At 60.2% G+C, this 113,764-nt stretch carries 107 protein-coding genes and 2 tRNA genes (2 of these 109 running past the window's edge); 55 read left to right on the top strand and 54 right to left on the bottom strand.

Going from position 1 to position 113,764, the window contains the following annotated elements; all coding sequences use genetic code 11:
- The 9 genes from PspS34_RS06245 to PspS34_RS06205 form a co-directional block, all read right to left on the bottom strand.
- Positions 1-886, bottom strand: partial view of a phosphatidylserine/phosphatidylglycerophosphate/cardiolipin synthase family protein gene (locus tag PspS34_RS06245; protein WP_159389531.1) — the 5' portion only. 272 nt of this gene lie to the left of the window's left edge; the window shows 886 of its 1,158 coding nt (coding positions 1-886); it begins with the start codon at positions 884-886; the stop codon falls past the left edge of the window.
- Between the two features lies 1 nt (position 887).
- On the bottom strand, positions 888-1,478 hold the full coding sequence (locus PspS34_RS06240; RefSeq protein ID WP_150812971.1) for a YceI family protein: 591 nt from the start codon (positions 1,476-1,478) through the stop codon (positions 888-890).
- A gap of 102 nt (positions 1,479-1,580) precedes the next feature.
- Complete coding sequence (locus PspS34_RS06235) at positions 1,581-2,351, bottom strand: IclR family transcriptional regulator (protein ID WP_150812970.1); 771 nt, start codon at positions 2,349-2,351, stop codon at positions 1,581-1,583.
- An 82-nt stretch (positions 2,352-2,433) separates the two neighbouring features.
- Positions 2,434-3,882 carry an amidase gene (locus tag PspS34_RS06230; RefSeq protein WP_223473828.1) on the bottom strand — a complete coding sequence of 483 codons (1,449 nt, stop codon included), beginning with the start codon at positions 3,880-3,882 and terminating at the stop codon, positions 2,434-2,436.
- Positions 3,879-5,189, bottom strand: a complete 1,311-nt coding sequence (locus PspS34_RS06225; RefSeq protein WP_150812969.1) for a citrate-proton symporter — start codon at positions 5,187-5,189, stop codon at positions 3,879-3,881. The genes PspS34_RS06230 and PspS34_RS06225 overlap by 4 nt, the downstream gene beginning before the upstream one ends.
- A gap of 81 nt (positions 5,190-5,270) precedes the next feature.
- A complete protein-coding gene (locus tag PspS34_RS06220; protein WP_150812968.1) occupies positions 5,271-6,446 on the bottom strand; it encodes a M20 aminoacylase family protein in 1,176 nt (391 codons plus the stop codon).
- Positions 6,447-6,599: 153 nt separating this feature from the next.
- A complete protein-coding gene (locus tag PspS34_RS06215) occupies positions 6,600-6,923 on the bottom strand; it encodes an amidase (protein ID WP_150812967.1) in 324 nt (107 codons plus the stop codon).
- The gene (locus PspS34_RS06210; protein ID WP_150812966.1) at positions 6,920-8,014 is read right to left on the bottom strand and encodes a serine hydrolase; all 1,095 of its coding nucleotides are present in this window, start codon (positions 8,012-8,014) and stop codon (positions 6,920-6,922) included. The genes PspS34_RS06215 and PspS34_RS06210 overlap by 4 nt, the downstream gene beginning before the upstream one ends.
- A 155-nt stretch (positions 8,015-8,169) precedes the next feature.
- Entirely contained in the window at positions 8,170-9,057 is an 888-nt protein-coding gene (locus PspS34_RS06205; RefSeq protein ID WP_150812965.1) for an acyl-CoA dehydrogenase family protein, read from the bottom strand.
- Positions 9,058-9,212: 155 nt separating this feature from the next.
- Between PspS34_RS06205 and olsB the strand changes: the two genes are divergently transcribed.
- Positions 9,213-9,968, top strand: a complete 756-nt coding sequence (gene olsB / locus PspS34_RS06200; RefSeq protein ID WP_057400777.1) for an L-ornithine N(alpha)-acyltransferase — start codon at positions 9,213-9,215, stop codon at positions 9,966-9,968.
- The gene (locus PspS34_RS06195) at positions 9,968-10,759 is read left to right on the top strand and encodes a lysophospholipid acyltransferase family protein (RefSeq protein WP_150812964.1); all 792 of its coding nucleotides are present in this window, start codon (positions 9,968-9,970) and stop codon (positions 10,757-10,759) included. The genes olsB and PspS34_RS06195 overlap by 1 nt, the downstream gene beginning before the upstream one ends.
- A gap of 107 nt (positions 10,760-10,866) precedes the next feature.
- Here the strand turns inward: PspS34_RS06195 and PspS34_RS06190 are convergent, their stop codons facing one another.
- The gene (locus tag PspS34_RS06190) at positions 10,867-11,445 is read right to left on the bottom strand and encodes an ACP phosphodiesterase (protein WP_090453573.1); all 579 of its coding nucleotides are present in this window, start codon (positions 11,443-11,445) and stop codon (positions 10,867-10,869) included.
- A 170-nt stretch (positions 11,446-11,615) separates the two neighbouring features.
- Here PspS34_RS06190 and PspS34_RS06185 point away from each other — a divergent pair, with 170 nt between their 5' ends.
- The 4 genes from PspS34_RS06185 to PspS34_RS06170 all read left to right on the top strand — a co-directional run bounded on the left by PspS34_RS06185 (position 11,616) and on the right by PspS34_RS06170 (position 14,989).
- Entirely contained in the window at positions 11,616-11,918 is a 303-nt protein-coding gene (locus PspS34_RS06185) for a helix-turn-helix transcriptional regulator (RefSeq protein ID WP_008019443.1), read from the top strand.
- A 35-nt stretch (positions 11,919-11,953) separates the two neighbouring features.
- On the top strand, positions 11,954-13,123 hold the full coding sequence (locus PspS34_RS06180; RefSeq protein WP_057716077.1) for an MFS transporter: 1,170 nt from the start codon (positions 11,954-11,956) through the stop codon (positions 13,121-13,123).
- A 21-nt stretch (positions 13,124-13,144) separates the two neighbouring features.
- Positions 13,145-14,194 (top strand): alkene reductase, encoded by a 1,050-nt coding sequence (locus tag PspS34_RS06175; RefSeq protein ID WP_150812962.1) that lies wholly within the window; start codon positions 13,145-13,147, stop codon positions 14,192-14,194.
- Between the two features lie 261 nt (positions 14,195-14,455).
- On the top strand, positions 14,456-14,989 hold the full coding sequence (locus PspS34_RS06170) for a hypothetical protein (protein ID WP_057716079.1): 534 nt from the start codon (positions 14,456-14,458) through the stop codon (positions 14,987-14,989).
- Positions 14,990-15,296: 307 nt separating this feature from the next.
- On the opposite strand, the gene emhR is transcribed toward PspS34_RS06170, so the two are convergent.
- The gene (emhR, locus tag PspS34_RS06165) at positions 15,297-15,929 is read right to left on the bottom strand and encodes an efflux system transcriptional repressor EmhR (protein WP_057716080.1); all 633 of its coding nucleotides are present in this window, start codon (positions 15,927-15,929) and stop codon (positions 15,297-15,299) included.
- A gap of 277 nt (positions 15,930-16,206) precedes the next feature.
- On the opposite strand from emhR, the gene emhA reads away from it, so the two are divergent.
- Genes emhA through emhC form a run of 3 tightly spaced genes read left to right on the top strand, consistent with a single transcriptional unit; the run spans position 16,207 to position 21,989 of the window.
- On the top strand, positions 16,207-17,364 hold the full coding sequence (gene emhA, locus PspS34_RS06160) for an efflux RND transporter periplasmic adaptor subunit EmhA (RefSeq protein WP_150812961.1): 1,158 nt from the start codon (positions 16,207-16,209) through the stop codon (positions 17,362-17,364).
- Between the two features lie 3 nt (positions 17,365-17,367).
- Positions 17,368-20,529 (top strand): efflux RND transporter permease subunit EmhB, encoded by a 3,162-nt coding sequence (emhB, locus tag PspS34_RS06155; RefSeq protein ID WP_154861786.1) that lies wholly within the window; start codon positions 17,368-17,370, stop codon positions 20,527-20,529.
- Positions 20,529-21,989 (top strand): efflux RND transporter outer membrane subunit EmhC, encoded by a 1,461-nt coding sequence (gene emhC / locus PspS34_RS06150; protein WP_057716083.1) that lies wholly within the window; start codon positions 20,529-20,531, stop codon positions 21,987-21,989. The genes emhB and emhC overlap by 1 nt, the downstream gene beginning before the upstream one ends.
- 91 nt (positions 21,990-22,080) lie before the next feature.
- Here the strand turns inward: emhC and PspS34_RS06145 are convergent, their stop codons facing one another.
- Complete coding sequence (locus PspS34_RS06145) at positions 22,081-22,572, bottom strand: hypothetical protein (RefSeq protein ID WP_154861787.1); 492 nt, start codon at positions 22,570-22,572, stop codon at positions 22,081-22,083.
- A gap of 442 nt (positions 22,573-23,014) precedes the next feature.
- Between PspS34_RS06145 and PspS34_RS06140 the strand changes: the two genes are divergently transcribed.
- Positions 23,015-24,274 (top strand): OprD family porin, encoded by a 1,260-nt coding sequence (locus PspS34_RS06140; RefSeq protein WP_154861788.1) that lies wholly within the window; start codon positions 23,015-23,017, stop codon positions 24,272-24,274.
- Positions 24,275-24,395: 121 nt separating this feature from the next.
- Here PspS34_RS06140 and pcaC read toward each other — a convergent pair whose 3' ends face one another.
- The 11 genes from pcaC to pcaR all read right to left on the bottom strand — a co-directional run bounded on the left by pcaC (position 24,396) and on the right by pcaR (position 35,244).
- On the bottom strand, positions 24,396-24,788 hold the full coding sequence (gene pcaC, locus PspS34_RS06135) for a 4-carboxymuconolactone decarboxylase (protein WP_008016493.1): 393 nt from the start codon (positions 24,786-24,788) through the stop codon (positions 24,396-24,398).
- A gap of 10 nt (positions 24,789-24,798) precedes the next feature.
- The gene (gene pcaD / locus PspS34_RS06130; RefSeq protein WP_154861789.1) at positions 24,799-25,590 is read right to left on the bottom strand and encodes a 3-oxoadipate enol-lactonase; all 792 of its coding nucleotides are present in this window, start codon (positions 25,588-25,590) and stop codon (positions 24,799-24,801) included.
- Between the two features lie 12 nt (positions 25,591-25,602).
- A complete protein-coding gene (locus PspS34_RS06125) occupies positions 25,603-26,967 on the bottom strand; it encodes a 3-carboxy-cis,cis-muconate cycloisomerase (RefSeq protein ID WP_154861790.1) in 1,365 nt (454 codons plus the stop codon).
- Between the two features lie 43 nt (positions 26,968-27,010).
- The gene (locus tag PspS34_RS06120) at positions 27,011-28,315 is read right to left on the bottom strand and encodes an MFS family transporter (protein WP_090453557.1); all 1,305 of its coding nucleotides are present in this window, start codon (positions 28,313-28,315) and stop codon (positions 27,011-27,013) included.
- Positions 28,316-28,511: 196 nt separating this feature from the next.
- The gene (pcaG, locus tag PspS34_RS06115) at positions 28,512-29,078 is read right to left on the bottom strand and encodes a protocatechuate 3,4-dioxygenase subunit alpha (RefSeq protein WP_102672182.1); all 567 of its coding nucleotides are present in this window, start codon (positions 29,076-29,078) and stop codon (positions 28,512-28,514) included.
- Position 29,079: 1 nt separating this feature from the next.
- Entirely contained in the window at positions 29,080-29,784 is a 705-nt protein-coding gene (gene pcaH / locus PspS34_RS06110) for a protocatechuate 3,4-dioxygenase subunit beta (RefSeq protein ID WP_057716089.1), read from the bottom strand.
- A 37-nt stretch (positions 29,785-29,821) separates the two neighbouring features.
- The gene (gene pcaF / locus PspS34_RS06105; protein ID WP_174245503.1) at positions 29,822-31,027 is read right to left on the bottom strand and encodes a 3-oxoadipyl-CoA thiolase; all 1,206 of its coding nucleotides are present in this window, start codon (positions 31,025-31,027) and stop codon (positions 29,822-29,824) included.
- Positions 31,024-31,803 (bottom strand): CoA-transferase subunit beta, encoded by a 780-nt coding sequence (locus PspS34_RS06100; RefSeq protein WP_057716091.1) that lies wholly within the window; start codon positions 31,801-31,803, stop codon positions 31,024-31,026. The genes pcaF and PspS34_RS06100 overlap by 4 nt, the downstream gene beginning before the upstream one ends.
- Entirely contained in the window at positions 31,803-32,660 is an 858-nt protein-coding gene (locus PspS34_RS06095; protein ID WP_008054173.1) for a CoA transferase subunit A, read from the bottom strand. The genes PspS34_RS06100 and PspS34_RS06095 overlap by 1 nt, the downstream gene beginning before the upstream one ends.
- Before the next feature lie 271 nt (positions 32,661-32,931).
- A complete protein-coding gene (locus PspS34_RS06090) occupies positions 32,932-34,278 on the bottom strand; it encodes an MFS transporter (protein WP_057716092.1) in 1,347 nt (448 codons plus the stop codon).
- 123 nt (positions 34,279-34,401) lie between these two features.
- Positions 34,402-35,244, bottom strand: a complete 843-nt coding sequence (gene pcaR, locus PspS34_RS06085) for a pca regulon transcriptional regulator PcaR (RefSeq protein ID WP_057716093.1) — start codon at positions 35,242-35,244, stop codon at positions 34,402-34,404.
- A 690-nt stretch (positions 35,245-35,934) separates the two neighbouring features.
- Here pcaR and PspS34_RS06080 point away from each other — a divergent pair.
- A complete protein-coding gene (locus tag PspS34_RS06080; protein ID WP_007986337.1) occupies positions 35,935-36,135 on the top strand; it encodes a hypothetical protein in 201 nt (66 codons plus the stop codon).
- A 376-nt stretch (positions 36,136-36,511) separates the two neighbouring features.
- Entirely contained in the window at positions 36,512-37,987 is a 1,476-nt protein-coding gene (locus PspS34_RS06075) for an inorganic phosphate transporter (protein ID WP_057716094.1), read from the top strand.
- 262 nt (positions 37,988-38,249) lie between these two features.
- Here the strand turns inward: PspS34_RS06075 and ccoM are convergent, their stop codons facing one another.
- From ccoM to PspS34_RS06070, 3 genes are all read right to left on the bottom strand, one after another.
- Positions 38,250-38,360, bottom strand: coding sequence for a cytochrome c oxidase subunit CcoM (gene ccoM, locus PspS34_RS28850; protein WP_007976669.1), 111 nt, complete (start codon positions 38,358-38,360; stop codon positions 38,250-38,252).
- Between the two features lie 143 nt (positions 38,361-38,503).
- The gene (locus PspS34_RS28235) at positions 38,504-38,665 is read right to left on the bottom strand and encodes a hypothetical protein (RefSeq protein ID WP_008016476.1); all 162 of its coding nucleotides are present in this window, start codon (positions 38,663-38,665) and stop codon (positions 38,504-38,506) included.
- A gap of 99 nt (positions 38,666-38,764) precedes the next feature.
- Positions 38,765-39,106: an aspartate-semialdehyde dehydrogenase gene (locus PspS34_RS06070; RefSeq protein ID WP_154861791.1), complete on the bottom strand. Its 342-nt coding sequence runs from the start codon at positions 39,104-39,106 to the stop codon at positions 38,765-38,767.
- 217 nt (positions 39,107-39,323) lie between these two features.
- On the opposite strand from PspS34_RS06070, the gene rapA reads away from it, so the two are divergent.
- Complete coding sequence (gene rapA / locus PspS34_RS06065) at positions 39,324-42,170, top strand: RNA polymerase-associated protein RapA (protein ID WP_057716096.1); 2,847 nt, start codon at positions 39,324-39,326, stop codon at positions 42,168-42,170.
- A gap of 170 nt (positions 42,171-42,340) precedes the next feature.
- Here the strand turns inward: rapA and PspS34_RS06060 are convergent, their stop codons facing one another.
- Positions 42,341-43,690 (bottom strand): MFS transporter, encoded by a 1,350-nt coding sequence (locus tag PspS34_RS06060; RefSeq protein WP_057716097.1) that lies wholly within the window; start codon positions 43,688-43,690, stop codon positions 42,341-42,343.
- A 268-nt stretch (positions 43,691-43,958) separates the two neighbouring features.
- Here PspS34_RS06060 and PspS34_RS06055 point away from each other — a divergent pair, with 268 nt between their 5' ends.
- Both PspS34_RS06055 and PspS34_RS06050 read left to right on the top strand, forming a co-directional pair.
- Positions 43,959-44,324, top strand: coding sequence for a YkgJ family cysteine cluster protein (locus tag PspS34_RS06055; RefSeq protein WP_046043993.1), 366 nt, complete (start codon positions 43,959-43,961; stop codon positions 44,322-44,324).
- A 162-nt stretch (positions 44,325-44,486) separates the two neighbouring features.
- Positions 44,487-46,688, top strand: coding sequence for an EAL domain-containing protein (locus tag PspS34_RS06050; protein WP_275113801.1), 2,202 nt, complete (start codon positions 44,487-44,489; stop codon positions 46,686-46,688).
- On the opposite strand, the gene PspS34_RS06045 is transcribed toward PspS34_RS06050, so the two are convergent.
- The gene (locus tag PspS34_RS06045; RefSeq protein WP_057716100.1) at positions 46,645-47,541 is read right to left on the bottom strand and encodes an NAD(P)-dependent oxidoreductase; all 897 of its coding nucleotides are present in this window, start codon (positions 47,539-47,541) and stop codon (positions 46,645-46,647) included. The genes PspS34_RS06050 and PspS34_RS06045 overlap by 44 nt on opposite strands.
- A gap of 196 nt (positions 47,542-47,737) precedes the next feature.
- Here PspS34_RS06045 and PspS34_RS06040 point away from each other — a divergent pair, with 196 nt between their 5' ends.
- The gene (locus tag PspS34_RS06040) at positions 47,738-49,936 is read left to right on the top strand and encodes a hypothetical protein (protein ID WP_154861793.1); all 2,199 of its coding nucleotides are present in this window, start codon (positions 47,738-47,740) and stop codon (positions 49,934-49,936) included.
- 284 nt (positions 49,937-50,220) lie between these two features.
- On the opposite strand, the gene PspS34_RS06035 is transcribed toward PspS34_RS06040, so the two are convergent.
- Entirely contained in the window at positions 50,221-50,526 is a 306-nt protein-coding gene (locus tag PspS34_RS06035) for a DUF2288 domain-containing protein (RefSeq protein ID WP_008052913.1), read from the bottom strand.
- Positions 50,527-50,876: 350 nt separating this feature from the next.
- Here PspS34_RS06035 and PspS34_RS06030 point away from each other — a divergent pair, with 350 nt between their 5' ends.
- From PspS34_RS06030 to PspS34_RS06010, 5 genes are all read left to right on the top strand, one after another.
- Complete coding sequence (locus PspS34_RS06030; protein ID WP_150812951.1) at positions 50,877-52,004, top strand: branched-chain amino acid ABC transporter substrate-binding protein; 1,128 nt, start codon at positions 50,877-50,879, stop codon at positions 52,002-52,004.
- A 232-nt stretch (positions 52,005-52,236) separates the two neighbouring features.
- Positions 52,237-53,160 carry a high-affinity branched-chain amino acid ABC transporter permease LivH gene (gene livH / locus PspS34_RS06025; RefSeq protein ID WP_150812950.1) on the top strand — a complete coding sequence of 308 codons (924 nt, stop codon included), beginning with the start codon at positions 52,237-52,239 and terminating at the stop codon, positions 53,158-53,160.
- Positions 53,157-54,413, top strand: coding sequence for a high-affinity branched-chain amino acid ABC transporter permease LivM (locus PspS34_RS06020; RefSeq protein WP_150727615.1), 1,257 nt, complete (start codon positions 53,157-53,159; stop codon positions 54,411-54,413). The genes livH and PspS34_RS06020 overlap by 4 nt, the downstream gene beginning before the upstream one ends.
- Complete coding sequence (livG, locus tag PspS34_RS06015) at positions 54,410-55,177, top strand: high-affinity branched-chain amino acid ABC transporter ATP-binding protein LivG (protein ID WP_150812949.1); 768 nt, start codon at positions 54,410-54,412, stop codon at positions 55,175-55,177. The genes PspS34_RS06020 and livG overlap by 4 nt, the downstream gene beginning before the upstream one ends.
- The gene (locus PspS34_RS06010) at positions 55,178-55,879 is read left to right on the top strand and encodes an ABC transporter ATP-binding protein (protein WP_020798122.1); all 702 of its coding nucleotides are present in this window, start codon (positions 55,178-55,180) and stop codon (positions 55,877-55,879) included.
- Positions 55,880-56,079: 200 nt separating this feature from the next.
- On the opposite strand, the gene PspS34_RS06005 is transcribed toward PspS34_RS06010, so the two are convergent.
- Positions 56,080-56,988 (bottom strand): LysR family transcriptional regulator, encoded by a 909-nt coding sequence (locus tag PspS34_RS06005; RefSeq protein WP_057400812.1) that lies wholly within the window; start codon positions 56,986-56,988, stop codon positions 56,080-56,082.
- Between the two features lie 106 nt (positions 56,989-57,094).
- Between PspS34_RS06005 and PspS34_RS06000 the strand changes: the two genes are divergently transcribed.
- Positions 57,095-57,694, top strand: coding sequence for a short chain dehydrogenase (locus PspS34_RS06000; RefSeq protein WP_154861794.1), 600 nt, complete (start codon positions 57,095-57,097; stop codon positions 57,692-57,694).
- Positions 57,695-57,706: 12 nt separating this feature from the next.
- Here PspS34_RS06000 and PspS34_RS05995 read toward each other — a convergent pair whose 3' ends face one another.
- Positions 57,707-58,063: a hypothetical protein gene (locus PspS34_RS05995; RefSeq protein WP_150812947.1), complete on the bottom strand. Its 357-nt coding sequence runs from the start codon at positions 58,061-58,063 to the stop codon at positions 57,707-57,709.
- Between the two features lie 172 nt (positions 58,064-58,235).
- Between PspS34_RS05995 and PspS34_RS05990 the strand changes: the two genes are divergently transcribed.
- Both PspS34_RS05990 and PspS34_RS05985 read left to right on the top strand, forming a co-directional pair.
- Entirely contained in the window at positions 58,236-58,904 is a 669-nt protein-coding gene (locus PspS34_RS05990; protein WP_102669884.1) for a hypothetical protein, read from the top strand.
- Positions 58,905-58,999: 95 nt separating this feature from the next.
- Complete coding sequence (locus PspS34_RS05985) at positions 59,000-60,613, top strand: NAD(P)/FAD-dependent oxidoreductase (protein ID WP_150812946.1); 1,614 nt, start codon at positions 59,000-59,002, stop codon at positions 60,611-60,613.
- Positions 60,614-60,730: 117 nt separating this feature from the next.
- Here the strand turns inward: PspS34_RS05985 and PspS34_RS05980 are convergent, their stop codons facing one another.
- Complete coding sequence (locus PspS34_RS05980; RefSeq protein WP_173677912.1) at positions 60,731-61,828, bottom strand: PLP-dependent cysteine synthase family protein; 1,098 nt, start codon at positions 61,826-61,828, stop codon at positions 60,731-60,733.
- 247 nt (positions 61,829-62,075) lie between these two features.
- Between PspS34_RS05980 and nhaA the strand changes: the two genes are divergently transcribed.
- Positions 62,076-63,263 carry a Na+/H+ antiporter NhaA gene (gene nhaA, locus PspS34_RS05975; RefSeq protein WP_150812945.1) on the top strand — a complete coding sequence of 396 codons (1,188 nt, stop codon included), beginning with the start codon at positions 62,076-62,078 and terminating at the stop codon, positions 63,261-63,263.
- Positions 63,264-63,366: 103 nt separating this feature from the next.
- Here the strand turns inward: nhaA and PspS34_RS05970 are convergent, their stop codons facing one another.
- Positions 63,367-63,831, bottom strand: a complete 465-nt coding sequence (locus tag PspS34_RS05970; RefSeq protein WP_057716111.1) for a glycine zipper 2TM domain-containing protein — start codon at positions 63,829-63,831, stop codon at positions 63,367-63,369.
- Between the two features lie 165 nt (positions 63,832-63,996).
- On the opposite strand from PspS34_RS05970, the gene PspS34_RS05965 reads away from it, so the two are divergent.
- Positions 63,997-64,233 (top strand): hypothetical protein, encoded by a 237-nt coding sequence (locus tag PspS34_RS05965; protein ID WP_046041257.1) that lies wholly within the window; start codon positions 63,997-63,999, stop codon positions 64,231-64,233.
- A 5-nt stretch (positions 64,234-64,238) separates the two neighbouring features.
- Here the strand turns inward: PspS34_RS05965 and pdxH are convergent, their stop codons facing one another.
- The 5 genes from pdxH to dinG all read right to left on the bottom strand — a co-directional run bounded on the left by pdxH (position 64,239) and on the right by dinG (position 72,130).
- Positions 64,239-64,886 carry a pyridoxamine 5'-phosphate oxidase gene (pdxH, locus tag PspS34_RS05960; protein WP_150812944.1) on the bottom strand — a complete coding sequence of 216 codons (648 nt, stop codon included), beginning with the start codon at positions 64,884-64,886 and terminating at the stop codon, positions 64,239-64,241.
- A gap of 24 nt (positions 64,887-64,910) precedes the next feature.
- The gene (locus PspS34_RS05955) at positions 64,911-65,918 is read right to left on the bottom strand and encodes an OmpA family protein (protein ID WP_150812943.1); all 1,008 of its coding nucleotides are present in this window, start codon (positions 65,916-65,918) and stop codon (positions 64,911-64,913) included.
- 113 nt (positions 65,919-66,031) lie between these two features.
- A complete protein-coding gene (locus tag PspS34_RS05950) occupies positions 66,032-67,177 on the bottom strand; it encodes a serine hydrolase domain-containing protein (protein WP_150812942.1) in 1,146 nt (381 codons plus the stop codon).
- Positions 67,178-67,396: 219 nt separating this feature from the next.
- Positions 67,397-69,889: a beta-galactosidase gene (locus tag PspS34_RS05945; RefSeq protein WP_154861795.1), complete on the bottom strand. Its 2,493-nt coding sequence runs from the start codon at positions 69,887-69,889 to the stop codon at positions 67,397-67,399.
- A gap of 96 nt (positions 69,890-69,985) precedes the next feature.
- Positions 69,986-72,130: an ATP-dependent DNA helicase DinG gene (gene dinG / locus PspS34_RS05940; protein ID WP_007992389.1), complete on the bottom strand. Its 2,145-nt coding sequence runs from the start codon at positions 72,128-72,130 to the stop codon at positions 69,986-69,988.
- Between the two features lie 99 nt (positions 72,131-72,229).
- Here dinG and PspS34_RS05935 point away from each other — a divergent pair, with 99 nt between their 5' ends.
- Positions 72,230-72,694 (top strand): CopD family protein, encoded by a 465-nt coding sequence (locus PspS34_RS05935; protein ID WP_154861796.1) that lies wholly within the window; start codon positions 72,230-72,232, stop codon positions 72,692-72,694.
- Positions 72,695-72,810: 116 nt separating this feature from the next.
- On the opposite strand, the gene PspS34_RS05930 is transcribed toward PspS34_RS05935, so the two are convergent.
- From PspS34_RS05930 to PspS34_RS05915, 4 genes are all read right to left on the bottom strand, one after another.
- Positions 72,811-73,569, bottom strand: coding sequence for a hypothetical protein (locus PspS34_RS05930; RefSeq protein WP_090453531.1), 759 nt, complete (start codon positions 73,567-73,569; stop codon positions 72,811-72,813).
- On the bottom strand, positions 73,562-73,840 hold the full coding sequence (locus PspS34_RS05925) for a DUF1145 domain-containing protein (RefSeq protein WP_150812938.1): 279 nt from the start codon (positions 73,838-73,840) through the stop codon (positions 73,562-73,564). The genes PspS34_RS05930 and PspS34_RS05925 overlap by 8 nt, the downstream gene beginning before the upstream one ends.
- Before the next feature lie 148 nt (positions 73,841-73,988).
- Positions 73,989-74,696, bottom strand: a complete 708-nt coding sequence (locus PspS34_RS05920; RefSeq protein ID WP_154861797.1) for an OmpA family protein — start codon at positions 74,694-74,696, stop codon at positions 73,989-73,991.
- Positions 74,697-74,787: 91 nt separating this feature from the next.
- The gene (locus PspS34_RS05915) at positions 74,788-75,477 is read right to left on the bottom strand and encodes an OmpA family protein (RefSeq protein ID WP_057716121.1); all 690 of its coding nucleotides are present in this window, start codon (positions 75,475-75,477) and stop codon (positions 74,788-74,790) included.
- A 189-nt stretch (positions 75,478-75,666) separates the two neighbouring features.
- Here PspS34_RS05915 and PspS34_RS05910 point away from each other — a divergent pair, with 189 nt between their 5' ends.
- From PspS34_RS05910 to PspS34_RS05895, 4 genes are all read left to right on the top strand, one after another.
- Positions 75,667-76,164, top strand: coding sequence for a DUF6231 family protein (locus PspS34_RS05910; RefSeq protein WP_090453527.1), 498 nt, complete (start codon positions 75,667-75,669; stop codon positions 76,162-76,164).
- A 4-nt stretch (positions 76,165-76,168) separates the two neighbouring features.
- Positions 76,169-76,645, top strand: a complete 477-nt coding sequence (locus tag PspS34_RS05905) for a YchJ family protein (RefSeq protein WP_057716123.1) — start codon at positions 76,169-76,171, stop codon at positions 76,643-76,645.
- 87 nt (positions 76,646-76,732) lie between these two features.
- Complete coding sequence (locus PspS34_RS05900; RefSeq protein ID WP_154861798.1) at positions 76,733-77,227, top strand: LEA type 2 family protein; 495 nt, start codon at positions 76,733-76,735, stop codon at positions 77,225-77,227.
- Positions 77,224-77,442, top strand: coding sequence for an SEC-C metal-binding domain-containing protein (locus PspS34_RS05895; protein WP_159389530.1), 219 nt, complete (start codon positions 77,224-77,226; stop codon positions 77,440-77,442). Before PspS34_RS05900 ends, PspS34_RS05895 begins: the two co-directional genes overlap by 4 nt.
- Positions 77,443-77,598: 156 nt before the next feature.
- Here the strand turns inward: PspS34_RS05895 and PspS34_RS05890 are convergent, their stop codons facing one another.
- Positions 77,599-78,156 carry a cysteine hydrolase family protein gene (locus PspS34_RS05890; protein WP_154861799.1) on the bottom strand — a complete coding sequence of 186 codons (558 nt, stop codon included), beginning with the start codon at positions 78,154-78,156 and terminating at the stop codon, positions 77,599-77,601.
- Positions 78,157-78,350: 194 nt separating this feature from the next.
- Here PspS34_RS05890 and PspS34_RS05885 point away from each other — a divergent pair, with 194 nt between their 5' ends.
- The 6 genes from PspS34_RS05885 to PspS34_RS05860 all read left to right on the top strand — a co-directional run bounded on the left by PspS34_RS05885 (position 78,351) and on the right by PspS34_RS05860 (position 85,351).
- Positions 78,351-80,801 carry a penicillin acylase family protein gene (locus PspS34_RS05885; RefSeq protein WP_154861800.1) on the top strand — a complete coding sequence of 817 codons (2,451 nt, stop codon included), beginning with the start codon at positions 78,351-78,353 and terminating at the stop codon, positions 80,799-80,801.
- Between the two features lie 352 nt (positions 80,802-81,153).
- The gene (locus tag PspS34_RS05880) at positions 81,154-81,936 is read left to right on the top strand and encodes a transporter substrate-binding domain-containing protein (RefSeq protein ID WP_150812932.1); all 783 of its coding nucleotides are present in this window, start codon (positions 81,154-81,156) and stop codon (positions 81,934-81,936) included.
- 56 nt (positions 81,937-81,992) lie between these two features.
- Entirely contained in the window at positions 81,993-82,721 is a 729-nt protein-coding gene (locus tag PspS34_RS05875; protein ID WP_057716128.1) for an ABC transporter permease, read from the top strand.
- Entirely contained in the window at positions 82,718-83,428 is a 711-nt protein-coding gene (locus PspS34_RS05870) for an ABC transporter permease (RefSeq protein ID WP_057716129.1), read from the top strand. Before PspS34_RS05875 ends, PspS34_RS05870 begins: the two co-directional genes overlap by 4 nt.
- Before the next feature lie 26 nt (positions 83,429-83,454).
- Complete coding sequence (locus tag PspS34_RS05865; RefSeq protein ID WP_150812930.1) at positions 83,455-84,573, top strand: succinylglutamate desuccinylase/aspartoacylase family protein; 1,119 nt, start codon at positions 83,455-83,457, stop codon at positions 84,571-84,573.
- Between the two features lie 13 nt (positions 84,574-84,586).
- Positions 84,587-85,351, top strand: a complete 765-nt coding sequence (locus PspS34_RS05860; protein WP_102669862.1) for an ATP-binding cassette domain-containing protein — start codon at positions 84,587-84,589, stop codon at positions 85,349-85,351.
- Positions 85,352-85,406: 55 nt separating this feature from the next.
- Here the strand turns inward: PspS34_RS05860 and PspS34_RS05855 are convergent, their stop codons facing one another.
- From PspS34_RS05855 to dcd, 3 genes are all read right to left on the bottom strand, one after another.
- Positions 85,407-85,787, bottom strand: a complete 381-nt coding sequence (locus PspS34_RS05855; RefSeq protein WP_223507555.1) for a hypothetical protein — start codon at positions 85,785-85,787, stop codon at positions 85,407-85,409.
- 246 nt (positions 85,788-86,033) lie between these two features.
- A complete protein-coding gene (locus PspS34_RS05850; RefSeq protein ID WP_008052149.1) occupies positions 86,034-86,243 on the bottom strand; it encodes a hypothetical protein in 210 nt (69 codons plus the stop codon).
- Positions 86,244-86,350: 107 nt separating this feature from the next.
- Positions 86,351-86,917, bottom strand: a complete 567-nt coding sequence (dcd, locus tag PspS34_RS05845; protein WP_007940589.1) for a dCTP deaminase — start codon at positions 86,915-86,917, stop codon at positions 86,351-86,353.
- Between the two features lie 353 nt (positions 86,918-87,270).
- On the opposite strand from dcd, the gene PspS34_RS05840 reads away from it, so the two are divergent.
- Complete coding sequence (locus PspS34_RS05840) at positions 87,271-87,480, top strand: cold-shock protein (protein WP_002554837.1); 210 nt, start codon at positions 87,271-87,273, stop codon at positions 87,478-87,480.
- A 149-nt stretch (positions 87,481-87,629) separates the two neighbouring features.
- Here the strand turns inward: PspS34_RS05840 and PspS34_RS05835 are convergent, their stop codons facing one another.
- Entirely contained in the window at positions 87,630-88,637 is a 1,008-nt protein-coding gene (locus tag PspS34_RS05835) for a DUF481 domain-containing protein (protein WP_090453513.1), read from the bottom strand.
- 130 nt (positions 88,638-88,767) lie between these two features.
- Between PspS34_RS05835 and PspS34_RS05830 the strand changes: the two genes are divergently transcribed.
- The 4 genes from PspS34_RS05830 to PspS34_RS05815 all read left to right on the top strand — a co-directional run bounded on the left by PspS34_RS05830 (position 88,768) and on the right by PspS34_RS05815 (position 93,590).
- A complete protein-coding gene (locus PspS34_RS05830; protein WP_219733057.1) occupies positions 88,768-89,154 on the top strand; it encodes an MGMT family protein in 387 nt (128 codons plus the stop codon).
- A 44-nt stretch (positions 89,155-89,198) separates the two neighbouring features.
- The gene (locus tag PspS34_RS05825) at positions 89,199-90,758 is read left to right on the top strand and encodes an AmpG family muropeptide MFS transporter (RefSeq protein WP_057716135.1); all 1,560 of its coding nucleotides are present in this window, start codon (positions 89,199-89,201) and stop codon (positions 90,756-90,758) included.
- Between the two features lie 143 nt (positions 90,759-90,901).
- On the top strand, positions 90,902-92,617 hold the full coding sequence (locus tag PspS34_RS05820; RefSeq protein ID WP_057716136.1) for a proline--tRNA ligase: 1,716 nt from the start codon (positions 90,902-90,904) through the stop codon (positions 92,615-92,617).
- Between the two features lie 19 nt (positions 92,618-92,636).
- The gene (locus PspS34_RS05815; protein ID WP_057716137.1) at positions 92,637-93,590 is read left to right on the top strand and encodes a hypothetical protein; all 954 of its coding nucleotides are present in this window, start codon (positions 92,637-92,639) and stop codon (positions 93,588-93,590) included.
- Between the two features lie 98 nt (positions 93,591-93,688).
- Here the strand turns inward: PspS34_RS05815 and dinB are convergent, their stop codons facing one another.
- The gene (gene dinB / locus PspS34_RS05810) at positions 93,689-94,750 is read right to left on the bottom strand and encodes a DNA polymerase IV (protein WP_150812927.1); all 1,062 of its coding nucleotides are present in this window, start codon (positions 94,748-94,750) and stop codon (positions 93,689-93,691) included.
- A 300-nt stretch (positions 94,751-95,050) separates the two neighbouring features.
- On the opposite strand from dinB, the gene PspS34_RS05805 reads away from it, so the two are divergent.
- From PspS34_RS05805 to PspS34_RS05790, 4 genes are all read left to right on the top strand, one after another.
- Positions 95,051-95,127 (top strand) — tRNA-Met (locus PspS34_RS05805).
- 232 nt (positions 95,128-95,359) lie between these two features.
- Positions 95,360-95,436: transfer RNA gene (locus PspS34_RS05800), tRNA-Met, on the top strand.
- A gap of 279 nt (positions 95,437-95,715) precedes the next feature.
- Complete coding sequence (gene mprF, locus PspS34_RS05795) at positions 95,716-98,358, top strand: bifunctional lysylphosphatidylglycerol flippase/synthetase MprF (protein ID WP_154861801.1); 2,643 nt, start codon at positions 95,716-95,718, stop codon at positions 98,356-98,358.
- Positions 98,358-99,653 carry an AcvB/VirJ family lysyl-phosphatidylglycerol hydrolase gene (locus PspS34_RS05790; protein WP_150812925.1) on the top strand — a complete coding sequence of 432 codons (1,296 nt, stop codon included), beginning with the start codon at positions 98,358-98,360 and terminating at the stop codon, positions 99,651-99,653. The genes mprF and PspS34_RS05790 overlap by 1 nt, the downstream gene beginning before the upstream one ends.
- A gap of 183 nt (positions 99,654-99,836) precedes the next feature.
- Here the strand turns inward: PspS34_RS05790 and PspS34_RS05785 are convergent, their stop codons facing one another.
- Positions 99,837-101,738, bottom strand: a complete 1,902-nt coding sequence (locus PspS34_RS05785; RefSeq protein ID WP_150812924.1) for a potassium transporter Kup — start codon at positions 101,736-101,738, stop codon at positions 99,837-99,839.
- Positions 101,739-102,031: 293 nt separating this feature from the next.
- Between PspS34_RS05785 and rimO the strand changes: the two genes are divergently transcribed.
- The 6 genes from rimO (at position 102,032) to tsaA (ending at position 107,276) form a co-directional block, all read left to right on the top strand.
- A complete protein-coding gene (gene rimO / locus PspS34_RS05780) occupies positions 102,032-103,369 on the top strand; it encodes a 30S ribosomal protein S12 methylthiotransferase RimO (RefSeq protein WP_057716142.1) in 1,338 nt (445 codons plus the stop codon).
- A 112-nt stretch (positions 103,370-103,481) separates the two neighbouring features.
- The gene (locus PspS34_RS05775; protein WP_150812923.1) at positions 103,482-103,955 is read left to right on the top strand and encodes a GNAT family N-acetyltransferase; all 474 of its coding nucleotides are present in this window, start codon (positions 103,482-103,484) and stop codon (positions 103,953-103,955) included.
- 190 nt (positions 103,956-104,145) lie between these two features.
- A complete protein-coding gene (locus tag PspS34_RS05770; RefSeq protein WP_154861802.1) occupies positions 104,146-104,856 on the top strand; it encodes an rRNA pseudouridine synthase in 711 nt (236 codons plus the stop codon).
- Positions 104,857-104,931: 75 nt separating this feature from the next.
- Positions 104,932-105,402: a DUF1456 family protein gene (locus PspS34_RS05765; RefSeq protein WP_046041186.1), complete on the top strand. Its 471-nt coding sequence runs from the start codon at positions 104,932-104,934 to the stop codon at positions 105,400-105,402.
- A gap of 219 nt (positions 105,403-105,621) precedes the next feature.
- On the top strand, positions 105,622-106,392 hold the full coding sequence (locus tag PspS34_RS05760; RefSeq protein ID WP_154861803.1) for an SDR family oxidoreductase: 771 nt from the start codon (positions 105,622-105,624) through the stop codon (positions 106,390-106,392).
- Between the two features lie 185 nt (positions 106,393-106,577).
- Positions 106,578-107,276 carry a tRNA (N6-threonylcarbamoyladenosine(37)-N6)-methyltransferase TrmO gene (tsaA, locus tag PspS34_RS05755; RefSeq protein ID WP_090453501.1) on the top strand — a complete coding sequence of 233 codons (699 nt, stop codon included), beginning with the start codon at positions 106,578-106,580 and terminating at the stop codon, positions 107,274-107,276.
- A gap of 183 nt (positions 107,277-107,459) precedes the next feature.
- Here the strand turns inward: tsaA and fpr are convergent, their stop codons facing one another.
- Positions 107,460-108,239: a ferredoxin-NADP reductase gene (gene fpr, locus PspS34_RS05750; RefSeq protein ID WP_008054100.1), complete on the bottom strand. Its 780-nt coding sequence runs from the start codon at positions 108,237-108,239 to the stop codon at positions 107,460-107,462.
- Between the two features lie 147 nt (positions 108,240-108,386).
- Here fpr and PspS34_RS05745 point away from each other — a divergent pair, with 147 nt between their 5' ends.
- Positions 108,387-109,313: a LysR family transcriptional regulator gene (locus tag PspS34_RS05745; protein WP_154861804.1), complete on the top strand. Its 927-nt coding sequence runs from the start codon at positions 108,387-108,389 to the stop codon at positions 109,311-109,313.
- On the opposite strand, the gene PspS34_RS05740 is transcribed toward PspS34_RS05745, so the two are convergent.
- From PspS34_RS05740 to PspS34_RS05730, 3 genes are all read right to left on the bottom strand, one after another.
- Positions 109,310-109,672: a diacylglycerol kinase gene (locus PspS34_RS05740; protein WP_057716147.1), complete on the bottom strand. Its 363-nt coding sequence runs from the start codon at positions 109,670-109,672 to the stop codon at positions 109,310-109,312. The two genes, PspS34_RS05745 and PspS34_RS05740, sit on opposite strands and share 4 nt — an antisense overlap.
- 75 nt (positions 109,673-109,747) lie before the next feature.
- Entirely contained in the window at positions 109,748-110,398 is a 651-nt protein-coding gene (erdR, locus tag PspS34_RS05735; protein ID WP_057716148.1) for a response regulator transcription factor ErdR, read from the bottom strand.
- Between the two features lie 218 nt (positions 110,399-110,616).
- A complete protein-coding gene (locus tag PspS34_RS05730; protein ID WP_154861805.1) occupies positions 110,617-111,375 on the bottom strand; it encodes a tRNA-uridine aminocarboxypropyltransferase in 759 nt (252 codons plus the stop codon).
- A 189-nt stretch (positions 111,376-111,564) separates the two neighbouring features.
- Between PspS34_RS05730 and PspS34_RS05725 the strand changes: the two genes are divergently transcribed.
- Positions 111,565-111,987: a quorum-sensing-regulated virulence factor family protein gene (locus PspS34_RS05725; RefSeq protein WP_154861806.1), complete on the top strand. Its 423-nt coding sequence runs from the start codon at positions 111,565-111,567 to the stop codon at positions 111,985-111,987.
- Here the strand turns inward: PspS34_RS05725 and PspS34_RS05720 are convergent, their stop codons facing one another.
- Positions 111,988-112,182 (bottom strand): hypothetical protein, encoded by a 195-nt coding sequence (locus PspS34_RS05720; protein ID WP_057716151.1) that lies wholly within the window; start codon positions 112,180-112,182, stop codon positions 111,988-111,990.
- Between the two features lie 481 nt (positions 112,183-112,663).
- On the opposite strand from PspS34_RS05720, the gene PspS34_RS05715 reads away from it, so the two are divergent.
- Positions 112,664-113,764 carry the 5' portion of a TIGR00730 family Rossman fold protein gene (locus tag PspS34_RS05715; RefSeq protein WP_154861807.1) on the top strand. 18 nt of this gene lie beyond the right edge of the window, so only the first 1,101 of its 1,119 coding nucleotides appear in the window; its start codon is at positions 112,664-112,666; the stop codon falls past the right edge of the window.

Below are 113,764 nucleotides of genomic sequence, written 5' to 3'. Positions count from 1 at the left end.
GCAGGAAACACGGCTGGTACTCGTAGATTTTCACCCCGGCCCTGAGCAGTCGCGGGTAGTAGCGATGCCCGGCATAACGCACGGATGGGTGATCGGTACGGGGGCCGGTCAGCAGCAAGCGCACATCGACGCCCCGGGCAGCCGCCCGGCGCAGGGAGCGGCGGACTTTCCAGGTCGGCAAAAAGTACGGCGTGGCCAGCCAGATCCGTCGCTGACCACTGTTCAAGGCACGCACCAGCGATTGCAGAATGTCCCGGTGTTGACGGGCGTCGGCATAGGCCACCCGGCCCATGCCCTCGCCTATGGACGGCACCCGTGGCAGGCGCGGCAGACCGAAATGCGAAGCCGGTCGCCAGGCACGTCGATGGCGGTTGGCAATCCACTGACGATCGAATAGCAACTGCCAATCGAGTACCAGCGGGCCGGTGATTTCCACCATCACTTCGTGCCATTCGCTGGTGTCTTCCCCCGGCGTCCAGAACTCATCGGTGACACCGGTGCCGCCGACCACAGCCAGGCTCTGGTCCACCAATAACAGCTTGCGGTGATCGCGGTAGAAGTTGCCGACCCAACGTCGCCAGCTCAGGCGATTGTAAAAACGCAGCTCCACGCCAGCGGACATCAGCCGCTGACGCAAGGCCAGGGTGAAAGCGAGGCTGCCGTAATCATCGAACAGGCAGCGCACCCGTACACCGCGCTCGGCGGCCTGCACCAATGCCTGGACCATGGCTTCGGCGCAGGCACCCGCCTCCACCAGATACAGTTCCAGCTCAACCTGCTCTTCAGCCCGGGCAATCGCCACCAGCATGCGCGGAAAAAACTGCGGACCGTCGACCAGCAGTTCGAAGTGGTTGCCTTCACGCCACGGAAAAATCGCTCCGGCCATGTCAGCGCGCCGTGAAAATCAGTACCGCACCCACCGGTACGGAAAGACTGATAGCTGATAAACCAGCCAGTTTGCGCAACGTTTCCAGGCCGGGAGCCAAATCGAAATCCTCGGCGTTGATCACCAGCGGTTCGAGGGTCACCACCTGGAAGCGCCGGTCATCGAGTCGGGTCGCCAACAGTTCGGCCTGGTATTCGTGTTGTTTGCCGTGCAGGTCGACCATCAGCGGCAGGCGCAACTCCAACTGCGCGCCGGGAGCGAGGTCGTTGATCGGGCGCAGATCGATTTTCGTGGTGATCATGGCGTCGGGAAACCGGTCGATCTGGAACAGTTCCTTGCGCATGCGCTCATCGCGCAACGGGATGCCGCTGTTGATCGACTCCAGCTCGACTTCCACCTGCGCCAGCCCCTCGGGGTCGACCTTGCCGTGCAGCACCAGGAAGCGCTGCACTTCGGCAACATTGGCATTCTTGGTGCTGACAAACGACAGGCGCGAAGACTCGCCATCAAGGTACCAGTCGGCGCGGGCCGACAACGCGGCACCAGCCAGCAGCAGGAAAGTGAGGGTTTGGAAGGTGGAGCGCTTGAACATAGAGACTCGTAAGGCAGAGAAACCTGTGCTGAACCTTAACCGGCCTGACACAGGTTGCAAGAAATGTGTTGCCTTGAGTCTCTAAACCATCACAAGTTCCACTCAGGCCATCGCCTGCTGCACATTGCCAATGGTCGTGGCCAGGCTGTTGAGGTGCAGGTTGAGTATCCGTTCCACCGGCGCCTGATCCATCGGCCAGTGCAGTGCCATGCTGCCGACCAGGCGGCCATCGGTGCGGATCGGCAAGGCCACCGCGCGAATCAGGAACGGCAGGCGCACCGGATATTCCCAATAACCCTCGGTGCGCTGCCCGAAGCCTTGGTGCAATGCCTGCTCGGTGGTGTTGAACAGGGATTCGTCCGTCATTCGCTCGCGACTGGCCAGACGCTCCACTTCATGGCTGTCCAGTTCGCCCAGGCAGGCCCGCCCCATGGCCGAATGGAACAGGCTGGCGTGCTGGCCGACGATCTGGCAGTTGTTCGGATATCGCTTGCGCAGCACCGTGGGGATCGCGCTTTCCATGACCTCGATCCGCTCTCCATCGAAGCACGACAGGTCCGCCACCAGCCCAGTGCGCTCACTCAACTCCAGCAACTGCGGAGCGGCGTTCTCCACCAGGCGCCGCTTGAAGCGCTGCTGGCTGTCACCAAACAGGCGCTTGGCACACAACCGGTAGCGCCGATCACTCAGGCCGCGATAGATCCAGCCCTGCTCCTGCAACGTCAGCAACATGCGCGACACCGTGGCCTTGGGCAGGCTCGTCAGGTAGTGCAACTCCTCCAGCCCCAACGCCTGATGCTCACCCAGCAACTCAACAATCGCCAGGGCGCGCTCGACGGAACGCACGCTGCCGGTTTCTGCCTTGTTCTCCATGGATTCGATCTCCCTAAGCCCGGACCGGATGACCGCTGCTCTTTTTAAAAAGCACAGCAAGATGCGGGCCTGTCCGCCAGGCTCAGGCATTTTGCAGACAGCCCGGCGGCCTGCGCTTGACCCATTGAGTCAACTGCTCATGGGCATACGCCAGTTGCAACACCGCGCGGTCGGCCTGGGCCGGGCCAATGATTTGCAGGCCCATCGGCGACCCGGCGGGGTTGAAACCCACCGGCACATTCATGCTCGGCAACCCGGCCAGGGTCGGCCCGATGACAACCTCCATCCAGCGGTGGTAAGTGTCCATGCTCTGCCCGCCAACGACGCGTGGCCATGGTGTTTGTGCATCAAAAGGAAACACTTGGGCGGTGGGCAGCAACAGAAAATCGTAACGTTCGAACAATTCGTTGAGCGCTCGATACCACTCGCTGCGACTGACCGAGGCCTGATAGACATCCGCCGCTGTCAGACGCAGCCCGCCCTCGACCTCCCATCGGGCTTCGGGTTTGAGCAGTTCGCGTTTTTGCGGATCGGCATACAACCCGCCGAGGCTGCCTTGCACCAGCCAGTGGCGATGCACCAGCCAGGTTTGCCACAGGCGCTCCATGGAGAAGTCCGGCTGACAGGACTCGACTTTGCAACCCAGTGTGGCGAAGTCCTGCAGCGCCGATTCACACAGGCTCATGACACCGGGGTCCATCGGCAGGTAGCCATTGTAGTCCCCCAGCCAGCCGAGCCGGACATCCCTGAAATCCTGCTGCAACGACAGGTGAAACATCCCCGGATCTTCAGTCAGCGACAACGGCACGCGCGGATCGTACCCAGCCTGGGTGCCTAGCAAACGGGCAACATCGGTGACCGTGCGGCCCATCGGTCCTTCGGTGGCCAGTTGCTGGACGAACATCTCAGGTCCTGGCCCGAACGGCACGCGCCCCTGGGACGGACGAAATCCGTAGACGTTGTTGAACGCCGCCGGATTGCGCAGCGAGCCCATCATGTCGCTGCCGTCGGCCACCGGCAGCATGCGCAACGCCAGCGCCACCGCCGCCCCGCCGCTGCTGCCGCCGGCAACCAAGGTCGGATCGTAGGCGTTGGTGGTGGTGCCGAACACGCTGTTGTAGGTTTGCGAGCCGAGGCCGAATTCCGGGACGTTGCTCTTGCCGATAATGATCGCCCCACAGTCACGCACCCGCGCCACGCTGATGGCGTCGTGTTGCGGAACCTGCTCGGCGAACAGCGGCGAGCCCATGGTGGTGCGCAAACCGGCGGTGGCCGCCAGGTCTTTGACCGCTTGCGGCATGCCGTGCATCCAGCCTCGGGACTGCCCCCGGTCGAGCTGCCGATCACACTCGTCGGCCTCTGCCAGCAATGCCTCGGCCGGGCGTAGGGACACCAGCGCATTGACCTGTGGATTGAAGCGTTCGATCTGCGCCAGATACGCCTGCATCACCTCACAACAGGACACCTGCCGCCCATGAATGGCCCGGGACAGTGCATCGGCGTCCATTTCAACAATCGGATTGCTGCTCAAGGTTTCACCCCAAGATTGAGTTCAACGGATCTTTTTGCCCGTGGTGCTTCCTGCATGCAGTAGGTACCGAGCAACGTCAGCAAGCAGGCGAACAACACGTAGAACGATGGCGCCACCGGCGTCGCCAGGACCTTGCTCAGCCAGGTGACGATCAGCGGCGCGAATCCGCCGAAGACCATGACCGCAACGTTGTAAGCCACCGACACCCCGGTGGAGCGCACTTCGATCGGGAACTGCTCGGCCAGCGCGGTCGGAGCCGGGCCGAAAAACCCACCGATCGCACTGCACAGTAACAGTTGCATCACCAGCAAACGCTCCACCGATGGCGCCGCCGCCACCCACACATACAGCGGATACACCATCAGGAAAAACGCCAGGGTGAAGGCCATCAACACCGGGCGGCGGCCGAGGCGGTCCGACAACGCGCCAGACAACGGAATCACCACGGTCATCAGCGCCACCGCCAGCATTTGCACCAGCAGCACCTGATCCAGCGGCAGGCCGAGATTCTTGTGGGCGAAGGTCGGCATGTTCACCAACACCACGTAAAACGACACGGTCGCACCACAGGCCAGGCCCATGGACACCAGAATGCTGCGCCGGTGTTCGCGGAGCACTTGCATCAAGCTTGGGCTCGCGCCTTTGGCCTGCTTGCGCGCCTCGAGAAACTCCTCCGGCTCTTCCATGTGTTTGCGAATCCACAGCCCGACCGGGCCGATCAGCAAGCCCAGCACAAAGGGAATCCGCCAGCCCCAGCTGTCGAGTGCCTCGGGGGTCAGCAGGTGGGTGAACAATGCGACCATCGCCGCCCCGGAGAACACCGCCAGGCATTGCCCGACCAATTGCCACGAGCCATACAACCCCTTGCGGTGTGCCGGGGCGCTCTCCACCAGGAACGCCGTGGCGCTGGCGTACTCGCCGCCCGTGGCGAAGCCTTGCAGCATCCGCGCAACCACGATCAACAGCGGCGCACCCATGCCGATGGCGGCGTAGTTCGGCGCAAACGCAATCAGTGCGATGGATACGGTCATCAGGCGAATGATCATCTGCATCGCCGCCTTGCGCCCTTTGCGGTCTGAATACATGCCCAACAAAATGCCGCCCACCGGACGCATGAAAAAGCCGACGCCGAAAGTCGCCAGGGCCATCAGCAAGGAGGCGTATTCGTCCTCGGACGGGAAAAACTGCCGGGCGATGATGCTGGCCAGAAAGCCATAAACGATGAAGTCATACCATTCCAGGGCATTGCCGATAACGGCGGCGACTACCTGCCGGGTGCGCGAAACGCCTGTGCTCGAAGTGTGCATGGGGAACTCTCCAAAAACCTGGTGGGTAACGGCGGGCACGACAGCGCGCGCCCGGTCCAGCGGCAGTAGAAAGTGAGGACATCAGGCCGGCTTGAGCCAGCTCTCGGTCAGCGCGCCCCAGTACGCGGCGCCGGTCAGCAGGATGTCGTCGTTGAAGTCATACGCGGGGTTGTGGACCATCGGCCGCGATACGCCATTGCCGATGAACAGGTAGGCGCCGGGGCAGCGTTGCAGCATCCAGGCGAAGTCTTCACTGCCCATGAGCTTGGGGGTATTGGCATCGACTGCATCGGCACCGACCAGCTCGACACCGACTTGCCGAGCGAATTCGGTTTCAGGCGCGTGGTTGACCAGCACCGGGTAGGCCGGACGATGTTCGATGCGCGAGCTGCAACCGAAGCTTTGCGCCTGGGACTCGATGATCGCGCGTACGCGGTCGAGGGTCTGCTCGCGCACCTGGGCATTCAGCGCGCGAAGGCTCAGGCGCAGGATCGCCTGTTGTGGAATGACGTTGGCCGCCTCCCCGGCCTGCAACGCGCCAACCGTAACCACCGCCGCCTGCTGCGCATCGATGTTGCGCGCGACCACGGTTTGCAGGGCCATGACCACACTGGCCGCCGCCACCAGCGGATCGACCGCCAGATGCGGCATCGAGCCGTGGCCGCCGACACCTTCGATGGTCACGTTAAGCAAATCCTGGGAGGCCATCATCGGCCCCTCACGAAAACCCAAATGGCCGGCGGGTAGCCCCGGCATGTTGTGCATGCCGAACAGCGCATCGCACGGGAAACGTTCGAGCAAGCCATCGGCGAGCATCGCTTCGGCACCGCCCTGCCCCTCTTCGGCAGGCTGGAAAATCAACGTCAGGGTGCCGTCGAACTGACGGGTCGCCGCCAGGTATCTCGCCGCGCCCAGCAACATAGTGGTGTGACCGTCATGCCCACAGGCGTGCATGCAGCCCTGATGCCGGCTGCTGTAGGTCGCGCCGGTATTCTCGATGATCGGCAGCGCATCCATGTCCGCCCGTATCCCGAGTTTGCGCAGGCTGCTGCCATTGCGCAGGACTCCAACCACACCGGTCTTGCCGATGCCGGTGTGCACTTCATAACCCCACTCTTCGAGTGATTTGGCCACCAGCGCCGAGGTGCGGTTTTCCTCGAAGCCGAGTTCCGGGTGGGCGTGGATGTCCTGGCGGGTGGCGTGCAGGTCGCTGGCCACGTCGTTGAGCCAGGCAAGGATGTGCTGATATCGGGTCATGACGATTGTCCTCGGGCCGGGTGTAGTCCCGTTCTTGTTGTTCGCGGTGATTTCGCGACACATCAAAGGCAGGTCGCGCTCACCGCCAGATAACCGCGAGTCACGCGCCAGGACAATCGAATGTGGTTCCACAGAGTGGAACCTGAAGGGATATCAAGGCTGCAAACGACAACCCTGGCGCTCGCCGATCCACACCGCGCTGTTGCTGCGGCCCATGCCACTGACCGAGACACGCTTGCCGACCGGGTCATCGGTAAAGCCGCTGGCAGGCAGCCACTGTTTCACATAACCGTGGCAGTACTCGGCATCGTTGTTCATCACGTAGCGGCACGAACAATATTCCTTGGCGGTGTAGGCGCTGATGATGTCGGGGAACGCCCACAGCGCCGCCCGCTCGAGCCAGATCCAGCCGAGCAAGGCGATCAGCAGGATCAACAACAGGGAACTGAGCGGTCGACGGCGAATGAAACCACTCATGGCTGCACCTTCCCGGCAAAGGCCTTGAGCGCGAGCTGGAGCAATTGGTTGTGCCGGTAAGTGCCGTCGCGGTCATCGCCGTAGCGGACGATCACCAGCTGTTCACTGGGGATCACGTACATCGCCTGGCCCCAATGCCCCAGCGCGGCGAAGGTGTCGGCGGGGGCATCGGGCCAGGGTCGTGCCGCGCCCTCAACGGCTCGATTGAGCCACCACTGGCCGCCGGGGACGGCCTCGTCTTGATCGGCGTGATAGTGAGCGAACGGCTCGCGGTTGAACGCCACCCAGTCCCTGGGCAGCAGTTGCCTGTCTGCCCAACGCCCCTCGCGGGCCATCAACAGACCGACCCGGGCCAGGTCCCGTGCAGTGAGGTAGGCATAGGACGAAGCAACGAAAGTACCCGTGGCATCGGTTTCCCACACGGCTTGGCGGATGCCCAGCGGCTCGAACAGCGCAGTCCACGGATAGTCCGGATAGCGGCCGGGGCCGACGATGGTTTTCAGCGCGGCGGACAACAGGTTGCTGTCACCGCTGGAGTAGCGAAACGCTTGGCCCGGCGCCGCGTACTCGGCATGGGCCGCGGTGAACGCAGCCATGTCGTGGTGACCGCGGGTGTAGAGCATGGCCACTACCGAAGACTTCAGCGGTGCGTATTCGTAGTCTTCCTGCCAATCCAGGCCCGAGGCCCAGTGCAGCAGGTCGGCCATGGTCAGGTCGGGGTATTTTTGCAGGGGCGGATAAAACTTCGCCACAGGGTCGCCGAGTTTGAACAAGCCTTCGCCGTAAGCCACACCGAGGACCGCGGCCATCAGGCTCTTGCTGATCGACCAGGTCAGGTGCGGCGTCTCGGCCGTCGTCGGGCCGGCGTAGCGTTCGTAGATCAACTGGCCGTCGCGGATCACCAGCAAGGCATCGGTGCGAATGCCCTGGCGAGTGGTGTCATCGCGGGATGGGAAGGCATAGGCCTCCAGGGCTTGAAGCGCCGGGCCAGCGGGCGTCGGCGCGGTCGGCCATTGCTCGGCGGGCCAGCTTTCAGCCTGGGTCGTGAGGCTGAGCAACAGCAGGAAAATCAGGGACAGGCCTTTGGGCATGACGGGGGCTCGAAGATTGAACCTGCTGAGCCTAGTCGAGGTTGATGACAGTTCAGGAATTCATGCTGCCAATCAGGCCGCCATCGCGAGCAAGTTCGCTCCCACAGGGGAATGCATTTCAAATGTGGGAGCGGGCTTGCTCGCGAAGAGGCCAGTCAGGGCAGCGAAGATTGCGCCAGAGCCTTCGCCAATCGCTTGCCCCGCGCCCCTGCAGCCAAATCCATCACCGCCTGATCCCGCTGCCACATCGCCGCCCACTCTTGAGGCCCTCCGGCCAGCGCCTCATTCACTTCAGCCTTGAGCCCTTCGAACTGCGCAAACAACCCGCCAAGCAACACATGCCCGGCCGGATGGGTAGGTGGCTGGCGGCTGGTTTCCGCGCACCCCGCCAGCAACCCCAGCAACCGCAATTGCAAGCCTTGCGGCCAATCGCATTCCTGGCCAACGCCATACAACCACGCTGTCATGGCGCTCAGCACATAGATGTCTTCCAAAGTTCGGAACGGTTTGACGTAAGCGTCCCAACCATCCCCTGCGAGCAACTCGCACAGCGCGTTATCCAGAAACAACCGGCCATGGCTGATGTCCGGCATCAACGGGAGCGGCGCCAGCTTTTCCACCCGCACACCCGGCTCATCGCGATAGATCACCGCCAGGCTCAAGCGTGGATCGGCGCCAGGCTCCTCGCTGCGCGCCGCCACCAGCAGCCAGTCGGCGGCATTGCCGGCGGTGACGAAATCCTTGCGTCCGCTCAGGCGCAAATCGCTCAGTCGGGTTTGCATATCGGCCGGGCGCAGGCTGCGCTGTTCGGTGGCGCACAACGCGCCCAGGCTCAGTGGCGCGCTCGGCCAGAGCATGCGCAAGGCCGCCTGATACCCCACCAGAAACGCTAGCCCCGGTGTCGCCATCAACCGCCCGCCAAGCACCGCCAATTCAAACGGAGTGACCGTTCCCAACTGCTGCAACAAGGTCGCGAAACCTTCCGCCAGATCCGGGTTGGCGGGCAAGCGATCACGGCGGTTCAACAGGGTTTGCCAGGGCATAAGAGTCTCCTCGAAGGCTGTCATATAAGCATCACCAAAGCTTAATGGCGATGACACCGGGGCTACATAGCCTGACTTTGCACAACACGGCTAGACAAAGAAAGTCGATTCGCTGTAGCCCAAAGACGGGTGAGCAGCCCGCACGGAGATTCGCCATGACTCAGATCGCCCGCATTAGCGACACCGGCAACGAACGCCGCCTGCAAGCCGAACGCCTGGTGGGCGCCGAGGCTCTGCAGGAAGCCCAGGCCTTGCGCTTCAACGTGTTCAGCGGCGAATTCAACGCCAGGCTCAAAGGCGCTGAACTGGGTCTGGACATGGATGACTACGACGTTCACTGCGCCCACATCGGCGTGCGTGACTTGAATACCGGGCGCCTGGTGGCAACCACCCGTTTACTCGACCACACGGCTGCCAGCAGCCTGGGCAAATTCTACAGCGAAGAAGAGTTCAGCCTCCACGGTCTGGTGCACCTGCAAGGCCCGATCCTGGAAATCGGTCGCACCTGTGTCGACCCGGCCTACCGCAATGGCGGCACCATCGCCGTGCTCTGGGGCGAACTGGCCGAAGTCCTGAACCAGGGCGGCTACAGCTACCTGATGGGTTGTGCGAGCATTCCGATGCAGGATGGCGGCGTGCAGGCCCACGCGATCATGCAGCGTCTGCGCGAACGCTACCTGTGCACCGAACATCTGCGCGCCGAGCCGAAAAACCCGCTGCCGAGCCTCGACATCCCGTCGAACGTGATCGCCGAAATGCCACCGCTGCTCAAGGCCTACATGCGCCTGGGCGCGAAGATCTGCGGCGAGCCATGCTGGGACGAAGACTTCCAGGTCGCCGACGTGTTCATCCTGCTCAAGCGCGACGAACTCTGCCCGCGTTATGCCAAACACTTCAAGGCGGCTGTGTAATGGGCCGGTTGCGGGTGTACGCGCGAATCGCGCGAGTGCTGATGGTAGTGACGCTGGGCTTGGGCATGGCCAGTGTGTTCGGGCTGTTCGAGCGCTTGGGCATGGCCCATTCGATGGCGCGCCGGCAACGCTGGTCGCGGTTTTTCATGGCCCGCCTGAGCAATGCCCTGCCCTTCGACGTGACTGTCCACGGCGAGTTGCCGAAGGCACCGATGCTCTGGGTCAGCAACCACGTGTCCTGGACCGACATCCCGCTGCTGGGCATGCTCACGCCGCTGTCGTTCCTGTCCAAGGCCGAAGTGCGCACCTGGCCGGTAGCCGGCTGGCTGGCGGCCAAAGCCGGCAGCCTGTTTATCCGCCGTGGCTCGGGTGACAGCCAGTTGATCCGCAAGCAGATGACCCGTCACCTGGAACAGGCACACCCGCTGCTGATGTTCCCCGAAGGCACCACTACCGATGGCCGTTCGCTACGTACTTTTCACGGCCGCCTGCTGTCCGCCGCCATCGATTCAGAAGTGGCGATGCAGCCGGTGGCGATTCGTTATGTGCGTGACGGCGAGACTTGCGCGCTGGCGCCGTTCATTGGCGACGATGACTTGTTGTCGCATCTGATGCGGTTGTTCGCCAATGACCGTGGCGGCGTGGAGATTCATCTGCTCAAGCCAATCGCTTGCGAAGGCCGGGAACGCGCGGCATTGGCGTTCGAGGCGCAGCAGGCGGTGCAGAAGGTGTTGTTCGGGGCGATTCCGGAAAAACAGCAAGTGCCGATGCGCCCAGCTATCGCAGCTTGAAAAACATCCCCTGTGGGAGCGGGCTTGCTCGCGAAGGCGGAATGTCATTCAGCTCAGATGTCAGCTGATACACCGCCTTCGCGAGCAAGCCCGCTCCCACAGGGGTTTTATGGTGTTGGATAGTTCCGGGCAAAATCCTGAAGCTGCGGATAGAACAACCTGAAGTCCTCGCTCAACGGTTCATACAACCGCCGCAATTCCTGCATCGCCGCCGCCAGTTCCTCCGGCCGGGTCAGGCGTCGCGAGATCCCGCGCAACACCTGCTCCAGCACTTCGAATTCCTGATACGAACCCAGCCAGTCATTGGCCACCATGTGCGGCGCAATCCTCGCCAGCCGCTCCGGCAATTGCCGTTCGCTGGACAGCACCCGGTAAACGTCCGAAGTGAACAACGCCAGGGGCCGGTCGGCATACAGCGTCCAGTCCCGGGCCAGGCAATGGTCGAAAAACACATCGAGCACAATACCCGCGTAGCGACGACGGGTCAGGGAGAAGCGCGACAACGCGACGTCCACCAGCGGATGGCGGTCGGTGAACACGTCGATGCTGCGGTGCAACTGGATAGCCCCCTCGATGTCCGGAGCGAACTGCCCTTGCAGGCGTCCCTTGACGAAATCGCCATACAGACTGCCGAGCAATTGGCCGGGACGCTGGCCACCGAGGTGAAGATGTGCGAGATAGTTCATGGGCGCAGCTTAGCACTGCCCCCTTGTCTTGTTACACTCAACATATCGTTATAACTCGATATACCGAAATGTGAGTTGGTCAGAGCCAAATCATATTTGTATATCGCGAAATACCGATTTAAAGTTCGCCTCATCGCGATATAGCGTTTTAAACATCACGAGCCCACATCATGACCATCAATCTCGACGAAATAATAAAAGCCCTGGCACACCCAGTACGGCGAGACATCCTGCACTGGCTCAAGGACCCGACCGTCGAATTTCCCGACCAGTCCCACAGTAACGAGCACGGCGTTTGCGCCGGGCAGATCGATCAACGTTGCGGCCTGTCGCAGTCCACGGTGTCCGCACACCTGGCGACCCTGCAACGCGCCGGCCTGATCAGCAGCCGCAAAGTCGGCCAGTGGCATTTTTTCAAACGCAACGAGGAAACCATCCAGGAATTCCTCAAAACCTTCAGTAAAGAGCTCTGACCCTTAACGTCAGCCAGCCGACAAGGAATTAAACAATGCCCCTCTCGCTACTCATCCTGGCCTTGAGCGCCTTCGCCATCGGCACCACCGAGTTCGTCATCATGGGTCTGCTGCCCAACGTGGCGGCGGACCTCGGTGTGTCGATTCCCGGTGCCGGCTGGCTGGTGACCGGTTACGCCCTGGGCGTGGCCATCGGCGCGCCGTTCATGGCGCTGGCCACCGCCAGACTGCCGCGCAAGGCAGCCCTGGTGGCGTTGATGGGCATCTTCATTGTCGGCAACCTGCTTTGCGCAGTGGCCGGCGACTACAACGTGCTGATGTTCGCCCGTGTGGTCACCGCCCTCTGCCATGGCGCCTTCTTTGGTATCGGTTCAGTGGTAGCCGCCGGCCTGGTGCCTGCGAACAAACGTGCTTCGGCCGTGGCCCTGATGTTCACCGGCCTGACCCTGGCCAACGTCCTCGGCGTACCGCTGGGCACCGCCCTCGGTCAGGAAGCCGGCTGGCGTTCGACCTTCTGGGCCGTGACCGTGATCGGTGTGATCGCGCTGATCGGCTTGATCCGCTTCCTGCCGGCCAAGCGTGATGAAGAGAAACTCGACATGCGCGCCGAACTGGCCGCACTCAAGGGCGGCGGCATCTGGCTGTCCCTGAGCATGACCGCGCTGTTCGCCGCCTCGGTGTTCACCCTGTTCACCTACGTCGCCCCGCTGCTCGGCGAAGTCACCGGCGTTTCGCCCCGTGGCGTGACCTGGACCCTGATGCTCATCGGTCTGGGTCTGACGGTCGGCAACATCATCGGCGGCAAGCTGGCCGACAAAGGCATGGCCGCGACGCTGATCGGTGTGTTCGTCACCATGGCCGTGGTGTCCACCGTGCTGACCTGGACCAGCGTCGCGCTGATCCCTACCGAAATCACCCTGTTCCTCTGGGCCACCGCGTGCTTCGCCGCCGTACCGGCGCTGCAAGTGAACGTGGTGACCTTCGGCAAGGCCGCACCGAACCTGGTGTCGACCCTGAACATCGGCGCTTTCAACATCGGCAATGCCTTGGGTGCCTGGGTCGGCGGCAGCGTGATCGCCCACGGCTTCGGCCTGACCAGCGTGCCGCTCGCGGCAGCCGCACTGGCGGTACTCGCCCTGCTGGTGACCCTGATTACTTTCCGTCAGGGCGGCAATCCCGACCTGGCCCCAGCTACTTCTAACTGATCTCCAAAAGAGAGCCACTAAATGACGACTATTTTCGATCCGATCAAACTGGGCGACCTCGAGTTGGCCAACCGCATCATCATGGCGCCACTGACCCGCTGCCGCGCCGACGAAGGCCGCGTGCCCAACGCGCTGATGGCCGAGTACTACGTGCAACGTGCCACCGCCGGCCTGATCCTCAGCGAGGCCACTTCGGTGACCCCAATGGGCGTCGGCTACCCGGACACCCCGGGCATCTGGTCCAACGATCAGGTGCGTGGCTGGTCCAACGTGACCAAGGCTATCCATGGCGCGGGCGGCAAAATCTTCCTGCAACTGTGGCATGTGGGTCGCATTTCCCACGGTTTGTACCTGAACGATGAAGCCCCGGTCGCTCCGAGTGCCATCCAGCCCAAGGGCCACGTCAGCCTGGTTCGTCCGCTGGCCGACTTCCCTGTGCCGCGCGCCCTGGAAACCGCTGAAATCGCCGACATCGTCGACGCTTACCGCGTCGGTGCCGAGAACGCCAAGGCCGCCGGCTTCGACGGTGTGGAAATCCATGCCGCCAACGGTTACCTGCTCGACCAGTTCCTGCAAAGCAGCACCAACCAGCGCACCGATAACTACGGCGGTTCCCTGGAAAACCGTGCCCGTCTGCTGCTGGAAGTGACCGACGCCGCCATCGAAACCTGGGGCGCCGGCCGCGTGGGTGTGCACCTGTCGCCACGCGCCGACCTGCATGACATGGGCGACGACAACCTGGCCGAAACCTTCACCTACGTCGCAAGCGAACTGGGCAAGCGTGGCATTGCCTTCATCTGCTCGCGGGAGAAAGAAGGTGCCGACAGCCTCGGCCCGCAGCTCAAGGAAGCCTTCGGCGGCCCCTACATTGCCAACGAACGTTTCACCAAGGACAGCGCCAACGCGTTGCTCGCCAGTGGCCAGGCCGATGCAGTCGCCTTCGGTGTACCTTTCATTGCCAACCCTGACCTGCCGGCACGCTTGCAGGCTGACGCGCCGTTGAACGAAGCGCGTCCGGAACTGTTCTACGCCAAGGGGCCTGTCGGTTACATCGACTATCCAACCTTGTAGGCCTGCGAAAAACTCGAATAGCCCGGCGTTTTGGACGTCGGGTTTTTTTTGCTTTAAACAAGCCAAAACCCGCTTGTCATACTTAAATCTCTGACAACTTACCTGCCATCTAAATTTGCATCACACCTGCACGTACCTCAATACAAAATTACAATTAAACCCCAGACAAACCCAACAGAACAATCTAATACTTCACAACGCTTCGCTACAACATTTCGAGCGCCACGGAAAGCCTCTCAATAACTTTAAAGGATTAACAGCATGAACAACAATGGCCCGATAAACGTGCCTCGCATCATTGCACGCACAGAATATGAACCTGATGATTCCAGCATTTTTTCTGCTTCAGCCAGTAAATTCCCCAATCAATACACCATAATGACCATTAACATTTCCAACAACACCGATGGCCCGATCCGGCTCTTGAAAGCAGGCTGGGATTTGACCGGAACCTCGCTATCAGCTTTCGAAATCGAAGCGAACGATGAGCAAACCCTCGATCTTCCTTACCTTCGGGACTTCTCAAGTAATGGAATGTATTACAACAAAAGAAAGTTCGCCCCGATCCTGCAACAGTTCTCGTACATTACCGAAGATGGATTAATATTCACGCTAGCTATTCAGCTGACAGTTTCAGTGGTTTTCGGCGTCCTGCATCCGAACCTGAAACCAAATTGGTCAAAAACAATAACGCGATCCGGCAACAGCAACAGCTCATATAAGGTCACTGCCGACATCACGAAAAAGAATAAAGAGGCGCCCTTCAGTTTTAGCGTCGACTTGATAGTCGGTTGATACTGATCAGATAGAAAAGACGCCGGTGAAAAAACGTATCAAATCAGCTTGCTGATGCATTTTCTTCGCCACATTCCAGGCCCCGGCTCGCAAATCCGGGGTTCTTTTTAGCAGTAGTGGAATCCGCACGAGGTTCACTCCCCATGCAAGCTCGACACAAAATTCCTACAAATTATGTAGCCTGGTAGCTGTCAACCTGGCACACGTCCGTATATAAAAGCCCCCATTGCAAAAAAGGCACGCGAAGTAAAATGATCCTCGGTGACTTCAACGGTTGACTTGCAGGGAGCCAATTTATCATTTTGTTTCATTTGCACAGGCTGGGGCTAAAGCGCAACAGATCCAGCCCGGTATCGACCCAACGCTCGGCTTCGGCGTGCAATTCAAAGCTGTCGGGGGCCAGCAGCCACTGGTACAGGATGCCATCAATATAAGCATGCAAGCTGATCGCGGCGCGGGCCGTGTCGAGGTTTTCCGGCAACTGACCGCGATTCACTGCATTACTCAGGGCCAGACCGATCCGCACATTGCATTCGAGGCTGGCTGACACCCGTTGTTGGCGCAGGTCGCACATTTCATCGGTGAATTCGCACTTATGAAAAAGAATCTCATTGATGCGTCGGGTTTTCGGGTCCAGCGCAATTTGATGAAACAAATGAATCAGCAACTTTCGCATGCAGCCCAGAGGATCGAGTTCGTCTTCGCTTTCGCTGGCCTTGGCCATTTCTTCCAGCGGCTCATGCAGAGTGTCGAGCATGGCCTGCACCAGATCCGCCTTGTTGCTGAAATGCCAGTAGATGGCCCCTCGAGTGACGCCGGCCAGGGTCGCGATGTCCGCCAGGGTCGTGCGTGCCACGCCTCGCTCGAAAAAGGCCTTTTCGGCCGCCACGAGAATTTGCGCGCGGGTTTCCTGAGCTTCCTCTTTGGTACGACGGACCATGGCAGTACAACCTCAATCAGGGTGCTTCAGCGATGCCTGAACATCAGCTGAATAAAAGTGGGGCGAACGTTCCGGGGATTCGTCCCCGGCCTACAATTCCAACCTTTCAACGGCTTGTGTAGCGGCTTGTGTAACGGCGTTGATACGCAGCCTGGGTATTTACAAACAGCCATGTACGTAAGTATATTCCTTAGCAAGCTACTTATCCACTCGGCAAACATTTTTCAACCTTCCACCTTTCTAGTGCGCACCTTGCGTGCCTGACCCGAGGATTTTCATGCAATTCAAGCCAGCTGTTACCGCTCTGGTCGCCGCCGTCGCCCTGGCATCGCTGCTCAGCGGATGCAAAAAGGAAGAGGCAGCACCGGCCGCCCCACCGCCTCAGGTCGGCGTCGTGACTCTGCAACCTCAAGCTTTCACCCTGACATCCGATCTGCCCGGCCGTACCAGTGCGTTCCGCATTGCCGAAGTCCGCCCACAGGTCAACGGCATCATTCTCAAGCGCCTGTTCAAGGAAGGCAGTGACGTCAAGGCCGGCCAGCAGCTGTACCAGATCGATCCGTCGGTCTATGAAGCGACGCTGAAAAGCGCTGAAGCCAACCTGCGCTCGACCAAGTCGATTTCCGACCGCTACCAGCAACTGGTCAACGAACAAGCCGTAAGCCGTCAGGAATACGACACCGCCGTGGCCAACCGCCTGCAATCGGAAGCCGCGCTGCAAACCGCGCAGATCAACGTGCGCTACACCAAGGTCTATGCCCCGCTGACCGGCCGCATCGGCCGCTCCTCGGTGACCGAAGGCGCGCTGGTGAGCAATGCCCAGGCCGATGCGATGGCGGTGATCCAGCAAATCGACCCGATCTACGTCGACGTGACACAGTCCTCGGTCGAGCTGCTGCAACTGCGCCGTGAGCTGGAAAGCGGTCGCCTGCAGAAAGCCGGCGACAACACGGCTTCGGTCAAGCTGACCCTCGAAGACGGCAGCGAGTACAAGCTGGACGGCAAGCTGGAGTTCTCCGAAATCTCGGTTGACCAGACCACCGGCTCCGTCACCCTGCGCGCCATTTTCCCGAACCCTGACCACACCCTTCTGCCTGGCATGTTCGTGCACGCCAAGTTGCTGGCCGGTGTGAACAGCGCGGCGATCCTGGCCCCGCAGCAAGGTGTGACCCGCGACCTCAAAGGTACGCCGACCGCACTGGTTGTCGGCCCGGACAACAAGGTCGAACTGCGTCAACTCAAGGCCAACCGCACCGTCGGTAACCAATGGCTGATCGAAGACGGCCTGAAGGCCGGCGATCGCCTGATCACCGAAGGTCTGCAATTCGTCAAACCTGGCATCGAAGTCAAGGCCAGTGAAGCGACCAACGTAGCCGTAAAGAACCCGGCCCCCGCCCAGGTAGCTGATAAAGCCTCTGGCGGCAAAGGGGAGTAAACCATGTCGAAATTTTTTATCGACCGTCCGATTTTCGCCTGGGTAATTGCCCTGGTGATCATGCTGGTCGGGGCACTATCGATCCTCAGACTGCCGATCAACCAGTACCCGAGCATTGCGCCTCCAGCGATCGCCATCTCCGTGGCCTACCCGGGTGCTTCGGCACAAACGGTTCAGGACACCGTGGTTCAGGTGATCGAGCAACAGCTCAACGGTATCGACAACCTGCGTTATGTCTCGTCGGAAAGTAACTCCGACGGCACCATGACCATTACCGCGACCTTCGAGCAAGGCACCAACTCCGACACCGCGCAGGTCCAGGTCCAGAACAAGCTGAACCTGGCCACCCCGCTGCTGCCGCAAGAAGTGCAACAGCAAGGTATCCGCGTCACCAAGGCGGTGAAGAACTTCCTGTTGGTGATCGGCGTGGTGTCGCGTGACGGCAGCATGACCAAGGACGACCTGTCCAACTACATCGTGTCGAACATGCAGGACCCGATCTCGCGGACCGCCGGTGTCGGCGACTTCCAGGTGTTCGGTTCCCAGTACGCCATGCGAATCTGGCTCGACCCGGCCAAGTTGAACAACTTCAACCTGACCCCGATCGACGTCAAGACCGCCATCGCCGCGCAGAACGTCCAGGTGTCGTCCGGCCAGCTCGGCGGCCTGCCTGCCCTGCCCGGCACCCAGTTGAACGCGACGATCATCGGCAAGACCCGCCTGCAGACCGCGGAAGAGTTCGAAAAGATCCTGCTCAAGGTCAACAAGGACGGTTCCCAGGTTCGCTTGAGGGATGTTGCCGAAGTCGGCCTGGGGGGTGAGAACTACAGCATCAACGCCCAGTTCAACGGTGCCCCGGCTTCCGGCCTGGCCGTGAAACTGGCCACCGGTGCCAACGCGCTTGATACCGCCAAGGCCCTGCGCGCGACCATCGACAGTCTCAAGCCGTTCTTCCCGCAAGGGATGGAAGTGGTGTTTCCGTATGACACCACTCCGGTCGTAACCGAATCGATCAAGGGCGTGGTTCACACCCTGGTCGAAGCGGTCGCGCTGGTGTTCCTGGTGATGTTCCTGTTCCTGCAGAACTTCCGCGCCACCATCATCACCACGATGACCGTGCCGGTGGTATTGCTCGGTACATTCGGCATCCTCGCGGCCGCCGGTTTCAGCATCAACACCCTGACCATGTTCGGCATGGTGCTGGCCATCGGCTTGCTGGTGGACGACGCCATCGTCGTGGTGGAAAACGTCGAACGGGTGATGAGCGAAGAAGGTCTGTCACCCAAGGAAGCCACCAAGAAGTCCATGGGCCAGATCCAGGGTGCGCTGGTCGGTATCGCCCTGGTGTTGTCGGCGGTTCTGCTGCCGATGGCGTTCTTCAGCGGTTCCACCGGTGTGATCTACAAGCAGTTCTCGATCACCATCGTCTCGGCCATGGCCCTGTCGGTACTGGTCGCGCTGATCTTCACCCCGGCGCTTTGCGCCACCATGCTCAAGCCGATTCCCAAAGGCGAGCACGGCGTACCCAAGCGTGGTTTCTTTGGCTGGTTCAACCGCAATTTCGACCGTGGCGTTCGCAGCTACGAGCGCGGTGTCGGCAATATCCTGCAGCGCAAGATCCCGTATCTGCTGGCGTACCTGCTGATCGTGGTTGGCATGATCTGGCTGTTCACCCGCATTCCAACGGCGTTCCTGCCGGAAGAAGACCAGGGTGTACTGTTCGCCCAGGTGCAGACCCCGGCCGGTTCGACGTCCCAGCGCACCCAGGTGGTCGTGGACGAAATGCGTGAATTCCTGCTGCGCCCTGGCAAGGATGGCGGCGAAGGCGATGCGGTGAACTCGGTGTTTACCGTGACCGGCTTCAACTTCGCCGGCCGTGGCCAGAGTTCGGGGATGGCGTTCATCATGCTCAGACCGTGGGACGAACGTAACGCCGACAACAATGTGTTCAAGGTGGCGGCCCGTGCCCAGCAGCACTTCTTCACCTTCCGCGATGCCATGGTGTTCGCCTTCGCGCCACCGGCGGTACTGGAACTGGGTAACGCCACCGGTTTCGACGTGTTCCTGCAGGACCGTGCCGGTATCGGCCACGAAAAGCTGATGGAAGCGCGCAACCAGTTCCTCGGCATGGCCGCACAAAGCAAGATCCTGTCTCAGGTGCGTCCGAACGGCCTGAACGACGAACCGCAATACCAGCTGGAAATCGATGACGAGAAGGCCAGTGCCCTGGGCATTACCATCGCCGACATCAACAACACCCTGTCGATTGCCCTGGGCAGTAGCTACGTCAACGACTTCATCGACCGTGGTCGGGTGAAGAAGGTGTACGTGCAAGGCCAGCCAGGCGCTCGAATGGGCCCTGAAGACCTGCAGAAGTGGTACGTGCGCAACAGCACCGGCACCATGGTTCCGTTCTCGGCGTTCGCCAAGGGCGAGTGGATTTACGGCTCGCCGAAACTGGCCCGTTACAACGGCGTGGAAGCGATGGAAATCCTCGGTGCCCCGGCGCCAGGCTATTCCACCGGTGAAGCCATGCTCGAAGTCGAGGCCATTGCCAAGAAACTGCCGGCGGGTGTCGGTATTTCCTGGACCGGCCTGTCGTACGAAGAGCGCCTGTCCGGTTCGCAAGCACCGGCGCTGTACGCCCTGTCGCTGCTGATGGTGTTCCTGTGTCTGGCGGCGTTGTATGAAAGCTGGTCGATTCCGATCGCGGTGATGTTGGTTGTACCGCTGGGGATCATCGGTGCGCTGATGGCCACCAGCCTGCGTGGTTTGTCCAACGACGTGTACTTCCAGGTAGGTTTGTTGACGACTATCGGTCTGGCGGCGAAAAACGCCATTCTGATTGTCGAATTTGCAAAGGAATTGCACGAACAAGGGCGTAGCCTGCGCGATGCAGCGATCGAAGCCTGCCGCATGCGTCTGCGACCGATCATCATGACCTCGCTCGCCTTCGTCCTCGGTGTGGTACCACTGGCGATATCCACCGGTGCGGGCTCCGGTAGCCAGCATGCAATCGGTACCGGCGTAATCGGCGGTATGATCACGGCCACTGTGCTGGCGATCTTCTGGGTCCCGCTGTTCTTCGTCACCGTGTCGTCCATTGGCCAGCGCAAAATCGCCGACCAGGATGACGCTATTGAAACTTCTAAAGAGGCTGGCTAATGAGCAAGTCGCTACTCTCCCTGGCAGTCGCCGCCTTCGTGCTCGGTGGCTGCTCGCTGATACCTGATTATCAGCAGCCCGAAGCGCCGGTGGCGGGCCAGTACCCGCAGGGCCCGGCGTACTCGCCGGCCCAGGCACCGGCGCAAGCGGCTGCCGAGCAGGGCTGGAAGCAGTTTTTCCATGACCCGGCGCTGCAACAGCTGATCCAGGTTGCCCTGGAAAACAACCGTGACCTGCGTGTCGCGGCCCTGAACATCGACGCGTTCGCGGCTCAATACCGCATCTCCCGTGCCGATCTGTTCCCGGCCGTCTCGGCCAATGGCAGCGGCAGCCGTCAGCGGCTTCCGGCTGATGCTTCCCAGACCGGCGAAGCCGGCATCAGCAGTTCCTACTCGGCAACTGTTGGCGTCAGCGCCTATGAACTCGATCTGTTCGGTCGGGTTCGCAGCCTGAACGAAGAAGCGTTGCAGAAGTACTTCGCCACTGAAGAGGGCCGCCGCAGCACGCAGATCAGCCTGGTGGCCAGCGTCGCCAATGCCTACCTGACCTGGCAGGCCGACAAGGAACTGTACAAGCTGACCCAGGACACCCTCGCCGCCTTCGAGGAGAGCTACAAGCTCACCGCCCGCAGCAACGAAGTCGGCGTCGCCTCGGCCCTGGACCTGGCACAGTCGCGCACCTCGGTGGAAAACGCCCGTGCGCAACTGGCCAAGTACACCCGTCAGGTCGCCCAGGACGAGAACAGCCTGGTGCTGCTGCTCGGCACCGGTGTCCCGGCCAACCTGCAAGCGGCCAAACCACTTGACGACGACCTGCTGAGCGACGTTCCACCCGGCCTGCCGTCGGACCTGCTGCATCGTCGTCCGGACATCCTTCAGGCCGAGTACAACCTGAAGGCCGCCAATGCCAACATCGGCGCGGCGCGGGCTGCGTTCTTCCCGAGCATCAGCCTCACGGCCAATGCCGGCACCCTGAGCCCGGACCTGTCCGGTCTGTTCAAGGGTGGTTCGGGCACCTGGTTGTTCCAACCGCAGATCAACCTGCCGATCTTCAACGCCGGCGCCCTGAGCGCCAGCCTGGATTACTCGAAAATCCAGAAAGACATCGGCGTGGCGAACTACGAGAAGTCCATTCAAACGGCCTTCCAGGAAGTCGCCGACGGTCTGGCCGCCCGCCAGACCTACGTCCAGCAGTTGCAGGCACAGAAAGATTTCGTCAGTGCCAACCAGGACTACTACCGCCTGGCCGAGCGTCGCTACCGCATTGGTGTCGACAGCAACCTGACCTTCCTCGATGCCCAGCGTCAGCTGTTCAGCGCGCAACAGGTGCTGATCACCGACCGACTGGCGCAGCTGGTCAGCCAGGTCAACCTGTACAAGGCCCTGGGTGGTGGCTGGAACGAACAGACGGCGAAGAACGAGCCGTTGAAAGAAGAAGCGCCGAAGATGAAGTATTTCTGATCGCTTAGTAAAACAGTGACGCATCATGAAGCTCGATACTTCATGATGCGTTACTTAAAACACCTTCCACTCGCCAATCATCGAAACAAACTCAACTAACTTTCACATCCGAATACCCGATCGTAAAACTAGTACCATAAACATCAATCTTCCGCTTATCCTCCTTGCCAGTATTATTAAAAGCAAATCGGAAATAACCTTCAATTGATTCAGAATCAATGGATCTGATAGTAAGTGTTCCTTCAGCTGGAGTCCGGGGGTAGCTCGTTGTTCCCTCTCTTTCAAACCGTGCACTCACATCCTTAAGATCATCCGAAATAACGTACGTCTTGCCAGCCTCCAATCCATAGCCCGAAAGATACAGCTCCGTTCCAGCGTGTTCATCCTCTCCTTTGGCAAACAGTGCAAAATGGGGCGCAGACTGTTTCCAGACAAAAAACAATTTCCTTAACTGGATCTCGACTCCCGAATCACTGTCAGGTGGGTCAACCCGAAGAGTCAGATTTATTCTTCCACGGACAGGATGTTCTTTCACCTGTTCGTCGTTCCAATCTTCCGCAGAATTAATCATTATTTCGCTCATGACAATCTCCTAACCGACGTATTAAGATCACATTTCAAAAGACAACCAAAAAAAAATGCTAGACCTCAACATCTTCCAAAACAACTGTCAGATTTAACAGGTTGACACCCCGCCCGCACACATGCAATTTAAAGAGTTAAATAAAACTTAAAGCACATCGTGTTTTTATAAATCTCCGTACACTTCGCCATCCATGAAACGCTACAAAATTTTATGTTCGATAATCGCCCAAAACCCGCCGCCAGCAATTGAACCATCTAGTACATTCCCCGCACCATCCGCTCCACAAGACCAATAACATCAGGTTCGACACCATGTCTGCGCGCCCTGCACCGTCCGGCTGATCACGTTCTTTTTTCCAGACAACTCAATGACTCGTCTGCAATCCCCCCGATTGCGGCCCCCCCCGTTTCATCCCCAAGAATTAGAGAGACCCGAACCCATGACGCCTTCCACCGCGCAGTACCTCGTTCCCGGCCTGATCGCCGCCGCCCTGGCCAGTACCGCCCTGCCCGCCCACGCCGAAGAGTCGGGTTTTGTCGAAGGGGCCAAGGTCAACCTGAACCTGCGCAACTTCTACATCAACCGCAACTTCACCAACCCGACCAAGGCCCAAGGCAAGGCTGAAGAGTGGACGCAAAGTTTCATCCTCGACGCCAAGTCCGGGTTCACCCAAGGCACCGTCGGATTCGGCATGGATGTGCTCGGTTTGTATTCGGTGAAGCTCGACGGCGGTAAAGGCACAGGCGGTACGCAACTGCTGCCGCTGGATCATGACGGTCGTCCGGCGGATAACTTCGGGCGCACCAATGTCGCGTTCAAGGCCAAGCTGTCGCAGACCGAAGTGAAGGTCGGCGAGTGGATGCCGGTGTTGCCAATCCTGCGTTCGGACGACGGTCGTTCGTTGCCGCAAACCTTCCGGGGCGGCCAGATCACGTCGAAGGAGATCAATGGCCTGACGCTCTACGGCGGCCAGTTCCGGCAGAACAGCCCCCGCGATGACAGCAGCATGGACGACATGTCGATGACCGGCAAAGCGGCGTTCACCTCCGACCGTTTCAACTTTCAGGGCGGCGAATACCTGTTCAACGAAAAGCGCACCCAGATCGGCCTGTGGAACGCCGAGCTCAAGGACATCTATAGCCAGCAGTTCATCAATCTGATCCACAGCCAGCCATTGGGTGACTGGACCCTGGGCGCCAACCTGGGTTTCTTCTACGGCAAGGATGACGGCAGCGCCCGTGCTGGCGAGCTGGACAACAAAACAATGTACGGCTTGTTTTCGGCCAAATACGGCGGCAACACCTTCTACGTCGGCCTGCAAAAACTCACCGGCGACAACGCCTGGATGCGGGTCAACGGCACCAGCGGCGGTACCCTGGCCAACGACAGCTACAACTCCAGTTACGACAATGCCCAGGAGAAATCCTGGCAAGTACGCCACGACTACAACTTCGCCGCCCTGGGCGTTCCGGGCCTGACCCTGATGAACCGCTACATCAGCGGTGACAATGTGCACACCGGCACCATCACCGACGGCAAGGAATGGGGACGCGAAAGCGAACTGGGCTACACCGTGCAGAGCGGCGCGCTAAAGGACTTGAACCTGAAATGGCGCAACTCGACCATGCGCCGCGACTACAGCAACAACGAGTTCGATGAGAACCGCCTGATCATCAGCTACCCGATCAGCCTGTTGTAAACACAAAACAAATGTGGGAGCGAGCTTGCTCGCGATGGCGGTGTATCAGGCGACATCAATAGTGAATGTGCCGACGCTATCGCGAGCAAGCTCGCTCCCACAGGTTGTTCACCGTTACCGCTTACTCCCGCGACTCAACCCCCAACTCATCCCACACCGACTCAGCCAGGTGGAACGTCGCATTCGCTGCCGGGATCCCGCAATAGATCGCGCTCTGCATGATCACTTCCTTGATCTCGCCACGGCTCACGCCATTGTTGGCGGCGGCGCGCAGGTGCAGTTTGAGTTCGCCCTCGCGGTTCATGCCGATCAGCATGGCGATGGTGATCAGGCTGCGGGTATGGCGTGGCAGACCCTCGCGAGTCCAGATGTCGCCCCAGGCGTGGCGGGTGATCATTTCCTGGAACTCCGAGTTGAACTCGGTCAGGGTGGTCAGGCTGCGGTCGACGTGAGCATCGCCCAGTACCGCGCGACGGACTTTCATGCCTTCGTCGTAACGTTGTTTCTCGTCCACGGAATATCCCTCAACGAGCCTTCAGAAAGGCCAGAACACATTCGCTGAAATCAGCGCCAGCCTGCACGTTGGACAAGTGCGCAGCGTAGAACTCGGCGTACTCGGCGCCCGGCACATGCTCCTGAATGAAGTGCCCACCCGACGGCGGCGTGACCGCATCCTCAGTGCCGGCGATCACCAGCAGCGGCGCCTTGATCGAGGACAACTGATCGCGGAAATCGGCATCGCGCACAGCTGCGCAATTGGCCGCGTAACCCTCTGGCGAAGTCGCCGCCAGCATGTCGGTAATCTGCTTGGCCGCCGCCGGGTTGGCTTCGGAGAAATCCGGGGTGAACCAGCGGGCAATCGACGCATCGCGCAGGGCAACCATGGCCGCCCGACCATCGCGCAGCACCATTTCAATGCGCGGGTTCCACACCGACGGATCGCCGATTTTCGCTGCGGTGTTGCACACGATCAGCTTGTTCAGTCGATCGCCGGCGTTGATCCCCAGCCACTGGCCAATCAACCCGCCCATGGACAATCCGCAGAAATGCGCGCGCTCGATGTGCAAGGCATCCAGCAATGCGAGCACGTCGCGACCCAGTTGCTCGATGCTGTAAGACCCCGGCGTTACCAATGACTGGCCATGGCCGCGGGTGTCGAAACGCAGCACGCGAAAATGCTCGGAGAATGCCGGGATTTGCGCATCCCACATGTGCAGGTCCGTGCCCAGGGAGTTGGACAGCACCAGCACCGGCGCATCGACCGGTCCATCGAGTTGGTAATGCAGTTCGCCCTCGGCGAGTTGTACAAAAGCCACAGCAAGTCTCCTTCAGGCAGTCAATGCAGAATGTTCAGCCACCGCCCTCTCGACCCAGGTTTTGGCCTGGCCGAGGTAATGGGCAGGGTCCAGCAGATGATCGAGCTCAGCCGCCGACAGTTCGGCGGTCACTTGTGGTTCGTCGCCGAGGACCGCACGCAGGTGACGTTGTTCGGCCACGGCGCGTTTGCAGCATTGCTCCAACAGATGATGCGCGGTATCGCGCCCAACCCGCTGCGCGAGGACGATGCTCACCGCTTCGGCGAGCACCAGGCCCTGGGTCAAATCGAGATTGCGCGCCATGCGCTCGGCATCCACTTCCAGCCCTTGGGCGATCAACAATGCTTGATGCAGGCTGCCCGACACCAGGCAGCAGATTTCCGGCAGGGTTTCCCACTCGGCATGCCACAGACCGAGGCTGCGCTCGTGCTCCTGGGGCATGGCGCTGAACAGCGTCGAGAGCAAACCGGGTACGCGAGTCGCCGCGCCGATCAATACCGCTGCGCCTACCGGATTGCGTTTGTGCGGCATGGTCGAGGAACCGCCCTTGCCCGGCGCCGAAGGCTCGAACACTTCGGCGGCCTCGGTTTGCATCAACAGGCTGATATCACGCCCGAGTTTGCCGAGACTGCCGGCGATCAGGCCGAGCGCAGCGCCGAACTCCACCACGCGATCGCGCTGGGTGTGCCACGGCTGATCGGGCAAGGTCAGTTGCAGTTCTTCGGCCAGCGCTTGGGCAATCGGCATGGCCTGTTCGCCAAGGGCCGCAAGGGTTCCGGACGCACCGCCGAATTGCAGCACCAGCAGACGCGGCTTGAGTTCGGCCAAGCGTTGGCGACTGCGGGTCACCGCCCCCAGCCAGCCGGCGACCTTCATGCCGAGGGTGACCGGTGTTGCATGCTGCAGCCAGGTGCGTCCGGCCAATGGCGTGGTCGCGTAGCGCTGGGCCTGGGACGCGAGTGTCTGCCCCAGTTGTGCCAGGTCGCTCTCGATCAGTTCCAGCGCCCGGCGCAGTTGCAGCACCAGGCCGCTGTCCATCACGTCCTGGCTGGTCGCGCCCAGATGCACATAGCGCTCGGCTTCGGCATCGGTGGCCGCGATCTGCTTGCCCAGCGCCTTGACCAATGGAATCGCCGAGTTACCCGCCGTGGCAATGGCCTCGCCCAACGTCGCAAAGTCATAAAGCCCGGCGCGACAAGCTGCTTCAATCGGCGCGACAGCATTCGACGGAATCATCCCGACCCGTGCTTCGGCCCGGGCCAATGCCGCTTCGAAATCGAGCATGGCCTGGACCCGACCCTGATCGCAGAACACCTCACGCATATCGCGGGCCGTGAAATAGGCATCGAACAATTGATTGCCCGGTCGCTGGTTCATAAACAATTCCTGGAGGCGCGGGCCTGCGGTCCGCGCGTGAAGATCAAAGGTCGTGATGCAGATACTTCGCCTGTTTCGGCAGACGCAGGCTGAACAGGAACGCTATCGCCATCATCACCGTCACGTACCAGTAGAAGGAGTTTTCCATGCCCACGGCCTTGAGGCTCAAGGCCACATACTCCGCCGAACCACCGAAAATCGCATTCGCCACCGCATACGCCAGGCCGACACCCAATGCACGCACCTCGGGCGGGAACATCTCGGCTTTCACCAGGCCACTGATGGAGGTGTAGAAACTGACGATCGCCAGCGCCAGGGTAATCAACACGAAGGCCAGAAATGGACTTGTCACGCTTTTCAGGCTCAACAGGATCGGCACGGTGCACAGCGTGCCGAGGGCGCCGAACCAGAGCATCGAGTTACGCCGGCCGATCTTGTCGGCGAGCATGCCGAAAATCGGCTGCATGCACATATAGAGGAACAGCGCGCCGGTCATGATGTAGCTGGCGGTCTTGGCCGGCATGCCGGCGGTGTTCACCAGGTACTTCTGCATGTACGTGGTGAAGGTGTAGAAGATCAGCGAACCACCGGCGGTGTAACCGAGTACGGTGATGAATGCGGTTTTATGGTCGCGAAACAGGGCGCTGATGCTGCCGGCGTCCTTGTTTTCGCGCATTGCCTTGCTGGTGGTTTCCTTGAGCGAACGACGCAGATACAGCGAAACCAGCGCCGCCATGGCACCCACCACGAAGGGTATCCGCCAGCCGTAGGCACGCAGGTCATCTTCGGTGAGGAACTGTTGCAGGACCACCACCAGCGACACCGCGAGCAATTGGCCGCCAATCAGGGTCACGTACTGGAACGAGGCGAAGAAACCGCGCTGGCCCTTGAGCGCCACTTCACTCATGTAGGTTGCGGTAGTGCCGTACTCACCGCCCACCGACAAGCCTTGCAGCAAACGGGCGAACAGCAACAGGATCGGCGCCCAGACCCCAATGCTGCTGTAGGTCGGCAGGCAGGCGATAAGCAGCGAGCCGAAGCACATCATCAGAATCGAGATCAACATCGAATTCTTGCGCCCGTGCTTGTCCGCCAAGCGCCCGAAAATCCAGCCACCAATCGGCCGCATCAGGAACCCGGCGGCGAACACGCCAGCGGTATTGACCAGCTGCACGGTGGGGTTATCGGACGGGAAAAAGGCCGGTGCGAAATAGATCGCACAGAAGGCGTAGACGTAGAAGTCGAACCATTCAACCAGGTTGCCGGACGAGGCACCGACAATGGCGAAGATCCGCTTGCTGCGTTCTTCGCCCGTATAAAGAGCTATAGGCGCTGTGGGTGTTGTCATTGTTTTTTCACTCAATGGGGACAGTGAGAGTCTAGACACACTTTGCAACACTCCCGTTCCGCAGATGTTTCAGCGAACACACATCCCTGTGGGAGCGGGCTTGCTCGCGAAGGCGTCGTATCAGTCGATATCAATGTTGTCTGATACACCGCTTTCGCGAGCAAGCTCGCTCCCCCAGTTTTTTTGCAGTGTTCACTTAATAGTCGAAGAACACCGTCTCGGCATCGGTACCCTGCAGAATCACATTCCACTGATAAACACCCGACGCATCCTTCTTGGCCAGCAAGGTGCTGCGGCGCTCGGCCGGCACGCACTCCAGCAACGGATCGTTGACGTTGGCCGCCTCGCCTTCAAAGTAGATCCGCGTCAGCAGGTGCTTCACCAAACCACGGGCAAACACCAGAACGACAAGGTGCGGTGCCTGGGTCGTGCCTTTGAGGCCCTCGACCGTACCGGGCTTGATGGTGGTAAAGCGAAAGCGTCCTTCGGCATCCACCGGCACCCGGCCAAAGCCTTCGAAGTTCGGGTCCAGGGGTTTGTCCTGGTCGTCTTCCGGGTGGTCATACTTGCCGGCGGCGTTGGCCTGCCAGACTTCCAGCATCGCGTCGTTGACGATGTCGCCATTGCCGTCGACCACTTGCCCGGTGATCGCTACGCGCTCGCCCAGGGTTTGTTCGACGGTCAGGTTTTCGCGGTTCAGCCAGGTCAGGCCGATGTGGTAGTACGGCCCGACGGTGTGGGACGTGGTCGCAGTCAGCGTCATCTTATTTCTCCATCGGCGTGGCGTCGCGGCCGCGCAAAACGATGTCCCAGCGATAACCGAGGGCATAGGAAGGGATGGTTTTTTCCAGATCGAACGTCGCGATCAAGCGCTCTTTGGCGCTGGTATCGGGTACGCAGTTGTAGATCGGGTCGTACGCCAGCAACGGGTCGCCCGGGAAATACATCTGCGTCACCAGGCGCGTCAGGATGCTCGGCCCGAACAGCGAGAAATGGATGTGCGCCGGGCGCCAGGCGTTGTGGTGGTTACCCCATGGATAGGCGCCGGGCTTGATGGTCTGGAACTGGTACCAGCCATCGGCGTCGGTCACGGTGCGGCCGGTGCCGGTGAAGTTCGGGTCCAGCGGTGCGTCGTGCAGGTCGCGGGCATGGGCGTAGCGACCGGCGGCGTTGGCCTGCCAGATCTCCACCAGAATCCCCGGCACCGGCAGTCCGTTTTCATCCAGCACACGGCCGTGGATGATGATGCGCTCACCCTGAGGCTGCCCCTCGTGCTGGGCGGTCAGGTCGTTATCCTTCTCGTTGATGCGCTCGGCGCCGACGGTAGGACCGGTGATTTCCGACAGCGAATGCGGCAGGAACACCAACGGCTTGGACGGCGAGCGCAGGTTGGTGGATTGATAGGTCGGGTGCAGGTACTCCGGCTGGGTGCCTTCCTGCGGGCGACGGTAACCAGGCTTGTCAGTCATGAAACATTCCTCAGTTCTTATAAGTCTTCAGAGCGTGTCAGACGCGCTCGATCGCCAGGGCCAGCCCCTGACCGACACCGACGCACATGGTGGCCAGACCTTTCTTGCCACCGGTTTTTTCCAGCTGATGCAATGCGGTCAACACCAGCCGCGCGCCGCTCATGCCCAACGGGTGCCCCAAGGCAATCGCGCCACCGTTCGGGTTGACCTGGGCCGCGTCGTCCGCGATCCCCAGTTCACGCAGCACCGCCAGGCCTTGGCTGGCGAAGGCTTCGTTGAGCTCGATCACGTCGAAATCGCTGACCGCTACACCGAGGCGCTCGATCAGTTTACGCACCGCCGGCACCGGGCCAATGCCCATCACCCGCGGGGCAACACCGGCGCTCGCCATGCCCAGCACTTTGGCACGGGCAGTCAGGCCGTGTTTCTTCACCGCTTCGGCCGAAGCCAGGATCAACGCGGCGGCGCCGTCGTTTACACCCGAGGCATTGCCGGCGGTGACGGTCTTGTCGGGGCCGTTGACCGGTTTGAGTTTGGTCAGAGCTTCCAGGGTGGTGTCGGCGCGAGGATGCTCGTCCTGGCTGACCACGGTTTCACCCTTCTTGTGGGCTATGCGCACTTCAACGATTTCTTCGGCGAAGAACCCGGCGGCTTGTGCGGCGGCCGTGCGTTGTTGACTGCGCAGGGCGAACGCGTCCTGATCGGCGCGGGACACCTTGTAATCGTCGGCCACGTTGTCAGCGGTCTGCGGCATCGCATCCACGCCGTACTGGGCCTTCATCAACGGGTTGATGAAGCGCCAGCCGATGGTGGTGTCTTCGAGCTTCATGTTGCGCGAAAAAGCGGCATCGGCCTTGCCCATCACGAACGGCGCACGGGACATCGACTCGACGCCGCCGGCAATCGCCAGCTCCATCTCGCCGCTGGCGATGGCGCGGAACGCGGTGCCGATGGCATCCATGCCCGAAGCGCAAAGGCGATTGAGGGTCACGCCGGGAATGGTTTCCGGCAGGCCGGCCAGCAACAGTGCCATACGCGCAACGTTGCGGTTGTCTTCACCGGCCTGGTTGGCGCAGCCGAGGAACACCTCGTCCACCGCGTTCCAGTCCACCGACGGGTTGCGCTCCATCAAGGCCTTGATTGGCACGGCAGCCAGGTCGTCGGCACGCACCGTCGACAGGCCACCACCGAAACGGCCGATAGGGGTACGAATCGCGTCGCAGATATAAACGTCACGCATCACGCTTCTCCGGGGGCTTGGCCGTGTGCGGCAGCGGTACGGGCTTCGAGGTCGCGCAGCGCGGTCAGTTCGACTTCAGTCGGCTCGGCGGTTTGCTCAACCTGGTCGGCAAAGCGAATCGCCCAACCGGTGGCATCAACCACTTGCTCGCGGGTCACACCCGGATGCAGTGCAGTGACCACGAACTCATGGGTACCGGCTTCCGGCTCCATGATGCACAGATCGGTGATGATCCCCACCGGTCCGGCGCCTGGCAGACCGAGACGCTTGCGCGAATCGCCGCCCTCGCCGTGGCCGACCGAGGTAATGAAATCGAGTTTGTCGACAAAGGAGCGCGACGACTGCTTGAGGATGATCAACACGCTCTTGGCGGAACCGGCAATCTCCGGCGCGCCACCTGCACCCGGCAGACGGACTTTCGGCGCGTGGTAATCACCCACGACGGTGGTGTTGATGTTGCCGAAACGGTCGACCTGCGCCGCGCCGAGGAAACCGACGTCAATGCGCCCGCCCTGCAGCCAGTAACGGAAAATCTCGCCGGTCGGCACCACGGTGTCGGCGGTTTCCGCCAGCTCACCGTCGCCAATCGACAGTGGCAATACACTTGGCTTGGCACCGATCGGGCCCGATTCGTAGATCAGCACCACATCAGGCGAGGAAGTCAGGCGCGCGAGGTTGGCCGCTTTCGACGGCAGGCCGATGCCGACGAAGCACACCGAGCCGTTCTTCAGGCGACGGGCAGCGGCAACGGTCATCATTTCATTGGTGGTGTAAGTCATTACTTCGCCTCCGAAGCGGCGGCCAGTTTGGCCTGGAACTCGCTGAAGTCAGCGCTGCCGTGGATGTATTCGTTGATCCACGCGGTGAAGGTTTCACGGTCGCGGGCAATCGGGTCCCAGGCCTGGTAGAAGCGGTTGTCGCGTTCGTTGTAGCCGTGGGCATAGGACGGATGCGCGCCGCCAGGTACGTGGCAAACCGCGCTCAAGGCCCAGGTTGGCAATACACAGGAGTTCATCGGTGCATTGAGGTCGTCGACGATTTCCTCAACGGTGACGATGCAGCGCTTGGCCGCCAGCGCAGCTTCTTTCTGCACGCCGAGGATGCCCCACAGCAGCACGTTGCCCTTGCGGTCGGCTTTCTGTGCATGAATCACCGTGATATCCGGACGCACCGAAGGCACGGCGGCCAACACTTCGCCGGTGAACGGGCAGGTCACGGATTTGATCAGCGGGTTAACCTTCGGCAAATCGGAACCGGCGTAGGCACGCAGCACCGCGAACGGCAGGCCGGATGCCCCGGCGACGTAGGCGTTGGCCAGGTCGGCGTGGCTGTGTTCTTCGATTTCCAGCGCGTGGGGCCACTGTTTCTCCACAGCGTCACGCAGGCGATGCAGTGAGCCGACACCCGGGTTGCCGCCCCAGGAGAAAATCAGTTTGCGGGCACAACCGGCACCGATCAACTGGTCATAGATCAAGTCAGGGGTCATCCGCACCAGGGTCAGGTCTTTCTTGCCCTGGCGAATGATTTCGTGACCGGCGGCCGTCGGGATCAGGTGAGTAAAGCCTTCGAGCGCGACCGTATCGCCGTCGTTTACGAATTGCTTCACCGCGTCGTGCAGCGAAAGGATTTCAGCCATTGGGGCAGGCTCCCGTTTATTGTTAACCGACAGTGGAAGAAGGCGCCGATGCGCAGCGCCGGAATGACTGAAGGTTAAGCTTCTGAAAAAGGCCAAACAATCCGATAATCGACTGAGCGTTCGATTATCGAACACATTGTTGCTCGGCTAACAATCCAGATCAAAAGCTTCGCGAGCAAGCCCGCTCCCACAGGGATAAGTGTGATCCTTGTGGGAGCGGGCTTGCTCGCGAAGAGGCCCGCAACAGCAATAAAGAACCCGAGTGATGGCCTCAGGTCGCATCCGCATGACTGACCATGCCCTTGATCACCACCGCCGTCGTCGCCAGTGCCGCCGGAATCACCAGCGCCGTCAGCACTTGCTCGAAGTTCCAGCCCAGGCCCAGCAACGTCGCGCCCATCCACGCCCCGAGGATGGCGCCGAAGCGGCCGATGCCGAGCATCCACGACACGCCGGTGGCCCGCCCCTGAGTCGGATAAAACCGCGCAGCCAGTGACGGCATTGCCGATTGCGCACCGTTGACACACATCCCGGCCACCAGCACCAGCGTCGCCAACAGCGCGATGTTGCCCAGGCTCTGCCCTACCGCGTAGGCAAACACCCCGGCCAGCAGGTAGAAAGTGCCGATGACCTTGTGCGGATTGAACCGGTCCATTGCCCAGCCCACGCCCACCGCACTCAGCACGCCACCAAACTGGAACAGCGCGCCGATGAAGGCGGCCTGCTCCATGCTCGCGCCACTGTCACGCATCAGCGTCGGCAGCCAACTGGTCAGCAGGTAAACGATCACCAGGCCCATGAAGTAGGTCAGCCACAAGAGCAAGGTGCCGGTGCTGTAGGTGCCGGAGAAGATCACCGCGAACACATTGCGCGCCTTCACGGTTTTCTGTTCCGGCACACTGAAACTGGACGCCTGGGCCACCACCGTCGGATCAATCGGCGCCAGTGCCTTGCGCACTTTGTCCGTACCGCGGTTGCGCACCACCAGGTAACGCGCCGACTCCGGCAGCCAAAACAGCAAAACGACGGCGAGGATCAGCGGCAGCACTCCACCGATCAGCAGCAGGCTGTGCCAGCCAAAGGCCGGAATGAGCTTGGCCGAAATAAATCCGCCGCCAGCCATGCCGAGGTTGAAGCCGCAGAACATGCTGGTCACCAGCAGGGACTTTTTGCGCTCAGGGGTGTATTCCGACAGCAGCGTGGTGGCGTTCGGCATGCCGGCGCCCAGACCCAGGCCGGTCAGGAAGCGCAACACCAACAGCTGATCGACATTGGTGCTGTAGGCCGAGGCCAGGCTGAAGGCACCAAACAACAGCACCGCGCCGACCAGTACGACTTTTCGCCCGAATCGGTCAGCCAGAGGGCCGGAGCCCAATGCGCCGAAGACCATGCCGATCAACGCCGCACTCATCACCGGGCCGAGACTGGCACGGTCGATACCCCAGTCCTGGGACAGGGCCGGGGCGATGAAGCCCATTGCCGCGGTGTCGAGGCCATCGAGGAAGACAATCAGGAAACACAGGATCACCACGCGCCACTGGTAGCGCGAAATGGGTTGGGCATTGATGAAGGACTGCACGTCGAGGCAGTTCCCTACAGCAGACTGAGGCTGGTTCATTATTTTTATCCCACGGATCGCGGTCGAACGATGTCAGCAGATGCCGACGAAGCCGCGACATTAATGATCCGGAGGAAACAGCGTCAATTCGATAAACGCGACTCTGTGCGTTTATCGAACGGCTTAGGCAAACAACTGGGCGCTGAGGTCGCGGCTGGCGCTCAACAAACCGGGCAGGAAACGCTGTTCCAGTTCATTGCGGCTGACTCGCCCGGCGTGAGTGCTGACATTGAGGGCCGCGACCACCTGCCCGGAAGCGTCGTACACCGGGACGGCAATCGAACGCAGCCCTTGCTCGAGTTCCTGGTCGACGATGCACCAGCCTTGCTGTCGCACCTCTTGCAGACATTCGAGCAACGCCTCGGGGGTGTGGATCGTGCGGCTGGTCTTGGCTTGCAATTCGGCGTGGTCGAGGTATTCGCCCAGCGAGGTGTCATCCAGCGCGGCCAGCAGGATCCGCCCCATCGAGGTGCAATAGGCCGGCAAGCGCCCGCCCACCGACAGGTCCACCGAAATCAGCCGCTGGGTGGTCGCGGAGCGCGCGATGTACAGAATGTCATCACCCTCCAGCGTGGCCATGTTGCAGGCCTCGTGCAGTTGCTCGCTCATGCGGTCCAGGTAAGGCTGGGCGGAAACTGCCAGCGGCGTAGATGACACATAGGCATGGCCGAGGGTCAGCACTTTGGGCAGCAGCGAATAGGTGCGGCCGTCGGTGGTGGCGTAGCCGAGCTTGATCAGGGTATGCAGGCAACGACGCACGGCGGCGCGGGGAATTTCCGTGCGGTGGCTGATCTGGGCGATGGTCAGGTGCCGTTTGCGCTCCTGGAACGCTTGCACCACGGCCAGGCCGCGGGCCAGGGACGTCATGAAATCCGGGTCGCCGGTCAGTGCCTGGATCCGTTTGGCAGGTGAGGCAACGATGGGAGGAGCCACTGAAGCGAAGGAATTGCGCATTTGATCGTTCATACAAGGTCCTTTTACCCATTCGGATCAGCGACTATTACAAAGGGTGAGCCTGGCGCTCAAGCCCGGCCCGCCAACTCCGTGCGATTATCGAACGCTCGACCGATAATCGCAATCCGTTGTGTAGATCAACCCCCATGCGCTGATGTCCGGTTTTCGCTGACTTACGCCCCCATGTTTACGCCGACTCGACACAGGACTTAATGGGGCAATCCAATTACCGTAACTTGCCCGATTTAATGGCGTCAGAAAGGCATCGCAGCAATGCGGTATCCGTCGACGTTCTAGTTAATCGCAAAGTTTCGAGCAACAAAACGGTCACACACCAAGATTCACTTTTAACTCTTTGGAGATAGTGTTCTTCAAATCGGCCGCTATAATACAATTCAGTAGCGCTTCGGTTTTTTACTTGCCGAACCCGCTGCCCGGCCAGGCGATGTTCCATCGCCGTTGCCCGTTGCAAGCGCCAGATCCGCATTGCACAGCCTTGCCATCGCGCTTGCCGAAACAGGAAACTGAAGCTACGTCAGCTATTTATCTCTGGTGTCGTGGCCGCCTGTGACATGGAAGTATTGATCACGTTGTTGCCAAAAACGATGCCTTGACGGGCATTGCCCACTCGACGAACGTGATCAAACGATTTGATGCAGCGCGTTTTCACCAGAATTTATCCCAACTCAATCAGGTAGCACTGTGACGAAAGACGAACTGCGCGCGGAACTAGAGCGCCAGGAACAACGTTACAAGGAAGTTTACGGCGGAGAAGTCACCACTTACGCCGCTCAACCCGAACCGGAACGCAAACCCTGGCGTAAACGCGCCACCGTTCAGGATCAGGTTTTCCAGCAAGAACTTCAAAAAATGGAAAAGGAACTCAAAGCTGAAGAGCCGTGACCGCTTCGGCCTGATCCTTACAAGGGCCTGCCTCTGCACCCGTTAAAAGCGGGATGTATTGATGTTGCCTTTCGCGCCCGCTACGAGCGGGCAGCGGCCATCACCGTCGTCGAATCAGGCAGATTTCCGGTATCTGACCTATTTCTCAGATTTTTCTCACAACCGTTCAAGCCCCTCCTGCCGGGCCTCGAAGGTTTTGTGACAGTCTATTTTTTCAATAAAATCAATGACTTAAAAAACACAGCAAAACCGTGGGTTTTCAGGTCCTGCGGCAAAAAAATTCGTTGAAGAATGTTACCGATGAGCAGCTAGTGCATTGATTAGCAGTCTTTTCTGGCATAATCGCGCCCCCTTATGACCGGGTCAGAAAACCTTCATGATCGATTTATTCAGCGGACTGGATGCTTGGGTGCTTGTGAGCCTCTTGCTCGCCCTGGCCTTTGTCCTCGCCTTCGAGTTCATCAACGGCTTTCATGACACCGCTAACGCGGTGGCGACCGTTATCTACACCAAAGCCATGCCGCCTCACCTGGCGGTGTTCTTCTCCGGTGTGTTCAACTTCCTCGGCGTGCTGCTGGGCGGGGTCGGCGTGGCGTATGCCATCGTCCACCTGCTGCCGGTAGAACTGCTGATCAATGTGAACACCGGTCACGGACTGGCCATGGTGTTCTCGTTGCTCGCCGCAGCCATCACCTGGAACCTGGGCACCTGGTACTTCGGTATCCCCGCCTCCAGCTCCCACACGCTGATCGGTTCGATCCTCGGCGTGGGCCTGGCCAACGCCCTGATCAACGAAATTCCGTTGGCCGACGGGGTGAACTGGCAAAAGGCGATCGATATCGGCATGTCGCTGGTATTCTCGCCAATGGCAGGCTTCCTGATCGCCGCGCTGATCCTGATCGGTCTTAAATGGTGGCGTCCGCTGTCGAAGATGCACAAGACGCCGGAACAGCGCCGCAAGATCGACGACAAGAAACACCCGCCGTTCTGGAATCGCCTGGTACTTGTGATCTCGGCCATGGCCGTGAGTTTCGTTCACGGCTCCAACGATGGCCAGAAAGGTATCGGCCTGATCATGCTGGTCCTGATCGGTATCGTGCCGGCCCAGTTCGTCCTCGACCTGAACAGCACGACCTACCAGATCGAACGGACTCGCGACGCTACGTTGCACCTGAGCCAGTTCTACCAGCGCAATTCCGAAACCCTGGGCGAGTTCCTGGCCTTGGGCAAGAGCTTGAACGGCGACTTGCCGGAGAAATTCCGTTGCAACCCGCAACAGACCGAACCGACCATCACCGCCCTGCTTGGCACCCTCAAGGGTGTAGCCGACTACCATTCGCTGTCGGCGGAAAGCCGCATCGAAGTACGTCGTTACCTGCTCTGCCTGGATGACACCGCGAAGAAAGTCAGCAAATTGCCAACGCTCGGGGCGCGTGAAAAGGCTGACCTGGACAAGTTGCGCAAAGACCTGACCACCACCACTGAATACGCCCCGTTCTGGGTGATTCTGGCGGTAGCACTGGCCCTGGGCCTGGGCACCATGGTCGGTTGGAAACGCGTGGTACTGACCATTGGCGAGAAGATCGGCAAGCAAGGCATGACTTACTCCCAAGGCATGTCGGCGCAGATCACCACCGCCAGCCTGATCGGCATGGCGAACATCTTCAGCCTGCCGGTTTCCACCACCCACGTGCTGTCCTCCGGCGTGGCGGGCACCATGGTCGCCAACAAAAGCGGCCTGCAAGGCGGCACCGTCAGAACCATCCTGCTGGCCTGGGTATTGACCCTGCCAGCCACCGTGGCCCTGTCGGCCGGGTTGTTCTGGCTGGCCTCGAAGGCGCTGGGTAGCTGATACAGCTGCATCGAAAAAGGCGCGCTCCGCAAGGACCGCGCCTTTTTTATTGTCTCTTCCAAACACCACAAATCAACTGCGGGCTTGCTCGCGAAAGCCGTGTGTCAGTCAACATTGATGTTGAATGTCAGTCAGCATTCGCGAGCAAGCCCGCTCCCACACTGGTTTTGTGTACACCGTCCAGAAATCGCAGGCAAAAAAAAGGGCAACCGAAGTTGCCCAAAATGCCTTGCGTGCTCATTACATCCAGAAAGAACGACGGTTATTTCCGCTTGTGCGAATCCTTCCAGATAAAAAGTCCGAACCCTGCAAAAAATACAAACATGAGGCTGACAGTCAGCACTCCGGCGATCACCACGTTGTCGAAAAACATGACGCGTCTCCTGTACCTGCCCTGTTGCGATAGGGCTAAGTTAACCAAACGGGCAGGAGAGAATATTGACCGGGATCAATGTCGCCCGAGACTGGGCAAGAGGAAGGGAGAAGTTTGACCCGCATCAATGAATGCGGGGGATTTCAGCGCTTTTTCGGTTTGTTTTTCGGCTTTTTTTTGGCCTTGCCCAATGGCATGGCCTGCTCGAACGCCTGGCGAACTTCATTGAGCCGCTTGTCATTGAGGTCATGAACACGCTTGGCGCGCTCGGCATTGAGGTCAATCAGTTTGTCGTCTTGGCTCATGGCAGTCAGTGCATCGCTTGAAATGAGTTTAAGCCGCCGTAGCGTTCGGCAACCCTGCGCCAATAATGCGGCCTGACGGCCGTGCTGACCAGCCTGCGCTCAAATCTCGATATCGACCCACAACCCTTGCCGCGGCTGATCTTCCATCAGCGGCGCCACCGGCACGGTGTTGTCGGCATTGAGTTCATCCCCGGGAATCGCCAGGTGAGCCTGCGGGTCATTATCAGCTTCGTGGCGACGTCGTTCCTGCTCCTGCCTGCGGCGCTGTTCCTCGCGCAGCACCAGTCCGTCCTCCTCAGGATTGCGCTTTTGCAGGTCGATCGTGCTTTCACTGGAGCTTTCCTGCACCGGCACCACCGGAGGAATATCCGGACGCTGACGGATCGGGTCGGACTGTGAAGTGATCGGCACGGCACTCAAGGGGAGCATCGGTGGCAGCATGGTTTTCAGTCTCCTGTCAGCAGGCTGTCGGCTGCGGGGATGGCGACTTGAGCCATCGGTCGCAAACTGTGACTCATTTGGCACTCATTAATGCACCGGGCGGCGCGTCATGCACAGGTGGGCTAACGTATGACTGTGAGTTTTTCTGAGAGTCCTTTGGCCCTGAAGCCCTCATTCCGTTAAGATAGCCCGCTTTTTCAGGTGGGAGTCAGGCAGCATGGCGCAGCAGTATCAACCGGGGCAACGCTGGATCAGTGACAGCGAAGCCGAGCTGGGTTTAGGCACCGTTCTGGCACAGGACGGCCGCTTGTTGACCGTGCTCTATCCGGCCACTGGCGACACTCGCCAGTACGCGCTAAGGAATGCGCCCCTCACCCGTGTGCGGTTTTCGCCCGGTGACTCCATCACTCACTTCGAAGGCTGGAAGCTGACCGTTCGCGAAGTCGACGACGTCGATGGCCTGCTGGTTTACCACGGCCTCAACGGGCAGAACGAAGTGGTCACCCTGCCGGAAACCCAACTGTCGAACTTCATCCAGTTCCGCCTGGCCAGCGACCGTCTGTTCGCCGGCCAGATCGACCCGCTGGCCTGGTTCTCCCTGCGTTACCACACACTGGAACACACCAGTCGCCAGTTGCAGTCCTCCCTTTGGGGTCTGGGCGGCGTGCGTGCGCAACCGATCGCGCACCAGTTGCACATTGCCCGCGAAGTCGCCGACCGTATCGCGCCACGGGTTCTGCTGGCCGACGAAGTGGGCCTGGGCAAAACCATCGAAGCCGGCCTGGTGATCCATCGCCAATTGCTCTCGGGCCGCGCCAACCGCGTGTTGATCCTGGTTCCGGAAAACCTGCAGCACCAGTGGCTGGTCGAGATGCGCCGCCGCTTTAACCTGCAGGTCGCGCTGTTCGACGAAGAACGTTTCATCGAAAGCGATGCCAGCAACCCCTTCGAAGACACCCAGCTCGCACTGGTCGCGCTTGAGTGGTTGGTGGACGACGAGAAAGCCCAGGACGCGCTGTTCGCGGCGGGCTGGGACTTGCTGGTGGTCGACGAGGCTCACCACCTGGTGTGGCACGAAGATCAGGTCAGCCCTGAGTATTCCCTGGTCGAGCAACTCGCCGAGACCATTCCTGGCGTGTTGCTGTTGACTGCCACTCCGGAACAACTGGGCCAGGACAGCCACTTCGCTCGTCTGCGCCTGCTCGACCCGAACCGTTTCCACGACCTGCAAGCCTTCCGCGCCGAGAGCGAAAACTATCGCCCGGTGGCTGAAGCCGTTCAGGAGTTGCTGGACAAGGGACGCCTGTCGCCGCAAGCCCACAAGACCATCCACGGCTTCCTCGGCAACGAAGGCGAAGCCCTGCTGGCCGCCGTCAACGATGGCGACACCGAAGCCAGCGCGCGTCTGGTGCGTGAACTGCTCGACCGCCACGGCACCGGCCGCGTGCTGTTCCGCAACACCCGCGCTGCCGTGCAGGGTTTCCCGGAGCGCAAGCTGCACCCGTACCCGCTGCCGTGCCCGGACGAATACCTCGAACTGCCGTTGGGCGATCACGCCGAGCTGTACCCGGAAGTCAGCTTCCAGGCCCAACCGGACGCCAGCGAAGAAGAACGCTGGTGGAAATTCGACCCGCGCGTCGAATGGCTGATCGATCAACTGAAGATGCTCAAGCGCACCAAAGTGCTGGTGATCTGCGCCCACGCCGAAACCGCCATGGACCTGGAAGACGCCCTGCGCGTGCGTTCCGGCATCCCGGCCACGGTGTTCCACGAAGGCATGAACATCCTCGAGCGTGACCGCGCCGCCGCCTATTTCGCCGACGAAGAATTTGGCGCGCAGGTGCTGATCTGCTCGGAAATCGGCAGTGAAGGTCGCAACTTCCAGTTCTCCCATCACCTGGTGCTGTTCGATCTGCCGTCCCACCCGGACCTGCTGGAACAACGTATCGGTCGACTGGACCGGATCGGCCAGAAGCACATCATCGAACTGCACGTGCCGTATCTGGAAACCAGCCCGCAAGAGCGCCTGTTCCAGTGGTACCACGAAGCGCTGAATGCGTTCCTCAACACCTGCCCGACCGGCAACGCCTTGCAGCACCAGTTCGGCCCGCGCCTGCTGCCGCTGCTCGAAGAAGCCGATGACGGTGAGTGGCAAGCGCTGATCGACGAAGCCCGTACCGAGCGTGAACGTCTGGAAGCCGAGCTGCACACCGGCCGCGACCGTTTGCTGGAGCTCAACTCCGGTGGCGCTGGCGAAGGTGATGCGCTGGTTGAAGACATCCTCGAACAGGACGATCAGTTCGCCCTGCCGATCTACATGGAAACCCTGTTCGACGCCTTCGGCATCGACAGCGAAGACCATTCGGAAAACGCGCTGATCCTCAAGCCGAGCGAAAAAATGCTCGACGCCAGCTTCCCGCTGGGCGACGACGAAGGCGTGACCATCACCTACGACCGTAACCAGGCGCTGTCTCGCGAAGACATGCAGTTCATCACCTGGGAGCACCCGATGGTTCAGGGCGGCATGGACCTGGTGCTGTCCGGTTCCATGGGCAACACCGCCGTGGCACTAATCAAGAACAAGGCGCTGAAACCTGGCACCGTGTTGCTGGAACTGCTCTATGTCAGCGAAGTGGTTGCCCCACGCTCGCTGCAACTGGGCCGCTACCTGCCACCGGCCGCCCTGCGTTGCCTGCTCGATACCAACGGCAACGACCTGTCGGCCCGCGTGTCGTTCGAAACCTTGAACGACCAGCTCGAAAGCGTGCCGCGTGCCAGCGCCAACAAGTTCATCCAGGCCCAGCGTGACCAACTGACGCCACGGATCAACGCCGGTGAAGCGAAGATCCTGCCGCGCCACACTGAACGTGTCGCCGAGGCGCAGCGTCGCCTGGCCGCCGATACCGACGAAGAACTGGCGCGCCTGACCGCCCTGCAAGCGGTCAACCCGACCGTGCGCGACAGCGAACTGGTGGCCCTGCGCAAACAACGCGAGCAAGGCCTGGCCATGCTCGACAAGGCTGCGCTGCGACTGGAAGCGATTCGGGTGCTGGTGGCGGGTTAACAACCCTCCTCCACCGCTATGAAAAGAAGGCCCGCAGCGATGCGGGCCTTTTTTGTTTACTTCAAATTCAGTAGTGCTGCTGATGGCCTCATCGCGAGCAAGCTCGCTCCCACATTGGATCTTCAGTGCCTATGAGATACCTGTGGGAGCGAGCTTGCTCGCGATAGCGGTTAAGCAGTCACCGCAGAACTGTCAGGCTCAACCACCGCCACCAACCCGTCCTTCATCCGCTTGGCGTCCCTCACAAAACACCGCGAAGCCAGGAACAGAAACACCACGGTGAGCAACAACGCCACCGGTATCAGGTACATCGCGTCATGCAGGCCGACCGCTTTAAACGCCTCAGTCATTTGCTCCGCGCCCGCCGCAAGCATCGCCGTGTGGGCGAAGTGATCCGACAAGGCCCCGACCACCACCGGCCCCAGGCCACCGCCCAACAGGTACAGCCCGGCAAAGAACAGCGCCATCGCCGTTGCCCGCAACCGAGGCTCGACCACATCCTGAATCGCCGTGTACACGCAGGTATAAAAGTTGTAGGCGAACAGCCAGCCCATACTGAATACCGCGACAAACACACCGATCTCGATTCGCCCGGAATGCAGCGCCCACGCGGTGCAGACCGTCGAAATCACCAGGCTGAAGGCGGCAAACAAAAGCCGTCCGTTGGCGATGCGCTGGTGAATCTTGTCCGCGATCCAGCCACCGAGGGTCAGGCCGACCAGCCCGGTCACACCGACAATAACTCCGGTCGCCACTGCGGCATCCTGCAACGGCATGAGGAAGTAGCGTTGCAGCATCGGCACAAGAAACGAGTTACAAGCATAGGTGGCGAAGTTGAAACACAGGCCGGCCATCACCAGCCACAGGAAGGTTGGCACTGCCAATACCCGACGGATCGGCCGATCGATTTTTTCCTGCGAAACCTGAACGCTCTCGGCAGCGCCGCGCTTCGGTTCCTTGATGAAAAACATGAAGATCGCCAGGATCAGCCCGGGCACCGCCGCGATAAAGAACGGTGCGCGCCAGCTATCGAAGGCCTTGACCATCGCGCCAATGGTGAAGAACGCCAGCAACAGCCCCAAGGGCAGCCCCAGCATGAAGATCCCCATGGCCCGCGCCCGACGGTGCGCCGGAAACAAGTCGCCGATCAGCGAGTTGGCGGCTGGCGCGTAACTGGCCTCGCCGATGCCGATGCCCATGCGCACGATCAGGAAGCTCCAGAAACTGCCCACCATGCCGTTGACGGCTGTCAAACCGCTCCATACCGCCAGCCCCCAGCCCATCAGCTTGCTGCGCGAGCCGGTATCGGCCATGCGCCCCAGCGGCAAGCCGGCAATGGCGTAGACGATGGTGAATGCCGTCCCGATGATCCCCAACTGGAAATCACTGAGGTGCCATTCCATGCGAATGGGCTCGATGATGATGGCCGGGATGGTGCGGTCGAAAAAATTGAACAGATTGGCCAGGAACAACAGGAACAGAATGCGCCAGGCATTGGCCGCTTGGGTCGAGTTCTGCATGGGTCCGTCTCTTTTATTGTTTTTGGGGCGTCACTGCCCCCGGACTTTGCAATCTAGACAGGCCGGCCGCGCCTGTCTTTCATTATTCGCCAGGCTGATACCAACCCATGGGACGCAATCTGTAGGAGCTTTCGCGGGACGGGTATTTCGCAGTCCGTCCGACCGATGAAAAATACCTTTCAGCCCCCCTTCCCAAGCCGTTGGCGAAGCCTAGAATAGCGGCCTTGTTTCCCCCCCTGTGTCTCCACTCCTCCTTAGATAATCGCCCATGTCCGAAGCCAGTCCGTGTCTGAATTGCGGTGCCTGCTGTTCTCATTTTCGCGTGTCATTTTTCTGGGGTGAATGCGCCTCGTCCGGGGGGACGGTACCCGATGAGCTTGTCGAGCAGATCAGCCCCAGTCGGGTCGCGATGCTCGGAACCGGCTGCAAACCCGTGCGCTGCACCAGCCTGGTCGGAGACGTGGGCAGTACGGTGCAGTGCTCCATTTACGAAAAACGCTCCAGCACCTGTCGGGAGTTCGACGCTTCGTGGGTCGACGGCCTGGCAAATCCCGATTGCGACGCGGCCCGTGCCGCTTTCGGCTTGCCGGCCCTGCAACCCGCGTTCGAGACGCCTCAGAAGCAAATCGCCTGAGTCATAGCACTAATCGCTATTAGGCTAATATCAAAAAAATTGGCATCAATGTGCCACTACCGCTTGCGCTCCACCCACGCCCTCTATACTCCACGACATTCGCCGACGCTCCTTGCGCCGACCTGAAGCTTAACGATGGGGCATGCTATGGAGTGGCTTGGTTTGCATTTCATTACCGAGCTACCAGAGACTGGGCAGGTCATACTTAATTGCACACATGACCCGTTTCTGGTGCTGCTGGCTTATCTGGTCGCCTGTGTCGGCGGTTTCGCGACACTGGACATGGCCGAACGGGTTGCTCACGCTGAAAAATCCGCGTCCCAAACGCTCTGGCGCTGGGTGGGCAGCGGATGCCTGGCCGGCGGCATCTGGGCCATGCATTTCGTCGGGATGCTGGCATTCCAGGCGCCTATCGATCTTCACTACCAACTGCCTGTCACGGTGTTCTCGCTAACCATCGCGCTGTTCGCCGCATGGCTGGCGATGCGTACCCTCAGCCTTCCTGAGCTGAGTTTTCGACAGTGCCTCACGTCATCGGTCGGGATCGGCCTGGGTATCGCGACCATGCATTACGTGGGCATGACGGCCATGCACTCCAATGCCTCGGTCTATTACCATCCGGGCCTGTTCGCCCTTTCCATCGCGATCGCGATCGGTGCCGCGCTGGCCGCCTTGTTGCTGGCATGGTATCTGCGCGACGGTGCAGGCATGCTGCATCAGCTTTTCAAATTCGGCGCCAGCCTGGTGCTCGGGGCGGGCATCCTCGGTATGCACCTCACTGCCATGGCCGCCTTCAACATGGTGATGCCCAGCGACAGCCTGCCAGCGCAAACCGGCGAACATCGCCATCTGCAACTGGCGCTGACCGTGACGGTCATCACCCTGCTGATCATCGGCAGCAGCATCAGCGCGGCACTGGCGGACAAGAAGCTGCAACACAAGGACCACGACCTGCAACGGGTCAACTCCCTGCTAAGCCAGCTTGACCAGGCGCGCATGTCGCTGCAACAGCTGGCGAACTACGATGCGCTGACCAACCTGATCAACCGCCGCGGGTTCAACCAGGTCTTCGCTGAAAAACTCATCGAGAAAACCAACAAAGGCGGGATGCTGGCGGTCATGTTCCTGGACATCGACCATTTCAAGCGGATCAACGACAGCCTTGGCCACGATGCCGGTGACGAACTGCTCAAAGTGCTTGCCGGGCACATCAAGAGCTCTGTTCGCAGTCATGAGGATGTGGTCGCTCGCTTCGGCGGCGACGAGTTCTGCCTGCTCATCGACCTGCGTGATCGTGACGAAGCGCGGCAGATGGCCCAACGCATCATGCTGAAAATGAAGGAGCCCATCGAGTTGGCCGGCAGGCGCATGGTCATGACCACCAGCATCGGCATCAGCCTGTTTCCGGAAGACGGCAAGACCTGCGAGGAACTGTTGAAAAACGCCGATCTGGCGCTGTATCAATCCAAGGGTGGCGGCCGGAACGGGCTGAGTTTTTTCAGTGCAGACCTGAAAACCCGCGCCACACTCGAGCTGCAACTGGAAGAAGAGTTGCGCCACGCCCTGCGTGAAGACACCGGCCTGATGCTCTATTACCAGCCCATCTATGACCTCAAGACCGGTCAGGTGAGCAAGCTCGAAGCCTTGATCCGCTGGCAACACCCGGTCCACGGTTTCCTCGTACCGGATCGTTTTATCGCCATCGCCGAAGCCAATGGCCTGATCGCCGAGCTGGACAACTGGGTGCTGCGCAAGGCCTGCGAGGATCTGGGCGAGTTGTCGCGCCAAGGCTGTGATGACCTGAAGATCGCCGTGAACTGCTCGCCCCTGAACCTGGCGCGCGAAGAACTGGCCGATGAAATCGAGTACGCATTGCGGGCCTCCGGTGTGGAGCCCCACCGTCTGGAACTGGAGGTCACCGAAAACGCCTTGATGGGCAATATCGCCGACACCCTGGTGCTGCTGCGCCAGATACGCGCCCTCGGCGTTTCGCTGTCGATCGATGACTTCGGCACCGGCTATTCATCCTTGGCCTACCTCAAGCGCTTGCCGCTCAACACGCTGAAAATCGACCGCTCGTTCATCCAGGACATTCCCAAGGCGACCCAGGATATGGAAATCGTCCAGGCGATTATCGTCATGGCCCATACCCTGCACCTGCAAGTGGTCACCGAAGGGGTCGAAACCTTCGAGCAGTACCAGTTCCTGGAAGACCATGGCTGTGACTTCGTTCAGGGCTATCTGCTGAGTCGGCCGGTGCCGCTGGCCGAACTGCATCCGGTGCTGAACGAAATCAACCAGCGCAAGCACGCCTACACCGTCACGACGCTGAGCCTGGTTCACGGTACATCTGTACTAATGTAGACGGGTCCTTTTCAAGAAACCCCTGACTCCCATGCAGGCGCATCAACTGCGCGGCCAGACCGCTGATCGGTGTCGCCGAGCCTTGTTCACGGGAAAACTTCACTGCTGTATCCAGATCCTTGAGTAACGTCCGTACGTGCCATTTGACCGGCTCGAAACGGTTTTGCGCCATCTGTGGGGCCAGGATCTGCAAGGGTTTCGAATCGGCAAAGCCGCCGGCCAGCGCTTCGGCGATCAGACTGGCATCAACCCCGGAACGCTCCGCCAACGCGACCACTTCGGCAATCACCAATGCATTGCAGGCGACGATCATCTGATTGCACGCCTTGGTCACCTGCCCGGCCCCGACGCCGCCCATATGCGTCACACGTTGCCCCAGGCTCAACAGGACAGGCCGGACCCGCTCCAGATCCTGTAGCTCACCGCCGACCATGATCGCCAGGCTTCCAGCCTCGGCACCGACCACGCCACCGGACACCGGCGTATCGAGCCAGCCCATGCCGGTTTTAGCGGCAAGTTCTGCGGCCATTTCCCGCGTAGCGTTGGGCTCCAGGCTGGAGAAATCCACCAGCAGCTGCCCTTTTTTGGCGCCCTCCACAACACCTGCCGGACCAAACACCACCTCGCGTACGACCGAGGTATCGGCCAGGCACAGCATCACCACGTCAGCGTACTGGCACAGTTCGGCCGGGCTGGCGACCTGGCGCGCGCCGGCCTCCACCAGCGGCTTGCACTTGTCCGGATTGCGATTCCATACCGCCAGCGGATAACCCGCGGCCAGCAGGCGCCGGCACATCGGCAGCCCCATCAGGCCGATCCCGGCAAACCCTAGCGAAGGTAGCGTTGACATCATTTTGCCTCTTCTTGATTAAAGATCACCGAATATTGGCCGATTCATCATGACTCAGGAAAGGATTCACTCCGAGCAATGCTCAGGCTAAAGACCAAGGCATGGTCCAAGTACGCGCTGAAAAAAGACGCGATTGTATTCCGTGACGGTTCGACGACAGTGAGTCGGCCAACCAATCAGCCCAGGTAGATGGCGAACTATGACTTCTAAAAACAACCCGGCCACTGCGGTAACCGATCTGACGTTGAGCCCCGCGGCCAACAGCCCGTCATCACCTAAGCCATTGATTCAATCGCGCCCGTTGGCGACCCAGCAATACCTGTACTTCACCGAAACCAACACCGACCGCATCCTCGACAACCTCGACGGCCTGCGCGACATGGTGTTCCCGCGCGCACCGCACCTGGAGGGCGACAGCGAACAGCACAGCGATCAGGAATTCCCGTCGGTATGCCTGATCGGCCTGGGCCGCTGTGGCTCGAACATTGCGCTGGACGTGGCGGAACTGGTGTACAACGCCCGCAAGTTCTACCTCAATGAATTCAATAACGAAGATCGCCTGTCGCCGGACAAGCGCTTTGCCGAAAAGGGTTACAGCCCGGCCCAGTGGATCCGCAACAACCTGCGCCTGGGCCAGAACAAAAACACCAAGCCGGTGTTTCTGGTCGAGCCGCTGGTGATGCTCGGCGACCTGGACAAGGACATCGCCGGGCGCATCCGTTTCTCGCGCAAGGGCGAAAAAAGCGGCTTTCTGCGCGACTACAGCAAGATGAAGATCATGGACCTGTCGGAAGTCCACGCCGGTGGCGCCGGTAACGCGCCGATCCTCGGCCAGTACCTGGCCAAGATCATCCTGAACAAGGACACCCAGCGCTTCTCCAGCCCCGACTGGAAAATGATTCACTCGTACCTGATCGACAGCTGCGGCATCAAGGCCAACCAGTCGCGCCTGTATTTCTCGATCTTCAGTGCCGGCGGCGGTACCGGCTCGGGCATGGCCTCGGAGTTCGGCCTGGCCCAGCAGCACTCGTACATGAACAAGACGTTCGACACCAAGCCGATGGACGAGCACGACAGCAAGAGCGGCCACTCCTTCGTCTTCGAACCGATCTTCACCAGTGGCATCTGTGTACTGCCGAACATTTCAGATCACCGCAGTGAAATGTCCGAGGCGCTGCACATCAACGCCGGTCGCCTGTTGTGCAAATACCTGTCGGAAGAGTGGGACTTCTCCTACAACTTCGCCAACGAAGACAGCAGCGAAGCCAGCGTCATGGGCCGCATCCGCCCATGGAACGCGATGATGCTGATCTCCAACGACATCATGCGTTACGCCGAAGAGAACGATGACGGCAATATCCAGAACATTGATGTCAATGCCATGGAAAAGCATGCCAACCAATACATCTCGCAGCAGATCTTCAACATTCTGACGGCCCAGGCGGTGACCACCGACTACGACCAGAACTATTTCCGTCGCGCCGGCATCGACATCGGCGAAACCATTCGCCTGGACGCCAACGACCTGTTCATGAGCCTGGCCGGTCCGGTGGCGATTGCCTACGCCGAGTCCGTGGTGCCGGAAACCCCGGCGCCGAGCAGCGACAAATTCAAGGTGTTCGAGAAAGAGCCGCAACGCCTGAACATCGACGACCTGTTCTTCCGCTCGATCGACCTGCCGCACTTCAACAAGGTCACCCAGGCCATCGAGGGCATCAGCCTGTTGCCGATCGAGTCCAAGCGCTATCGCGCGTCGCTGGAGCAGTACAAGAACTCGGGTTACGACGCGGCGGCCCTGCATGACCTGCACTTCTTCAAGAATTGCTCGTCGGTGGTGTCGATCGTTTCCTTGCCGAAGGACTACAAGCTGTCCTACATGGATTTGAACCGGTTGAAGACTCATCTCAACAGCCTGTTCCCCAACACCACGCTCAAGCGCTACGCGCTTGTGATCGGTGCTTCGGCCAACCTGTCGCTGACCACCCTGATCGCCAAGAGCCCGTGCCTGTCGGACGATTTCCTGACGCTGATCGTGGCCTTCATCAAGCGCTGCTTCGCGAAAAACCCGTACCGCTTCGACGAGACCCTGGACAACTCGATCCTGGACTTCATCATCAACGAACAGTTCGATGAAGACCGGATTGACGAACTACTCAACGAATTCGAGAACCCGGCGAAGATCCTCGATACCAACTGGTACGCGATCAAGCCGATGTACGAGAAGAAGTACCGTGAACTGATCAACGACAAGGACAAGTTCGTCTCGATCAACGACATCCGCCTGTCCCGGGATTGCGTGAAGAAATCGATCAAGTACCTGCGCGAGATCTACCGTCACCGCATCGGCAAGACCAAGGTTATTTCGTTGAATAACCATACGGGTAAGACCGCTCACTAAGCGTCGTCCCCATTCGCGAGCAAGCCCGCTCCCACATTCGACTGCATTCCTTCTGGAAGAACACGGTTAAATGTGGGAGCGGGCTTGCTCGCGAAGGCGGCCCCACAATCAACGCAAATCAACATCCAGAAACAATTGAGCAGACGTTCAGTTGCCCTTCCAACTGTTCCCGTTACGTTTACGTCACCGTGAGGCTGTGGCCTTTCTCTACGGCAACATGCCATCACGCTACTCGGCTACACACTTTTCCCTCAGAAATGAACGCACCAATAAGGTGCGACCTTTTAAGCCTGCGCCCTTTCCTGGATCAGAATCCACGGTGAAACAACCACGGCCCACAGCTGTGGATCACGTTCAAAAAGATCCAGCGCCCGCGTTTCAGACAGCTTGCCGAGCTTGTCGGCGGCCAGCCAGGCAGCCACTTTCTCCCCTTCATCCTGGGCCACGGCCTCGGCGGCGGCGATCAGATCCAGGCCAGGATCGACCCACAATAGGGCACCCTTGGCGAAGAACGGCTCCAGCTCTTTCCAGGTAATAGATGCGGTTTCACCAAGCAGCTTGGCATAGAGGGTGCTAGGTTCTTGATTCATGGGACTGTCCGGAAAAGAAATCGACGCGAATGATAACGTCGGTGGACTGGCAGAAAAACCCGGATGCAATTGAGTGACCGAAATGAAAAGCGCAGGAAAGCCAGGGAATGCACTGAATACGGCTATAAGCCCCTCAACACCCCGCCGCAATTCTGTCTTTTACTTTCAATAAAGCGACACTTGCAGGTTTTGTCCCCCGGCGCTGCCTTCCCAGGCTGACAATCGGCGCTCTACACTGTACCGGTACAGTTGCCGAGGGACTTTTCCGGGGAATGTCGCAGATATCCGACCCGGTTCTGCTGCTTTCGGCGCCAGGACTATAAAAACTACAACAGTAAGAGTGGAGCACTATGACTAAGGCTACTAAGCAGATTTCCAAACTGTTTGCCGCTATGGTTCTGGCCGGGGTTGCCAGCCATTCGTTCGCAGCTGACACCATCAAGATCGGCATCGCCGGCCCTAAGACCGGCCCTGTAGCCCAATACGGCGACATGCAGTTCAGTGGCGCCAAAATGGCCATCGAGCAAATCAACGCCAAGGGCGGCGTGGACGGCAAGAAACTCGAAGCCGTTGAATACGATGACGCCTGTGATCCGAAACAAGCTGTGGCAGTCGCGAACAAGGTCGTCAACGACGGCGTCAAGTTCGTAGTCGGTCACCTGTGCTCCAGCTCCACTCAACCGGCTTCGGACATCTACGAAGACGAAGGCGTGATCATGATCACCCCGGCTGCCACCAGCCCGGACATCACCGCCCGTGGTTACAAAATGGTGTTCCGCACCATCGGTCTGGACAGCGCCCAGGGCCCTGCCGCCGGTAACTACATTGCCGACTTCGTAAAACCGAAGATCGTTGCTGTTCTGCACGACAAACAGCAATACGGTGAAGGCATCGCCTCTGCCGTGAAGAAAACCCTGGAAGGCAAAGGCGTCAAAGTTGCCGTGTTCGAAGGCATCAACGCCGGCGACAAAGACTTCTCGTCGATGATCGCCAAGCTCAAGCAAGCCAACGTCGACTTCGTCTACTACGGCGGCTACCACCCGGAGCTGGGCCTGATCCTGCGTCAGTCTGCGGAAAAAGGTCTGAAAGCCAAGTTCATGGGTCCGGAAGGCGTGGGTAACGACTCCATTTCGCAGATCGCCAAGGACGCTTCCGAAGGCCTGCTGGTGACCCTGCCGAAATCCTTCGACCAGGATCCGGCCAACGTTGCCCTGGCTGATGCGTTCAAAGCCAAGAAAGAAGATCCAAGCGGTCCGTTCGTGTTCCCGGCCTACTCGGCTGTGACCGTGATCGCCGAAGGTATCAAGGCTGCCAAGTCCGAAGACTCCGCCAAAGTGGCTGAAGCCATCCACGCGGGCACCTTCAAGACGCCTACCGGCGACCTGAGCTTCGACGAAAAAGGCGACCTGAAAGACTTCAAATTCGTGGTTTACGAGTGGCACTTCGGCAAACCTAAAACTGAAGCCAAGCCTCAGTAAGGCGTTGCCAGACTGACTGCCAATAAAGCCCACGGCGTGCCGTGGGCTTTGTTTTACGAACGTATTGGGCCGCGCTGGCGTGATCCGCCAGTCTCCCCACCTGAAAATCTCAAAACCGTCATCAGCGGTTCGCTGGCAAACCCCGAATTCGAAGTGGATGCAGATCCACGGGGCTCGGGCGGGAAAATGACTCCACCAGTGAAATGCGTATCAGGTTTTTAGGAGCGCTGTAATGCCTGACATCTATCACTTCTTCCAACAGCTGGTTAATGGCCTGACCATTGGCAGCACGTATGCCCTGATCGCCATCGGCTATACGATGGTCTACGGCATCATTGGAATGATCAACTTCGCCCACGGCGAGGTGTACATGATTGGCTCCTACGTGGCGTTCATCGCCATCGCCGGGCTGGCCATGCTGGGACTCGACAGCGTGCCGCTGTTGATGACCGCCGCTTTTCTCGCAACCATCGTTGTAACCAGTGCCTACGGCTACAGCATCGAACGGATCGCCTACCGCCCCCTGCGCGGCAGCAACCGTCTGATCCCGCTGATTTCCGCCATCGGCATGTCGATCTTCCTGCAGAACACCGTTCTGCTGGCGCAAGACTCCAAGGACAAATCCATCTCCAACCTGATTCCGGGCAACTTTGCCTTTGGGCCAGGTGGCGCACATGAAGTGCTGATTTCCTACATGCAAATCGTGGTGTTCGTGGTGACCTTTGTCGCCATGCTCGGCCTGACGCTGTTCATCTCCCGTTCTCGCCTGGGTCGCGCCTGCCGCGCCTGTGCCGAAGACATCAAGATGGCCAACCTGCTGGGTATCAACACCAACAACATCATCGCCCTGACCTTCGTCATCGGTGCGGCGCTGGCAGCGATTGCCGCCGTCCTGCTGAGTATGCAGTACGGCGTGATCAACCCGAACGCCGGTTTCCTCGTCGGCCTCAAGGCCTTCACCGCCGCGGTACTGGGCGGTATCGGCAGTATTCCGGGCGCCATGCTCGGCGGGCTGGTACTGGGTGTGGCGGAAGCCTTTGGTGCCGATATCTTCGGCGACCAGTACAAGGACGTCGTGGCGTTCGGTCTGCTGGTTCTGGTGCTGTTGTTCCGGCCAACCGGCCTGCTGGGCCGTCCGGAGGTTGAGAAAGTATGACTAGGAATCTTAAACAGGCGCTGTTCAGCGCTTTGCTGGTGTGGGCCGTGGCCTACCCGGTACTCGGTCTGAAGCTGACCATCGTCGGCATCAACCTCGAAGTTCATGGCACCAGCGACGCCACCCTGATCACCATCGCGGTGTGCTCGGTGCTGATGTTCCTGCGTGTGCTGTTCGACCAGCAGATCAGCTCGGCCTGGCGTTCTTCGCCGAGCATGCCGCTGATCCCGGCCAAGGCCAGCAACTTCCTGACCCTGCCGACCACTCAGCGCTGGATCATCATCGCGCTGATCGCCGGTGCCCTGGTCTGGCCGTTCTTCGGCTCTCGCGGTGCGGTGGACATCGCCACGCTGGTGCTGATCTACGTGATGCTCGGCCTCGGCCTGAACATCGTGGTCGGCCTGGCCGGTCTGCTCGACCTCGGTTACGTCGGCTTCTATGCCGTCGGCGCCTACAGTTATGCCCTGCTGTCGCATTACTACGGCCTGAGCTTCTGGATCTGCCTGCCGATCGCCGGGATGATGGCGGCCACTTTCGGCTTCCTGCTCGGTTTCCCGGTACTGCGCCTGCGCGGTGACTACCTGGCGATCGTGACCCTGGGCTTCGGTGAAATCATCCGTCTGTTCCTGCGTAACCTGACCGACATCACCGGCGGCCCGAACGGCATCAGCAACATCGAGAAGCCGACGTTCTTCGGCCTGACCTTCGAACGTAAAGCCGCTGAAGGCCTGCAGACGTTCCACGAGTACTTCGGTCTGGAATACAACTCGATCAACAAGGTGATTTTCCTTTACCTGGTCGCATTGTTCCTGGCGCTGTTCGCACTGTTCGTCATCAATCGCTTGCTGCGCATGCCCCTGGGTCGTGCCTGGGAAGCGCTACGTGAAGATGAAATCGCCTGCCGTGCGTTGGGTCTGAACCCGACGATCATCAAGCTTTCAGCCTTCACCCTGGGCGCCTGCTTCGCCGGTTTCGCCGGCAGTTTCTTCGCCGCGCGTCAGGGTCTGGTGACACCGGAGTCCTTCACCTTCATCGAGTCGGCGACCATTCTCGCCATCGTCGTGTTGGGCGGCATGGGCTCGCAATTGGGCGTGGTGCTCGCAGCCACGGTGATGATCCTGTTGCCGGAAATGATGCGCGAGTTCAGTGAGTACCGCATGTTGATGTTCGGCGCCTTGATGGTGCTGATGATGATCTGGCGTCCTCAAGGTCTGCTGCCCATGCAACGCCCTCACATGGAGCTGCGCAAATGAGCCGCGAGATCCTGAAAGTAGAAAATTTGAGCATGCGCTTCGGCGGCTTGCTGGCGGTCAACGGCGTGGCCTTGAGCGTGAAGGAAAAACAGGTCGTGGCACTGATCGGCCCCAACGGCGCCGGCAAGACCACCGTGTTCAACTGCCTGACCGGCTTCTACAAGCCGAGCGGCGGCAGCATCCTGCTCGATGGCGAATCGATCGAGGGCCTGCCCGGCCACAAGATCGCCCTCAAGGGCGTGGTGCGTACCTTCCAGAACGTGCGGTTGTTCAAGGACATGACGGCGGTCGAGAACCTTTTGATCGCTCAGCACCGTCACCTGAACACCAACTTCCTGGCCGGCCTGTTCAAGACCCCGGCGTTCCGCAAAAGCGAACGCGAGGCCATGGAATTCGCCGAGTACTGGCTGGAAAAGGTTCACCTCAAGGAGTTCGCCAACCGCCCGGCCGGCACCCTGGCCTATGGTCAGCAACGCCGCCTGGAAATCGCCCGCTGCATGATGACCCGTCCGCGGATCCTCATGCTCGACGAACCGGCCGCCGGCCTGAACCCGAAGGAAACCGAGGACCTCAAGGCGCTGATCAGCATGCTGCGTGAAGAGCACAACGTCACCGTGCTGCTGATCGAACACGACATGAAACTGGTCATGAGCATTTCCGACCATATCGTCGTGATCAACCAGGGCACCCCCCTGGCCAACGGCACTCCGGAACAGATCCGCGACAATCCTGAAGTGATCAAAGCCTACCTGGGGGAAGCGTAAATGCTGCAGTTCGAAAACGTTTCCACCTTCTACGGCAAGATCCAGGCCCTGCACAGCGTCAACGTCGAAGTCCGCCAGGGCGAGATCGTGACCCTGATCGGTGCCAACGGTGCCGGCAAGTCAACACTGCTGATGACGCTTTGCGGTTCGCCGCGCGCCCACAGCGGCAGCATCCGCTACATGGGTGAGGAACTGGTCGGCCAGGACTCCTCGCAGATCATGCGCAAGAGCATCGCCGTGGTGCCGGAAGGTCGTCGGGTGTTTTCCCGCCTGACCGTGGAAGAAAACCTCTCCATGGGTGGCTTCTTCACCGCCAAGGGCGACTATCAGGAACAGATGGACAAGGTTCTCGGACTTTTCCCACGCCTGAAAGAACGCTTCAGCCAGCGCGGCGGCACCATGTCCGGCGGCGAACAGCAAATGCTCGCCATCGGCCGTGCGCTGATGAGCAAGCCCAAGCTGTTGCTGCTCGACGAGCCATCGCTGGGCCTGGCACCGATCATCATCCAGCAGATCTTCGACATCATCGAACAGCTGCGCAAGGACGGTGTGACAGTGTTCCTGGTCGAGCAGAACGCCAACCAGGCGCTGAAGATCGCTGACCGAGCCTACGTTCTGGAGAACGGCCGGGTGGTGATGACAGGCACCGGTGAAGCGCTGCTGACCGACCCGAAAGTGCGTGATGCGTACTTGGGCGGCTAAGCCTTAGCGGTAAACAAAAAAACGGCCTTTGCGGGCCGTTTTTTTATGTCTGCCAACCTCCCTGACTACGCAAACCCTCTTCTGTAGGAGCGAGCTTGCTCGCGAAGAACTGGAGGGCGCCGCGTTCATTCAGACAGCCCTCGTCATCGTTAACGTCCATCGCGAGCAGGCTCGCTCCTACAGGACATGCGTGTGAAGACTTACAACCGATCCAGCACCTCCCCACTGCGCTTGAACCACCCGATCAAATAATCCGCCAGTACCTGCGTGCGCTTGGGCAAACCGCCCTGATATGGATGCACCAGGTACATCGGCATGCTGCGGGTCTGATAATCGCGCAGCAGCCATCGCAAGCGCCCGTCCGCCAGCTCTGTTGGCAAACAGTAGGATGGCAGGCGCGCAATACCGGCGCCGACCAGTGCGGCTTTCTTCAACAGGTTGTAGTGGTTGCTGGCGAACGGCCCCGACACCCGCACCCGCAACAACTCGTGTTGCTGGTGATACAGCCATTCTTCGCGGCCGCTGTAATGGCTGTTGAGCAGGCAGCGATGCTCGGCCAGCGCCTGGGGAGTTTGCGGTTCACCGTATTGCTCCAGATAAGCCGGGCTGGCACAGGTCAGTTCTTGCCACGCCAACAGTGGACGCGCCACCAGTCGCTGGTCAATGGCCACGTCGGAACGAATCGCCAGATCGAAGCCGTCGCGAGACAGGTCGCGGTAGCTGTTGTTGAGCTCCAGCTCGATCTGCACCTGGGGATACTTGGCCGAGAACTCCAGCAACAGGCCATCGAAGAAGGTTTCCCCGAGCGACACCGGTACCGTCATCCGCACCGGGCCGGCCATGTCGTCCTTCAGGCGCGCCAGGGCCTGGCGGGCCCGCTCGACTTGCACTACCAGCGCCTGGGCCTGGGGCAACAACGCAGCACCGGCGGCGGTCAGGCTCAAGCGGCGGGTGGTACGTTGCAACAACACCACGGAAAACTGCGCTTCCAACTGGCTGATGCGCTTGGACAGCTGGCCTTTGCTGCAACCAAGCTGCTGCGCCGCCAGGGTAAAACTCCCCGCCTCGATCAACACCGCGAACGCCGCCAGGTCATCCATCTCGCTCATGGATTGTTTCCATTTGAAAACCAAAGGTTGCCTATTAGTGCGCTTATCCGGAGAAAAAACCACCCTAAACTGAAACCTCGTTCAACCCATACGAGGATCAGCCCCCATGAAAATTCTTTTGATCGGCGCAGGCGGCACCATCGGTTCGGCAGTCGACAAGGAACTGTCGCAACGCCACGAAATCATCCGCATCGGTCGCACCAGCGGCGACTTTCAGGTGGACATCAGTGACAGCACCTCGATTCGCAAGCTGTTCGAGCAGACCGGCAAATTCGATGCACTGGTGTGCGCGGCCGGTAACGTGACCTTCGCACCGCTCAACGAAATGACCGAAGAGAGCTTTGCCCTGGGCCTGAAAGACAAGCTCATGGGCCAGGTCAATTTGCTGCTGATCGGCCGCGACTTCGCCAATGACGGCGCTTCGTTCACCTTCACCACCGGCGTGCTCAGCCACGACCCGATTCACAGTGGCGCCTCGGCGGCGCTGGTCAACGGTGCACTGGACAGCTTTGTCCGCGCTGCCGCCATTGAGCTACCGCGCGGCCTGCGGGTGAACTCGATCAGCCCGAATGTCCTGGTCGAAGCCATGGGCAAATACGCGCCGTACTTCCGTGGTTTCAAGCCGGTTCCTGCGGCGGATGTGGCCTTGGCCTACGCCAAGAGTGTGGAAGGCCTGCAAACGGGTCAGATCTTTCACGTAGGCTGAACCGGCTCAAGCTCAATCAACCAACGTGGGCAAGAGGTCTTTGGCGATGGCTTTCGGGATGGACACCCTGAACTGCGAGCCCAAGACCGATTGCACTGTCGCCGTAGAAACCTTCCAACCATTGATCGATAGCGTCAATTTCTGGCCTATTGACTCGCGTGTAATGCGCTGCATACGCTCAGTTGCTTCAGGACTGAGCGTGACATTCATTTCAAACACCGAATGAAGTCTGTCGTTGTCCTTCAATAGCAACTCCATTCGGGTGAAGTCGATTGCCGAAGACAAACTGATCTCGGCAGCCTGACTGCCCGTGGCCCCCGTCATCACAATTGAAAACATCCAGATCTTCCAGCCCATTGCGTTCTTCATATCCGCCCCTGCGAAAACGCGGCAGCTTACCTTCGGCATCGTGACACTCGGCATCGGAATAATTCACAGGATGTTGCCGCAAATCACCCTCTACTTTGCCAGTGACCAACTCCAGCCTTGTGATGAACGGTCAGCCTGAGTAACGTGGCGGCACCTGTCAGGAGACCCCAAGATGCGTGTTGCCCGTTCCTTAGTCCTCGTTGCCCTGCTTCCGCTGTTCGCCGCTTGCCAGTTGTTCGAGGGTGAGCGGCAGAACGCCTCCCATGTCGGCCAGACACGCATGCAAGGCCAGTTGACCGCGGCGGACGGCAAACTGCTGTTCCAGCCGTGCAACCAGACAAACCGCTACGTGGTCAACGACACGGGCGGTACCAGCGTCCTGCAGCAGGCCGCAAACCTGGCGGACAAGCAGGGCAAGCTGTTTGCCGACGTGCGCGGGCGGGTTGTGGCCGGCAGCGGTGGTGACGGCCAGCTCGATCTGGAGCAGTTGTACCGCGTCGAGCGCTCGGGCACCGCGTGCGACGATCCGAATTTCAAGCTGCTGATCCTGCGCGCCGCCGGCCACACCCCGGAGTGGAGCGTGAAAGTCAGCGGCAAAGGCATGGTCCTCGACCGGGCCGGCCAGCCGCCGTTGGCCGTGCCTTACGTCGAGGAGCAATTGGGCGATGGCCGTTTCAACCTCAGCACCGAAGCCAACAACCAGCACATCGAACTGTGGGTTGCACCGCAACGTTGCGTCGACAGCAGCACCGGCAGCATCCAGCACATGAGTGCCGAGCTGCGCATCGACGGTCAGGTACAGCGCGGCTGCGGGTATTTCGGCGGATCGCGCGACGACTGATCGTTTAAGCCTCACGGGCCTGCGCCTTTGAGGCTTATAATCGCGGGTTTCAAACGCCCTGGCGCAGTTGTGCGCCCCGCGAACCGGATCCCGCCATGTTACGAATCACCGAACTCAAGTTGCCGATCGACCATCCCGAAGAAGACCTGCGCCCTGCCATCGTGCAGCGCTTAGGGCTTGCCAGCGATGACCTGCTCGATTTCACCTTGTTCAAGCGCAGCTACGATGCGCGCAAAAAGTCCTCCGAACTGTGCTTCATCTACACCATCGACCTTGAAGTTCGCGATGAGGCGGCGGTACTGCACAAGTTTGCCGATGACCGTAACGTCAACGTGGCACCGGATGTCAGCTACAAAGAAGTCGGCCAGGCGCCAGCCGATCTGAGCGTGCGGCCGATCGTCGTCGGCTTCGGCCCGTGCGGGATTTTCGCCGGGCTGCTGCTGGCGCAAATGGGCTTCAAGCCGATCATCCTCGAGCGCGGCACCGAAGTACGCCAGCGCACCAAGGACACCTGGGGCCTGTGGCGCAAAAGCGTGCTCAACCCGGAATCCAACGTGCAGTTCGGTGAAGGCGGCGCGGGGACGTTCTCCGATGGCAAGCTCTACAGCCAGATCAAGGACCCGAAATTCCTCGGCCGTAAAGTCCTGCACGAATTCGTCAAGGCCGGTGCTCCGGAAGAAATCCTCTACGTCAGCAAACCGCACATCGGTACGTTCCGTCTGACCGGCGTGGTGGAAAACATGCGTGAGCAGATTCGCGCCCTGGGCGGTGAAGTGCGCTTCCAGCAGCGCGTCACCGACGTGTTGATCGAAGGCGACCAACTGGTCGGCGTCGAACTCAATGGCGGCGAACAGATCCACTCCAAACACGTGATCCTGGCCCTCGGCCACAGCGCCCGCGACACCTTCCGCATGCTTCACGGCCGTGGCGTGTTCATGGAAGCCAAGCCGTTCTCGGTGGGTTTCCGCATCGAGCACCCGCAGTCGCTGATCGACCGTGCGCGGCTGGGCAAATACGCTGGCCACCCGAAACTGGGCGCCGCCGACTACAAGCTGGTGCACCACGCCAAGAACGGCCGTTCGGTCTACAGCTTCTGCATGTGCCCGGGCGGCACCGTGGTGGCGGCGACTTCCGAGCCAAACCGCGTGGTCACCAATGGCATGAGCCAGTACTCGCGTAACGAACGCAATGCCAACTCCGGCATCGTCGTCGGCATCACGCCGGAAGTCGATTATCCGGGCGGCCCGCTGGCCGGTATCGAGCTGCAGGAACGCCTGGAGTCCCACGCATTCGTGCTGGGCGGCAGCAACTACGAAGCCCCGGCGCAACTGGTCGGCGATTTTATCGCGGGCAAACCGTCTACCGAACTGGGCAGCGTCGAGCCATCCTACAAGCCGGGCGTTGCCCTGGGTGATCTGGCGCTGGCACTACCGGCATTCGCCATCGAAGCAATTCGCGAAGCCTTGCCGGCATTCGAGAAGCAGATTCGTGGTTACTCGCTGCACGACGCAGTGCTGACCGGGATCGAGACCCGCACCTCGTCGCCGCTGCGCATTACCCGTAACGAGTCGTTGCAGAGCCTGAACGTGAAGGGCTTGTTCCCGGCCGGTGAAGGGGCCGGTTATGCGGGCGGGATCCTGTCGGCGGGTGTTGACGGGATTCGCATTGCTGAAGCGGTGGCCCGGGACATCCTCGGTCTCGAGGCCTGATACCACTCTAATGTGGGAGCGGGCTTGCTCGCGAAAGCGGTGGATCAGCCAATGCATATGTTGGATGTGAAACCGTCTTCGCGAGCAAGCCCGCTCCCACATTTGATCTTCGGTGTGTCAGATATTGGCGCGCAAAACCGAGTCCGGCAACGGCTCACCCCGCTCCACCGTCGCTGCCACCGCAGCCATCAAACCGCTCAGTTCATACCCCTGAGCCTTGAGCCAGCCCTGATCGTAATAGGTCGTGGCATAGCGCTCGCCGCCGTCACACAGAATCGCCACCATCGACCCCGTCTCCCCTGCCGCCTTCATGTGCTGGGCGGCCATCAATGCGCCGATCAGGTTGGTCCCGCTCGACCCGCCCACATGCCGTCCCAGACGCTCCGCCAAGTAGTGCATGGCCGCCAGCGACAAGGCATCCGGCACCTTGACCATCGCGTCGATCACCTTGGGCAGAAACGACGCTTCCACGCGCGGCCGGCCGATGCCCTCGATACGCGAGCCGTGGTCCAGTCGCAGACTGGCATCGCCGGTCTGGTAGTAATCGAAGAACACCGAACGCTCGGCATCGGCACACAGCACGCGGGTGCCATGCTGGCGATAACGCACATATCGGCCCAGAGTGGCCGTGGTACCGCCGGTACCGGGGCTGGAAATCAGCCAGCTCGGTTCGGGGTGCTGCTCGAAACGCATCTGCTGAAAGATCGACTCGGCAATGTTGTTGTTCGCCCGCCAGTCGGTGGCGCGCTCGGCGTAGGTGAACTGGTCGATGAAGTGCCCGTCGTGCTCACGGGCCAGGCGCTCGGACTCGGCGTAGATCTGGGTCGGATCGTCCACCAGGTGGCTTTGACCACCGTAGAAGGCGATCTGCGCAATCTTCTCCTTGGACGTAGTCGCCGGCATCACCGCAATGAACGGCAAGCCCAGCATGCGCGCGAAGTACGCTTCGGAAATCGCCGTCGAACCGCTGGATGCCTCAATCACCGGCGCACCGGGCTTGAGCCAGCCGTTACACAGCGCATACAGGAACAGCGAACGGGCCAGACGGTGCTTGAGGCTGCCCGTGGGGTGGCTGGACTCATCCTTGAAATACAACTCGATGCCTGGAAAACCCGGCAGCGGCAAGGGGATCAAGTGGGTGTCGGCGCTGCGCTGGAAATCGGCTTCGATGATCCGGATCGCTTCGCGGGACCACTGTCGATTGTCGCTCATGATGGTTTTCTCGTTGTATCGGGCAGGAGTCGGCCTTTTGACAAGGCTCAGCCAACAAGCTTAGGAAAAATCCTGCATCCAGCACAGGTACAGATGAAATCCAATACGCCGGGCAACTGCTAGGCTCAGGTCGGTGCCGAGGGATCACTCTGTAACGGCATATAACAAAAAAGAATATAACTTTTGTTTTAACAACTAACGGTACTTGTTAGGGTGTAACACCTTTTGAATTCATGGATGGAGAGCGACCTTGCCTCTGCGTAGCACTTTCACGCGTTTCTTTCAGTTGGAAGCTGCCAGCGGTCTGTTACTGATCGCCGCTGCCGTTCTGGCTCTGATCATCAACAACTCGCCGCTGTCGTGGCTGTACAACGGCCTGTTGGACACCCCCGTGGTGGCCCAGATCGGCGCACTGAAAATCGCCAAGCCCTTGCTGCTGTGGATCAACGACGGCCTGATGGCGCTGTTCTTCCTGCTCATCGGCCTGGAAGTGAAGCGCGAAGTACTCGACGGCCAGTTGTCCAAACCGTCGCAAATCGTGCTGCCCGGTGCAGCCGCCATTGGTGGCATGGTGGTGCCGGCGCTGATCTACTGGTACCTCAATCGCGACACGCCAGCCGCCCTGAACGGCTGGGCAATCCCGACCGCCACCGATATCGCCTTCGCCCTTGGCGTACTGGCACTGCTGGGCAAACGGGTTCCGGTATCGCTGAAACTGTTCCTGATGACCCTGGCGATCATCGACGACCTTGGCGCGATCATCATCATTGCGATCTTCTATTCCGGCGCGCTGTCGACCCTGTCTCTGGCGCTGGCCGCGACCTGTATTGCGGCGCTGATCGGGATGAACCGGCTTGGCGTGGTCAAGCTCGGGCCCTACATGATCATTGGACTGATCCTCTGGGTCTGCGTGCTCAAGAGCGGTGTCCACGCCACCCTGGCCGGCGTGACCCTGGCATTCTGCATTCCGTTGCGCACGAAAAATGCCGAACCTTCGCCACTGCTTGCCCTGGAGCATGCCCTGCACCCGTGGGTTGCCTACGGCATCCTGCCATTGTTCGCCTTTGCCAACGCCGGCCTGTCCCTGAGCGGTGTCACCGTCGAGAGCTTCACTCACCACGTCCCCATGGGCATCGCCATCGGGCTGCTGCTGGGCAAGACCGTCGGTGTCTTCGGCCTGACCTGGCTGGCCGTGAAAACCGGTATCGCCGCCCTGCCCCAAGGTGCCAATTGGGGCCAGATACTGGGCGTGGCGATTCTCTGCGGCATCGGTTTCACGATGAGCCTGTTTGTCGGCTCGCTGGCCTTCGAGCCAGGCGTGAGTGATTTCGCCGGGATGGACCGCATGGGGATCTTGACCGGTTCGATTCTGGCTGCACTGATCGGTTATGTGGTGACGGCGATGGCGAGCCGCAAGAACAACGCGCTGGCTTCCTGATAAACCGCCATAACGGCCAGCATCAATCAGGACTCACCTGAGCTGAAAAACAAAAAACCCGATCAGTCACCTGATCGGGTTTTTGTTTAGCCGGTGTTTGCGCTTAGTGCGAAACGCGGCTGGTGCCATTCACACTGGCGATGCGCACACGTTCGCCGACACGGAACACTTCGTTCGGCTGAACTTCCTGAACGTAGGCGCGCATGCTGCCATCGTCTTCGCGCACGGTGATTTCCACGCCCTGGGTGCGGGTCAGGCCTTCTTCAGCGGCTGAACCGAGCAGGCCACCGGCCACGGCACCGATAACCGCTGCAACGACGCTGCCTTTACCGCCACCGATAGCACTGCCGCCAACGCCGCCGACCACTGCACCTGCAGCGCCGCCGATCGGGGTTTTGGTGCCTTCGATTTTCACCGGGCGCAATGCTTCGATGGTGCCCATGCGAACGGTCTGCACACGACGCGCCTCGTCACGGGAGTAGGAGTCACCGGTCAGGCTCGATTGGCAACCAGTGAGCAACATCGCCATCGTGGAAAAGGAAGCAACCAGCAGAACAGACTTACGCATAGCATCAACTCCAAAAAAACAGTTGTTCATTAAACTCCGCTACTTGACGCCTGTCACGGCATCGCCCGGGTAAAATTGGTTTGATTCAGGCTCCGTTAAGGCGCCTCCACGAACCCACACAGTAGCGGCAAATTCGCAAAGCTGCCCCACTGGCCAAGGATTCCCATGGATTACTTTATCATCGTCGTCACGACTGTTGCCGGTTTGTACTTCCATTGGTGGCTGTACGTGCGGATCAAACGCTGGATGGACCGCGATCTGGCGCTAGCGCTAGCGGGCAAGGACGAGCAGAAAAAAGCCTTCATGCTCGAACGATTGGCGAGTGCTCAGGCGCAGAAGATCAAGCGTCGAGACCTGCCGAAGTGGCTGGAGGCCGCTGCGGCAGGCTATCCCGATCGGTAGACTGCTCAGGGTGCCAGACGTTCAAGAATCCAGTCGGCGCCCTGCTGGCGGTAATTGAGGCGGTCGTGCAGGCGGCTTGGGCGACCCTGCCAGAATTCGATGCGTTCCGGCAGCAGGCGATAACCACCCCAGTGTTCCGGGCAATGGGGCTGGGTGTCGCTGAAACGTTGCTCGGTGTCCTTGAGCAGCGCTTCGAGCTCGCTACGATCGGCGATCACCCGGCTCTGCGGCGACGCCCAGGCTCCCAGGCGACTGCCCAGTGGACGGACCTGATAGTAAGCGTCGGACTCTTCAGGCGTCACCTTCACCACCCGCCCTTCGATGCGCACCTGGCGCTCCAGCGCCGGCCAGAAAAACGTCATGGCCGCATACGGATTCGCGGCCAGTTGCTGGCCCTTGGCGCTGTCGTAGTTGGTGAAAAAGGTGAAGCCCTGCTCGTCCAGGCCCTTGAGCAACAGAATGCGACAGTGCGGTCGACCGTCCTGGTCAACGGTGGCCAGGGTCATGGCGTTGGCTTCCACCGGCACCTGTTCGGTTTTCACCGCGTCGGCGAACCATTGGTGGAACAACGCAAACGGCTCGGCCGGGGCTTGTGCCTCGGTCAAGCCATCACGGGTGTAGTCACGACGCATATCAGCCAGGCCCTGGGTCATGGCGCATTCCTTTTGGTTAACGAATCACTGCTTTGCAGTATCGGTGGCTGCGCCTTTCTTGTCAGCCGCGGAGGCTTTGGCTGGCGTGGTCTTTTTCGCCGGCGTTGCGGTTTTCGCAGGTGTTTTCTTGGCCGGTGCTTTTTTCGCGGGGGCTTTTTTCGCCGCTGGAACAGCAGCTTTTTTAGCCGCCGGGGCCGGTGTCACAGGCTTGGCGACCGGCTTGACCTCAGCAGCAGTGACCTTGGTCACAGGGGCCGGCGCCGGCATATTGTACTTGCTCAGCAGTGCGGCCATGGTGTTTTGCGGGGTCACCAGCAGCTCCACGCGGCGGTTCAACGCACGCCCTTCCACGCTGTCGTTGGCGGCGCGCGGCGCATCACCGCCCAGACCACGCAGCATCAGGCGATCACGCTGCAAACCACTGAGACGGAAAATCGCCGCAACGGCCTGGGCACGCTCCTGGCTCAGTTTGACGTTGGCAGGTGCAGCGCCGGACGTATCGCTGTGGCCGAGGATCAACACAGCGGACTTTGGATCGGCTTCAAGGATTTTGGCAACGCGGGTCAACGGACCGAGTGTGACCGGCAGCAGCATGGCCGGACGGTCAGGGTTGAACGAGCCTTCGACCGGCGCAGTCACCACCAGCACGTTTTCGCGGCGCTCGAGTTGCAGGTTACTGCCCTTGACCGCCTCCCGCAGGCGCGGTTCATAGTCGTCAAGCCAGGCCTGGGTGACTTTCGGGTCGGGCATCGGCACAGCCTTGGCGGCGCTCTGCTTGCTGCCGCCGAACGGCCACCACCACTTGCTGCCGCTATCGGTTTCGGCCTTGGCCACCGCAACGGGTTTGACTTCAGGTTTCACCTCCGGCTTGGCCGCAGGCTTACCGGCGCTCTCGTCGGAACCGAATGGCCAGTACCAATGGCTGCCACTTTCAGTCTTGGCAACGGGGGCTGTCGCATCTCTCTGTGGAGTCTGTGCGCAACCGGTAATAGCAAAGCACAGGGCCAAGGCGAGGGTTTTATTGGATGACATTGGATATCCACAAGAATGAAGTCAAAAAAATCTGGCCACAGCGGCCCGCACAAACTGACGCTTTGAAACTGAAAAGGCTATCGGGTTCCAGCCCTGGAACCCGATAACCGCTTTTACAGACAAGTGGCCAGAACCCGCACCAGCTTTTGCGCACGCGGGTCCATCAAGACGTACGGCCCCAGGGTATTTGTCACAAATCCGAAAGCCACGTCGTGCTCCGGGTCGGCAAAACCGATGGAGCCGCCGGCACCCGGATGACCGAACGCCCGCGGGCCAAGGCCGAAGGTGGCATTGGCAACGTCCGGTTGATCGAGCATGCAACCCAGACCGAAACGGGTCCGAGTCAGTAAGGTCTTGTCCTCGCCGAGGCTGTGCTCGCGGGTCAGCTCATTGAGCATTTCGCTTTCCAGCAGGCTGCCGTCGAGCAGGCCGGCGTAGAACCCGGCCAGGCTGCGGGCATTTCCATGGCCATTGGCGGCTGGCTGTTGCATGCGTCGCCACTCGGGCTTGTTGGTGCTGGTCATGATCGACGGAGGGTTGGTGAACGCCCGGGTCGTCATGGCCGCTGGCTCACGCATGGTCACTTGCAGCAGGCGCTGGGCGGCGGCATCGCCGACATTGCCCTTGCCCCGCGCAATGTGGGCCACGCGATGGAACTCTTCGTCGGCCAGGCCCACATGGAAGTCCAGCCCCAACGGCTTGGCGACCCGCGCGACGATGGATTCACCCGGCCCACGACCGTCGGCACGGCGCAGCAATTCGCCGATCAGCCAGCCATAGGTGATCGCCGCGTAACCGTGGCCTTCGCCCGGCGTCCACCACGGCGTTTCGGCGGCCAGGGCGTCGACCATGGTTTGCCAGTCGTAAAGGGCTTCGGGGGCCAGTAACTCGCGCAATGCCGGAAGGCCGGCCTGATGGCAGAGCAGTTGGCGCAAGGTGACGGACTCTTTGCCGGCAGCGGCAAATTCGGGCCAGTAGCGCGCGACCGGGGCATCCAGTTGCAGCTTGCCTTCGGCCACCAATTGCAGCGCGGTGACGGCGGTAAAGGTCTTGGTGCAGGAGAACAGATTGGCGATGGTGTCGCTGTGCCAGGCCTCGGTCCCGTCCTTGTCGGCAGTGCCGGCCCACAGATCGAGGACGGTTTCGCCGCCGACCTGAATGCACAACGCTGCGCCACGTTCCTGGGGATCGTCGAACAGCGCCGCGAACGCCTCTCGCACCGCCTCGAACTTAAGCTCGTAATGACCCTGAATCTGCACCCGCAACTCCCCGGATTAACGCTCTACAAAGTGGCGGGCATTGTTCCAGCCCTTGAGGGTTTTGGGAACAGGGTTGGGCCGGGCGGTCGCTCTGCCATCAACCTGAAATGCAGTGGAGATGCTGATGACGCCTTCGCGAGCAAGCCCGCTCCCACATTGGAATGCATCCTCCTGTGGGAGCGGGCTTGCTCGCGAAGAACGATAACGCGGTGTCAGGACTCAGTGGCCATTCCCGGTGTGCCCGCCCGCGCCCTTCCCCGGCCCCTTGCCGGCGTCGGCCTTGCGGCCGCCCTCGGCGTCGTGGCTGGCTTTGTCGGCGGCGGCCGCAGCCTTCTCGGCCTCTTTGCCCAATTGCTCGACTGTCGCCAGGTTGCTCTTGCGCACGCTGTCGACAAACCCCTGGAACGGCAGATCAGTGATGCCCACCAACCCGAAGTGACCGTTTTCACCGTCAAGCAGGCGCCCGGTGACCGGTTGATCGAGGTACTGGAACCAATGCACACCGACAATCGACGGCTCGCTCAATGCCTGCTTGAGGAAGTTGGCGTACGCCGGACCGCGGTCTTCCTCCTTCACCAACGGCGTAACGCCGCCCCAGAACGGGCCACGATCAGCCGAGCCGAAATTGAACTCGGTGATCAGCACCGGTTTGTCGAGACTGCGCAGCCTGGCGAAGTCGTAACCATCCTGGGGTTGCAAGGTGTACATGTTGAAGCTCAACACGTCGCAATACTGGGCGCAGGACTCCACTGCCTCCGGCGTGCTGATGGCGAAACGGCCGCCGAGCAATAGCTGGTTCGGTGCGTGCCACTTGAGCGAGTCGGAGATGGTCTTGAAGTAAGTGTCGGCAAAGACCTTCTGGAAGTATTTGAAATCGGCTTCGATTTCCGGGTGCTCGGCGCTTGGCAACGGCGGCACGAATCCCGGATCTTCCATCAGTTCCCAGGCCGCCAGATCGATGCCCCAGGCTTTCGACAAGCCAGCCTGATTGCGGTACTTGTCACGCAGTTGCTTGAGGAATGCGCGCTTGGCCGGCACGTCGGTGGTCATTTTCAAGGTGCCGTAGGCCAGGGCATACCGGGCTTTCGGGTCATCCCCGGGACCGGCCCAGGCCAGTTCGTTGTCGGCGTAGTAACCGATCAGCCACGGATCGTCACGATGATCGCGGGCGGCAATGGCCACGGCACGTTCGGTGGCCATGGCGAAACGCGGGTCGAAGGGGTCGGGCATGCCGCCCCACCAGTCGGTACCGGTGCTGATGCTGGCGTAGTCGCCGACGATCGACAGCGGCAAGGTATAGGGCACGCGATCAGCGTCGCCCAATACGGGTGCGCTCCAGTTGCCAATGGTGTTGAAGCCCCAGGCCTGCAAGCGATCAAGGGTGTGACTGGCCCAACGCTGCTCGTCGAACAGCGGCTTGCACGGTTCGGCGGTTTTTTGCTCGGCGGCTTTCGCTACCGTCGCTTCAGTCCTGGCCGCTTCGGCGACACCAGACTCGGCAGTTGCAGGCACTACAGGTTGCACCGCCGCCTTGGCCGCCGTCGCCTCAACTGCATCCGCCTTGGCCGCCGCGGCGACGCCCGCCTTGGTATCGCTGCCCTTCACACACGGGTCGCCATACAGGCGCTGCAGGTTGGCACCATAGAAGTCGTACCAGCGACCGGCATTGTAGCCACGCCCTTGATCGGCACCGTTGCCGCCACGGTTGTCGCCTTCGCCGTAATGGCTGGCGAGTGCGTCATCTGTTTTGGGCAGGGATTCGAACATCCACTCACGACCGGCAACGTAGGTCGGGTTGACGTCTGCAGCGACGGTGTTAACCCCGAGCGAATAAAACGGATGGCCTTGCGGCGTCACCAGATACCAGCGTCCATCGCGTTTCTCGGTGCGGAAAAAGCCGCTGGCCTTGAAGGACGGGCCTTTGGTCAAACCACCGAACTTGTCCAGGGAGGACTTCTCGCGCTCGGCCAGCCAGGTTTTCAGTTGCTGCTGCTCCTTGCTGGCGGCGCTTTTCAGTTGTTCGTCACTGCTGATTTTTTCCGGCCATTTGTTTCGGGTCGACTGGCCGTAGGCATCCACCAACCCGCCATACACGGCGTGGGTTATCGATTCACCGTCCTGCACACCAAAGCGCTCCAGCAGGATGCTTTGCGCGGCTTTGGGCTGGTCCATCGACAGGCTCACCGACACCACCCGGCTGCGATCCAGCTCACCGGCGCTGCTGGCCAGCAACACTCGCTGCCCCTCAACGGTCATCGGCATCGGCGGACCAGCCTTCATGCCCTGGCTCAGCGGTGATGTCGCCTGCAAAGGCACCAACAGGGTTTGCGCAGGCCCCGCCGGCAGATCGACGCGGCTGACCAGTGTCTTGCCATCGTTGCTCTGGATGGTCACGTACAGGGTCAAGGCCCAATTCATGGCGCTCTGGATCCGCAGGCTCATGACGCCCGACTGCGACCAGTCCCAGGCGCCGGTTTGCGGGGTCAGGCGCAACGTCGGCCGGGCGACCGGGTTGAACGTCACCCGGCGCAGCACTTCGCCCTCGGGGGTTTGCTCGGCGTTGGATTGCGGCAGGCTGGCGTCCTGAGTCGCCACCTGGACCACGTCGGCGGGGCGCACAAAGTTGAACAGCGTCTGCTGGCTGGCCGGGGCGGCCAACAGCGGTGTTGCGAACAGCATGGCAAAAACAGCAGGCAACGAACGGCAAATCATGAGAACGAAATTCTCCCTAACGACCTTCAATGGGCCAGTGGAAAAGCGATGGCAGAGAGATAGACAACGCGGCGGGCAAAACTGCCCACCGGTGATTCAGGAAATTTCTCGACGGAACGGCGGCAACGCATTGAGGATGGCTTTGCCATAGCGCTGGGTCACCAGGCGCCGGTCGAGCAAGGTGATGGTGCCGCGGTCTTCTTCGGTGCGCAGCAAGCGACCGCAAGCCTGGACCAGCTTCAGCGAGGCGTCCGGCACGGAGATTTCCATGAACGGATTACCGCCCCTGGCTTCGATCCATTCGGCCAGCGCCGCTTCGACCGGATCATCGGGTACCGAGAAAGGAATCTTGGCAATGACCACGTGCTCGCAATAGGCGCCGGGCAAGTCGACCCCTTCGGCAAAGCTTGCCAGGCCGAACAACACGCTGGAATCGCCGCCATCGACCCGCGCCTTGTGCTTGTTCAGGGTTTCCTGTTTCGACAGATTGCCCTGGATGAACACTTGCTTGCGCCAGTCGCGGTCCAGGCCGTCGAACACGTCCTGCATCTGTTTGCGCGAGGAAAACAGCACCAGCGTGCCCCGCGAGCCTTCGACCAGCTCAGGCAAATCACGAATGATCGCGGCGGTATGCGCCGCTGCATCACGGGGATCGGCGTTCAGGTTCGGCACCCGTAACACACCGGCGTCGGCATGATGAAAGGGGCTTGGGACCACGGCGGTCACGGCTTTTTTCGGCAGGCCAGCGCGCATGCGAAAGCGATCGAAGGTGCCGAGGGCCGTCAAGGTCGCCGACGTCACCAGGCAGCCATACGCCACGTTCCACAGGTTGCGCCGGAGCATTTCCGCCGCAAGGATGGGGCTTGCATTGACCTCGATATCGAACAGCGAGCCGCTTTCGGCCAGGGTCAGCCAGCGCGCCATGGGCGGGTTGTCTTCCGGGTCTTCGACGGTGAAGGCGGTCCACAACTCCCAGTTGCCGGAAGAACGCGACAACAAGCTGCCGAACAGCGGATACCACTCCTCGGCCTGGTTGCTGGCGATGCCAATGTTGACCTCGCCGTCCATGCCCTCCTTGAGCAACTCGGTCAGGCGGGTGAACAGATCGGTCAGCCGTGCGAAGCCTTTCTTCAGTTCGATGCCCATTTCACGCATGTGCTCGGGAATCACCCCGCCGACGAATCGGTGACGCGGGCGCTCGCGGCCTTCGACGTCTTCGCCGGGCTTGAAATCGGCAATCTGCTCGCACGCGGTGAACATGAACTGCTGCTGGGTCTTGATCTCCCGCGCCAGTTCCGGCACCTGCTCGATCAACTTGCCCAGATCTCCCGGCAATGGGTGCTGGGCCAGAAGTTTGGTGAGGTTCTTGGCGGTGGTTTCCAGCCAGTCGGCGGTGGAGCGCAGGCGCGTGTAATGGGCGAAGTGGCCGATGGCCTTGTCCGGCAGGTGATGGCCTTCGTCGAACACGTAGATGGTGTCGCGCGGGTCCGGCAGCACGGCGCCGCCGCCCAGGGCCAGGTCGGCCAGTACCATGTCGTGGTTAGTGACGATCACGTCGACCTTGCCCATGCCTTCGCGGGCCTTGTAGAAGGCGCACTGGCCGAAGTTCGGGCAATGACGGTTGGTGCACTGGCTGTGATCGGTGGTCAGGCGCGCCCAGTCGGCGTCTTCAAGCGCGGTGGACCAACTGTCGCGGTCGCCGTCCCACTTATTGCCGGCGAGTTTTTCGATCATGCTGGTGAACAGCTTCTGACTGGCCTCGTCGACCTCGATCTTGAAACCTTCTTCTTCGAACAACTGAGCGGTGGCGGTCTGCGCGTGGCCTTCCTGGAGCAACATGTCGAGCTTGGACAGGCACATGTAGCGCCCGCGTCCCTTGGCCAGGGCGAAGCTGAAATTCAGCCCGCTGTTGCGCATCAGGTCAGGCAAGTCCTTGTAGACGATCTGCTCTTGCAGGGCCACGGTGGCCGTGGCGATCACCAGGCGCTTGCCGGCGGCTTTCGCCGTGGGAATCGCCGCCAGGCTGTAGGCCACGGTCTTGCCGGTACCGGTGCCGGCTTCCACCGCGACAATCGCGGGGTCGCCACTGCGCCGGCCTTCGTCGTCGGTGTCGATGTCACCCAGGACCTTGGCGACTTCGGCGATCATCAGGCGTTGGCCGTAGCGCGGCTTGAGGCTCTTGGCTTCGAGAAAACGCGAGTAGGCGCCCTGGATCGTGGTTTTGAGTTCAGTGCTGATCATGGATTGTCGGACGCAAAAAACGCTGGATAAATTTTCAGTAGTTCGGTTCGGTCGCTATCATACCCCGCTAATGAATCCCGCGCAGAACGGAGTAACCCAATGACACCTTTTAGCCTCATTTATAGCCTGCACGTACTGGCGGCCCTGGTCTGGGTCGGCGGCATGTTTTTCGCCTGGATGATCCTGCGCCCCGCCGCAATCAAGGCACTTGAAGGCCCTGCCCGGCTGAAGCTGTGGGTAGAAGTGTTTCAAGGCTTTTTTCGCTGGGTCTGGGTGGCGGTGGTGCTATTGCCGGTCAGCGGTGTGGGCATGCTGCACATGCAGTTCAATGGTTTTGAAGCCGCGCCGCGTTATGTGCAGGTGATGATGGGCTTGTATGTGGTAATGACCGCGCTGTTCATCCGCATTCAGGCGCTGATGCTGCCGGAACTGCGCACCGCCGTGGCCGAGCAGGATTGGCCAGCCGGTGCAGCGGTGCTGGGACGGATCCGCAAGTTGGTGGGGATCAATCTGCTGGTAGGGTTGGCTTTGGTGGTGATTGCCGCGGCCCGGCCGATGTTCTAAAAGCATCGTCGGAACGCCGCCCGGACCAAGCTCGCACTCAGGAACTGCACAGATCCTGTGGGAGCGAGCTTGCTCGCGATAGCGGTCTGACAGACCGCTCACATTTCGGCAACAGCTTACAACCGCTGCACCGTCACCGAACCCGCCGCACCTTCTGGCCCAGGCTGACCATCAGCCCCGGGTTTACCGCTCTTGCCACCATCGGCCTTGTAAATCAGGCAGCCCTTGGCCTTGCCACCCGCGCCCGGTTTGCCGCCCGGGCCGGCCAGGCCACCGGCACCGCCAGCCACCTGAACCTTGATCCGGTCTGCCGGGAAGTCGTGCGGCACTGCCAGTTTGACCAGCGCCCCCGGTGCTCCCGGCTGACCGTTGCTGCCATCACTGCCATCGGCACCGCGACCGGCCTGACCCCATGTGCAGCCCGGTTCCTGGCCGTTACCCCCATCAAGACCAACGAACCCCGGTGCACCCGCACCACCGCGAGCATCAACGGTCAATTGCGCTGCGTTCAGTGTCTTGATCTGCAAATCAAGGCTGCGCCCGGATCGAGCGGCCTTCTGGTAGGTCCCGGGTGAGCCACGGGAGGTGATCTGGCTGCCTTCGGACAAATCAGCGCGACGGACCTTCAGCGCCAGCGCCTGTTCCCCCGGCACGATGGCAATGCGCGCTTCACGCCCCAGATGCAATTCACCCACGGTGACTTCGGTGACGTTCGAAGGAATCAGCAAGGTGCCGTAATCGGCCACTTCCAGACGTTCCAGTTGCAGGGCGCTGGCGGTGTTGGGCAAGCGCATCAGCGAGTTGGGTTCGACACTCACCACCTGTGCGCAGGCCAATGGGCTGATGAGTGCGGCGAGCAGACAGAGTTTACGCATGGGAAGCCTTCGAAGCGGTGGGGGCTGGAATGGTTTGCAGGTGGAATACGCCGAAAATGACGATCTTCAAGCGGTCAAGCCAGGGATGGGCGCGACCTCGAAGGCTGCGATAGCACAGCAACGCTTCCAGAAGATGGATGAACCCCAACAGGCCGCCGGCCAGGTTGACCAACGGGTGCAGCGGAAAGACAAACGGTGTGAGCAGATTGACCAGCACTACCGCCCAGAACAGCAAGGTCAGTAATCGCCCCAGTCCCCATATGACTTTCATACGCGCCCCCGATGAGAATTATTGTTTGCGCGCACAGTAACGGCTTCCACGCGGGATAAGCCAGAGGGCAAGGGAAAATTCTTCATGGAGGCCGCCGAACGGCCGTCGCAGCGATCACACCAGTCGCTCGACGGCTCTATCTCTTGGTTCAGCGGTTTATATGCAGTTCCACGCGACGGTTTTTCGCACGGCCTTCTTCTGTTTCGTTGTCGGCAATCGGTTGGCTCTCGCCCCTGCCTTCGCTGGTGATTTTGTTCGGCGCCACACCCTGGCTCAACAGGTATTCCGCCACGCTGCTGGCACGCCGCTCCGACAACGCCTGGTTATAGGCATCCGAACCGACACTGTCGGTGTGGCCGACCACCTTGATGCTGACCACATCGGCATCCTCGAACTTGCTCATCAACGCATCCAGTTGACTCTTCGCCGTCGGGGTCAGCTCGGATTGATTGAAGACAAACAGTACATCGCTCAGAGTAATGACTTCGGATTGCGCAGGCTCGACCTGGACGCTGTCCGGGTACTGCGGCACCACGCAACCGCGATGGTCGACCGGGGTATTGGCAGGGGTATCAGCGCAACGGTCGCGTCGGTCGAAAACGCCGTCGCCATCTTCGTCGCCATCCAGGGCATAGCAGATCAAGCCGCCGGACAAGATACCCAGCGCCGCCCCACCCCCGGCCCAGGCACTACTCTCGATTGCGCCCAGACCACCACCGACCAGACCGCCGATGAGGCTGCAAATTGGCCAGGTGCGTTGATTGAGGGGGGCGGTGCCATCGCTGTGGGTCGCGCAGCCGGTCAAGAGGCTGCCAAGTAGCAGAACCGGCAAGACGGTCCTTGTGAGAACGATCATGTTGAAAGCTCCTGTGTCCCCGGCCAATACCGGTTACACAGGAGTAAAGACCCGCATCCGCGACTGCACAAGGCGCGGATGCGAGGGGGGCTCAACGCTGGATTTTGATTTCGGTACGACGGTTCTGTGCACGACCGTCAGCGGTTTTGTTGTCAGCAACCGGCTGGCTTTCACCGGCACCGACAACCGACACGAAGTTGCTGCGAGGTACGCCTTGATCGATGAGGTATTCAACCACCGAGTGGGCGCGTTTATCCGACAGTTTCTGGTTGTAGGCGTCGCTACCCACGCTGTCGGTATGGCCGGTTACGGTCAGTTGAGCAGTCGGGGCTTCGGCTTTCAGGCGAGTGGCAATCTTGTCGAGTACCAGTTTGTCGGACGAGGTAAGCGTGGCTTTATCAAACTGGAAGTGGACATCGCGAATGACGATGGTTTCTTCCTGAACCACAACCGCTTCTTCGACCACAGGCGCAGGTGGTGGGCAACCGTTGGCATCGACTTGAACGCCTTTAGGCGTGCCTGGGCACTTGTCGCGACTATCCGGCACACCGTCGCCGTCTTCGTCGCCATCACCGTGCACCCAGCAATAAGCCGCTGCCGTACCGCCGACGAGCAGAGCACCATACCCTGCCCATGCCGAGCTTTCGGTCGCTCCGAGGCCCGCACCCACGACACCACCAACAGCCGCACAGGTCGGCCAGTCGGTTTTCTGCAAACCTGCGCAACCAGTCAAGACACTGGTTAGCAGAACCAAGGGTAATGCTGTCCGAACTATGCTCATCTAGTTTTCTCCTGAAGGATCGGCTTAGAACCGATTCAGGTAGTAAAGACCCGAGTTTTAAACTCCGCCAGCAATAGGCCATGCTGTTTATTCGCGTATTAACGGCAGCTTGGCGCTTTTGTCGCCAAGGCGCTCTAGGCCCGAACGTAAGGGCAGGCTAGTCTTGGCGGATCTGATTGAGGATCTTCGATGACTGCAGGTATTTCTTCACGCACGCCACAACAGGCACTGGCCGCGTTACTCGACCGATATGCCCCCGCACGTCTGTTGTTGATCGGCGCCAGCGAGTTCCCGGCACTGGAGGCTTTCAAACTCGCTCACCCGGACAGCTGCGTCGCTTTCGCCGCCCCCGGGCCGTTGCCCGACGAGTTGGCGGCCCGCCGTTTCGACCTGGCCCTGGTGGTCGATTGCCTGGAGCATTTGCCCAAGCGCGACGGCCTGAACCTGCTGGGCGGCATTCGCAACCTCAACGCCAGCCGCATCGCGGTGCTGGCGGATCTGCCGGCCTGTGGCTGGCAGGAAACCGACTTTTTCTCCCTGGCCCTGCAAGCCAGTGAACGCTTCCAACGGGACGAACAGGTCCTGACCCTGTTTACCTACGATCTGCTTGAATACAAACAAGTCCCCGACTGGCTCAATTCGCGCTTCTGGGCCAATCCGGAAAACTTCGGGAAATACTGGTGGTAATGCAATGAGTACATCCATTTGCCCTTGCGGCAGCGGCACCCTGCTCGACGCCTGCTGCGGTCACTACCATGCCGGACACCCGGCGCCGTGCGCGCAAACCTTGATGCGCTCACGCTACAGCGCCTATGTGCTGGGGTTGGTCGACTATCTGGTGGCCACCACCCTGCCCGCCCAACAGGCCGGCCTGGACCGTCAATCGATCAGCGACTGGAGCGCGCAAAGTACGTGGCTGGGCCTTGAGGTGGAAAGCTCCGAAGTGCTGGGCGGCCAGCCTGAACACGCTTTCGTGACCTTCACCGCGCGCTGGCACGACAGCAATGGCGAGCACAGTCATCGAGAGCGCTCATCCTTCGTACAGAACGCCGGGCGCTGGTACTTCATCGACCCGACCGTGCAACTCAAACTCGGGCGCAATGACCCTTGCCCGTGTGCGAGTGGGCAGAAGTTCAAGAAGTGTTGTGCGGGGTACTTCAGCAGCTAGTACATGGAATGACTGTCCACCAAGCAGGAGCTGTCGAAGGCTGCGATCCTTTGGGTCTAGACTGGGGCTCAAGGGAGAAACACCACGATGATCATCCGTCGCTGCGCACTCTGTCTGCTCACCTTGTTCCTGACACTGGGACTCGGTGGCTGTGCGTCGTGGTTCGACGACGACTTGCCGGACCCCGAGGTCCATCTGGTGAAGATCGAGGTGGTCAACGCCAAACTGCTGGAACAGAAATTCCTCCTGCATTTTCGCATCGACAACCCCAACGACAGCGACCTGACGGTGCGCGGTCTGGAGTACCGCGTTCACTTGGGCGACATACTGCTGGCCGACGGCGAGTACGAACACTGGTTCACCATCAGCCCCAGGCACAGCGCTTACTTCAAGGTACCGATCCGCACCAACCTGTGGTCCAAGGTCCGTGATCTGGCCAAACTGCTGAAAAAATCCGATCAACCCATTCCCTATCGTCTGGAAGGTGAACTGGAAACCGGTATATTCATCACCCACTACGTGCACCTGGCGCGCAATGGCGTGATAATCGCCGCCGATTTAATTCCGGAGCAACACCGATGACCCAGCAACCCCATGTCCACGGCCCTGACTGCAATCACGATCATGATCATGATCATGACCATCACCACCATGATCACGACCACGGCCATGTCCACGGTCCGAACTGCGGCCACGCTCACCAGGAACCGGTGCGCAACGCCCTGAAAGACGTCGGCCGCAACGATCCGTGCCCATGCGGCAACGGCAAGAAATTCAAGAAGTGCCACGGCGCTTGATGCTTCGGGCGAAGACTTGCTTCGCCTGTTGAATCGCCATCCTCTCCTGTGGGAGCGAGCTTGCTCGCGATGACGGCAGCACATCAACTATCAATGTGTCAGTCAGACCGCTATCGTCGGAACGCCGCCCGGAGCAAGCTCGCTCCTACAGGTTTTTCAGTCAGCCTTTAATACACATGCGGTGCTGACCACCGTCGCATACTCACCGTGCAAATTCCCCAGCGACATCGCATGCACCACTTCGGCGCTATGGGTTTGGCCAAAGAAATCAGCCTTATCGAAGGTAAAACACGCATCCTCGGCCACCCACGTATCAAACCCCAGGTTGCCCGCGGTACGCGCCGTGGACTCCACCGAGTTGTGGGTCGCGACACCGACGATGATCAACTGCCCGATCCCCGCCTCGCGCAACTGCGCCTCCAGCCCCGTCGAACAAAACGCATCCGGCACCTGCTTCTGGATCAAGCGTTCACCGGCCATTGGCTCAAACCGTTCCTGAAACTCCACCCCCGACTGCTGCGGCCAGAATACCGAGTCCTCAGAGCGGGACAGGTGTTGCACATGGATCACTGGCCGGGCGGTACGTCGCCAATGGTCAAGCAAGTCCAGCATGCGCGCTTCGGCCTCTGGATTATTCCTGCGGCCGAGCCTGGGATGCAGGATGCCTTTTTGTTGATCGATGATGATCAATGCCGCGTTTGCCTTGAGCTCCATGCCGACTGTTCTCCTGGATTGTTGAGCGTTTCGCACTTCAACATCCCCCATTGCGACTGACAAGACTGCGATCTTTCCGGTTTATCAGACAAATCCTGAAATAACCTTGTACCCCGCTTGCGCGGCCACCTCCCGCTCACTAACGTAGCGCCTTTATTGCGCGCCGCCGCCTCTACCCCCGCAGGAGCTTTGCCATGGCCTCGCCAGCCCTTACTCATTTTCTACCCCGGTTCGGCGTTGCCGCAGCAGTGGCCGGTGTGTTGAGCCTGACCGGTTGTCAGAACTTCAACGCCCAGGACACCCTACCGCCGACCTCCGGCGTACAACCACTCAAGGGCCTGGCGCAGAGCGTTTCGGTGCGCCGCAATGCCATGGGCATGCCGCTGATCGAAAGCAACAGCTTCCACGACGCGCTGTTCACCCTCGGTTACGTGCATGCCAGCGACCGCATCACCCAGATGGTTACCCTGCGCCTGCTGGCCCAGGGCCGTCTGGCCGAGATGCACGGTGCGGACCTGCTGGATGCTGACCGTTTCATGCGGGCGGTCAACCTGAAGAAAAGTGCTGGCGAGCTGTACAAGGCTTCTTCACCACGCCTCAAGCGTTTCTTCGAAGTCTATGCGCGCGGGGTCAACGCCTACCTGTTCCGCTACCGCGACAAACTGCCGGCGGATCTGGCAGCCACAGGCTACAAGCCTGAGTACTGGCAGCCGGAGGATTCGGCGCTGATTTTCTGCCTCCTGAACTTCAGCCAGTCGACCAACCTGCCGGAAGAAATTTCCTCGCTGGTACTGGCCCAGACCGTTACCACCGACAAACTTGCATGGCTGACGCCGTCGGCTCCCGACGAAAAACTGCCGGTCGCCGAAAGCGAAAAACTGCAAGGCCTCAAGCTCAACGGGCAAGTACCGGGGCTGGCCGAACTCAGCAAAGCCACGGGCCAACTGTCGGACCTGAACCTGCTGGGCGCCACTTCGTCGAACAACTGGGCCATCGCCCCACAACGCAGCCGCAGCGGCAAGAGCCTGCTGGCCAGTGACAGTCATGGCCCGCTGGGCGTGCCTTCGTTGTTCAGTTACGTGCAGATTCGCACGCCGAAGTATCAGGCATCCGGCGTGACCATCGCGGGTCTGCCGATGGTGCTTGGAGGTTTCAACGGCAAGGTGGCGTGGAGCATGACGTCCGTGATGGGCGACAACCAGGACCTGTTCCTGGAGAAGATCAAGCGCCAGAGCAACGGGCTTACCTACGAAAACGCCGGGAAGTGGCAGCCGGCGATCGTGCGCAACGAAACCTATTTCGTCAAAGGCCAGCGGCCGATTCGCGAAGCGGTGTACGAAACCCGCCATGGCCCGCTGCTCAACAGCGCCCAGGGCACCACGCTGGCCAATGGTTTCGGCCTGGCCTTGCAGACGCCGAACTTCACCGACGACAAGACCCTGGACGCGCTCTTCGACCTGTCCCGCGCCCAGAGTGTCGAGAAAGCCTCGGATGCCAGCCGCGAAATCCGCGCCATTGCGATGAACCTGGTATTCGCCGACGCGAATCACATCGGCTGGCAAGTCACCGGCCGCTACCCGAACCGTCGCGAAGGCGAAGGCTTGCTGCCCTCGCCGGGCTGGGAAGGTCGATACGATTGGGACGGTTACGCCGACCCGATGCTGCACCCGTACGATCAGGACCCGGCTCAGGGCTGGCTCGGCACCGCCAACCAACGGGTCATTCCCCATGGCTACGGCATGCAGCTGTCCAATTCCTGGGCCGCTCCGGAGCGCGGCGAGCGCCTGGCCGAACTGGCCGGTGCAGGCAAACACGACAGCCGCAGCCTGATCGCCATGCAATACGACCAGACCACCACCTTCGCTGCCAAGCTGAAGAAAATGTTCGAAGCGCCGGGTATGGCCCAGCCACTCAAACAAGCCATGGACGCCTTGCCGGCGGCCGATCGCGCCAAGGCACACGAAGCCTACAGCCGCTTGATGGCGTTCGACGGCAAGCTCGGCCCGACCTCCACCGATGCGGCCATCTACGAACTGTTCCTGCAGGAAAGCACGCGGCAGATCTTCCTCGATGAACTGGGCCCGGAAAGCAGCCCGACGTGGAAAGCTTTTGTCGCCGACGGCAAGTTGTCCTACGCGGCCCAGGCCGATCACTTGCTCGGGCGTGAGGACAGCCCGTTCTGGGATGACGTGCGTACCGCACAGAAAGAGGACAAACCGGCCATCCTCGCCCGCAGCCTCGCCGCCGCGATCAGCGCCGGCGACAGCCAGTTGGGCGGCGATCACAAAGCCTGGCAATGGGGCAAACTGCATCGCTATGAATGGAAAAACAGCAGCGGCCAGACCGTACGCGGACCGCTGCCGGCCGGTGGCGATCACACCACTCTCAACACCGCCGCCTTCGCCTGGGGCCAGGACTTCAACACCACGCTGGCGCCAGCCATGCGCTTTATCGTCGACTTCGGCCAGTCCGAACCGCTGATGGCGCAGAACGGCACCGGCCAGTCCGGCAACCCGGCCAGCCCGAACTACCTCAACAGCATCGAGCCGTGGTTCAAGGGCCAGTACATGAGCCTGCCGATGCAGCCGCAGAACTTCGACAACGCCTATGGCAAGGCGCGGTTGACGCTGACACCCGGTAAATAACCCAGCCCTTTACTTGCCCGCGATAGCGGTCTGACATTCAAAATAGAGGTTGAATGTTGAATCGTAATCGCGGTTGCGCTGACTCAAGGACAAGTCGTGTCACGAGGTGGAGTGCCCGGCCCTGCGAAACCTGCTCAGTCAATCCGTTCTTTTGTGGTGAGTTGATTTGGTGCACCCATTTCCCTGCGCACGTTTTCGTGCATAAATCTGTCTCCGGCCATTTCCAAGCACCTAAATAAAACGCTTGTTCGGCACTCTGGTTCGGAAATTGCTACTTTCAACAGGTCTTACGCTTTCCAGTAACAATAATTCTGCGCCACAAGCGCTCATATTGGTTTTTAGGGATTGAATAATGAAAAAAGCATTGCTGACCCTTTCTGCACTGGCGTTGTGCATGGCGGCTGGTTCCGCCATGGCGAAGGAGTACAAAGAACTGCGTTTCGGCGTTGACCCTTCCTACGCACCGTTCGAATCGAAAGCGGCCGATGGCAGCCTGGTAGGCTTTGACATCGATCTGGGGAACGCGATCTGCGCCGAACTGAAGGTCAAGTGCAAGTGGGTCGAGAGTGACTTCGACGGCATGATTCCGGGCCTGAAAGCCAATAAATTCGACGGTGTGATCTCGTCGATGACCGTTACCCCGGCCCGTGAAAAAGTCATCGACTTCTCCAGCGAGTTGTTCTCCGGCCCAACCGCCTACGTGTTCAAGAAAGGCTCCGGCCTGACCGAGGACGTCGCTTCGCTGAAGGGCAAAACCGTAGGCTACGAGCAAGGCACCATCCAGGAAGCCTACGCCAAAGCCGTTCTCGACAAGGCCGGCGTGAAAACCCAGGCCTATCAGAATCAGGATCAGGTGTATTCCGACCTGACTTCCGGCCGTCTCGACGCAGCGATCCAGGACATGCTGCAAGCCGAACTGGGCTTCTTGAAGTCACCAAAAGGTGAAGGCTACGAAATCAGCAAGCCAGTCGACAGCGAACTGCTGCCTGCCAAAACCGCGGTCGGTATTAAGAAAGGTAACACCGAGCTGAAAGCACTTTTGGATAAAGGTATCAAAGCGTTACACGATGATGGCACCTACGCCACCATTCAGAAGAAACACTTTGGCGATCTGAATCTGTACAGCGGCAAATAATGCCCGGCGCCCATCTCTCGATGGGCGCTTTTTTCATCCGATCAGGTTGCTGATTTATGTTCGAAACCTTATTAGAAAATCTGGGGCTCTCTGCCTTCAGCCTCAAGGGCTTCGGTCCGCTGCTGATGCAAGGCACCTGGATGACGATCAAGCTGTCGGCGTTGTCGCTGTTGCTGGCCGTGCTGCTCGGGCTGCTCGGCGCCAGTGCCAAGCTGTCAAAAGTCAAACTGATGCGCGTGCCTGCCCAGCTCTACACCACACTCATTCGCGGCGTTCCGGACCTGGTCCTGATGCTGCTGATCTTCTACAGCCTGCAAACCTGGCTGACCTCGTTTACCGATTACATGGAATGGGAATACATCGAGATCAACCCGTTCAGCGCCGGGGTCATCACCCTGGGCTTCATCTATGGTGCGTATTTCACTGAAACCTTCCGTGGCGCGATTCTCGCCGTCCCACGGGGTCAGGTCGAAGCGGCCACCGCCTATGGCCTCAAGCGCGGCCAACGTTTCTGGATCGTGGTGTTCCCGCAGATGATGCGTTATGCCCTGCCGGGTATCGGCAACAACTGGATGGTGATGCTCAAGGCCACGGCCCTGGTGTCGATCATCGGCCTCGCCGACCTGGTCAAGGCTGCCCAGGACGCGGGTAAAAGTACCTATCAGCTGTTTTATTTCCTGGTGCTTGCCGCGCTGATCTACCTGGTGATCACCAGCGCGTCCAACGTCATCCTGCGCTGGCTCGAACGTCGTTACTCCGCCGGGACCCGGGAGGCCGTACGATGATCGAACTCCTGCAGGAATACTGGAAACCCTTCCTCTATAGCGACGGCAACAACATCACCGGCCTGGCCATGACGATGTGGCTGCTCAGCGCTTCGATCTTCATCGGTTTTATCGTGTCGATCCCGCTGTCCATCGCCCGTGTATCGCCGCACTTCTACATCCGTTGGCCGGTGCAGTTCTATACCTACCTGTTCCGTGGCACGCCGCTCTATATCCAGCTATTGATCTGTTACACGGGGATCTACAGCCTGGCCGCCATTCGGGCCCAGCCCGTACTGGACGCGTTCTTTCGCGATGCGATGAACTGCACGATCCTGGCCTTCGCCCTGAACACCTGCGCCTACACCACGGAGATCTTCGCCGGAGCCATCCGCAGCATGAACCACGGCGAAGTCGAAGCGGCCAAGGCTTACGGCCTGACCGGCTGGAAACTGTATGCCTACGTGATCATGCCATCGGCCCTGCGTCGCTCGTTGCCGTACTACAGCAACGAAGTGATCCTGATGCTGCACTCGACCACCGTGGCTTTCACCGCGACTATCCCGGACGTGCTCAAAGTTGCTCGGGACGCCAACTCGGCGACCTTCCTGACCTTCCAGTCGTTCGGCATCGCCGCGCTGATCTACCTGACCGTCACTTTTGCGCTGGTCGGCCTGTTCCGCCTTGCCGAACGCCGATGGCTGGCCTTCCTCGGGCCGACCCACTAGGTCTCAACCTGCTTCAGGAACAACAGATGCGCCACCAGAAACATGACCTGCTGGCCCCACTGCCGGGGACCGCGAGACAGATCCACAGCTTTCACTTCGGCCCTCAATCGGCCAACGGCAAGATCTACATCCAGGCCTCCCTGCACGCCGACGAAATGCCCGGCATGCTGGTGGCCTGGCACCTCAAGCAACGCCTGGCGGAGCTGGAAGCCGCCGGGCGCCTGCGCAGCGAAATCGTGCTGGTGCCCATCGCCAACCCCGTGGGCCTGGAACAGGTGCTGATGGATGTGCCGCTGGGTCGCTACGAGCTGGAAAGCGGCCAGAACTTCAACCGCTGGTTCGTCGACCTCAGCGAGGAAGTCGGCAACGCGATCGAAGGCAAGCTCGGTGACGATCCGCAGCACAACCTGCAATTGATCCGCAGCAACCTGCGCGACGCGCTGGCCCGGCAGACCGCCGGCACCCAATTGCAATCCCAGCGCCTGACCCTGCAGCGACTGGCCTGCGACGCCGACATGGTGCTCGACCTGCATTGCGATTTCGAAGCGGTCGCGCACCTCTACACCACACCTGAAGCCTGGTCGCAGGTCGAGCCGCTGGCCCGTTACATCGGCGCCCAAGCCAGCCTGCTTGCAACCGATTCCGGTGGCCAGTCGTTCGACGAATGCTTCACCCTGCTCTGGTGGCAATTGAAGGATCGCTTCGGCGAGGACTTCGACATTCCGCCGGGCAGTTTTTCGGTGACCGTCGAACTGCGCGGTCAAGGCGACGTCAATCACCCGCTGGCCAGCCTCGATTGCCAGGCACTGATCGATTACCTGATCCATTTCGGCGCGATCGCCGGCGAACCCGCGCCCCTCCCCGACCTGCCCTATCCGGCGACACCGCTGGCGGGTGTTGAGCCGGTGGCCACGCCCGTCGGCGGCCTGCTGGTGTTCACCGCGCGGCCGGGCCAGTACCTGGAAGCCGGGCAACTGATCGCCGAGATCATTGATCCGGTCAACGATCTGGTCACTCCCGTTCATTGCGCCACAGCCGGGCTGATGTACGCCCGCTCGCTGCGCCGCATGGCCACTGCCGGCATGGTGATCGCCCACGTCGCGGGCACCGAAGCCTATCGCAGCGGCTATCTACTTTCGCCTTGAGGATGCACGCCCCATGTACAAATTGACCATCGAAGGCCTGCATAAAAGCTACGGCGACCATGAAGTCCTCAAAGGTGTTTCGCTCAAGGCCAAAACCGGCGACGTCATCAGTCTGATCGGCGCCAGCGGCTCGGGTAAAAGTACCTTTCTGCGCTGCATCAACTTCCTGGAACAACCCAACGATGGCGCCATGAGCCTCGACGGGCAGAACATCCGCATGATCAAGGATCGTCACGGCATGCACGTGGCCGACGCCGATGAGCTTCAACGGATTCGCACCCGCCTGGCCATGGTGTTCCAGCATTTCAACCTGTGGAGCCACATGACGGTGCTGGAAAACATCACCATGGCCCCACGCCGGGTGTTGGGCTGTGACAGGAAAGAAGCCGAGGATCGCGCCCGGCGCTACCTGGACAAGGTGGGGCTGGCCCCCCGTGTGGCTGACCAATACCCGGCATTCCTGTCCGGCGGTCAGCAACAACGGGTAGCGATTGCCCGCGCACTGGCCATGGAGCCGGAAGTCATGCTGTTCGACGAACCGACCTCGGCGCTGGACCCGGAACTGGTGGGTGAAGTGCTCAAGGTGATCCAGGGCCTGGCCGAAGAAGGCCGGACCATGATCATGGTGACCCACGAAATGAGCTTCGCCCGCAAAGTGTCGAGTCAGGTGTTGTTTCTGCACCAGGGCCTGGTGGAGGAAGAAGGCGCGCCGGAAGAGGTGCTGGGCAATCCGAAAAGCGAGCGGTTGAAGCAGTTCCTCAGCGGCAACCTGAAATAGCCGCCGGGAGTAGAAGTGGAAGCCGGCTTGTCCGGCTTCCACCATCAATCAACCGTTATGCCCCCGCTTCGTTTTCCAGCCTGAAACTGCCATTTGTTATCTGTAGACCATTAGCGTCCGTCCCACTGAAGCGCCCGGCAAACTGCGCGTCACCTCCCACCGTTAACTCAAGCGTTCCTGGATAAAGCTCTGCCTCCGAGTTGCCGCTCACATGGATGACCATGGGAGCTGCCTCGTCGAGCCTGAGGCTGTAGCTGCCACTCTGGATGTCCAACGGCAAGTACACGTAAAACGCAGTCCCCTGACCGTTATCCGCTTCAATGCAATGGATGTCTGAGCGCCGATAAAAATCGACCCCATCCGTTACGCGAAACTGCATGGAGCCGCCCGTCGTGATTACATCGGCACTCAAATTCCCCGATCGATTTGCACTCATCTGAATGTTCCTTTTCATATTCGAAGTTAACTGCCTGACGCCCTTTGCTTCCGGCCCAAGGGCACGCAGCTCCTGAATGGAACCACAGCCGTACCCGTCGATTGGTTTCCACGACAGACACAGTTACTTCCGAATATTTTCAGGCTGATTCAGACGCCACGGTCGTCAACAGCAACAACAGGCACAGGCCTGCTTACTGAAGACGACAGCGGCAGTTCACCGGCCATGAGTAGCGGAAATCGAAAGTCAGACAACAGGCGCTGGTGGCGGCTCATCCGGCAGCGTAGGCTCGCCCGGCTCATTAGGCTGCTCGTTCGGGGTATCAGGATCAGGCTGGCCGGGAATACCCCCTGCCATGCTGACGGGCGGGTGTGCCAACAAGGACCAGGCCAGAACGCCAACCTGATTGGGTTCAAGCCTTGCCAGTTCGGCACTGATTCGCGGATCGATCTTCATTCGGCACTCCTGAGCGATGACCCGACCCACCTTGCGCGGATCGGAACAGTACACCCCATAGAGTGTACGCCCGCTCAGGAATTCCCGGCATTTGCCAGACGGTTGACTCAGGTGCGAGGCAGGGTCACGCCACGCTGGCCCTGATACTTGCCGCCACGGTCCTTGTAGGACACTTCACACTCTTCGTCAGACTCAAGGAACAGCATCTGTGCCACGCCCTCGTTCGCGTAGATTTTCGCCGGCAGATTGGTGGTGTTGGAGAACTCGAGGGTCACGTGACCTTCCCACTCAGGCTCGAGCGGTGTGACGTTGACGATGATGCCGCAGCGCGCATAGGTGCTTTTACCCAGGCAAATGGTCAAAACATTACGCGGAATGCGGAAATATTCGACGGTGCTGGCCAGGGCGAAGGAGTTCGGCGGAATGATGCACACGTCGCTGTGGATGTCGACGAAGCTGCCGGCATCGAAGTTCTTCGGGTCGACGATGGCCGAATTGATGTTAGTGAACACCTTGAAATGATTGGTGCAACGCACATCGTAGCCGTAGCTCGACACGCCGTAGGAGATCACACGGCTATCGTCGCTGCCGCGCATCTGGCGCTCGACGAATGGCTCGATCATGCCGTGTTCCTGCGCCATGCGGCGAATCCACTTGTCCGATTTGATGCTCATGGCGGGTGTCCTGAATAGCGAGGTCGAAAAATTCTGTCCGGCATCTTACCGGGCGCGCCGCCGGGTTCAAAGTCCGCGGTGCAATTCTCGCCGAACAGGCGGGAATTACCTGCGCTGGCGACGAACCGTCACACCGCCGATCCTTAAAACAGAGAAACCTGTGCAAGAAGCATTGGCACGTTCCGGAAAAAGGGTTAAGGTGGCGTCACTGTGCTGCTTGTGTCACTGAGAATCTCTACACGATATGTTGAATTTCGATCCAACCATCTACAAGAATTTTTCCTGCTCTTTGCACTCAGTCTCGGCCAGGGTTCTTCCTGAGTCGCAGTTATCTTTGTTCAAGGAGTTACACCATGTCTAATCGCCAAACCGGTACCGTTAAGTGGTTCAACGATGAAAAAGGCTTCGGCTTCATCACTCCACAATCCGGTGACGACCTGTTCGTTCACTTCAAAGCTATCCAGTCCGACGGCTTCAAAAGCCTGAAAGAAGGCCAACAGGTTTCTTTCATCGCTACCCGCGGTCAGAAAGGCATGCAAGCTGAAGAAGTTCAAGTTATCTAACTTGTACTTGCTTTAGTAAAAAGCCCCGCCCTCAACAGCGGGGCTTTTTTGTGGGCGGATGTTTTGTCCACACAAAAAAGATCGCCGCCTTCGACAGCTCCCGGGTTGCCCCTGCAGGCGCTGTCGAAGGCGGCGATTTTTTGATGCTCTTACCAGGTCACGCCAAACCCTGCGGTGTAGCGTGTCTTGTCCAGATCCGCATCGTCGGCGCCGCTGATGATATCGCGCTCTGCCTTCAGGTTCAGCGAAGCCCAGTCAGTCACCTTGTATCGCAACCCCATCTCGGCATCGAGCGCGTAGTCGGCCACGCCCGACAGCGGCTTGCCGACCTCACCATTGGTGAAGAACTCGACACGTTTGCCGATCAGGTAGCGGTTGTAGTCCCACTTCATGGCCAAGGCGTAGAAATTTTCCTCGCTGCCATCGGAGAATTCATAGTCCGTGCGGTTGACCAGCGAGCCCAGGGAGAACGCCCCGAGTTCGTTATCCCAGAACTGATAGCCGGGACCGGTACCGACGGTGCGTTGACGGGAAAGGTCTTCGACCTTGTCGCGTTTGTAGACCAGGCGCCCCTGCCAGAACCATTGCTCGGTCAGGAATCGGTCGATGGAGTACTCCGCCCGCCAGTTGTCCGTGGTCACCACGTCGTCCTGGAACTCACGGTTGTACTCACCTTCAGCGGTGTGCCGCCAGCGCCCGTGTCGCGCACTGGTCTTGAAGTCGATGTCGTAGTCATCGGTGTCGTTTTCCGCCCGCTGATAATCCAGCGCGACATCGACGTTGCCTTTCCACACCAGATCCTCGACCACCGGTTTTGGCTTGAGAATCTGCTGGATGCTCGCCAGTTCGACCGTCTTCGGTCCCTCGCCGTTGGCCAGCGTGACCTTGCCGTCGTCCGCCGCTTTCAACGATTTGGCTTTCTCACCACTGTAGGCATCCTGCTTGACCAGCAACTCCTGATCGCTGTCCAGGGTCTTGACCTGTTTCCAGTCGATCGTCACCGCACCGGCGTACTCGGTCTGGATCAGCAGCTTTCCGCCATCGAACAGCGTGATCTTCCCGCTCAGCTTGTCACCGTTCTTCAACCACACGGTATCGGCCAGCAAGGGAGAGGATGCGCCGAGGACGGCGAGGCACAGCAGGGATCTGGACAACATAAACAAAATACAGGCTCAGGCTTGCGAGAAAAGTCGGCATTATCCGTAGGAACAAGGCCCTGACAAGGACTGACCCGACTATTTCTGTTGAGTTCATTTCTCAACTTCCTGCGCAGGAATTACTCTACAGATGGTAAGGCAAACTTCTTCAGGACTGACGGACGTGACCGATCCAACCGAAGACCCCGAGAGTGCAGCGCAAATCCGACGCACGGCGCTGTATTTGACGCTGGCACAAGTACCCGAGGGCAAAGTCGTCAGCTACGGCCAGTTGGCCGAGCTCGCAGGACTGGGTCGCGCCGCCCGCTGGGTCGGGCGCACACTCAGTCAACTGCCCGGCGACAGCAAGTTACCCTGGCACCGTGTTCTGGGCGCGAACGGGCGTATCAGCCTGCCGGTCGGCAGCCCTTCGGGTGATGAGCAGCGCGCACGATTACGCATGGAGGGCATCAGTGTCCTGAACAATCGTGTTGATATTCAGCGCCATGGCTGGCGTCCGGTAGAGCACAGCGGTTAGAGTGCGCGCTTTGTTTCCGTATTTCTTGAGGCAGACTCCAGCCCATGCCCCGTAAAACCTGGCGCGCCGCGCTCGCCGCTTATGCCAGCCCCTCGACACTCGTGCTGTTGCTGCTTGGTTTCGCCGCCGGCCTGCCCTACATGCTGGTGTTTTCGACGCTTTCAGTCTGGCTGCGTGAAGCCGGCGTGGCGCGTGAAACCATTGGCTATGCAAGCCTGATCGGCCTGGCGTATGCCTTCAAATGGGTCTGGTCACCCCTGCTCGACCAATGGCGACTGCCATTGCTCGGCAAACTCGGTCGACGAAGGTCCTGGCTCGTGCTGTCCCAGGCACTGGTCATCCTTGGCCTGATCGGGATGGGTTTCTGCGACCCGCAAAAGCATTTGTCCTGGCTGATCGCCATTGCCGTCGTCGTCGCTTTCGCATCAGCGACGCAGGACATCGCGGTCGATGCCTACCGCCTGGAAATCGCCGAAGACAACCGCCAGGCCGCACTGGCCGCCAGTTACATGTCCGGTTACCGGGTCGCTGCGCTGCTGGCTACCGCAGGCGCGCTGTACTTCGCCGAAGGTTTTGGCTCCACCGGCTTCAACTACAAGCATTCGGCCTGGGCCGGCACTTACATCCTGTTCGGTGCCCTGATGGTCCCGGCACTGCTGACATCCCTGTTCATGCGCGAGCCGCCAGTACCATTGCGCACGCAACTGCAGGCCGGGCGCTACAGCTTCGTGCATCAACTGGCCTCGGTGTTCGTGCTGATCGTATTGCTGGTGTCCGTGCCGGCCATGTTCACCCAGCTCTACAACACCGACTTCGCCAGCGTACTGTTCGAAGGCGAGAGCCTGCTCGACCTGCTGCTGGAGGACCGCGCCTTCCTGCGCGCGATTCTCTATACCACCCTCACCGCCCTGTGCCTCTCGGCCATGGGCCGCCGTGGCCTGGCGCCAGTGCTGACACCCGTCAACGACTTCATCCTGCGATACCGCTGGCAAGCGCTGCTGCTGCTCGGCTTGATCGCCACCTATCGGATGTCCGATACGGTCATGGGCGTGATGGCCAACGTGTTCTACATCGACCAGGGCTTCACCAAGGACCAGATCGCCAGCGTCAGCAAAATCTTCGGCCTGATCATGACCCTGGTCGGCGCTGGCATGGGCGGCCTGCTGATCGTGCGTTTCGGCATCCTGCCGATCCTGTTCATCGGCGGTGTCGCCTCCGCGGCGACCAACATCCTGTTCCTGATGCTCGCCGACATGGGCCCCAACCTGAACATGCTGGTGCTGACCATCTCCCTGGACAACTTCAGCTCGGGCCTGGCGACCTCGGCGTTCGTCGCCTACCTGTCGAGCCTGACCAACCTCAAATTCTCCGCCACCCAATACGCCCTGCTCAGCTCGATCATGCTGCTACTGCCACGCCTGATCGGCGGCTACTCAGGGGTCATGGTGGAGAAGTTCGGTTATCACGACTTCTTCCTGATTACCGCCCTGCTGGGCGTCCCGACCCTGCTGTTGATCGCCTTGCACTGGTTCCAGGAGAACCGCCGTGAAGGTCCGACACCTACACCGGAACCGGTGCACACCCCGGTCGCCGAAGAATCGTAGGTTCTTTACGCAGGAAGAATCGCGGAGGGCCGAGTGAATCGCGCCCTCCTGCCACACCACCGACCGCACGCCTGTACGCCAGCGGATCTCGCCCGTACAATGCTCCGTCATATCTCGTCATCAGCAATCGATAACGGCCAACCATGCGCACCAGTCAATTTTTGCTCGCCACACAAAAAGAAACGCCTTCCGACGCGGTCGTGATCAGCCACCAGCTGATGCTGCGCGCCGGCATGATCCGCAAACTCGCCTCAGGCCTGTACACCTGGCTGCCGATGGGCTTGCGGGTAATGCGCAAGGTCGAAGCCGTCGTTCGTGAAGAAATGAACGCTGCCGGCTCTCTCGAAGTGTTGATGCCAAGCACGCAACCGGCTGAGCTGTGGCAGGAATCCGGGCGCTGGGAAGAGTACGGCCCTGAATTGCTGCGCTTCAAGGATCGCCACGGTCGCGACTTCTGCGCCGGCCCGACCCACGAAGAAGTCATCACCGATCTGATGCGCAACGAATTGAGCAGCTACAAGCAGCTGCCGATCAACCTGTACCAGATCCAGACCAAATTCCGTGACGAAATCCGCCCACGCTTCGGTTTGATGCGCGGCCGCGAATTCATCATGAAGGACGCCTACTCCTTCCACGCCGACCAGCCTTCGCTGCAGGTCACCTACGACCGCATGCACCAGGCCTACTGCAACGTGTTCACCCGTCTGGGCCTGAAGTTCCGCCCTGTAGAAGCCGACAACGGCTCCATCGGCGGTGCCGGCTCCCACGAGTTCCACGTACTGGCCGAGTCCGGTGAAGACGACATCGTGTTCAGCAACGGCTCCGACTACGCCGCCAACATCGAAAAAGCCGAAGCCGTGCCTCGCGAAACCTCGCGTGCCGCTGCGACAGAAGAGCTGCGCCTGGTCGACACACCGAACGCCAAGACCATTGCGCAACTGGTCGAAGGGTTCAACCTGCCGATCGAGAAAACCATCAAGACCCTCGTGGTGCATGCTGAAGAGAAAGGCAAGCTGATTGCCCTGATCATCCGTGGCGACCATGAGCTGAACGAAATCAAGGCCGCCAACCAGCCAGGCGTTGCCAGCCCGCTGGTCATGGCCTCGGAAGGCGAACTGCGCGAGGCCATTGGCGCCGGTGCCGGCTCCCTCGGCCCGTTGAACCTGCCGCTGCCGATCATCATCGACCGTTCGGTCGAGCTGATGAGCGACTTCGGCATCGGTGCCAACATCGATGATAAACACTACTTCGGCGTGAACTGGGAACGCGACCTGCCTGTTCCGACCGTTGCCGACCTGCGCAACGTCGTGGCCGGCGACCCGAGCCCGGACGGCAAGGGCACCCTGGAGATCAAGCGCGGCATCGAAGTCGGGCACATCTTCCAGCTGGGCAACAAGTACAGCAAAGCGATGAAATGCGAAGTGCTGGGCGAGAACGGCAAGCCGGTCACCCTGGAAATGGGCTGCTACGGCATCGGTGTGTCTCGCGTGGTGGCGGCTGCCATCGAGCAGAACAACGACGAAAACGGGATCATCTGGAGCGACACCCTCGCGCCGTTCCAGATTGCCCTGGTGCCGCTGCGCTACGAAACCGAGCAGGTTCGCGAAGCCACCGACAAACTGTACGCGCAACTTACCGCTGCCGGCTTCGAAGTGCTGCTGGATGACCGTGACAAGAAAACCAGCCCGGGCATCAAGTTCGCGGACATGGAGCTGATCGGCATTCCACACCGGATCGTGGTCAGCGACCGCGGCCTGGCCGAAGGCAACCTGGAATACAAGAGCCGTACCGAGGCCGACGCACAAGCGCTGCCGGTCGCCGACGTACTGTCCTTCCTTCAGGCCCGCATCCGCCGCTGATAGCAGATATAGAGACGTCATGTTCAAGCGAAACACCTTAGGCCTCGGTGGTGCCGCCTTGTGCGGCGCCCTGCTGGTCAGCGGCTGTGCCAATCAAATGTCACAACGCAGCGAGCACGAGGAACGTGTCGAGCGCAAATTGCTCGATCACAGCCTGCAGATCGATGTCGGTGAGCCCAAGGTGCTTGAGCTTCCGCAACGGCGGGTGAAAATCCACGAGCAGAAGACTTTCGAAGTCACCGAATACGAAGTCACGCGTCACTACGACCGCTATACGCCGTACCAACCCTGGCGGGAGATTTACGAAATCCCGCTGGGCGCGGTGGCCGTGGTAGCGGGTGTCGGTGCCAACGTGGTCAATGTGTTCGCCCTCGGCAATTTGCCGGACAGCGTGACCAAGGACTGGCTGAGCTACGGTTTCGCCGGGCTCAACCCGTTCATGAACGTGCAGTCCCACGGTCGCGCGCAGCAGAACCTGGCCGGTATCGATGAAGTCCAGCGCGACAAGCGCACGGAGTACTCAAGCCTGCCCTGGAGCGAGCGCCCGGTCGAGGTCAAGGCCGGCAAGGAAACCTTCGAACTGACCACCGACAAAAACGGCGTGTTGCGCCTGAATCTGTTGGACAACCCGTTCGCTGAACATGACATCAATCACCTGAGTCGGTTGCTGATTCGTGTCGAGGATGCCAAGGACGACGTACACACCGACTCCTCGCTAGCCGTCAGCAGCACCTTGCGCAGCAAGCTCTATGAGGCCCACGGGCTGATTTATGACGATCTCGAGGGCGACGAAGTCAATCAGTGGGTCCACCGGGTCAAGCGCCTGTCGGAGCTGGGTCTTGAAGAGGAAGCCAGTGAACTGGAACAGAGCCTGATCGAACTGACACGCAATGATCCCGAATTGCAGACCGAATTCCTCAAGTCACTGGCCCGCAATGGCGAGCGACTGGTAGCGAATCCGGGGCTGAACTAAACGCGAGCAGGCTCGCTCCCACATAGGATTTCAGGTGTTCACAAATCCAATGTGGGAGCGGGCTTGCTCGCGAAGGGGCCCGCACATTCACCACAAAACTACCGCTCAAACAACTCCATCTGCTCGAACCCACCCCGCAAGTCCTCCAGCCGCACCCCGACACCCAACAACCGCACCGGCTTACCGCCGCGATTGAAGGCCTGGGTCAGCATCAACTGATAACTGCCCAGATCCCGCCCTGCCCCGGCCTGCTCCAATGTAGTCTGGGTGAAGTCGTGGAACTTCACTTTGACGAATGGCTTGCCCGGACGATAGCTGCTGTCGATCCGCGCCATGCGACCGGCCAGGGTCTCCAGCAGCTCGGGCAACTTGTCCAGGCAGCTCTTCAGGTCCGGCAGGTCAACATCGTAGGTGTTTTCAACGCTGATCGACTGACGACGACTGTCGTTGTGCACCACACGGTCGTCGATCCCACGGGCCAGGCTCCAGAGTCGCTCGCCAAAGCTGCCGAACTCACGCACCAGCGCCAACTTGTCCCACTCGCGCAATTGCAGGCAATCGCTGATACCCAGCTTGCCGAGCTTGTCGGCGGTGACTTTGCCGACCCCGTGCAATTTGCTCACAGGCAAACCACTGACAAAGTCCTCGACCTGGTCCGGTGTGATGACAAACAGGCCGTTGGGCTTTTTCCAGTCACTGGCAATCTTGGCCAGAAACTTGTTCGGCGCCACACCCGCCGACACGGTGATATGCAACTGGTTGGAGACCCGGCGCCGGATGTCCTGGGCGATTCGCGTTGCACTGCCTGCGAAATGCGCGCTGTCCGACACATCAAGGTACGCCTCATCGAGCGAGAGCGGCTCGATGATCTCGGTGTAATCGCGAAAGATCGCATGAATTTCCCTGGACGCTTCTCTATAGGCATCCATGCGTGGCTTGACGATGGTCAGGTCCGGGCACAGCTTCAAGGCATGCCCGGAGGACATCGCCGAACGCACCCCGTACGCTCGCGCCTCATAATTGCAGGTGGCGATCACCCCGCGCCGGTCCGCCGCCCCACCTACCGCCAGTGGTTTACCGGCCAGGCGTGGGTCGTCGCGCATCTCGATGGCTGCATAGAAGCAGTCACAATCGACGTGGATGATCTTGCGTTGGGTCATAGCAAAGCTGTGTTCATGGCAAGGAAAAGGCGTCATGGCGTGCCGGACAAACAGTATCTCACCGACACCTGTATATAGCACCAGTAGTCTGAATGTTCTTTTCCAATTGTGGGAAGAGTCGATTGTGAATTTATTTTTTCAATCGAAAAAATACTTTCAATAGACTCGCAGGCCTTGTCCTGCCTGCCTCACAGACCGGCCGACCTCCCCTTTTGAACGCTAAGCGATTGAACGGGAAGAGGTTTTATCGGAATTGGAGGTTGACACCCGAGCGCATCTCTATAGAATGAGCCACACAGACGCGGGATGGAGCAGTCTGGTAGCTCGTCGGGCTCATAACCCGAAGGTCGTCGGTTCAAATCCGGCTCCCGCAACCAAACATCAAAAAAGGCTACTCGAAAGAGTGGCCTTTTTTGTGCGTGCTCGTTTTGTAGCACCGAACGCAGGAACAAGGCCTGGACGCTCAACGAGAGCGAAACCGGAAATCGTTCTGATTCCGAAACTTAGGCCATCCCTGAGACCGTTTGCCGCGATTCAGCATTTATTTGACCTGCTTCAGGATTAACGGTTGACACCCCGGCGCATCTCTATAGAATGCCGCCACACAGACGCGGGATGGAGCAGTCTGGTAGCTCGTCGGGCTCATAACCCGAAGGTCGTCGGTTCAAATCCGGCTCCCGCAACCAAACATCAAAAAAGGCTACTCGAAAGAGTGGCCTTTTTTGTGTCTGTTGAAAAAGTCCTTTCGCAACAATGACCTGTCACTGTGTAGCAAGCCGCTTGGGGGTCACCCATGTGCCGGGTTCAGACTATGCTCTATCACAGGCTGAAGCCTCCGCGACTGATACCGCGCCATCCCTGTTGCCGGGTGATAGGCGTTAATATTTGTGATTATTTTTTTCTACAGGGATTGGTAACTTGGCTGGATACCTCCATCCTGTCGCGCACGATCCAAGAGGTGATTGATGCGCGCCAACTCGTCTGATTCACAAGACACTGTCACAGCGACACAACCGATCAATGCCGAGCGCCTGCGCCTGCTTGATCGATTGAGCAAATACCGTCAACCCATTGGCCTGGCGGTCACCCTGCTGCTGTTCGCGATCGCGCTGATTGCCTGTCGCCACCTGTTGAGCGAACTCGACCTTAACGCCCTGCACGACTCGATCCTCGACGTTCCGAAACCTGCCTTGATGGGCGCACTGGCTGCAACTGTAGTGGGCTTCATCATTCTGCTCGGCTACGAATGGTCAGCCAGCCGCTATGCCAGGGCGAGCCTGGCACCGCGCACGCTGGCTCTGGGCGGTTTCACGGCCTTTGCCATCGGCAACGCCATCGGTCTTTCAATGTTGTCGGGAGGCTCGGTTCGCTATCGCCTCTATGCCCGTCATGGCCTGGGAGCGGCAGAAGTCGCCCGCATGACTTTGTTCGCCAGCCTCTCGCTGGGTTGCGCCCTGCCACCACTGGCGGCCCTGGCGACGCTCAGCGACCTGCCAGCGGCGTCCTCCGCCCTGGGACTCTCCGAGACGTTGCTGGGCGTGGTGGCGACTGCCGTGCTCGTGCTGTTTTCGGTGCTGGCCATCGGTATCTACCGTCGTCGGCTGCCGGAACAGCCTTACCCGGACAGCCTGCTGGTCAGGATCGGGCGCCGCACCTTGCGCCTGCCCGGGCGTCGCCTGACCTTCCTGCAATTGGTCATCACCGCCCTGGACGTAGCCGCTGCCGCGACCGTGCTCTATCTGCTGCTGCCGGAAACACCGCCCTTCGGTGCGTTCCTTCTGGTTTACCTGCTGGCGCTGGCTGCCGGCGTGCTCAGCCATGTGCCGGGCGGTGTCGGGGTGTTCGAGGCCATTTTGCTGGCGGCGTTTTCCGACACCCTGGGTGCTGCGCCACTGGCGGCCGCCCTGCTGCTCTATCGCTTGATCTACGTGGTCCTGCCCTTGCTGGTGGCCTGCCTGTTGCTGCTGATCAACGAAGGCCAGCGCCTGTTCCAGACACGCCAGACGTTGCGCGCTGCCTCGGGTCTGGCGGCTCCGATACTGGCGGTGCTGGTGTTCCTGTCCGGTGTTGTCCTGCTGTTCTCCGGCGTCACTCCGGAAATCGATACGCGCCTGGAACACATCGGTTTTCTGATCCCCCATCGACTGGTCGATGCTTCGCACTTTGGCGCCAGCCTGGTCGGCGTACTTTGCCTGTTGCTGGCCCAGGGGCTGCGTCGCCGGCTGTCGGCCGCGTGGATGCTGACCACCATTCTGTTACTGGTCGGCGCCCTGCTCTCACTGCTCAAAGGCTTCGACTGGGAAGAAGCCAGCCTGATGGTGCTGACGGCGAGCCTGCTCGGGGTATTCCGCCGCTCGTTCTATCGCCCCAGCCGCCTGACCGAAGTACCGTTCTCGCCGCTGTACCTGGTGGCCAGCCTGTGCGTGCTCGGTGCGTCGATCTGGTTGCTGCTGTTCGCCTATCAGGACGTTCCGTACAGCCACCAGCTCTGGTGGCAGTTCACTCTGGACGCCGATGCCCCTCGCGGCCTGCGCTCGCTGCTCGGGGCTGCCGTGCTGCTGGTGGTGGTGTCCCTGACCTGGCTGCTGCGCACCGCGCGCCCGGTCATTCACCTGCCCACACCCGACGAACTGGAGCGCGCCAGCAAGATCCTCATGGCATCGGCCCAACCGGATGGCGGCCTGGCCCTGACCGGCGACAAGGCGCTGCTGTTCCACCCCAACGACGAGGCGTTCCTGATGTACGCCCGCCGTGGTCGCAGCCTGGTGGCGTTGTATGACCCGATCGGCCCGGGCCAGCAACGGGCGGAAATGATCTGGCAGTTCCGCGACCTTTGCGACATCCACCACGCCCGCCCCGTGTTCTATCAAGTGCGTGCAGAGAACCTGCCGTACTACATGGACATCGGCCTGACCGCGATCAAGCTCGGCGAAGAAGCCCGGGTCGACCTCAAGCGTTTTGATCTCGAAGCCAAGGGCAAAGAGATGAAGGACCTGCGCTACACCTGGAACCGTGGCACCCGCGACGGCCTTTCCCTGGAAATCCATGAACCCGGCCAGGCGCCGATGGATGAGCTCAAGGTAATTTCCGATGCCTGGCTGACCGGCAAGAATGTCCGGGAGAAAGGTTTTTCACTGGGTCGCTTCAGCGATGACTACCTCAAGCATTTCCGCATCGCGGTGATTCGTTTCGAAGGGCGCCCGGTGGCGTTCGCCAACCTGCTCGAGACCTACGGCCATGACCTAGCCAGCCTCGACCTGATGCGCGCGCACCCGGATGCTCCGAAGCTGACCATGGAGTTCATGATGGTCGGCCTGATTCAACATTATAAAAATCATGGATACGCGCGTTTCAGCCTGGGCATGGTGCCGTTGTCGGGGTTGCAACCCCGTCGAGGCGCACCCTTGACCCAGCGCCTTGGCTCGATGGTATTCCGCCGTGGTGAGCAGCTGTACAACTTCCAAGGCTTGCGCCGTTTCAAAGACAAGTTCCAGCCTGATTGGGAACCCCGTTATATGGCCGTGCCCGCCGGACTCGATCCGCTGGTTGCGCTGGCCGACACTGCTGCCCTGATCGCGGGTGGCTTGACCGGATTGGTGAAACGCTGATGATTCAACGCTCCTTGCGGTATGTATTGGGCACGCTGGTGATAGTGGCCCTGATTCTCGGTGGCGGTTTCTGGTACCTGAAACGCCCGGCACCGGAGCCGACCCTCGAATTGCTGACCCCGGCCGATGGTGCGGCGATGACCCGTGTCATCCCCGGCACAACGCCACGCGCCCAGGTGCTGGTGGCGGTCAACGAAGACCAGAAACTCAGCGACAAGCAATTGATGACCCTGAGCCGCAGTGGTTCGGCGCAAATTGTCCAGGTGATCCTGCCCAAGGATTGCCTGCTGCAAAGCCGCGCCCTGCAATCGGGCCTGCGCGAACTCAAAGGCCCGGCGACCCTGGTCAGCGGCATCGGCCCTGGCGCCGTGCTGGCCTGGCGCTGGTTGTCCGAGCAAAAGGACGACAAGGCCCAGGCCGTCTCGGTCGACCTGGCCCTGGAAAAGGGCGGCTGCACTCACCTGCTGCCCAAAAGCGCGGCCCACGGTCACTGGCTGGTCGCGTGGAACGACAACCCGGACGACACCAGTGCCGGTTTCGTGCGTGATCAACCGAACGCCGAAACCAGCATCAGCGACTACGACATCAACCTGCCACAAGTGCTGAACAACGAACTGCGCAAGATCCTCGTCGGTGGCGATAAAGCCGCTGGCGGCCTGCAGATCCCGGTGGTCGAAGTGCCAGCGGGCCAGGCCAGTGACACCGTGACCCTGTTCCTGTCCGGCGACGGCGGCTGGCGCGACCTCGACCGCGACGTGGCGGGCGAGATGGCCAAGATCGGCTACCCGGTGGTCGGCATCGATACCCTGCGCTACTACTGGCAGCACAAGAGCCCGGAGCAAAGCGCGCTGGACCTGGCTGAACTGATGCAACACTACCGGCAGAAATGGGGCACCAAGCGCTTCATCCTGACCGGCTATTCGTTCGGCGCCGACGTACTGCCGGCGATCTACAACCGCCTGGCCGAATCGGAACAGCAACGCGTCGACGCGATCATCCTGCTGGCCTTCGCCCGTACCGGCAGCTTCGAGATCGAAGTCGAAGGCTGGCTCGGCAATGCCGGCAAAGAAGCCGCCACCGGCCCGGAAATGGCCCGGCTGCCAGCCGCCAAAGTGGTGTGCATCTACGGCGAAGAAGAAACCGACGAGAGTGGCTGCACCGACAAGACGGCAGTAGGCGAAGCCATCAAGCTGCCTGGCGGCCACCACTTCGACGAGAACTACCCAGCGCTGGCCAAGCGTTTGGTGGATGTGATCGAGAAGCGTCAAGCCAAAGAAGCAGAAGCTCAAGAGTGATCTGAGCCTCGCTGAAGAAAAGCCCCCGCCATCTCACGATAGCGGGGGCTTTTTCATTCAACACCACAAATCCCTGTAGGAGCGAGCCTGCTCGCGATGGACGTCAACGATAACGCTGGCTACCTGAATGCCCGCGGTGAACTCAGGTTTTTCGCGAGCAGGCTCGCTCCTACAGGATCAGGTTTACATTTCGACCTGCGTCCCCAACTCAATCACCCGGTTCAGCGGCAGATTGAAGAAACGCAAATTGCCGTTGGCGTTCTGCAACATGAACGCGAACAGCGCTTCACGCCAGCGCGACATGCCTTCGAGCTTGGAGGCGATGACCGTTTCGCGGCTGAGGAAGTACGTGGTGCGCATGGGGCTGAAATCCAGCTCTTCGAGATGACACAGCTTCAGCGCCTGCGGTACGTCCGGCTCATCGGTGAAGCCGAAATGCAGGATGACCCGGAAGAACCCTTCGCCATAGGAGTCGACCTCGAAGCGCCGATTCGGCGGCACCCGCGGGATGTCTTCGTACACTACCGTCAGCAGCACCACTTGCTCGTGCAGTACCTGGTTATGCAGCAGGTTGTGCAACAGCGCGTGGGGCACGGCATCCGGCCGCGCCGTCAGGAATACGGCGGTGCCCTGAACACGATGGGGTGGTTGTACGGCAATGCTGCTGATGAAGATCGGCAGCGGCAATCCACCCTCATCGATACGCTCGACGAGCAACTGCTTGCCGCGCTTCCAGGTGGTCATCAGCACAAACAGCGCGAAACCCGCGATCACCGGGAATGCACCGCCCTGAACGATTTTCGGCACGTTGGCGGCGAAGTACAGACCATCGACCAACATGAAGCCGAACAATATCGGAACCGCGAAGATTGGTGGCCACTTCCACAGCAGCAGCATCACCGCCGACACCAGGATGGTGGTCATCAGCATGGTGCCCGTTACTGCCACGCCATAGGCCGAAGCCAAGGCGCCGGAGGACTCGAAACCGATCACCAGAAGGATCACGCCGACCATCAACGCCCAGTTCACCGCACCGATGTAGATCTGGCCCTGTTCGGCACTGGAAGTGTGTCGGATGTGCATGCGCGGAATGTAACCGAGCTGGATCGCCTGGCGGGTCAGGGAGAACGCACCGGAAATCACCGCTTGCGAGGCAATCACCGTGGCCAGGGTCGACAGGCCGACCAGCGGGATCAACGCCCAGCTCGGCGCCAGCAGGTAGAAGGGGTTACGGGCCGCCTCCGGATCACCTAGCAGCAGCGCGCCCTGGCCGAAGTAGTTCAGCACCAGCGCCGGCAGTACTAGGATGAACCACGCACGTGCAATAGGCTTGCGGCCGAAGTGGCCCATGTCCGCGTACAGCGCTTCGGCACCGGTCAATGCCAGCACCACGGCGCCGAGAATCGTCACGCCCATGCCCGGATGGACCATGAAGAAACGTACGCCCCACATCGGGTTCATCGCTTCCAGGACTTCCGGATGCTGGCTGATGCCATAGACGCCCAATGCACCCAGCACGAGGAACCATGTGACCATGATCGGCCCGAACAGAATGCCGATGCGCGCCGTGCCGTGACGCTGGATCAGAAACAGCGCGACCAGCACCACCAGCGACAGCGGCACGACCCAATGGTCGATACCTTCGAACGCCAGCCCCAGGCCTTCAATCGCCGACAGTACGGAGATCGCCGGGGTGATCATGCTGTCGCCATAGAACAATGCCGCGCCGATCAGTCCGCAGACCACCAGCAACATGCGCAATTTGGCATGCCCCGCCGCCGCCCGCCGGGCCAGTGCGGTCAAGGCCATGATCCCGCCTTCGCCCTGGTTGTCGGCGCGCAGCACGAACATCATGTACTTGATCGAGACGACCCAGATCAGCGACCAGAAAATGAGCGCAAGAATCCCCAGCACCCCGTCATGGTTGACCGGCACGCCATAGCCTCCGGAAAACACTTCTTTGAGGGTGTACAACGGACTGGTGCCGATATCGCCATAAACCACCCCGACTGCCGCGACCAGCATGCCGATCGGCTTCACCGCCGAATGCTCGGCATCGGTAGCCTGACTACTTGCCTGACCCATCCACCACTCCTACTTCTCAGACCCGGGCTTCTTTGAAAGAAGCACTATGCTTTGTCGTGCAGCATGCGCTGTTTTACTTCACGTTACAGACGTTTTGTTGACAGTAAAAAATCTGTAAAGCCTAACGGCGCGAAGCATAGCGCAGCACTCGTCGTATTTCCCCGCATAAAGCTGGTCAAGTGAACGACTCATCGCTAGAATTGCGCACTTTTTGATCAGAGGCGCAGTTCAAGCGCCCGTCCGTCGGTTTTGCCCTGCCCGGCAAGCGGCGTCACAAAATACCGAGGTTAGACATGTCCACCACTCCTGCGCCGGCCAATCCAAAGGTTGGCTTCGTATCCCTGGGTTGCCCCAAAGCACTGGTCGACTCCGAGCGCATCCTTACCCAGCTGCGCATGGAAGGCTATGACGTGGTGTCCACTTACCAGGACGCCGATGTCGTGGTAGTCAACACTTGCGGCTTCATCGATTCGGCCAAGGCCGAGTCCCTGGAAGTGATTGGCGAAGCCATCAAGGAAAACGGCAAGGTCATCGTGACCGGCTGCATGGGCGTCGAAGAAGGCAACATTCGCAACGTACACCCGAGCGTGCTGGCGGTGACCGGCCCGCAGCAGTACGAGCAAGTGGTCAATGCCGTGCACGAAGTCGTGCCGCCGCGCCAGGACCACAACCCGCTGATCGACCTGGTGCCGCCACAAGGCATCAAGCTGACCCCGCGCCACTACGCCTACCTGAAGATTTCCGAAGGCTGCAACCACAGCTGCAGCTTCTGCATCATCCCGTCGATGCGCGGCAAACTGGTCAGCCGCCCGGTGGGTGATGTGCTCGACGAGGCCCAGCGTCTGGTCAAGTCCGGCGTCAAAGAGCTGTTGGTAATCTCCCAGGACACCAGCGCCTACGGCGTCGACGTGAAATACCGCACCGGTTTCTGGAACGGCGCGCCGGTGAAAACCCGCATGACCGAACTCTGCGAAGCCCTGAGCACCCTCGGCGTCTGGGTTCGCCTGCACTACGTTTACCCGTACCCGCACGTTGACGAGCTGATCCCGCTGATGGCCGCCGGCAAGATCCTGCCGTACCTGGACATCCCGTTCCAGCACGCCAGCCCGAAAGTGCTCAAGTCGATGAAACGCCCGGCCTTCGAAGACAAGACCCTGGCGCGGATCAAGAACTGGCGCGAAATCTGCCCGGACCTGATCATCCGTTCGACCTTCATCGTCGGCTTCCCGGGCGAGACCGAAGAAGACTTCCAGTACCTGCTGAACTGGCTGACCGAAGCCCAGCTCGACCGCGTCGGCTGCTTCCAGTACTCGCCGGTTGAAGGCGCACCGGCCAATGACCTGGACCTGGAAGTCGTCCCGGACGACATCAAGCAGGACCGCTGGGAGCGCTTCATGGCGCACCAGCAGGCCATCAGCTCGGCGCGCCTGCAAATGCGCATCGGCCGTGAGATCGAAGTGCTGGTCGATGAAGTCGACGAGCAAGGCGCGGTCGGCCGCTGCTTCTTCGATGCCCCGGAAATCGACGGCAACGTTTTCATCGACAACGGCAGCAACCTCAAGCCGGGCGACAAGGTCTGGTGCAAAGTGACCGACGCCGACGAATACGATCTGTGGGCTGAACAGATCTAAACGCAAAAAATGCGCAAAGCCCCGCTCTCTTGACGAGATGCGGGGCTTTTTTACGGCTATCGTTTGCACATGGAAGGATTCCTATCAACCACTGCATAAGAGGCAGACGGGCATGCGTCAGCATTCGGTCATCCACACGCCGAAACTCGGCGACTACGAAGAATTGACCCGGGTCTGGGAGGCCTCGGTACGCGCCACCCACGACTTTCTGCCAGACAGCTACATCGAACTGCTGAAGAACCTGGTGCTGACCCGCTACCTCGATGCGGTGATGCTGATCTGCACCAAGGATTCGAACCAGCGCATCACCGGGTTCGCCGGCGTCGCGGCCGGCAAGATCGAAATGCTCTTCATCGACCCCGACCATCGCGGCCAGGGCCTGGGCAAGAAATTGTTGCACTATGCTCTGGAACACCTGAACGCCGACGAACTGGACGTCAACGAACAGAACCCGCAAGCCCTCGGCTTTTACTTCAAGCAAGGCTTCGAGGTCATCGGTCGCTCGGAGGTCGATGGCATGGGGCAGCCGTATCCGTTGTTGCACATGCGTTTGCGTCAGGACCAGCAAAAATCACGGCATGGATGACACGACACAGATCAAATGTGGGAGCGGGCTTGCTCGCGAAGGCGGTGTGTCAGCCAACATACATGTTGAGGCTGATGGCCCTTTCGCGAGCAAGCCCGCTCCCACAAAAAGCCTCACTGCGTAAATGGAACCGGGATTAACCGGCGCCAGGCAGGTACAATGCCCACCCCCTTTTTGTTACGGCCCTGACATGACTGACCCGATTCGTCTCTCCAAACGCCTCATCGAACTCGTCGGCTGTTCCCGTCGGGAGGCTGAGCTGTTCATCGAGGGCGGCTGGGTCACCGTCGACGGTGTGGTCATCGACGAGCCGCAATTCAAGGTCGACACCCAGAAAGTCGAGCTTGATCCAGAAGCCAAGGCCACCGCACCGGAACCGGTGACCCTGCTGCTCAATGTGCCCGCAGGCATGGACGCAGACACTGCCATGGCCACCCTCGGCGCCGAGACCCTGAGCGAAGAGCACCGCTACGGCAAGCGCCCGTTGCGCGGACACTTCCTGCGCCTGACCGCCAGCACCGACCTGCAGGCCAACGCCAGCGGGCTGCTGGTGTTCACCCAGGACTGGAAAATCCTGCGCAAACTCACCGCCGACTCCAGCAAGATCGAGCAAGAGTATGTGGTCGAGGTTGAAGGCGAGATGGTGGCCCACGGCCTGAACCGCCTGAACCACGGCCTGACCTACAAGGGCAAGGAGTTGCCGGCGGTCAAGGCCAGCTGGCAGAACGAGAACCGTCTGCGCTTTGCCATGAAGAACCCGCAGCCGGGCATCATCGCCCTGCTCTGCCAGGCGGTCGGCCTCAAGGTCGTCGGTATCCGCCGTATTCGCATCGGTGGCGTGTCCATCGGCAAAGTGCCGGTGGGGCAATGGCGCTATCTGTCCGGCAAAGAGAAGTTCTAAGGCTTTTCTCGCCGCCATCCATTTCGGCGCCGCGCCTGGCCGCGACGCCCACAGCTGAATATCAGGACTGCACACATGATTCATAACGACGTACTGCGCAGCGTGCGCTACATGCTCGACATCAGCGACAAGAAAGTCATCGAGATCATCAAGCTCGGCGGCCTGGACGTGACCCTGCCGGACCTGTTGACCTACCTCGACAAGAAAGAGGAAGACGAGGAAGGTTTCGTACGCTGCCCGGACGAAGTCATGGCGCACTTCCTCGACGGCCTGGTGATCTTCAAGCGCGGCAAGGACGAAAGCCGCCCGCCGCAGCCGATCGAAGTGCCGGTAACCAATAACATCATCCTGAAAAAGCTGCGGGTGGCGTTCGAGCTCAAAGAAGACGACATGCACGCGATCCTCAAGGCTGCCGAGTTCCCGGTGTCCAAGCCTGAGCTGAGCGCACTGTTCCGCAAGTTCGGTCACACCAACTATCGCCCATGCGGCGACCAGCTGCTGCGCAATTTCCTCAAGGGCCTGACCCTGCGAGTGCGCCCGCAGTAAACCGTTCCCTGTGTAGGAGCGAGCTTGCTCCGGGCGGCGTTCCGACGATGGATTCGAAAACGCTGCGATTATCCAGCAAGCACGCGTTATCGTTATCGACCATCGCGAGCAAGCTCGCTCCTACAAGGCCGAATGGCCCCTCATTCCGCGCAAAAATAGTGGCTCCGCTTCTGGCGGCTGACGACTAGGGTGTAAAGACCTCAGTTCTCAGGATTCGCCATGCATCCCTACTTTTCCCTGCAAGGCCGCACCGCCCTGGTGACCGGCGGCACCCGTGGTATCGGCAAGATGATCGCCAAGGCCTACGTCGAGGCGGGCGCCACCGTATACGTCTGCGCCCGCGACGTCGAAGCCTGCCAGCAAACCGCTGACGAACTCGGTGCACTTGGCCGCTGCCGCGCCATCGCGGCGAACCTCGCCACCGAAGAGGGCGTCCTGCAACTGGCCACGCGCCTGGGCGAGCAGATCACTCATCTGGACATCCTGGTGAACAATGCCGGCACCACCTGGGGCGCACCGTTGGAGAGCTACCCGATCAAGGGCTGGGAAAAAGTCATGCAGCTCAACGTGACGTCGGTGTTCAACTGCATCCAGCAGTTCCTGCCCCTGCTGCGCAAGGCCGGTTCCGAAGCGAATCCGGCGAGGATCATCAACATAGGATCGGTGGCAGGGATTTCCTCCTTCGGCGAGCAGGCGTATGCCTACGGGCCGAGCAAGGCTGCGTTGCACCAACTGTCGAGGATTCTGGCGCGCGAACTGGTGAGCCAGCACATCAACGTCAACGTGATCGCCCCGGGGCGGTTTCCGAGCAAGATGACCCAGCACATCGGCAATGATGACCAGGCGCTGGCGCAGGATACGGCGTTGATCCCGATGAAGCGTTGGGGCCGCGAGGAAGAGATGGCGGCGCTGGCGATCAGTCTGGCAAGTACTGCCGGAGCCTATATGACCGGAAACATTATTCCTTTGGATGGCGGGTTCAGCCTGTAGCTCGGCGGTGCGGCCTTCGCGAGCAAGCCCGCTCCCACCTTGGTCCTGAGTTGTTCACATATTTGTGTTTCAACCCGTTCAAATGTGGGAGCGGGCTTGCTCGCGAAAGGGCCGGCACTGCCACCACTGAACACAGGTCGATCGGGTTATCATGCCCGCCTCTTCCCCCGTCTCGACCTCAAACCATGACCTACAGCGTTTCCCCCATCGGCTTCGTGCGCTCCTGCTTCAAGGAAAAGTTCGCCATTCCGCGCCAACCGCAACTGGCCCCGGCTGCCCGTGGCGTGCTGGAACTGGTGGCTCCGTTCGATCAAGGGGACGCGGTTCAAGGCCTGGAGCAGGTCAGCCACGTGTGGCTTCTGTTCCTGTTCCACCAGGCTCTGGAAGAAAAACCTCGCTTGAAGGTCCGCCCACCGCGCCTCGGCGGCAATAAGTCCATGGGCGTGTTCGCCACCCGCGCCACCCACCGCCCCAATGGCATCGGTCAATCCGTGGTCAAGCTGGACAAGATCGAAGCCAATCGCCTGTGGATATCCGGTATTGACTTGCTGGACGGCACGCCGATTCTCGACATAAAACCCTACGTGCCTTACGCCGACATCATCGATACAGCCACCAACAGCATCGCCAGCGCTGCGCCGCTATTGATTCCCGTGCAGTGGACTGACGCAGCGCTGCAACAGGCTCACGAGCACGCTCAGCGCCTTGAGGAGCCTTTGGTTGAGTTGATCGAGCAATGCCTGGCGCAGGATCCACGCCCGGCCTATCAAATACCTGCACCCGAGCGGGAATACGGCGCGCAGTTCTGGGATCTGGATGTGCGTTGGCATTACCCGACACCGGAGCTGATCCGCGTCCTGGAAGTCATTCCCGCGCGGGTCTGAACTCCGGAAACGAAAAAGCCCGCATGACCTTCTCAGGTCATGCGGGCTTTTTAGATGTGCTGCAAATCTTCTGTAGGAGCGAGCATGCTCGCGAAAAACCTGAGGACGCCGCGGGATATCAAGCTTCCCGCGTTATCGTTAACGACCATCGCGAGCCAGCTCGCTCCTACAGGTGACCTGCGGTCACTTCTCGACGAACGCTCGCTCGATCAGGTAATCACCCGGCTCGCGCATCCGCGGCGAAACCTTCAGGCCGAAGCTGTTCAGCACTTCACTGGTCTCGTCGAGCATGCTCGGGCTGCCGCACAACATGGCGCGGTCGTCCTGCGGGTTGATCGGTGGCAGACCGATGTCGCTGAACAGCTTGCCGCTGCGCATCAGGTCGGTCAGGCGACCTTCGTTCTCGAACGGCTCACGGGTCACGGTCGGGTAGTAGATCAACTTGTCACGCAGCGCGTCACCGAAGAACTCGTTCTGCGGCAGGTGCTCGGTGATGAACTCGCGGTAAGCGACTTCGTTGACGTAACGAACGCCGTGGCACAGGATCACTTTTTCGAAACGCTCGTAGGTTTCCGGGTCCTGGATGACGCTCATGAACGGCGCCAGACCGGTGCCGGTGCTGAGCAGGTACAAATGTTTGCCAGGCTTGAGGTCATCCAGTACCAGCGTGCCGGTAGGCTTCTTGCTGATGATGATCTCGTCGCCTTCCTTCAGATGTTGTAACTGCGAAGTCAGCGGACCATCAGGCACCTTGATGCTGAAGAACTCGAGATGCTCTTCCCAGTTCGGGCTGGCAATCGAGTAAGCGCGCATAAGCGGGCGGCCGTTGGGCTGTTGCAGGCCGATCATCACGAACTGACCGTTCTCGAAGCGCAGGCCCGGATCACGGGTGCACTTGAAGCTGAACAGAGTGTCGTTCCAGTGGTGAACACTGAGGACACGCTCGTGGTTCATGTTGCTCATGTACGTGGGACTCCTGGAGATTGGTCTGCGCGTGTTCGGCGCCTGCTCTGCAAAAAAGCCGGCTCTGCGCAATTGCATCGCATTCTAAAGGCAGAGACAATATCTGTTAAATGGATTATTAAGATAAGGGTTATCGGTTATATCGATATGCGATTTACTCTCCGTCAACTTCAAGTATTCGTCGCCGTCGCCCAGCAGGAAAGTGTGTCCCGTGCCGCGGGTCTGCTCAACCTCTCGCAATCGGCGGCGAGCACCTCGATCACCGAACTGGAGCGCCAGTGCAGCTGCCAGTTGTTCGACCGTGCCGGCAAACGGTTGAGCCTGAACGCCCTTGGTAAACAACTGTTGCCACAAGCGGTGGCGCTGCTGGACCAGGCCAAGGAAATCGAGGACCTGCTCAATGGCAAATCCGGTTTCGGCTCGCTGGCCGTGGGTGCGACCCTGACCATCGGCAATTACCTGGCCACATTGTTGATCGGCAGCTTCATGCAGCGCCACCCGGAAAGCCAGGTGAAGCTGCATGTGCAGAACACTGCCAATATCGTGCAGCAAGTGGCCCACTATGAAATTGATCTGGGTCTGATCGAAGGCGACTGCAGTCATTCGGACATCGAAGTACAAAGCTGGGTCGAGGACGAACTGGTGGTGTTTTGCGCCCCTCAGCATCCGTTGGCCAAGCGTGGCACGGCCACCATGGAGGAGTTGAGCCACGAAGCCTGGATCCTGCGCGAACAGGGCTCGGGCACGCGGTTGACCTTCGATCAAGCCATGCGCCATCACCGCACTTCGTTAAACATCCGGCTCGAGCTTGAGCACACCGAAGCGATCAAACGCGCGGTGGAGTCTGGCTTGGGGATTGGCTGCATTTCCAGGCTGGCTTTGCGCGACGCATTTCGCCGCGGCAGCCTGGTGCCTGTCGAGACGCCGGATCTGGATCTGGCGCGACAGTTTTATTTCATCTGGCATAAACAGAAATATCAGACCTCGGCGATGCGCGAGTTTCTCGATCTGTGCCGCGCCTTCACCGCCGGGGTTCAGCGCAGCGACGAGATCGTGCTGCCGACGATCGCCTAGAGCAGAATCACCGCCCACACCAGGGCAATCATGCTCAATGCCACGGCTTGGGCGGCACTGCCCATGTCCTTGGCATTCTTGGACAGCGGGTGCCGCTCAAGGGAAATGCGGTCGATGGCCGCTTCCACGGCCGAGTTGAGCAACTCGACGATCAACGCCAACAGGCATACCGCGATCAACAACGCCTGTTCGACCCGGCTGACATTCAGGAAGAACGACAAAGGAATCAGGATGACGTTGAGCAATACCAATTGCCGAAAGGCGGCTTCACCGGTGAAGGCTGCGCGCAGGCCGTCCAGCGAATAACCGGAAGCATTGAGAATACGTTTCAGGCCGGTCTGGCCTTTGAAAGGTGACATAGAGTGGGCAACTGGCAAAAAAGAAGTGGGAAAGCTAGTTCAACCAAAGTCAAAAAAGCGTGAATTTGCCAGCCTTTAATGGCTGGAAATTGACTCAAGTTGTTGCAAGAGCAGCGCGGCCTGGGTCCGGGTCCGTACATTCAGTTTACGGAAAATCGCGGTCACGTGCGCCTTGATAGTCGCCTCGGAAACACTCAGCTCGTAGGCGATCTGCTTGTTCAGCAAGCCTTCGCAGACCATGGTCAGCACCCGGAATTGTTGCGGGGTGAGGCTGGCAAGCCCTTCGCTGGCCGCCTTGGCTTCATCCGAGACGCTGACCGCTTCGAACGCCTGTGGCGGCCAGAACACGTCGCCATCGAGGACCGCCCGCACGGCTTTCTGGATCACACTCAAGTCGCTGGATTTGGGAATGAAGCCACTGGCGCCGAATTCACGAGACTTGACCATGATGGTCGCCTCTTCCTGGGCCGAGACCATGACCACCGGAATCTGCGGGTACTGCCCCCGCAGCAGGACCAGCCCGGAAAAACCGTAGGCCCCCGGCATGTTCAGGTCCAGCAGCACCAGATCCCAGTCGGACTTTTCCGTCAGGCGGGCTTCCAGTTCGGCGATGCTCGCCACTTCCACCAGACGGACATCCGGACCAAGGCCCAGGGTCAGCGCTTGATGCAAGGCACTACGAAAAAGTGGGTGGTCATCGGCAATCAGGATTTCGTATGTGGCCATTTTTCAAATGATCCTGTTTTTCATGGGACGCCCGATGCATTCGGACCACGCCAAAGCACCTCAAGGCACAGCCACGCAGCTGCACTGACAAGGCACGCTCAGCGCAAAAAACGGCGCCGAAAACTCCGGCCGCACCCTAATCGGCGCCAAGCATGCCCAGCGAAACCGGGGTGGTCAAGCAGCATGGCCGGTACACTTTATTGCAGTATGCGCGACAATCAGTCCATCAATGGGGCAGCCACCTGAACATAGGGCATCAATTCGGCGTGCGCAGGGGTCGAAACGTTCATGTCCAACTGATGTTTGGCATCGAGGTAATGCTGGCTGAACACATCGAAGTAGGCATCCAGCGCCGATGCCGCCGCGACATCACCTGCAAGGTCGAGGCATAGCGCCGCCACTTCCGCCGTGCACAGATGCTCGCTGCGGGTCGAGCGGCGCAACCGGTAGCGGGAGAGTTTCTCTGGCAACAGACTGAGGATCGGCAGTCGGTCGAAATAGGGGCTCTTGCGAAAGATCTTTCGCGCTTCAGTCCAGGTCGCATCCAACAGAATGAAAAGCGGGCGCTTCGTGCCATCGACGTCCACGGTGTTTGTCACGCGCTCAGGTTCGACGTACTCACCCGGAAACACCAGGTAAGGCTGCCATTGCGGGTCGGACAACAGCGCCAGCAACTTCGGATCAACCTCGGTACGGGACCAGATGAATGCATGGTTGTCAGGCACCACGTCGGCAATCAGCCAACCGGTGTTGCTCGGTTTGAACACCTCCTTGTTGGTCATGATCAGGCACACGCCGGAACGGGTAGCGACCTGCGGACGCCATGCACACAGACAGTGACTCTCGATCACCCGGCAGTCACGGCAGCGCGGCGCACGCCAGCCGCGGGCCTGAATCGGCTTGATGCCCTCCTCTTCGCGCTGATCGCGCAAGCGGGCCACGGCATTCAAGGCAAAGCGCGCGGGGGTATGACTCATCGCGGGCAACGCCCACAGAGAAGGGAAATCGACACGAAAAACACTCGACAGGGTAAAAAGTGCCAGCAGTTTACCAGACCGCCCGGCGCAAGCCTGTACCGTCCAGCTAGCCTCCCCTATAATTCGCCGCCACTGAACGCACAGTCACGTGACGGGTCAAACCCCGCATCACTGAACCAGGAGAGTTTCATGCTGCGCCTTATCGTTCCTACCGCGGCCATTTTGCTGGCGTCGTCCTTCAACGCTCAGGCTGCGTCCTTGAAAGACACGGAACTGAACAAAATGCTGCAAAACGTCGCCACCCAAAGCAGCGTCGGCACTCCTCGAGCGATCAACGAAGACATTCTCGATCAAGGCTACACCGTTGACGGCAATCAGCTGATCAACCATCTGAGCGTGCAGAGCAGCCACGCCGACAAGATGCGCGCAGATCCAAAAGCGGTTTACTTCCAGTTGGGAGCCTCAGTCTGCCGAAACGAAGGGTTTCGCAAGCTGATGGCCAAGGGCGCGATCATGCGTTACGACTTCACTGAGGTGAAGACCAACCGCCCGGTCGGTTCCGCAAGCTTCCAGGAATCGGACTGCCTGCAACCTGCCAAGAAGAAAAAGTAATCACCTGGAGTTGGCGCGCCGCTGTTCATCTTCGGCGCGCAGTTCCGCCAGCAGCGCCTGCAAGTAATGCGAACGACGCTCGCCACCGCGCAAACGTCGGCAGCACTCCTCTTCGAGACTCAAATGATGGGTCTCGGCCGATGACTTCAGCAATCGATACAGTTGCGTATCGATCTCCAGAACGACTCTGGCCATGGTTTCCCGCCTCCTTGCACTTCACTCATGTTTGAGCAAAAAATCCTTGAACCGCTTGTATTGCGCGCCTTGCCGTTGACGCTAAGTTGTCGTGTCGCACCTGTAACTTAGTAAATCAGAGTGCAGCACACGCGACGTGCGTTCAGACGAGCGGTGAAAGCACCTTGCAAATCGTCAATAAGCGGTTGCCAGGAAAGACTTTGAGGCGCAATGATCAAGGCAGCGCAAATCACTGTGAAGGTCTAGATTTCAGGGTATCCACTTTCACTTTTTCAGGCTTGGAAAGGGGCTGGCCGTCGCTTGTCGTGTTATGCGAACGTTTCTTTCATCCAAGGGAAAACAGAACCTGTTTGGATGATCCGATGCCTTTCGGGTCAAGTAGGTCGCCCAGGCATGGGCCTGGGCAGACAGCGACACATGAAGTGTCGTGGCACCGACGTACGTTGTCGGGCCGAGGGTTCTGTGCAGAAGGAGAAGTTGAATGCCTTACCAACCGAATGATCTCCTGAGCCGTCATTTTGAAGAAAGCGGCCACGACCTTATCAGCAAGGTCGAAGAACAGCTCAAGCTGATTTCACCCAACAGCCCGAACATCCCGATCTACCGCGACATGATCCTGACCGTGCTACGCATGGCCCAGGAAGACCACAACCGCTGGAATGCCAAAATCACCCTGCAGGCCCTGCGCGAACTGGAACAGGCTTTTCGCGTGCTCGAACAATTCAAGGGACGGCGCAAGGTCACTGTTTTCGGCTCGGCCCGTACCCCCATGGAACACCCGCTCTACAGCATGGCCCGGGAACTCGGTGCCGCGCTGGCGCGCTCGGACATGATGGTCATCACTGGCGCCGGTGGCGGCATCATGGCCGCCGCCCATGAGGGCGCCGGACTGGCAAACAGCCTGGGGTTCAACATTACCCTGCCCTTCGAACAGCATGCCAACCCCACTGTCGACGGCACGACCAGCCTGCTGCCCTTCCACTTCTTCTTCACCCGCAAGCTGTTCTTCGTCAAGGAAGCCGATGCCCTCGTGCTGTGCCCGGGTGGCTTCGGTACCCTGGATGAAGCGCTGGAAGTACTGACACTGATCCAGACCGGCAAAAGCCCATTGGTACCAGTGGTGCTGCTCGACACGCCGGACGGCAAATTCTGGCAAGGCGCACTGGACTTCATTCACCAGCAACTGGAGGAAAACCACTACATCCTGCCCACTGACATGAAGCTGATGAAACTGGTCTACAACGTCGAAGAAGCGGTAGAGCACATCAACCAGTTCTACAGCAACTTCCACTCCAGTCGCTGGCTCAAGCATCAGTTCCTGATTCGCATGAATCACACACTCAGCGACCACGCCCTCGAACACATGCAGGAGGCGTTCGCCGACCTGTGCCTGAGCGATCATTTCCATCAGCACGCTTACAGCGGTGAAGAACACAACGAAGCCGAATTCAGCCATCTGGCGCGGCTGATCTTCAACTTCAATGCCCGCAATCATGGTCGCCTGCGCGAGCTTGTGGACTACATAAACCTGCCGGAAAACTGGGTACAATCAAAACCCCAGGTACAACAACGCACGCGGGAG

It is taken from the genome of Pseudomonas sp. S34, from assembly GCF_009866745.1.
Classification (GTDB): Bacteria; Pseudomonadota; Gammaproteobacteria; order Pseudomonadales; family Pseudomonadaceae; genus Aquipseudomonas; species Aquipseudomonas jessenii.
This window is presented reverse-complemented; position numbering and strand designations above follow the sequence as displayed.

Bases quoted from the DNA above. Each gene is read 5' to 3' on its own strand.
- PspS34_RS05835 (WP_090453513.1), bottom strand. From the start codon at position 88,637: ATGTTGTCCAGATCCCTGCTGTGCCTCGCCGTCCTCGGCGCATCCTCT.
- mprF (WP_154861801.1), top strand. From the start codon at position 95,716: ATGCGCGCCAACTCGTCTGATTCACAAGACACTGTCACAGCGACACAA.
- dinB (WP_150812927.1), bottom strand. From the start codon at position 94,750: ATGACCCAACGCAAGATCATCCACGTCGATTGTGACTGCTTCTATGCA.
- emhC (WP_057716083.1), top strand. From the start codon at position 20,529: ATGAGCAAGTCGCTACTCTCCCTGGCAGTCGCCGCCTTCGTGCTCGGT.
- PspS34_RS05900 (WP_154861798.1), top strand. From the start codon at position 76,733: ATGATCATCCGTCGCTGCGCACTCTGTCTGCTCACCTTGTTCCTGACA.
- fpr (WP_008054100.1), bottom strand. From the start codon at position 108,239: ATGAGCAACATGAACCACGAGCGTGTCCTCAGTGTTCACCACTGGAAC.
- PspS34_RS05925 (WP_150812938.1), bottom strand. From the start codon at position 73,840: ATGAAAGTCATATGGGGACTGGGGCGATTACTGACCTTGCTGTTCTGG.
- PspS34_RS05905 (WP_057716123.1), top strand. From the start codon at position 76,169: ATGAGTACATCCATTTGCCCTTGCGGCAGCGGCACCCTGCTCGACGCC.
- PspS34_RS06010 (WP_020798122.1), top strand. From the start codon at position 55,178: ATGCTGCAGTTCGAAAACGTTTCCACCTTCTACGGCAAGATCCAGGCC.
- PspS34_RS05885 (WP_154861800.1), top strand. From the start codon at position 78,351: ATGGCCTCGCCAGCCCTTACTCATTTTCTACCCCGGTTCGGCGTTGCC.
- rimO (WP_057716142.1), top strand. From the start codon at position 102,032: ATGTCCACCACTCCTGCGCCGGCCAATCCAAAGGTTGGCTTCGTATCC.
- PspS34_RS05770 (WP_154861802.1), top strand. From the start codon at position 104,146: ATGACTGACCCGATTCGTCTCTCCAAACGCCTCATCGAACTCGTCGGC.
- livG (WP_150812949.1), top strand. From the start codon at position 54,410: ATGAGCCGCGAGATCCTGAAAGTAGAAAATTTGAGCATGCGCTTCGGC.
- PspS34_RS06175 (WP_150812962.1), top strand. From the start codon at position 13,145: ATGACGACTATTTTCGATCCGATCAAACTGGGCGACCTCGAGTTGGCC.
- PspS34_RS05820 (WP_057716136.1), top strand. From the start codon at position 90,902: ATGCGCACCAGTCAATTTTTGCTCGCCACACAAAAAGAAACGCCTTCC.
- PspS34_RS06000 (WP_154861794.1), top strand. From the start codon at position 57,095: ATGAAAATTCTTTTGATCGGCGCAGGCGGCACCATCGGTTCGGCAGTC.
- tsaA (WP_090453501.1), top strand. From the start codon at position 106,578: ATGACCTACAGCGTTTCCCCCATCGGCTTCGTGCGCTCCTGCTTCAAG.
- PspS34_RS05920 (WP_154861797.1), bottom strand. From the start codon at position 74,696: ATGATCGTTCTCACAAGGACCGTCTTGCCGGTTCTGCTACTTGGCAGC.
- PspS34_RS06140 (WP_154861788.1), top strand. From the start codon at position 23,015: ATGACGCCTTCCACCGCGCAGTACCTCGTTCCCGGCCTGATCGCCGCC.
- PspS34_RS05875 (WP_057716128.1), top strand. From the start codon at position 81,993: ATGTTCGAAACCTTATTAGAAAATCTGGGGCTCTCTGCCTTCAGCCTC.
- PspS34_RS06060 (WP_057716097.1), bottom strand. From the start codon at position 43,690: ATGCAGAACTCGACCCAAGCGGCCAATGCCTGGCGCATTCTGTTCCTG.
- PspS34_RS05955 (WP_150812943.1), bottom strand. From the start codon at position 65,918: ATGTCATCCAATAAAACCCTCGCCTTGGCCCTGTGCTTTGCTATTACC.
- PspS34_RS06090 (WP_057716092.1), bottom strand. From the start codon at position 34,278: ATGAACCAGCCTCAGTCTGCTGTAGGGAACTGCCTCGACGTGCAGTCC.
- dcd (WP_007940589.1), bottom strand. From the start codon at position 86,917: ATGAGCATCAAATCGGACAAGTGGATTCGCCGCATGGCGCAGGAACAC.
- PspS34_RS06045 (WP_057716100.1), bottom strand. From the start codon at position 47,541: ATGATGTCAACGCTACCTTCGCTAGGGTTTGCCGGGATCGGCCTGATG.
- PspS34_RS05785 (WP_150812924.1), bottom strand. From the start codon at position 101,738: ATGGGTCAGGCAAGTAGTCAGGCTACCGATGCCGAGCATTCGGCGGTG.
- pcaG (WP_102672182.1), bottom strand. From the start codon at position 29,078: ATGACGCTGACTGCGACCACGTCCCACACCGTCGGGCCGTACTACCAC.
- PspS34_RS05740 (WP_057716147.1), bottom strand. From the start codon at position 109,672: ATGTCACCTTTCAAAGGCCAGACCGGCCTGAAACGTATTCTCAATGCT.
- PspS34_RS06215 (WP_150812967.1), bottom strand. From the start codon at position 6,923: ATGAGTGGTTTCATTCGCCGTCGACCGCTCAGTTCCCTGTTGTTGATC.
- PspS34_RS06195 (WP_150812964.1), top strand. From the start codon at position 9,968: ATGGGCCGGTTGCGGGTGTACGCGCGAATCGCGCGAGTGCTGATGGTA.
- PspS34_RS06055 (WP_046043993.1), top strand. From the start codon at position 43,959: ATGTCCGAAGCCAGTCCGTGTCTGAATTGCGGTGCCTGCTGTTCTCAT.
- PspS34_RS05855 (WP_223507555.1), bottom strand. From the start codon at position 85,787: ATGAGTGCAAATCGATCGGGGAATTTGAGTGCCGATGTAATCACGACG.
- PspS34_RS06205 (WP_150812965.1), bottom strand. From the start codon at position 9,057: ATGCCCTGGCAAACCCTGTTGAACCGCCGTGATCGCTTGCCCGCCAAC.
- PspS34_RS05830 (WP_219733057.1), top strand. From the start codon at position 88,768: ATGGTAAGGCAAACTTCTTCAGGACTGACGGACGTGACCGATCCAACC.
- PspS34_RS06005 (WP_057400812.1), bottom strand. From the start codon at position 56,988: ATGAGCGAGATGGATGACCTGGCGGCGTTCGCGGTGTTGATCGAGGCG.
- PspS34_RS06070 (WP_154861791.1), bottom strand. From the start codon at position 39,106: ATGCTGCCACCGATGCTCCCCTTGAGTGCCGTGCCGATCACTTCACAG.
- dinG (WP_007992389.1), bottom strand. From the start codon at position 72,130: ATGATCAGCACTGAACTCAAAACCACGATCCAGGGCGCCTACTCGCGT.
- PspS34_RS05935 (WP_154861796.1), top strand. From the start codon at position 72,230: ATGACACCTTTTAGCCTCATTTATAGCCTGCACGTACTGGCGGCCCTG.
- PspS34_RS05870 (WP_057716129.1), top strand. From the start codon at position 82,718: ATGATCGAACTCCTGCAGGAATACTGGAAACCCTTCCTCTATAGCGAC.
- PspS34_RS05825 (WP_057716135.1), top strand. From the start codon at position 89,199: ATGCCCCGTAAAACCTGGCGCGCCGCGCTCGCCGCTTATGCCAGCCCC.
- PspS34_RS05720 (WP_057716151.1), bottom strand. From the start codon at position 112,182: ATGGCCAGAGTCGTTCTGGAGATCGATACGCAACTGTATCGATTGCTG.
- PspS34_RS05880 (WP_150812932.1), top strand. From the start codon at position 81,154: ATGAAAAAAGCATTGCTGACCCTTTCTGCACTGGCGTTGTGCATGGCG.
- PspS34_RS06210 (WP_150812966.1), bottom strand. From the start codon at position 8,014: ATGCCCAAAGGCCTGTCCCTGATTTTCCTGCTGTTGCTCAGCCTCACG.
- emhR (WP_057716080.1), bottom strand. From the start codon at position 15,929: ATGGTCCGTCGTACCAAAGAGGAAGCTCAGGAAACCCGCGCGCAAATT.
- PspS34_RS06100 (WP_057716091.1), bottom strand. From the start codon at position 31,803: ATGACTTACACCACCAATGAAATGATGACCGTTGCCGCTGCCCGTCGC.
- PspS34_RS06240 (WP_150812971.1), bottom strand. From the start codon at position 1,478: ATGTTCAAGCGCTCCACCTTCCAAACCCTCACTTTCCTGCTGCTGGCT.
- PspS34_RS06225 (WP_150812969.1), bottom strand. From the start codon at position 5,189: ATGCACACTTCGAGCACAGGCGTTTCGCGCACCCGGCAGGTAGTCGCC.
- PspS34_RS06030 (WP_150812951.1), top strand. From the start codon at position 50,877: ATGACTAAGGCTACTAAGCAGATTTCCAAACTGTTTGCCGCTATGGTT.
- ccoM (WP_007976669.1), bottom strand. From the start codon at position 38,360: ATGTTTTTCGACAACGTGGTGATCGCCGGAGTGCTGACTGTCAGCCTC.
- PspS34_RS05790 (WP_150812925.1), top strand. From the start codon at position 98,358: ATGATTCAACGCTCCTTGCGGTATGTATTGGGCACGCTGGTGATAGTG.
- PspS34_RS05915 (WP_057716121.1), bottom strand. From the start codon at position 75,477: ATGAGCATAGTTCGGACAGCATTACCCTTGGTTCTGCTAACCAGTGTC.
- PspS34_RS05995 (WP_150812947.1), bottom strand. From the start codon at position 58,063: ATGAAGAACGCAATGGGCTGGAAGATCTGGATGTTTTCAATTGTGATG.
- PspS34_RS06120 (WP_090453557.1), bottom strand. From the start codon at position 28,315: ATGACAACACCCACAGCGCCTATAGCTCTTTATACGGGCGAAGAACGC.
- pcaH (WP_057716089.1), bottom strand. From the start codon at position 29,784: ATGACTGACAAGCCTGGTTACCGTCGCCCGCAGGAAGGCACCCAGCCG.
- PspS34_RS05895 (WP_159389530.1), top strand. From the start codon at position 77,224: ATGACCCAGCAACCCCATGTCCACGGCCCTGACTGCAATCACGATCAT.
- PspS34_RS05815 (WP_057716137.1), top strand. From the start codon at position 92,637: ATGTTCAAGCGAAACACCTTAGGCCTCGGTGGTGCCGCCTTGTGCGGC.
- PspS34_RS05985 (WP_150812946.1), top strand. From the start codon at position 59,000: ATGTTACGAATCACCGAACTCAAGTTGCCGATCGACCATCCCGAAGAA.
- PspS34_RS06020 (WP_150727615.1), top strand. From the start codon at position 53,157: ATGACTAGGAATCTTAAACAGGCGCTGTTCAGCGCTTTGCTGGTGTGG.
- pcaR (WP_057716093.1), bottom strand. From the start codon at position 35,244: ATGAACGATCAAATGCGCAATTCCTTCGCTTCAGTGGCTCCTCCCATC.
- PspS34_RS06075 (WP_057716094.1), top strand. From the start codon at position 36,512: ATGATCGATTTATTCAGCGGACTGGATGCTTGGGTGCTTGTGAGCCTC.
- PspS34_RS06235 (WP_150812970.1), bottom strand. From the start codon at position 2,351: ATGGAGAACAAGGCAGAAACCGGCAGCGTGCGTTCCGTCGAGCGCGCC.
- livH (WP_150812950.1), top strand. From the start codon at position 52,237: ATGCCTGACATCTATCACTTCTTCCAACAGCTGGTTAATGGCCTGACC.
- PspS34_RS05860 (WP_102669862.1), top strand. From the start codon at position 84,587: ATGTACAAATTGACCATCGAAGGCCTGCATAAAAGCTACGGCGACCAT.
- PspS34_RS06185 (WP_008019443.1), top strand. From the start codon at position 11,616: ATGACCATCAATCTCGACGAAATAATAAAAGCCCTGGCACACCCAGTA.
- PspS34_RS05745 (WP_154861804.1), top strand. From the start codon at position 108,387: ATGCGATTTACTCTCCGTCAACTTCAAGTATTCGTCGCCGTCGCCCAG.
- PspS34_RS06125 (WP_154861790.1), bottom strand. From the start codon at position 26,967: ATGAACCAGCGACCGGGCAATCAATTGTTCGATGCCTATTTCACGGCC.
- PspS34_RS06170 (WP_057716079.1), top strand. From the start codon at position 14,456: ATGAACAACAATGGCCCGATAAACGTGCCTCGCATCATTGCACGCACA.
- PspS34_RS06035 (WP_008052913.1), bottom strand. From the start codon at position 50,526: ATGAATCAAGAACCTAGCACCCTCTATGCCAAGCTGCTTGGTGAAACC.
- PspS34_RS05970 (WP_057716111.1), bottom strand. From the start codon at position 63,831: ATGCGTAAGTCTGTTCTGCTGGTTGCTTCCTTTTCCACGATGGCGATG.
- PspS34_RS06095 (WP_008054173.1), bottom strand. From the start codon at position 32,660: ATGGCTGAAATCCTTTCGCTGCACGACGCGGTGAAGCAATTCGTAAAC.
- olsB (WP_057400777.1), top strand. From the start codon at position 9,213: ATGACTCAGATCGCCCGCATTAGCGACACCGGCAACGAACGCCGCCTG.
- PspS34_RS05990 (WP_102669884.1), top strand. From the start codon at position 58,236: ATGCGTGTTGCCCGTTCCTTAGTCCTCGTTGCCCTGCTTCCGCTGTTC.
- PspS34_RS06220 (WP_150812968.1), bottom strand. From the start codon at position 6,446: ATGACCCGATATCAGCACATCCTTGCCTGGCTCAACGACGTGGCCAGC.
- PspS34_RS05725 (WP_154861806.1), top strand. From the start codon at position 111,565: ATGCTGCGCCTTATCGTTCCTACCGCGGCCATTTTGCTGGCGTCGTCC.
- PspS34_RS05840 (WP_002554837.1), top strand. From the start codon at position 87,271: ATGTCTAATCGCCAAACCGGTACCGTTAAGTGGTTCAACGATGAAAAA.
- PspS34_RS06190 (WP_090453573.1), bottom strand. From the start codon at position 11,445: ATGAACTATCTCGCACATCTTCACCTCGGTGGCCAGCGTCCCGGCCAA.
- PspS34_RS06180 (WP_057716077.1), top strand. From the start codon at position 11,954: ATGCCCCTCTCGCTACTCATCCTGGCCTTGAGCGCCTTCGCCATCGGC.
- PspS34_RS05730 (WP_154861805.1), bottom strand. From the start codon at position 111,375: ATGAGTCATACCCCCGCGCGCTTTGCCTTGAATGCCGTGGCCCGCTTG.
- PspS34_RS05910 (WP_090453527.1), top strand. From the start codon at position 75,667: ATGACTGCAGGTATTTCTTCACGCACGCCACAACAGGCACTGGCCGCG.
- PspS34_RS05945 (WP_154861795.1), bottom strand. From the start codon at position 69,889: ATGATTTGCCGTTCGTTGCCTGCTGTTTTTGCCATGCTGTTCGCAACA.
- PspS34_RS06040 (WP_154861793.1), top strand. From the start codon at position 47,738: ATGACTTCTAAAAACAACCCGGCCACTGCGGTAACCGATCTGACGTTG.
- PspS34_RS05760 (WP_154861803.1), top strand. From the start codon at position 105,622: ATGCATCCCTACTTTTCCCTGCAAGGCCGCACCGCCCTGGTGACCGGC.
- PspS34_RS05890 (WP_154861799.1), bottom strand. From the start codon at position 78,156: ATGGAGCTCAAGGCAAACGCGGCATTGATCATCATCGATCAACAAAAA.
- PspS34_RS05850 (WP_008052149.1), bottom strand. From the start codon at position 86,243: ATGAAGATCGATCCGCGAATCAGTGCCGAACTGGCAAGGCTTGAACCC.
- rapA (WP_057716096.1), top strand. From the start codon at position 39,324: ATGGCGCAGCAGTATCAACCGGGGCAACGCTGGATCAGTGACAGCGAA.
- PspS34_RS05965 (WP_046041257.1), top strand. From the start codon at position 63,997: ATGGATTACTTTATCATCGTCGTCACGACTGTTGCCGGTTTGTACTTC.
- pdxH (WP_150812944.1), bottom strand. From the start codon at position 64,886: ATGACCCAGGGCCTGGCTGATATGCGTCGTGACTACACCCGTGATGGC.
- PspS34_RS05765 (WP_046041186.1), top strand. From the start codon at position 104,932: ATGATTCATAACGACGTACTGCGCAGCGTGCGCTACATGCTCGACATC.
- PspS34_RS05775 (WP_150812923.1), top strand. From the start codon at position 103,482: ATGCGTCAGCATTCGGTCATCCACACGCCGAAACTCGGCGACTACGAA.
- emhA (WP_150812961.1), top strand. From the start codon at position 16,207: ATGCAATTCAAGCCAGCTGTTACCGCTCTGGTCGCCGCCGTCGCCCTG.
- PspS34_RS28235 (WP_008016476.1), bottom strand. From the start codon at position 38,665: ATGAGCCAAGACGACAAACTGATTGACCTCAATGCCGAGCGCGCCAAG.
- PspS34_RS05930 (WP_090453531.1), bottom strand. From the start codon at position 73,569: ATGCGTAAACTCTGTCTGCTCGCCGCACTCATCAGCCCATTGGCCTGC.
- PspS34_RS05865 (WP_150812930.1), top strand. From the start codon at position 83,455: ATGCGCCACCAGAAACATGACCTGCTGGCCCCACTGCCGGGGACCGCG.
- emhB (WP_154861786.1), top strand. From the start codon at position 17,368: ATGTCGAAATTTTTTATCGACCGTCCGATTTTCGCCTGGGTAATTGCC.
- PspS34_RS06145 (WP_154861787.1), bottom strand. From the start codon at position 22,572: ATGAGCGAAATAATGATTAATTCTGCGGAAGATTGGAACGACGAACAG.
- erdR (WP_057716148.1), bottom strand. From the start codon at position 110,398: ATGGCCACATACGAAATCCTGATTGCCGATGACCACCCACTTTTTCGT.